A 114,227-nucleotide genomic window follows, 5' to 3' on the forward strand; every position below is an offset into this window, starting at 1 on the left:
CTTCGGCCTATGCCAGCGAGCAGATCGGCGCCATCCGCACCCTTCAGGCCTTCACCAACGAGACCCTGGCGAGGGGTCACTTTGGAGAGGCCGTCGAGTCGGCATTCGCGGCGGCGCGTTCCTCCGTGCTGGCGCGGGCGCTGCTCACCTTCGTGGCGATCTTCACCATCTTCGGCTCCGTCGTCGCGGTGCTGTGGTTCGGCTCGCGCGACGTGCTGACGGGAGCCATCTCGCCGGGTACGCTCGGCCAGTTCCTGCTCTACGCCGTCTTCGCCGCCGGGGCGCTCGGGGCCTTGTCCGAAGTGTGGGGCGAACTCAGCCAGGCGGCGGGTGCTGCCGAGCGGCTTATGGAACTGCTCGCCGAAACTCCGGCAATCAGCAAGCCTGCTCAAGCGCAGGCTCTGCCGGCGCCACCGGTGGGCGCCATCGAGTTCCGAAACGTCTCCTTCACCTATCCCTCGCGTCCGGATCTTCCGGCGCTGCACGAGCTCTCCTTCTCCATCCGTCCAGGGGAGAGGGTCGCCGTGGTCGGCCCTTCGGGCGCGGGAAAGAGCACGATCTTCTCGCTGATCCTGCGCTTCTACGATCCGCAGTCCGGCGAGGTGCTCGTCGACGGCGTCGATCTTTCGCAAGCCGATCCCGAAGAGGTCCGCGGCCGTATCGCCATCGTGCCGCAGGACGTCACGATATTCGCCGCCTCGGCCAAGGAGAATATCGGCTTTGGCCGCCCGGGTGCGAGCGATGGCGAGATCGAAGCGGCAGCCCGCGACGCCTTCGCCGAAGAATTCGTCCGCAGGATGCCTGAGGGCTACGACAGTATGATCGGCGAGCGCGGGGTGACGCTCTCCGGCGGGCAGCGGCAGCGCATCGCGATTGCCCGCGCCATTCTACGCGACGCGCCGATCCTGCTGCTCGACGAGGCCACCTCGGCGCTCGACGCCGAGAGCGAGAGCGCGGTGCAGACCGCGCTGCAGCGGCTCATGCAGGACCGCACCACGATCGTCATCGCCCATCGGCTCGCAACCGTGCTGACGGCCGACCGCATCCTGGTCATGGACGAGGGCCGGATCGTCGAGGAGGGCACGCACGAGACCCTGATCGCCGAGGGCGGGCTCTACGCCCGGCTGGCGGAGCTGCAGTTCGCGGACGGCAAGGCTTTTCAGCGCGCCGCCGAGTGAGGCGCGACTATCTCCCCCCTTGTGGGGGAGAAGGGATTTTCACGGTCTTGGCGGAGCAGGCGCGGAGCGCCGTTAGCGACGCCAAGTCGTAGAAAATCCAAGAGAGGGGCTTTGAAGCGCTATGCCCCTCCCGAAGAATAGCCCCCTCTCTTGCGATTTCTAACACTTAGCCTTCGCGGGCGGGCTTCGCCCTGCTTGGCTAAGATGTGGAAATCGCTTTCTCCCCCGGAAGGGGAGAGTCAGCGATCACTCGGGCCCGTCCTGTTTGACCTTGCGCTGATCGGGCCTAATTCAACCTTGTAGCCGCTGTTGGGGGGACCTTCTCCCAACGCCGTGAGGAAGAACGGAACGGGCGCAACCCAGATGAGCACCTCCTATGATGCGATAGTGATCGGCGCGGGCCAGGCCGGACCATCGTTGACGGTGCGGCTGGCGAAGGCAGGCATGCGCGTTGCCCTCATCGAGCGCAAATATCTCGGCGGCACCTGCGTCAACACCGGCTGCAAGCCCACCAAGACGATGGTGGCGAGCGCCTATGCTGCCCGCATGGCGCAACGTGCCGCCGAATACGGCGTGGTGATCGGCAGCCAAGTTGGCGTCGATCTGGCCCGAGTGATGGCGCGGAAGGACAAGGTCGTCCTGGACTCGCGGCAGAGCTTGCGAAGCTGGTTGCGCGGAACCGCCGGAGTGACGCTCATGGAAGGTCATGCTCGCTTCCGGTCAGCCAGTGAGGTTGAGGTCGATGGCGAGGTGCTGACCGCCGACAAGATCTTCCTCAACGTCGGCGGGCGTGCGCTGGTGCCGGACCTGCCGGGAATCCGTGACATCAGCTGTCTCACCAACAGCTCCATCCTCGAACTCGACACTCTGCCCGAGCATCTCGTCGTTGTCGGCGGTAGCTATATAGGGCTGGAGTTCGGGCAGATGTTCCGCCGCTTCGGCAGCAGGGTGACGATCATCGAGAAGGGGTCGAGGCTCGTCCACCGCGAGGACGAGGACGTCTCGCAGGCGATCCTCGACATTCTTTCGCGCGAAGGGATCGGCTTCCGCCTGAACGCCGAATGCCTCAGCTTCAAGCCTCACGGCCGGGGAGTGGCCGTCGCGGTCGACTGCAAGCAAGGCGAACCCGAAGTTGCCGGGAGTCACGTGCTGCTTGCGATTGGGCGCCGGCCCAACACCGACGATCTAGGCTTGGATGCCGGCGTCGCGCTCGACGAAAGCGGCTTTGTCCAGGTAGACGATCAACTGCGGACGAGCGTTCCGAACATCTGGGCGCTGGGCGAATGCAACGGCCGCGGCGCCTTCACCCACACGGCCTACAACGACTATGAGATCGTCGCCGCCAACATCCTGGACAACGACCCCAGGCGCGTGACCGACCGCTTCCCCTGCTATGCCCTCTTCACCGACCCGCCGCTGGGTCGGGTGGGCATGACCGAGACGGAAGCGAGGGAGTCCGGCGGGCGATGTCTCATCGGCCGGATGGAAATGGCGCGTGTTGGGCGCGCGGTGGAGCGCGGCGAGACCGACGGCTTCATGAAGGTGATCGTCGACGCGGACAGCCGGCAGTTTCTCGGCGCTTCCATCCTGGGAGCGAGCGGGGATGAGGTCGTGCACGGCATCCTCGACCTCATGTATGCGCGGGCCAGCGTCGATACGCTCGTGCGTTCCGTGCCCATCCACCCGACGGTCTCGGAATTACTTCCCACCCTATGCGGTAATCTTCAGCCTCTGAAGTAGCACGCGAACCGATTTCGATTCAGTCTGCCGGAGCAAGAAATCGCGCCGGCACTGGACCTGCCGATCTTGCGGCCGCATAGTAGAAGCTCAGCAGGATCTGAGCAGCGGTTTGCAAGCGTAGGCGGTCAGCCCGATGCCGGCGGTGGTGAGGGTGGTAACCAGCGGGGAGTGCTTCTCCCTGGCGGACGTGTCACTGATCGGGCGAGGGGAGGGCGTCGCCATCCGCCTCACCGACCCCAGCGTGTCCCGCCAGCATGCCGCCATCCGCTTCGAGGAATCGAGCTACTGGGTCGCCGACCTTGGCAGCGCCAACGGGACATTCGTGAATGGGGCCGCTCTCACCAGTCCGCGCGCGCTGCGACATGGCGACCAGCTGCAGTTCGGCAAGCTTATGCTCGTGTTTGAGGAGAGCGGCCTAGGGGTAAGTGAGGTCCCATTCCTCAGCGACAAGACCCAGATTTCACGACCGTTCAGTGAGGCCTCGCGCAGCGCTCCGACGACCATCCTGGTGGCTGATCTCAAAGGGTTCACGGCGCTCTCGGCACAACTGCCCGCTGCAGACGTAGCCGGGCTGCTGCGCGAGTGGTACGCGGATTGCGGCGCAGTGCTGAAGCGGCACGGCGCTTCCATCGACAGTTTCATCGGCGATTGCGTTTTCGCCTACTGGCACAGCATCGACCCGGAAACGCGCCTGAAGGCGTTGGCCGCGGCTCGGGTGCTGCAGGCCGGCGTGCCGTCGACGGCTTCGCCGCTCAGGGCCCTCCTTGAGAAGGACCGCGGCTTGAGGCTGGAGTGTCGCATCGGCCTGCATGTCGGCCAGGTGGCGGTGGGTTCGATGGGCAAGGGGATCAACACGGCGCTCGGAAGCGCGGTGAATCTCGCCTTCCGAATAGAGAGCCTTACACGAACGGTGGACAGGCCGATCCTGGTGAGCCGGGAGTTCGTCGCGGATTTTATCGGAGCCGAAGGTCTCTTCGAGACCTGCGGCCATCACCCGATAAAGGGGCTGCTGGAGCCTGTTGAGGTGTTTGCGCCCATTGAAGGGACAGGGACCCGGCGCTTGTGATTGCCGGGGCCAAGGGGGTGGAGCGCCGGGCGGCGCAGAAGGCGTTGCCGGCGTCAAGCCGGCAGGATGGCGCCCTCGAGCGTGGTCAGTTGGTGCAGGAACTGCTCGGCCTTTGTGCGGCCGGCATCGTCGGAGGCGTCGTTGACGTCCTCACGCGCTTCCTGGATGCGGCGGGCAAGATCGGCGCGATCGATGTCGCCGACGGCGACTGCGGATTCGGCCAGAAGCGTGCAGCCGGAGGGCAGGACGTCGGCGAAGCCGCCGAACACCACGTAGCGCTCCTGCGCGCCGGACTCGGGGTTCACGGTCACGACGCCCGGCTTGATGGTGGTCATCACGGGTGCGTGGTTCGCCATAATGGTCATCTCGCCTTCCGCGCCGGGGATGATCACCGACTCAACCTTCTGCGAGACGAGCAGGCGCTCCGGCGAGACGAGTTCGAATTGGAAGCTTGCCATTGCTCTTCAGCTCACTTGTTAAACATGCGGGATGGCCTGCCTGACTGCCTGCGCCCTCGCTAAACGGTCGACCCGCAGGTGCGTGGCGCCCGCGGGTCCCCAAAGCGTGGCCTAAGCTTAAGCCGCCTCGGCGGCCAGTCGCTGCGCCTTCTCGACGGCTTCCTCGATCGAGCCCACCATGTAGAAGGCCGCCTCCGGCAGGTGGTCGTAGTCGCCGTTGACCAAGCCCTTGAATCCCTTGATGGTGTCGGCGAGGTCGACGAGCTTGCCCGGCGAACCGGTGAACACCTCGGCCACGAAGAACGGCTGCGACAGGAAGCGCTCGATCTTGCGGGCGCGGGCGACGGTGAGCTTGTCCTCTTCCGACAACTCGTCCATGCCCAGGATAGCGATGATGTCCTGCAGCGACTTGTAGCGCTGCAGCGTCTGCTGGACGTCACGAGCCACCTGATAGTGCTCCTCGCCAACGACCATCGGGTCGAGCATGCGCGAGGTGGAGTCGAGCGGATCGACGGCCGGATAGATGCCCTTCTCGGCGATGGCGCGGTTGAGCACCGTGGTCGCGTCGAGGTGGGCGAAGGAGGTAGCCGGCGCCGGGTCGGTCAGGTCGTCGGCGGGCACGTAGATGGCCTGCACCGAGGTGATCGAGCCGGTGGTGGTGGTGGTGATGCGCTCCTGCAGGGCGCCCATGTCGGTGGCGAGCGTCGGCTGATAGCCCACCGCCGAGGGGATGCGGCCGAGCAGCGCCGACACTTCCGAACCCGCCTGGGTGAAGCGGAAGATGTTGTCGACGAAGAACAGCACGTCCTGGCCCTGGTCACGGAAGTACTCGGCGACGGTCAGGCCGGTGAGGCCGACGCGGGCGCGTGCGCCCGGCGGCTCGTTCATCTGGCCGTACACCAGCGCCGCCTTGGAGCCCTCGCCGCCGCCCTTCTTGTTGACGCCGGACTCGATGAACTCGTGGTAGAGGTCGTTGCCTTCGCGAGTACGCTCGCCGACGCCGGCGAACACCGAGAAGCCGCCGTGGGCCTTCGCGACGTTGTTGATCAGTTCCTGGATCAGCACGGTCTTGCCGACGCCGGCGCCGCCGAACAGGCCGATCTTACCGCCCTTGGCGTAGGGAGCGAGCAGATCAAGGACCTTGATGCCCGTGACCAGGATCTCCGCCTCGGTCGATTGCTCGACATAGGCCGGAGCCGGCTGGTGGATGGCGCGGCTCTGGGTCGCGGTGATCGGACCGGCCTCGTCGACCGGCTCGCCGATGACGTTGATGATGCGGCCGAGCATCTCGGGGCCGACCGGCACCGAGATCGGATTGCCGGTGTCGGCGACGCTCTGGCCGCGCACGAGGCCGTCGGTGGAGTCCATGGCGATGGTGCGCACGGTGTTCTCGCCGAGGTGCTGGGCAACCTCGAGCACCAGGCGCGTGCCACGGTTCTCGGTCTCGAGCGCGTTCAGAATCGCCGGCAGGTGGTCCTCGAACTGCACGTCGACGACGGCGCCGATGACCTGGCGGACCTTGCCGCGCGCTCCCGATGCCAGCGTCACCGGCGTGGAACCCGTCACCGCGGCGGACAGGCTCGCGGCCTTCGCCGAAGCGCTGGACTTCGTTGCACCTGCTTTCGACCTGGCGGCCTTCGGCGCGGCCGGATCCTTAGGGGTCGCTGCTTTCGCCATTCTCGTTACCCTTTTCGTTCCAATTGATACCGCCAGCCCGCTGCCGGACCGTCGCGGTTAGAGCGCCTCTGCGCCCGAAATGATCTCGATGAGTTCCTTGGTGATCTGCGCCTGGCGCTGCCGGTTGTAGGTAATCGACAGCCGGTTGATCATGTCGCCGGCGTTGCGCGTCGCATTGTCCATGGCCGTCATCTTGGCGCCCATCTCGCCCGCCGCATTTTCGAGCAGCGCGCGGAAGATCTGCACTGCGATATTGCGCGGGATCAGGTCGGACAGGATCTCGCCGGGCTCGGGCTCGTACTCGTAGACGGCGCCGCCAGCGCCCGTCTCCGCACCGTTCTCGACCGGGGCGGCGGCGGGGATGAGCTGCTGCGCGGTCGGGATCTGTGCGATCACCGACTTGAACTGCGAGTAGAACAGCGTGCAGACGTCGAACTGGCCTTCCTCGAACAGCCGAATCACCTTCCTGGCGATCGCATCGGCGTTGCCGAAGCCGATCTGCTTCACTTCGCGATGCTCGACGCGGTCGATGATCAGGTTGCCGAAGTCGCGCCGAAGGATGTCGAAACCCTTCTTGCCGACGGTGATGATTTTCACCGTCTTGCCTTCGCCCTGCAGGCGACGGATGTGATCGCGCGCGAAACGCGCGATCTGGGAATTGAAGCCGCCGGCGAGACCGCGGTCGGCGGTGCAGACCACGAGGAGATGCACGTCGTCGCGGCCGGTACCGGTCATCAGCGCCGGGGCGTCGCCGCCCCCGCCGACCGCCTGAGTAATGTTCGCCAGCACCGCGCTCATGCGCTGCGAGTAGGGCCGTGCGGCCTCCGCCGCCTCCTGGGCACGGCGCAGCTTCGCCGCGGCGACCATCTGCATCGCCTTGGTGATCTTCTGCGTCGCCTTAACGGAGGCGATGCGGTTGCGTAGGTCCTTTAGCGAAGCCATCGAGACGCTCCGTCAGTTTCAGGCGAAGGTCTTGGCGAAGGTGTCGATCTGGGCCTTCAGCTGGTCGCGCAGGCTGTCGGAAAGCGCCTTCTCGGTGCGGATCGCATCGAGCACTTCCTTGCCTTCGCTGCGCATGTGAGCCAGCAGACCCTGCTCGAACTTGCTGACCTGCGGGAGCGTCAGCTTGTCGAGGTAGCCGTTCACGCCGGCGAAGATCACCGCGACCTGCTCTTCCGTCTTCAGCGGCGAGAACTGCGGCTGCTTCAGCAGTTCGGTCAGCCGGGCGCCGCGGTTGAGCAGGCGCTGCGTGGCGGCGTCGAGGTCGGAGCCGAACTGCGCGAAGGCCGCCATCTCGCGGTACTGCGCGAGTTCGCCCTTGATCGAGCCGGCGACCTGCTTCATCGCCTTGACCTGCGCGGCCGAGCCGACGCGCGACACCGACAGGCCGACGTTCACAGCCGGACGGATGCCCTGGAAGAACAGGTTGGTCTCGAGGAAGATCTGGCCGTCGGTGATCGAGATCACGTTGGTCGGGATGTAGGCCGACACGTCGTTCGCCTGCGTCTCGATGACGGGCAGGGCGGTCAGCGAGCCGGCGCCCATCTCGTCGTTCATCTTCGCAGCGCGCTCGAGCAGGCGCGAATGCAGGTAGAACACGTCGCCCGGATAGGCCTCGCGTCCCGGCGGGCGGCGCAGCAGCAGCGACATCTGGCGGTAGGCAACGGCCTGCTTGGACAGGTCGTCATAGGCGATCAGCGCATGCTGGCCGTTGTCGCGGAAGTACTCGCCCATGGCGCAGCCGGCGAACGGAGCCAGGAACTGCATCGGCGCCGGATCGGAGGCGGTGGCCGCGACGATGATCGAATATTCGAGCGCGCCGCGCTCCTCGAGCACCTTCACGAACTGTGCAACGGTCGAGCGCTTCTGGCCGACGGCGACGTAGACGCAGTAGAGCTTCTCCTTCTCCGGGCCGGAGACGTGGATGGCCTTCTGGTTCAGGATCGTGTCGAGGATGATGGCGGTCTTGCCGGTCTGGCGGTCGCCGATGACCAACTCGCGCTGGCCGCGGCCGATCGGGATGAGGGCGTCGATCGCCTTGAGGCCGGTCGACATCGGCTCGTGCACCGACTTGCGCGGAATGATGCCGGGCGCCTTCACGTCGACGCGGCGACGCTCGACAGCCTCGATCGGGCCCTTGCCGTCGATTGGGTTGCCAAGAGCGTCGACGACGCGGCCGAGCAGGCCGGGACCAACCGGCACGTCGACGATGGCGCCGGTCCGCTTGACGGTGTCGCCTTCCTTGATGTCGCGGTCATTACCGAAGATGACGACGCCGACATTGTCGGTCTCAAGGTTCAGCGCCATCCCGCGGATGCCGCCGGGGAACTCGACCATTTCGCCGGCCTGGACATTGTCGAGGCCGTAGACGCGGGCAATGCCGTCGCCGACTGACAACACCTGACCAACTTCCGAAACCTCGGCTTCCTTGCCGAAGTTCTTGATCTGGTCCTTAAGGATTGCGGAAATTTCCGCGGCGCGGATGTCCATCAGCCGACCTCTTTCAGTGCGAGCTTGAGCGAATTGAGTTTTGTTCTGAGCGACGAGTCGATCTGGCGCGAGCCGATCCTGACGATCAGGCCGCCGAGCAGCGAAGGATCGACCGTGGTCTTGATCGAGACCTTCTTGCCAGCCATTTCACGCAGTGCAGCCATAAGCTCGGCCTCCTGGTCCCGCGTCAGCGGGTGCGCCGAAGTTACCTCGGCAGAGACCTCGCCACGCTGTTCCGCCGCGATGCGGCGGAAGGCCTTGATCATCGCCGGAACGGCGAACAGGCGACGGTTCCTCGCGACGACCTTGAGGAAGTTCCCGACGAGCGGGGTGAAGCCGGCGCGATCCACAATCGCCGAAACGGCCCGGAACTGATCGTCGGCGGAGAATACAGGACTGCGGATCAGGCGGGCAAGGTCCTGGTTTTCGTTCAGCAGGATCTCGAAGGCGTCGAGATCGGCTTCGACCTGGCCAATGACGCCGGAGTCGGCGGCAAGTTCGTGCAACGAAGCTGCGTAGCGTTCGGCAACCCCGGAGACTGGCGAGCTGGACTTTGCCACGTGCGGCCTTCTCTTGGTCTGGACGGCCGCGAGATTGTCGACACGAGTCTTCGACTCTAGCTAAATCCTTGGCCTATCTGCAGTTTTATAAGCCGGCCGGTCCGCGCCAAATGGCCCCCCGACCGACAGCCGCCCGCCGTCTAGCATACGCATACGATCGCCGCAACACGTTGACCGGCAAGCGCTTGAACAGATTGTCGCAGTCGCCGCTTGAACGCTCGCCGGCTATACGACCAGGCCCAGCGCAAAGGCCAGCGGCAGGAACGCCAGCGCTAGTTCAATGACGAGCGCCAGCCAATTATAGGGCGTGTTTCCGTTGTCGGAGAGCATCGAGACCATGCGGCCGAAGGCGGTAAAAAGCCAGCAGAGCCCGAGCGCCATGTAGAGGAAGGGCTGGGCGAGCAGCAGTGCGCAGAGGCCGGTGCCGAGATAGAAGCCGCCCATCGTCGAGCGGACCTCGCTTATGGCTTCCGGATGAGCTTCTGTCGGCTGCAGCCGCAGGACGCGAAGCATGATGCGGGGCGCGAAGAACATCAGCAGGCCGAAGATGACCGTGGCCGCCGCACTCCCCCATGCCAGCCACTCGCCGTTTGTCGTCGGCCATGGAAATGCCAGTTCCATTGCGCAATGCCCCCCGATTTGCGGCGCGATAGTACTGCGGAATGTGAACTTGGCAATGTGGGGCTGCGAAGTGAGCGCCGGCGTACGGCATCGGCCTACCTCTCCCGCCTCGCTTCGCTCGGCACCCTCCCCGCTTCGCTCGGCGCCCTCCCCGCGAGGTGAGGGGCGGTCCTTGACTTGCCATTGAATCGATCTAATGAGCAGCCGCTCGCGAGAGGGAAAGGCCTGCCGATGGATGCTTCGAACATGGTACGTGCCGGCAGGCGGGGGCGCTGGGCGGTGGCCGCGCTTTTCTTCATGAACGGTTTTCTCACGGGCAGTTGGGCGCCACAGATCCCGGTCTTTGTAGAAAGGCTTGAGATCAGTGAATTGACCCTCGGGCTGCTGATCCTCCTATTCGGGGTGGGCGCAATCACCGCGATGCCTACCTCCGGCTACCTGATGTCGCATCACGGCTCGCGGGTGGTGTTGCGCGTCTTTTCGATCTTGGCCGCCTTCGGCCTTCTGTTCGTCGTCGGGGCGTGGAACGTGCCACTCGCGGCCATCGCGATGTTTCTCTTCGGCGGCGTGATCGGAGGCATGGACGTGTCGATGAACGCCAATGCCGTCGCGGTCGAGCGAACGATCTCGCGCGCGATCATGTCGTCGTCACATGCCTTCTGGAGCCTGGGCGGCTTCATCGGTGGGGGAGCAGGCGGCTATTTTATCCAGACCTACGGCGCATTGTCTCACGCTGTCGTGGTTACGGCCATCTCTCTGACGTTCTTCGCGCTTGCCACCCGAAGCATCGTCGCGGACCCGCCGGTCGCCAGGGCCTCCAACCACAAGCGCACGCTGCCGAAGTCGCGGACGATCTATCTCCTCGGCATCATGGCGCTGTTCACCATGGTTCCTGAGGGCTCCGTGCTGGACTGGGCAGCGCTCTATCTGCAGCAGGAGCGCGGAAGTGATCTCGCCACCGCAGGTCTGGCCTACGGATTGTTCGCCGGGGCGATGGCGTTTATGCGCTTCATCGGCGACGGCGTGCGCAACCGCTTCGGTGCGGTGAGGACACTCACCGTATCGAGCCTCGTCGGCGCGGCTGGCATGCTGGTCGCCGGCCTATCGCCATCGCCGTGGCTGGCGATCGCCGCTTTCGCGGTGTCCGGCCTGGGCATTGCCAACATCATCCCGATCATCTTTTCGGCTGCGGGCAATCAACCGGGCATGGCCTCTGCCACGGGCATGAGCGTCGTTACCACGATGGGGTATTCGGGGATCCTGCTCGCGCCGTCGGCGATAGGCTTTGCGGCCGAGCATACCGGGTTTCAGATCGTCTTCGTCGCGCTGGCTGGCCTGCTGGTCATTGTCTGCCTGATGGGTCGGCTGGCCGCGAGTGCCGATTTCAAACACTCTTCGTAGAGCGAGATGACTTCTTTTCGAGTCGTCATTTCGCTCTGAGTTTTTGTATCTGCCGCATGATCTGTCCGAAAAGCCTGCAACTTTTCTGACGCGGTCCTCCGGTCCGGGATCATGCTCCAGGCCGAGGGCGTCGGTAGTCAGAACGAACGAGGCTGGCCAGCGATGCTGCCCAGCCTCCGTTTCGAACGTCGATGACGGGTGATCAGGCCGCCGGCGGCGCGCCGGGGGTGAACACGCCCATCAGCATCAGCACGATCAGCACGACTAGGATGACGCCGAGGATGCCGGACGGGCCGTAGCCCCAGCCGCGCGAATACGGCCAGGCCGGAACCGCGCCGATCAGCAGCAGAACAAGTATTATAAGCAGAATTGTAGTCAGTGACATTGTTGCCCTCTCATCTACAAAGCTAACGAGGGACAATGCACGAGACGGCGACTGGTTCCGGAAGGCCTGCCGGCTGCGGCGTATCCCTCCCCCTTGAGGGGAGGGTGCCGAGCGAAGCGAGGCGGGAGAGGTGGCTTCGGCCGTACTCGATCCGATCTGACGATTATGGTGATGAGAAGAGGTTGCGGCCGGCCGCAACGACCCTTCCCGGCGCGCTTCGCTGCCACCCTCCCCTCGAGGGGGAGGTATGGGTCGAAGCCGGTCGCCTCCCGCTATTCCGCCGCCTTCGGGTAATCGAGCGGTCCGACCAACGGCGCGGGCATCTCCGCTGCCTTCGACTCCGCCTTCTTGCCGCGCCGGAAAATGCGGCGGAAGAAGCCGTAGAGGCGGCTGTCCTTGTTGCGCGTGAAGACCATCAGCATCGATGGCGTCACCACAAGAGTCAGCACGGTCGCGAAGGACAGGCCGAAGACGATCGCCGAGGAGAGCGCGATCCACCACTGTGTCGACGGCGCGTTGATCGTCGTCTCCTGGTGGAAGATCTCGAGGCCCAGTCCGAAGGCGATCGGCAGCACGCCGAGGATCGCCGAGGCCGCGGTCAGCACCACCGGACGAGCGCGCTCGCGGCAGGTCTGCAGCACGGCTTCCTTCTTCTCCCAGCCTTCTTCGCGCAGCCGGTCGTAAGTGTCGATCAGCACGATGTTGTTGTTCACCACCACGCCGGCCAGCGCGATCATGCCGATGCCGGACATCACGATGACGAAGGCCTGGCCAGTCGCCAGCATGCCGAGCAGCGCGCCGACGGTTGCCATGACCACGCAGGAGAGCACGATCAGCACGCTCGTGAACTTGTTGAACTGCGCCAAGAGCACGATGAAGATCAGGAAGATCGCAGCCCCGAACGCCTTGGACAGGAAGGCTCCGGCCTCGGCGCTGTCCTCGTTCGATCCGGCCAGCTTCCAGTCGATCCCTGGAAGTTCCATGCCGGACACGGCCTTGGTCACCTCGGCCTGCACCGACGCGACCTGGTGCCCTGACGCGACATTGCCCTGGACCGTGATGGTACGTTTGCCGTCGATGCGGTTGAGAATACCGACCGTACGTTCCGCATTGCGCGACACGAAGTTAGAGATCGGGACGGAACCTTGAGCGGTCTCCACGCGCAGATTGTCGAGCGCCGCAAGGGTGCGGCGGTCCTCCGGCAAGCGCAGGCGGATGTCGACGGCATCATCCGCGCCGGCCGGACGGTAGTCGGTCAGTTTCAGGCCTGTGGTGACCAACTGGACGACGGTGCCAACCGAGACGGGGCTCACCCCGTATTGCGCAGCCTTCGAGCGATCCACCTTCAGCGCCCAGTCGATGCCGGGCGGCGGCAGGCCGTCCGTGATGTCGATCACACCCGGTACGTTGGCGACGAGAGCTGCAACTTCGCGCGCCTTGTCGTTCAGGTTCGTCGGATCGGTCGCCGAAAGCTGTACCTGGATCGGCTTGCCGGTGGGCGGCCCGGCGTCCGGCACACGCACTTCCACATCGACGCCGGGAATGCCGGCCATGGCGACGCGAAGCTCGTCGAGGATGGTGTGTGCGGACTTACGCTCGCGCCAGTCGACGAACTCGTACTGGATGACGCCGACCACGTCCTCCGGTATCTCGTTGCCGCCGCGGCTCTTGCCGACGCGGGTGTAGACGGACTTGATCCCCGGCCAGCCGAGCAGCCGGCTCTCCGCCTGGCGCGTGGCGAGGTCCATCTCCTCGAGCGAGAGATTGCCGCGGGCATGCACATAGAGCAGGCCGTAGTCCGGCTCCACCGACGGGAAGAATTCGACGCCTGCGCCGTATTTGACGTAGGAGTAGAAGCCGCCGGCCAGCAGCGCCATGGTCAGCATCATGGCGGTGATCGGGTAGGCGACGGCCTTCTTGACGACAGCCATGTAGAGGCCGTCGCGATGCTGCTCCTCCTCATGGATCGACGGCTTTGCGAAGATCGCTCCGATGCTGGGCGCGAAGATCAGGGCATAGGCCATGGATGCCGCCAGCGTCACGATCAGCGTGATCGGCAGGTACTTCATGAAGTCGCCGATGATGCCGGGCCAGAACAGCAGCGGCGAGAAGGCGGCAATGCGCGTCATGGTGGCGGCGATGACCGGTCCCGCCATCCGCTTGGCGGCGAGTTCGAAGGCCTGCGCCTTCGGCATGCCTTCCGACATCCGCCGTTCGGCGAATTCCGTCACGATGATCGCGTCGTCGACCAGCATGCCGACCGCCAGGATCAGGCTGAACAGCACGATCATGTTGATGGTGTAGCCCATCAGCGCCAGCAGCAGGATGCCCATCAGGAAGGAGGAGGGGATGGCGAGTCCGATCAGCAGCGAGGCCCGGCCCGACAGCGCGTAGAGGATGACGATGAAGACCAGGATGACGGCGATCAGGACGTGGTTCTGCAGGTCGCTCAGCAACTGGTTGACGAAGACCGACTTGTCCTGGGTGTAGGTGACTTCCATGCCTTGCGGCGCGGACTTGACGAATTCGTCGGCGACCTTCTTGGCGCCCTCGATCGTCTCCACGATGTTGGCGCCGATGCGCTTCTTCACCTCGATCGCGATGGCGGGCTTGCCGTCGAGCCGCGTGATCGTCTCGGCGTCCTTGAAGGTCGAGCGGACCGTCGCCAGGTCGCGCACCCGCACCACGGCGTTCTCGTTGGCGACCACCGGCAGGTTGGCGACGTCCTCGGGCGTCTCGATCAGCGCCGGCACTTTGATGGCGTATTTGCCCTCGCTGCCCTCGATCGCGCCCGCGGCCACGAGGCTGTTGGACGCTCCGACACCGTGCATGACCTGTTCGAGCCGCAGGCCATACGAGGTCAGCTTCACCGGATCGATGATCGCCTCGACGAGTTCGTCGCGGGAACCCTGGATCGTGCCCTCGAGAACCCCGGGCACCTCTTCGATCCGGTCGCGCAGCTGCTTGGCGGCGGCGGTCAGCGTACGCTCAGGCACGTCGCCCGAGAGCGTCACGACAAGCACCGGGAATTCGGACAGGTTCACCTCGTTTACGGTCGGCTCCTCGACGCCGGCAGGCAGGTCGCGCTTGGCGTCCTGCACCTTGTTGCGCGTGTCGATGAGCGCGTCGCCGAGATCGGTCGACGGGTCGAACTCGACCAGCACGTAGCCGCCGCCCTCATAGGCCGCGGACCGCATCTCCTTCAGGCCCTTGAGGCTCTTCAGCTGCGTCTCGACCGGACGCAGCAGCAGCCGCTCGGAATCCTCCGGCGAGATGCCCTGGTAGACCAGGCTGACATACATGATAGGGATGGCGACATCCGGCTCCGCCTCCTTGGGCACGGATTGGTACGCCACTGCTCCGGCGATGATCAGGAAGACCAGGACCGAGAGCGTCAGCCGCGCATTGCGGACCGCCAGCCTGACGATATCCATCTGTCCCCGCTTTCCTACTCTCTACTCTAAAGTGCGCTCTCGGCGACTTCGCCCGACAGCTTGCGGACCGTCTCGGCGTCGGCTTCATCCGCCTTCACGGTGTCGCCCTCCTTGACCATGTCCTGTCCGGCGACGATGACGCGCGCATCGGCCGGAATACCGGCGAGGACGAGGCCAGTCGGCGTGTCGTCGACGATGTCGATGGGGAAGAAGACGACCTTCTCGTTCGCGTCGACGGCACGGATGCCGATATCGCCAGCATTGCTCAGCGTGACCACCGAACGCGGCAGCACGACGGCATCCGTCGGATCGGAGCGCAGCGTGATCTCGGCCGTCATGCCGGCCGGAAGCTTCTTGTCGGCGTTGGGGATCGCGACCTCGATGCGGAAAGTGCGGGTGGCCGGAGCGGCGTCGCTGCTGATGTAGCGCAGTTCGCCCTTCACCTCGGTGCCGTCGACGAGCCGGATGTCGGCCTTGCTGCCAACGCGGACAGAGCCCAGGTCGCGCTCGCTCACTTCGCCGATGGCCAGCAGCGGATCGAGATTGATGAGGGTTGCGATTTCGGTCCCGGCCATGACGGCGCTGCCGCGCTCTACCGGAACGCGATCGATGACGCCGTTGAACGGAGCATAAAGCTCGTTGCGCGCGAGTTCGGCCTTGGCGCTTTCGAGTTGGGCCTTGGCCGAGGCCAGTGCGGCGCGCGTCTGATCGACCTGGAGCTTGGGCGTGTTCCCGGACTTGGCCAGCCGTTCGGCGGCATCGGCTTCGCCCTGGCGCTGCTTCACCATGCTCTCCGCCATCGTGACGGCTGCGATCTTGTCCTCGGCCTGAAGCCGCACGATCAGATCGCCCTTCTTCACATGCTGGCCCTGCTTGATCGGAAGATCTTCTATGATGCCCATGACCCGTGTCGCCAGTACGGCGCGCTTGTCGGCATCGGTTCGGCCGGAAATACGGATGGCGCGCGCATGCTCGGTGCGCGGCGGCTTGATCACCGCGACGGTACGCGGCGGCGCGACAGGCTTGTTCGCCGCTTCGGTGGCCTTCTTGGCTTCCGCTTCCGGCGCCGCGCTGCCGACCGACGAGAACTCGCCCGTGCCCATCCATGCTCCGAAACCAATGAGCACGAGGACAGCCGCCAGCTTGTGAAACCTGAACTTCGACATGATCGCTTTTTCCGTATGCCCGAACGGCCCCCCGTAGTCGCGCATGCATTCTAGATGGGTGCGCGTGGCCGCACATTCACTCCCGGCTCTCGGACCGCCGGGAAGGCGCGGGGACACCTAGCGCAAATGCTTCTCATTCAAAAGTGAGAATTTTTTATCAACCAATCAGCTTTGTGACGTCCGCATCCTCTTCTTTCAGGACCGCGGGGCGCCCAATCCCCATCTCTTGCTGCAAAATGCGGCATTGTCAGGAGCAGTCAGCAATCTTGCGCGGTTCAGCAGATTTGCTGGTTCGATCTCTACTTCGCCGCCCAGTTGCCCTCCGACAATACTGCGGTACGAAGCGAGAGATCACTGCGCCGCCATTATGCCTCCTCTACCTGCATCGTCACGCTCATTGCGCGGTCCAGCCGCCGTCCACTGATACATGGGTGCCGTTCATCTGGGATGCGGCCTCCGAGCACAGGAACGACACTGCGGCGGCGACCTGCTCGACCGTCACGAACTGCTTGGTCGGCTGGCGGTCGAGCATCACCTCGCGGATAACGGTCTCCCGGTCCATGCCGTGCGCCTTCATCTGGTCCGGGATCTGCGCCTCGACCAGCGGCGTCAGCACATAACCCGGGCAGACCGCATTGCAGGTGATGCCGTCCTGGGCGAGTTCGAGCGCGATCGTCTTGGTCAGGCCCATGATGCCATGCTTGGCCGCGACATAGGCCGACTTGTAGGCCGAGGCGACGAGGCCGTGGGCCGAGGCGATGTTGACGATACGCCCGCGTCCCGTCTGCTTCATGAAGGGGATCGCAGCCGCCGAGGTGTGGAATGCGGACGAGAGATTGATCGCGATGATCTGGTTCCACTTGGCGATCGGGAACTCCTCGACCGGCGCCACATACTGCACTCCGGCATTGTTCACGAGGATGTCGACCGATCCGAAGGCCGCCGCGGCCGACGCCACCAGGGAGCGGCATTGTTCCGGGTCCGACATGTCGGCCTGGACGTAGATCGCCTTGACGCCATGCTCGGCCGAGAGAGACTCGGCTGTCGCACGATCCTCCGGCGTGTCACTGAAGGAGTTGACCACGACATTGCATCCCTCAGCGGCGAGTTGGCGGGCGATGCCAAGCCCGATGCCCGAGGTTGAACCGGTGATGATCGCCGTTCTGGGAGAAAGTTGGCGGGCTGACATGGGACATCTCCTTGCGGAAAGGCTTTATTGCAACGCAGAAAGATTTTTGCAACGCAGCATAAGTTGGTGTTGCTATTCTTGCCGGTCATCTCCGCCGCGGCTAAGCCATCGCAACAAAAATCACCGGGCCAGCGAACATTCGCGGGAGGCTGGCGGTTCTAATCTCTTGGCAAAGGGGTATCAGGAGAGCACCAAGCGCTATGCGGATACCTATGAACGGAGAGCCGCAGGTGAATGATCGCATACGGCCATTGGCGCCGATGAGCCATCCCGTGTTCCGCATGGTTTGGTTCGCAAGCCTCGCCTCCAATCTGGGGGGCTTGATCCAGTCCGTCGGCGCTGCATGGCTGATGACGTCCATAGCGACCTCCGCCGACATGGTGGCCCTCGTGCAGGCCTCCGTGTCTCTGCCGATCATGCTGTTTTCACTCGCTGCGGGCGCCATTGCCGACAATTTCGAGCGCCGCAAGGTGATGATCGCTGCGCAGATCTTCCTTCTCGGGGTCTCGGTACTGCTCGCGATCATCACTTATCTCGGTCTGATAACGCCCTGGGTGCTACTCCTGTTCACCTTCCTGATCGGCTGCGGGACCGCGCTCTACAACCCGTCCTGGCAGGCATCCGTCGGAGAGATGGTGCCGCGCACGGTGCTGCCGGCCGCGGTGGCGCTCAACAGCGTCAACTTCAACCTGAGCCGCAGCGTCGGTCCGGCGATCGGCGGCATCATAGTGGCCAGCCTCGGTGCAGCGGCTTCGTTCGCCGTGAACGCGGTGAGCTACCTCCCTCTTCTCTTCGCAATATCGCGCTGGAAGCCGCCTGTTCAGCAGCGCACGCTGCCACCGGAACGGATGTTCGAAGCAATGACCACCGGGCTGCGCTACGTCGCGATGTCGCCCCACATCGAGAAGGTGCTGCTGCGCGGCTTCGTGTTCGGCTTCACGGCCATCATCGTGCTCGCCCTGCTGCCGCTCGTCTCGCGCGACCAACTGCATGGCGGACCTTTGCTCTACGGCTTGATGCTGGGCTGCTTCGGCATCGGCGCGATCGCAGGAGCGTTCCTCAGCGGCAAGGCGCGCGAGACGATGTCGAACGAGTCGGTAGCGCGCCTTGCCTTCATCGGCTTTGCCATATGCGCGACCTTCGTGGCGCTCAGTCCGAATGCATGGTTGGCAGGTCTCGGCATTTCAATAGGAGGCGTCTGCTGGGTGCTGGCGCTGGCGATGTTCAACGTCACCGTCCAACTGTCGACGCCCCGCTGGGTCCTCGGCAGGGCGCTGGCGCTCTACCAGACCGCGACGTTCGGTGGCATGGCATTGGGAAGTTGGGTCTGGGGCCTTGCCGCGGAGGAGTACGGCGTGCCGACAGCGCTGTTGATCGCCGCCCTTGTCATGCTCGGCGGCGCGGCGATTGGACTGCGGTTCGGATTGCCCCGGAAGACGCCCGACAATCTGGACCCACTTGGCCGCTGGCGTGTGCCCGACATCGAACTCGACCTGCGCGGCCAAAGCGGGCCGGTGGCCGTGCTCGTCGAATACCTCATTGAGGAGAAGGATACGCGTGCATTCCTGGAAGCAATGAAGGAGCGCAAGCGGATTCGGCGTAGAGATGGCGCCCGGCAATGGGAGCTGCTGCGCGACACCCAGAAGCCGGACCGCTGGGTTGAGTCCTACCGCGTGCCCACATGGAACGATTATGTCCGGCTCAATCAGCGCAGAACCCAGGCGGATGCCGGGGTCGACGACCGTATTCTTTCGCTTCATAGCGGCGGCGAGAGGCCGAGAGTGCTGCGGATGGTCATTCGCCCGACCGAATGGACCGAACCGGGCTTGCAGACGAAGACTCCGGTCGATCTCGGCTAGGGTCTTTGACGTCGGCTTACGACCCCTGAGCGGTCATCGGTCTGCGCTGATCCTCACGTAGATCGTGAAGAATGATCGATCGGCAAGGGTGCAAAAGCTGACTTATCGACTACTCGTGCGGCACCGCCTGCTCGGGGGCAGGCCGCTTGTTGGCAACCGCCAAAGCGAGGCCGCCTAAGATCAGGACGACCCCAACCGCGAACATCAGGCCAAGCTGATCGCCAAAGAGAACCGATGCGGCGGCAATCCCGAAAACCGGTTGAAGATATTGGACGCTCGCCGCAACCCGGGCCGGGACAGCCCGCAAAAGATAGAGCCACAACAGCAGGCCCGCGACTGTCACCATGCTACCGAGATAGATGATAGCCCATACCGCCTGCGCTGTGATCTGCATGGGCTCGTGCCCCATCTCCCAACCGGCCAAGGGCAGAATCGCGACAAGGCCGGCCAAGGCGTTCCATGCGGCCACCGGCAAGGTGCCGTACTTCTCCGTAAGTTCCGCGCTCCAGATGTAGTAGAATGCGATGGCAACGGCCGAGACGAGCATCCAAGCCACGCCGGCGACGGTGGTCTTGGACATGTCGTCAACGCCCGATCCGCTTCCTACGGCCACCAGTGCAATGCCGACAAAGGCTGCGAACAGACCGATCCACTGTCGCCCTGTCACAGACTGCTTGAGGCGGATCGCCGCGAAGATCACTATGAAAATGGGGATCGTCGCGGAAATGATCGTACCGGCCGAGGCCGATGTGCCCTGCACGCCGAACGATTGCGCGACATTTCCCAGGGTAATACCCATCACGCCGAGCGCAACAATGCTGGGCACCGCTTGCCACGGCACCCGAAGCCGACCTGCCGCCAGGACCAGGAACAAAGGAACCGCCACCAGGAAGCGCAAGGCGGTGAGCGTCAATGGAGGGATCGTTTCGAGGCCCAACTTCGTGATCGGGATCGAAAGCCCCCACATGATTGCGAGCAACAGCATTGCGCCGAGGCTCCTCGTAGAGAAGGCCCGGGCAGGCCCAGCGATGGGGGAGCCTACCGCGAGGTTGGCGGCATTCTGCGTCATGGCGGCTTCGTCCAAGGAGATTGGCGGGTGCGTGCGTCCGTGTCATGTCTACAGGGCGTAGAACGGTGCCGACAAACCATTTATCATCACAGAATACGTGAGCTCCTGTCACACATAAAGTCACATGCCCGAGGAACTTCCTCCCCTGCAGACCCTCCGCGCCTTCGAGGCGACCGGGAGAAGGCTGAGCATGACGCTGGCAGCGGAGGAACTGCATCTGACCCACGGCGCAGTGAGCCGCCAGATCAAGACGCTCGAGGATCACCTGGGGGTTCAGCTCTTTCGCCGCATGACCCGCAGGATAGAACTGACCGACGCGGGCATCTCGTTCTTCGGTGCAGTCACTCGCCTGCTCTCCGAACTCGCACGCGAGGCGGAAAACGTTCGCCGCAAGAACGACGACACGCGCCTTGTCGTTAGCTCGGGCGTCTCCTTCGCAAGCAAATGGCTGACATCACGACTGCACAGGTTGATGGTGCGATACCCGGATTTCGAGGTCCATCTCGAAGTGACCGACGCTCAGGTGGATTTCGCGGCAGGTCACGTCGATGTTGCTCTGCGCTATGGCACCGGCCAGTATCCCGCTGCGACGGCCGAGCGCATCATGAACGAAACGGTCTCTCCAGTCTGTGCGCCGGACTATCGCGACCGCATGGGCGGGCTTCGATCTCCCAGCGAATTGCCCAAGTGTCAATTCATCCACGAAATCGGCATGAACACGACATGGGAACGGTGGTTCTCGATGATGGAATTGCCTTATCCAAGGACGCGAGGCCCCGGCTACAGTCTTGGAAGCATGTCCATTGAGGCCGCGATCCGGGGTGAAGGCGTGGCGCTTGGGCGGAGCGTGCTGGTCGCCGAAGACCTCGCGGCGGGCCGGCTTGTGGCACTATTCCCGCAAGCCAAGCTGGAAGTGGAATGGGGATACGATCTTGTTTATCGGACAGGCAATCACGATCACCCGAAGGTTCGCGCCTTCAGAAATTGGATCGCTGAGGAAGTCCGGGAATTCATGGCCGCCAACTTTTTACGTTGACATTTGAGGTGACTGCCAGTGCTTCTCTCACCGTCAAGCTGAGACGTTGCCCGATTTCGGATAATTGAGGGAAAGCGCGAGACGTCGGGAAATGCACCTATCCCGTGCATCATTCGTCTGGGAGTCGGTCACTCAGCGCCAGATTGCCGCCGGGGAACGATTTTTTAAGTCGAATTGGGCGTAATTCAATTCCGGAGAGTTTTAGTCATTCCGGAGTGCCGCGTGCCCACCTACTCGACGTTCATCCGCTCGATCCGGGTGCGTTATCTTTCCGGACTCGTCCTGTTCGCCCTGAGCACAGCGGCGATCGTGTTCATGCTCAACAATCTGAACGAGTTCCGTCGCAGCGTCGATCGCATCGGGCTCGATCTCGCCACACTGGCACGGGACCTGAATGGCGCCTCGGCCTTTGCCACGAGCGCGACCAAGGCGTGGAGCAACGAGACCCGCGCCGAACTGAGGACCGCGGCTGCCGGGCATGCTTCGAGGCTGGCGACGCAGATCGATGCGCTGACCAGCGAGCTTGCGGATTTGAGAGCATCCCTGTCGGAATCCGCGGTCCGGGAGCTCGACACAGCCTCGATCAATGGCGATCTGTTCTGGTCGTCGCGTGACGTGGTGCGCAATCTTGGTCTGATCGCCGGCGCCGAGAAGCTGGACACCTGGAGTTCTCGCGAAATCAACAATCAGAATTCGCTGTTCGCTCAGCCCCTGCTGATGCGCGCCCGCGCAGCGCTGGATATTGAGCGCGCGGAGGCGGCGCAGCGCGCCGACGTGGTGCTCCTGCTCTCCGCTGCGCTCGCGGTGGTCGTCATCACCGTGGTCGGGTTCTGGATCTTCCGTCCGATGGAGAACGCGATCCGCAATGCCTTTGCCGAATCCGAGCGGCTGCTCACGCTTGCCGAAGCAGCCGACCGCGCCAAATCCGAGTTCCTGGCCAATATGAGCCACGAGATCAGGACCCCGATGAACGGCGTCCTCGGCATGGCGGAACTGCTCGCCAAGACGGATCTCACGCCGCGCCAGAAGACCTTTACGGACGTGATCGTCAAATCCGGCAATGCGCTGATCACAATCATCAACGACATCTTGGACTTCTCCAAGATCAACGCCGGCCAGTTGACGCTCAATCCGGCGCCGTTCACGCTCAGCGAGACGGTGGAGGACGTCGCCACGCTGGTCTCGGCCCGCGTCGCCGAGAAGAACCTCGAGCTGATCGTCCGCGTCGATCCGCGATTGCCCAGCCAGGTCGTCGGGGATGCAGGCCGGTTCCGACAGATCATCACGAACCTCGTCGGCAACGCGGTGAAGTTCACCGAGCGAGGGCACGTGCTGGTCGATCTGAGCGGCGAGGTGCGGGAGGGGAAGGCCCACCTGAAGCTGCGCGTCGAGGACACCGGCATCGGCATTCCCGCCGAGAAGCTTCGCACGGTGTTCGAGCAGTTCGCGCAGGTGGATGGCTCATCGACGCGCCGCCATGAGGGAACGGGCCTCGGCCTTGCGATCGCCTCGCGGCTGATCGACCTGATGGGCGGCCAGATCGGAGTGGAAAGCGAAGTCGGCCGGGGCTCGGTGTTTTGGTTCACGGTGTCGCTACCCGTGCATGAGGGCGGTCAGGAGCGCGAAGCTGTTCCGGCGGAGGTTACCGGCGCGCGCGTGCTGGTCATCGACGACAATCCGGTGAACCGCGAGATCCTGCTGGAGCAGTTGCGTGGCTGGAGTTTCGATTGTGCGGCAGCCGAAAGCGGGGCTGTCGGCCTGGCGTTCCTGGACCGCGCCATGAAGCTTGGCGCCACGGTCGATTGCGTTATCCTCGACTACCAGATGCCTGGCATGAGCGGCGGCGACGTGGCGCGGGCGATCAATGCGGATGCGCGGCTTGCGAGCATCCCGGTCGTGCTTCTGACCTCGGTGGATCAGGTCGACTACGCGCGGCTGGTCGTGGAATACGGGATCGCTGCGCATCTCACCAAGCCGGCCCGCGCCGCGCAGCTCTTCGCCACGCTGGTTTCGGTGATCCAGAAGGCCCGCACGCGAGCAGCGCCTGGAGAGTTCGTGCGCGAGAGTGCGCCTGCCTGGAGCGAGCCGGCTCTCAGCCTGCCGACGCCCGCACCCACGTCGGCGGCCGAACCCAAATCGACCACATCGAACACCTCCATCGACATCCTTGTGGCCGAGGACAACGAGGTGAACCAACTCGTGTTCGGCCAAATCCTTAACGGGCTAAATCTTTCCTACCGCATCGCCGGTAACGGCCGCACTGCGGTGGAGATGTACCGCACCCTCAATCCCAAGCTGATCCTGATGGACGTCTCCATGCCTGAGATGAACGGATATCAGGCCTGCCGCGCCATACGCGAATTCGAGGCAGCTTCGGGCTCCCGCATTCCGATCATCGGCGTCACCGCACATGCCCTCAAGGGTGACCGCGAGAAATGCCTCGATGCAGGCATGGACGACTATCTGTCGAAACCCGTCTCCCCCGATCGGTTGGCGGGCAAAATCTCTGCGTGGATGGGCGAGGAGACGCTCGCGAAGACCGCTTGAACATCTGAGGCGGCGACGAAGACCGCCGCTTCTGCGCTGTTATCCCTCTCTAATCCCTGCGCGCGTCGTGCGGTTCCACATGGGTGGAGTCGGCGGGCTTGTTCGACACTGCGCGCTCTGCGCCAGCTTTCCCGTCCTTGGATTCCCGTGGGAACCTGTGAACTTGACTCAGCCCAAGCGCCGATTCGATGGTCTGCATCAGGCCGAGTACCAGTAGGGCGAGAAAAGTCGCAAGCAGCGAGATCTGCCACAACCCCAGACCTGTCGCGACTCCGATAGCACCCGCCAGCCACATACCGGCGCCGGTTGTCAGCCCATGCACCTCGCCGCGCGTGAAGATGACCACGCCGGCTGCAAGGAAGGCGACACCGGCGGTAACGGCTTCCACGATGCGGAGCGGATCTACTCGCACATAATCCTTCGGGACGGCCGTGGTGAAGATCGGAGAATGAACGATCTCGATCGCAAGGATGGTGAAGGTGGCCGCTGCGAGGCAAACGAGGATGTGGGTCCGCAGTCCCGCCGGCCGGCGTCGCCACTCGCGTTCGAAGCCTATGGCCGCGCCAAGCACGACGGCGAGAAGCAGGCGTGCGACGATGACGGGAAATTCCGTGTAGGTTCTCGTGCTGAACTCGGCAGCGAACGCTTCCATCGGGCCCTCATGATGGCTGCCCGGAAACGCCGGAAAGCCGGAGGAGTTCCGTCTTTCCATTCGCTCGCAATCAAGGATACCAGCGCTCGATCAGGTGCGGTTTCATGCGCCTGAAATACAAACGGCAGAGGGTTCGCCTCTGCCGTTTGTTCGTTTTGGGCGGCTGGAAAGCCGTGCTTGAAATCGGACTCATCCGTCGATTTCAGCGCCGATGATCGCGATCGCTTGCTGGTAGACCGTGGCCGAATTCCAGCCTTGAATTGCAGCGTAGTTGGGCTCGCCCGGCTGATAGCCTGCGCCAGGTGTCCAGCCGTGACCGCGGAGGAAATTCGCGGTCGAGGCCAGCGCGTCGGCCCTGGAGCCGATCAAGTCGATGCTGCCGTTGCCGTCGCCGTCCACGCCATATTTCAGGACGTTGACCGGCAGAAACTGCGTCTGGCCGACCTCGCCATGGGCGGCGCCGATGGCTCCGGAATGCAGCGAGCCGTTGTGGACGAGCTTGAGGGCGGCATGCAACTGGTTGGTGAAATACTCCGACCGGCGGCAGTCATAGGCGAGCGTGGCGACCGCCGAGAGGATGTTGGAATTTCCCATGTAGCTGCCGAAGCCGGTCTCCATGCCCCAGATGGCGATCAGCGGACCTGCCGGGACGCCAAAGCGCTGCTCGATGCGGGCAAAAAGCGCTGCATTAGACTTCTTCAGGCTCTTGCCCTTGGAGGCGATCGTCTTGGCGCCGCGCTTGGCCATGAACTGCTCCAGCGACAGCTTGAAGCTCTTCTGGTTGCGATCGGCATGGATCGTCTTTGTGGCGTAGGAGGTGGCCTGCAGCGCCGACAAGGCCTTGCCTCCGACGCCGCGGGCGGCGGCTTCCTGCACGAACGCCTGCTTCCAGGCCTCGAACCCCGCGCCGGTGTTGCCGCAACTGGCGGCTTGAGCGCCAAAGGCGGAAAGGCCGAGTGCAGCAGAGGCGGTGATCGCAAATGCTAGTGCCTTGGCAGTCAATGCCATCCTGTTCTCCTGGTTGCCTGTCTCGGTCGTGGCGGATTGGAATAGGGGTGCCGACGTACGGTGTAACGCTGCGCCGCCTGCCAGTTTCGGCGAAATTCCCTACGATCAAGTATATTTTGTGGCAAGGGACAGCTTGGCTTGGAATATGTCGATCCGACACGATCGGCGTCGCCTAAAGACGCTGGTCAAGGATAGGCGACGCCGACCAGTCGGAGCCATTGGTCGGTAATCACACGTCGACGGAGCTGTTGCCGGGCGGTAGACGGAAAACAAAGCCTCATTGCGGCCCTTCGAGGATCTTCTCGAATGGAGGCTGCTGACATATGCGACTTCAAGGCGTTAGATCGCTAGGTGGGGCCTCCCGACCTCTTTCCTTCGTCATCCCACCGAAGGCCGCAGAACACTGCAGCTCATACAGCCCTCCTGGCCGAAGAGAGGGCGCCAAATGCCATTCCTCGACGTGAGCCTAGTAACAAATCGTTATCATCAGGCCGGCGTGAATCGGAACCAGCCGATGTTCTCCACGTTGCTTGGCCGGGACGATCATAAGAATTCGCACGGAGAGATAGACATGAAGAATATCACGATTCCAGTCGCTTTGGCTGCGACGCTTGCGCTCGGCGGTACCGCTCTTGCCCAGACTGCCGTTCAGGCCACCACCGACCTCAACGTTCGTGCCGGTCCTGGGTCCCAGTATCCTGTCGTCGGCGTGCTCGCTGCCGGCCAGGCGACCACTCTGAAGGGCTGCCTTGCCAATGGCAAATGGTGCTCGGTCGGCGAGGGCTGGGTCTATTCGCAGTACCTCGCAGGCGACTTCGGCGGCGGCCAGAAGGTCGTGGTGAGCCAGCGTCCGGCCAGCGCCAATATCGCGGTCGTGGAGGCGCCTGACAGCGGTTCGGCCGGTGCTGTGGCCGGCGGCACGACGGGTGCGATTGCCGGTGCCATCGCCGGCGGTCCGGTGGGCGCGCTTGTCGGCGGCGTTGCCGGCGCGACGATCGGCGGCACCATGGGCGAGGCGGTCGAGCCGCCTGCGCAGGTCCGCCAGTATGTCACGAGCAACCGCCTCGACCCGGTCTACCTCGACGGTGAGGTCGTCGTAGGCGCTACGATCCCGTCGAGCGTGCAGGTCCGCGAGATTCCGGACTACAACTATCGCTATGTGAACGTGAACGGCCAGGAAGTGCTGGTCGAGCCGGACTCGCGCCGCATCGTGCACATCGTTCGCTAGGCCGGACGACACGATGTTGCAATTGGAGCGCCGGGCCGTCGGGCTCGGCGCTTTCGTTTGAGGGAGGAAGGTACAGCTCTCCGAATGAACCAGGTCGGAAGGGCGGAAATCAGACTCTCGCTGGGGCAGCGGCATGGTTAAAGCACCTTTAACCCTGTCCTTCTAGTCTCACGCCAACTGCGGGCGCGTCCGCCGCGCCTTACGCAAGGCTAGAGACGAAGGACTTCCGATGCGTTCTGGGGCTGCTGCGCCGCTCGCGCTTTCCGAATCAGAAACCGGATTCGCGCTGTTTCTGCGTCGTCAGATCGGCCGACTGATCGGCGTCTGCGTGTTTGGTGCGGTGGCGTTCGGGCTGGCGAGCCTCGGCACCTGGAACGTCGCTGATCCGAGCCTCAGTCATGCCACCGACAACCCCGTAACCAATGCGATGGGTTTTCCGGGCGCGGCCTTTGCCGATCTGGCGATGCAGTTCTACGGCCTTTCCGCTGTGGCGGTCCTCGCCCCGGCCGTGATCTGGGGCATTCTGTTCCTGTCGGCACGCCGCATAGACAGGAAGGTGCGCCGCGCCGTCGCCTGGTTCGGCGCGTCGCTACTCACCGCCGGCATCGCGGGATGCGTGACCCCGCCCGAAACTTGGCCTCTGCCTTCAGGCCTCGGGGGCGTTTTCGGCGACATGATGCTGAAGATTCCGGCTTTGGTCATTGGCGGCTATCCTAAGGGAACCGTGGCATGGGGCATCGCGGCCGCGCTCGCCGTTCCGGCGTTGGGACTCGCCGCCTTCGGTTCCGGCCTGCTGTTCCGGCGCGAGTTGGTGGCCGAGGAAAGCCGGCCGAGCCGCGACGCCCTGGACGATGACATTTTCGAGGACGAGGAAGAGGCCGAAGGCATTCTGGCGCTCGGCGTGCTGGCACATTGGTGGCTTTCCGCCCGCGCCCTGGTGCGCCGCAAACTGGGTGGCATCCGCATCGCACGGGAAGACGAATACGACCTGCCAGCGCCGTCGCGCGGCTGGCGGGAGGCGGCGGAGCGCGTCGAAACCGCTGAAAGGGCGGAGGCACGGGTCAGTTCGGCGGGCCGCGCGAGAGTCGAACCGGAGTTCTTCGCGGCGATGGTGGCCGAGCGTGCTCCCGCAATGCAGCCCGAGTTGGAGGACGACGATCTCGACCTGGACGATGTAGAGCCGCTCGTTCCCGCTTCCAAGCGCGGGCCGACCGAAGTCCGCCACTACCGCTCGTTGCCGTCGGGAGCGCCGGTCGCGCCTACCATGTCGAAGCGCGTGGAAGAGCCGGCGCCTCGCCCCGTGCCTTCAGCCCGCTCTGGACGCGTTCCGCCGTCGCACGACGGCGACCACGATTTCGAAATGCCGGCACTGCACTTCCTTGCCGAACCCAAGACCATCGGCCGCGATCCCAGCCTGTCGAAGGACGCGCTTGAGCAGAACGCGCGCATGCTGGAAGGCGTGCTGGAAGACTTTGGCGTGAAGGGCGAAATCATCCATGTGCGCCCCGGCCCGGTCGTCACCCTCTACGAGCTCGAGCCGGCTCCCGGCATCAAATCTTCGCGCGTCATCGGCCTTGCCGACGACATAGCCCGCTCGATGAGCGCGATCGCCTGCCGTGTCGCCGTCGTGCCGGGCCGCAATGCGATCGGCATCGAACTGCCGAACCCGAAGCGCGAAACCGTCTATCTTCGCGAGATCCTCGCCAGCCAGGACTTCGAGCAGACCAAGGCGAAGCTGGCGCTGGCGCTCGGCAAGACGATCAATGGCGAGGCGGTGGTGGTCGACATCGCCAAGATGCCGCACGTGCTGGTCGCCGGCACCACCGGCTCGGGCAAGTCCGTCGCCATCAACACCATGATCCTGTCGCTGCTCTACCGCATGACCCCGCAGGAATGCCGGCTGATCATGATCGACCCCAAGATGCTGGAACTGTCGGTCTATGACGGCATCCCGCACCTACTCACGCCGGTCGTTACGGATCCGAAGAAGGCGGTCGTGGCGCTCAAATGGACGGTCCGCGAAATGGAGGACCGCTACCGCAAGATGTCGAAGGTCGGCGTGCGCAACATCGACGGCTTCAACGCCCGCGTCATGCAGGCCGAGAAGAAGGGCGAGCGCATCACCCGCACCGTGCAGACCGGCTTCGACCGCGAGACCGGCGAGGCGATCTACGAGACCGAGGAGATGGACCTCGCGCCGCTGCCCTACATCGTCGTCATCATCGACGAGATGGCCGACCTGATGATGGTGGCCGGCAAGGACATCGAAGGCGCGGTGCAGCGCCTGGCGCAGATGGCCCGCGCCGCCGGCATCCACGTGATCATGGCAACGCAGCGCCCGTCGGTGGACGTGATCACCGGCACGATCAAGGCCAACTTCCCGACCCGCATTTCCTTCCAGGTCACGTCGAAGATCGACAGCCGCACCATCCTGGGTGAGCAGGGCGCCGAGCAACTGCTCGGCATGGGCGACATGCTCTACATGGCCGGCGGCGGCCGCATCCAGCGCGTCCACGGGCCGTTCGTCTCCGACGACGAGGTCGAAAAGGTCGTCAACCACCTCAAGCTGCAGGGCGTGCCGGAATATCTCGACGCCATCACCGAGGACGAGGATGGCGAGGACGAGGGCGACGGCCCCCGCGGCGGCGGTTCCTCCGGTTCCGGCGGCGGCAATTTCGAGGATTCCGAGGATCCGTACGACCAGGCGGTGGCAGTGGTGCTGCGCGACGGCAAGGCCTCGACCAGCTACATCCAGCGTCGGCTCGGCATCGGCTACAACCGGGCGGCGTCCATCATCGAACGCATGGAGAAGGAAGGCATCGTCGGCCCCGCCAACCATGCGGGCAAGCGCGAGATCCTGGTGCCAACCGAGGAGGACAATATGTGAGGGGAGGGCGGCGATCGGGTACGCCCAGCCCCTGTGACATTGCCGCACTTGCAAGCGCCAAACTAACGCCCAACTAGCCCATTAACCGGCATTCCAAGGCAACAAGATCTGGAAAACGACGATGACCAACAGGGCCTCGAACGGGTTCACGATGACGCGGCGGCGGTTCGCCAGCATTGCGGTCGCGGCGACTTTGGCGCTGACGGGCGCTGCACCGTCGATCGCGGCCCCGGGCTCAATGGAGACCGCCCAGAAGATCGCGAACCATTTCGCGTCGATCCGCACCATGTCCGGCGAGTTCGTGCAGTTCGACGCGCGCGGGCGCCAGACGGGCGGCAAGTTCTACATCCAGCGCCCCGGCAAGATCCGCTTCAATTATGACGGCAAGTCGGGCTTCCGCGTCATCTCCGACGGGGATTCGGTGATCCTCGAGAACCAGCGGATGAAGACGATGGATCTTTACCCGCTGTCGAAGACCCCGCTGAAGCTTTTGCTTGCCGAGCGCATCGACCTCTCCGGCAATCGCGTTCGCAGCGTCAAGGAGGAGGCCGACCAGACGGTGATCCAACTCGTCGACAAGTCGGCGTTCGGCGATGCCCAGATCACCATGGTCTTCGATCCGTCGACCTACGAACTGAGGCAGTGGACGATCAGGGACGCGCAGGGCAAGGACACCACCGTGATGGTGTTCAATGTCCAGAAGGACGTCGCGCTCGACCAGAGCCTGTTCAAGATCGACTACAAGAAGAACATCGAGCTCAACAAGAAGAACCGCAATCGGTAGGCGGGGGTGGCCGAGAGGGCGTCGCTGCGGGAGAGAGCGCCCGTTCAGGCCAGGTCCGGGCCGGCGGGCTTGCACTTGAGCTGTCTGCCTGCCAGATAGCGCGTTCCTCCCTCCGGACGCCTTCATGCCTCTTTCGATTGCTACCTGGAACATCAACTCTGTCCGCTTGCGCATGCCGCTGGTCGAGCGCTTCCTCGCGGAGCACGCGCCCGACGTGCTCTGCCTTCAGGAGACGAAGTGCCCGGACAACCTGTTTCCTGAAGCTGCCTTCCGCAAGCTCGGCTACGAGCACGTCGCCGTCAGCGGCCAGAAGGGCTATCACGGGGTGGCGGTGGTCGCGCGGCGCCCCTTCGAAGTGGTCGAGCGCCGCCGCTTCTGCGACAAGGACGACTGCCGCCACATCTCCGTTCGGCTGGCGGCCGGCGGCTCTTCAGTCCTCCTGCACAATTTCTATGTCCCGGCTGGCGGCGACGAGCCCGATCCGGAGATCAATTGGAAGTTCCGGCACAAGCTCGACTTCGTGGCCGAGATGAACGCCATCCGCGCCGAGCATGACAGCAGTTCGGCATCCGTCCTCGTCGGCGACCTGAACATCGCCCCGCTGGAACACGACGTCTGGTCGCACAAGCAACTCCTGAACGTGGTCAGCCACACGCCCGTCGAGACCGAGAATTTCGAGGCGATGCGCAAGGCCGGCGCCTGGGTCGACCTCATGCGCCACAACGTGCCCTACGAGCAGAAGCTCTATACGTGGTGGAGCTACCGCGCGCAGGACTGGGCCGCCTCCAACCGGGGCCGCCGGCTGGACCATGTCTGGTCCTCGCCGAACCTGCTCCAGGCTTTTGGCGGCTACGACATCCTTCGCGAGGCGCGCGGCTGGGAGCGCCCGTCCGACCACGTGCCGGTTATCGCGCGATTCGACATCGGTTGAGGGGCGCTACTCCTCGAAGCGCGGAGCGACCCGCTCGATCTCCTCGACCAGTTCCAGGAACTGCTGGCGGATGCGGCCGAAGAGGATCACCGCCGTATCCGGATATTCCTCCAGCATGCGCCGGAACATCTGCCGCTTTATCCGGATCAGCTCGGAATCGGCCCCCGCCTTGGCGCTGGTGAGGCGGCGTGTGTCGGCGATCAGGGCTAGCTCGCCGACGATCGCCCCAGGCGCTGCGATACCAAGCGGCGTGTGGTCTGCATCGGTTTCGCGGAAAAGCACGATCGACCCGCTCGCCACGACATAGGCGCAATCTGCTTCGTCGTCCTCGCGGAACAGGCGACGCTGGGCAGGCAGATCGACCCGTTCCGAGCCGAAGGCGAGCAGGCGCAACTGTTCGGTCGTGAAACCCTCGAACAGTGTCACGCCAGATAGAATGCGAATGTCGTCGTCGAGCGCCATCCGGTCCCTCAGATGGCCGGCTCTCTCCTAGAGGCGGCCCCCCGCCTCCACCAGTCAGGGAACCAGCTTGTAGCCGCCGCTTTCTGTCACAAGAATCTCCGCATTGGAAGGATCGCGCTCGATCTTCTGACGGAGACGATAGACGTGCGTCTCGAGCGTGTGCGTGGTGACGCCGGAATTGTAGCCCCAGACCTCCTCCAGGAGCACGTCGCGGGTGACCACCTTCTCCCCAGCCCTGTAGAGATATTTGATGATCGAGGCTTCCTTCTCGGTGAGGCGGACCTTTGCGCCCTTCTGGTCAAGAAGCAGCTTCTGGCTCGGCTTGAACGTATAGGGTCCCACCGAAAACGTCGCGTCCTCGCTCTGCTCGTGCTGGCGCAACTGCGCCCTGATGCGGGCCAGCAGCACGGCGAATCGGAACGGCTTGGTCACATAGTCGTTCGCGCCGGCCTCCAGCCCCAGGATGGTGTCCGAATCGGTGTCGTGGCCGGTGAGCATGATGATGGGCGCCTTGTAGCCGCCCTTCCGCAGCAGCTTCACCGCTTCGCGGCCGTCCATGTCCGGCAGCCCGACATCCATGATGAGGAGGTCGATCATGCCGTTCCGGACAGCGGCGATGCCCTTCGCGGCAGTCGCTTCTTCGAGAACGTCGAACTCTTCGTAGAGCGAAAGCTGCTCCACAAGAGTGGCGCGAAGGTCATCATCATCGTCGACGATCAGGATGGTGCGCGATGTCATTGGCCGGTCCTCCGGTTTCTTGTTGACTGACGCCCGCCGATGCAGAACCTGCCCACCCTAACAGGTGCACTTGCGGTGATTTGTCGGCGAATGCGATCATACTCCAAAATATCTAAGGACAAGCGTGTCTTTCAGGAAGGGCGTTCCGGACTGACACGTATCATCGTAAGGCAAAAGCCCGGGGTGCCCACCCAGGGCATTATGCAGATCGGCTCGGCAGTGTTTCCCTGCGCGCTCGGGCGCGGCGGCATCTCGGCGGACAAGCGCGAGGGCGACGGCGCCACGCCGCTGGCGCGGATGCGTCTCCTCGAAGGCTACTTCCGCGGCGATCATGGCCGGCCGGGGCGGACGCGTCTGCCAATGCGCCCCATCCGCGCCGATCTCGGCTGGTGCGAGGTGCCCGGCGACCGCAACTACAACCGGCCGGTGAAGATGCCCTATGAAGCGAGCCATGAGACCATGCGCCGCGAGGACCGTCTCTACGATTTCTGCATCGTGCTCGACTGGAACATCCGCCCGCGCCGGCCGGGACGGGGCAGCGCCATCTTCTTCCACCTGGCGCGGCTAGGCTTCACCCCCACGGAAGGATGCGTGGCGGTGACGCGGCAGGTGATGCTGCGACTCCTCCCGCATCTCACGCGCCGGACCGTGCTGGAGGTGCGGCGGTAGGGAGGGCGGCGCATCTGCGCGCTGGGCTTTCGTCTGCTCTCAGCGCCACCACGGTGGGCGTAAACCGCTGGTGAACGACAGCATTCCTGTTCGACTCGCCACGCATCCAGCTTGAATCATAAGCGCAGCCAGATAATGTCGCCCAATTCCGCCGGTTTGGGGATGTCGTCCGGCGCGTCTCTGGAGAGTGTCATGACCCGTCTGAAACTTGTCCTGGCCGCGCTGGCGGCCGTCCTGCTCGTGCCTGTCGCCGCATTCGCCCAGACGCTCCCCGATCTCGGCGGGCGCAAGGTCGTGGTCGTCACCGAGAACGCCTATTTCCCGCTGCAGTTCGTGGATCAGGCGACCGGCAAGCCTGCGGGCTGGGAGTATGACGCGATGGAGGAGCTTTCCAAGCGCCTCAACTTCACGGTCGAGTACCAGAACACCTCCTGGGACGCGATGATCCAGGCCGTGTCGGACAAGCAATACGACATGGGCATGACCGGCATCACCATCCGCGACGACCGCAAGGAGAAGGTCGATTTCTCCGATTCCTATATGCGCTCCGAGATCTTCATGCTGGTGCGTGGCGACGAGAGCCGTTTTACAGACGCCAAGGGCTTCGCCGCGGACGAAAAGCTGCTCGTCGGAGCGCAGGCCGGTACGTCGCCCTTCTATGTGGCCGTTTACGAGGTTCTCGACGGCAACGAGCAGAACCCGCGCATCAAGCTGATGGAGACTTTTGCCGCGACCGTGGCGGCGCTACAGGCCGGCGACGTCGATCTTGTGCTCACCGACAGTGCGGCAGGCAACGCGCTGTCCGCCAACTCGGGCGGCAAGCTGAAGCTGATCGGCGAGCCGCTGCAGGCCGAGGATTTTGGCTTCATCTTCCCCAAGGGCTCCGACCTGATTGCGCCGATCGACGCTGGCATCGCTGCGCTGAAAGCCGACGGGACGCTCGACCGGCTGACGCAGAAGTGGTTCGTGGACTACAAGCCGGCGCAGTGAGGGCTGCCTTAGCAGCCACTGCCTTCGATGATGTCGCCTCTTCACGCTCCCCTCTGGCCTGCGGGCCATCTCCCCCGAACGGCGGGAGATTGGCTGTCGCGGCGATTTTCGCAAATCGTCAATGTCGCAGGAGGGGCGCCGTCCAGGCGGCCGGCTGATCTCCCCCCACGTTGGGGAGATGTCCGGCAGGACAGAGGGGGGCGTCATAGGGCTCCTCACAGGCGGGTCTCGATCAGCCCGGCATTTTGAGAATGCATCCCCCCGCACCTGCTCCAGGCGGACAGGAGTTCCCCTACTGGCTCGTGGCCGCCATGTTCATGGCGGTCGCCGCGGCGCTCGCGATCGCGGCCAGCGACCTCTATGCGCAGATCTTCGCCACCGTCGCACAAGGCATCGGCATCACTATCTTCGTGACGGCCGTGGCTTTCGCGCTCGCCTCCGCGCTCGGCCTCGGCATTGCCCTGATGGCACTGTCCAACTCGATCTGGCTGCGCCAGGTCGCGCGCTTTTATGTCGAGATCATCCGCGGCGTTCCGATCCTGGTGCTCCTGTTCTGGATCGCCTTTGCCGGCGTTCCCGCCTTCGTCGCCTTCTGGAATTTCGTGGCGGCGCCGCTTCGCGAAGCGGGCTGGGTCGAGGAGTTGCTGGTGCGCGACGTCTCTCTGCTCTGGAGGGCCGTGCTGGCACTGACCATCGGCTACTCCGCGTTCATTGCCGAAGTGTTCCGGGCAGGCATTCAGTCGGTGGAGACCGGCCAGATCGAGGCGGCGAAGGCGCTCGGCCTGTCCCGTTTCCAGCGCTTCCGCCTCATAGTCTTCCCGCAGGCGATCCGCACCATCCTGCCGCCGCTCGGCAACGACTTCGTCGCGATGGTGAAGGACTCTTCGCTGGTCTCTGTGCTCGGGGTGGCCGACATCACCCAGATGGGCAAGATCTCCGCAGCCGGATCCTTCCGCTTCTTCGAGACCTATTCGATCGTCGCCTACATCTACCTGATACTGACCGTGGGGCTGTCGCTGGCGCTGCGCGGGCTGGAAAAGCGGATGCGCAAGGCTGCGGGAGGGAACGGGTGAGCCCGAGCTCCGCTTGGAGCGAGGCTTGAAACATCCTTGGTTGGGCAGCATCCTTGGGAGGAAGAGCGAGCCGCCCATCAACCCCGAGGTGAGGATCAAGCCATGACACACCCCGTTCTCTCGTCCGGTAACGTCGCGGTGATCACAGGCGGTGCCTCGGGAATAGGTCTTGCGGCGGCGAAGAAATTCGCCGCGCTGGGCATGACGGTCTGCATCGCCGATCTCGGCGCTGACCGGCTCGAGGCGGCCAGGGCCGAGATTGCTGCCGTTGCCAAGGACGGGGCCGATGTCGTGACCTCGGAAACTGACGTCAGCCGCCCGGATGATCTCATGGCTCTGGAGAAGATGGTCACGGATCGCTTCGGCGGCACGGATCTCTTGATGAACAATGCCGGCATCCAGCCGGGCAGTGCGATCTTCGGACCGCTGGGCGCGTGGGAGCGGGTTCTGGCCGTCAATCTCTGGGGCGTGATCCACGGCAGCCACGCCTTTGCGCCGGGCATGATCGCGCGTGGCCGTCCGGGCGTCATCATCAACACCGGTTCCAAACAGGGCATCACCACGCCGCCGGGCGATCCGGCCTACAACGTCTCCAAGACTGGCGTGAAGGCCTTTACCGAGGCGCTGCAGCACGAGTTGCGCAACACGCCCGGCCGCCAGGTCAACGCGCATCTGCTCATCCCGGGCTTCGTCTTCACGCCGCTGGCCGCCGGCGGCCGCACCGAGAAGCCGGCGGGCGCCTGGACGCCGGAGCAGACGGTCGACTTCATGGTGCAGCACCTGGAGGCCGGCGATTTCTACATCCTCTGTCCCGACAACGACGTGCCGCGCCCGCTCGACGAGCGCCGCATCCTCTGGGCCGCCGGCGACATCGTCGAGAACCGCCCGCCGCTGTCGCGCTGGCACCCGGACTACAAGGCGGCCTTCGAGGAGTTTTCGAAGCAGGGGAGGTGAGAGGATCGTACGACTTGGAGCCGCCCGCCAACGGCTCCCTTATCGCATTCCCACTTCTTGCCTGCGATGCTGCCCGCACCGAAGAGGCAGATGAGGGGCATTGATCAGCCTGCGTGCGCCCTCGGGTCAGCGCCCGTAGCGGGATTTCAGGTGCGCCTCGAAGTACTTGGCGGTGAGGGGCTCGCCCGTCGCCTTCTGGAGCAATTCCGGCGTCGACCACATCGAGCCTAGCGACCAGATGTTCTTGCGGCGCCAGTCGTTCACCGCTTCGAAATCACCCTTGGCGAAATCGTCTTCGATGGAGGGATGCGCCCGTTGGATCGCCGCCCACTGCTGCGCTGCCATCAGGGCGCCGAGCGTGTAAGACGGGAAGTAGCCGAAGGCGCCGCTCGGCCAGTGCACGTCCTGCATCGGCCCGTCCTGCGGATTGTCGATGGTTGACAGGCCGAGATAGTCGCGCATCTTGGCGTCCCACGCTTCGGGAATGTCGGACGCCTCCAGCCGCCCGGCCAGAAGATCCTGCTCGACCTCGAAACGCAGAATGACATGGAGCGGATAGGTGACCTCGTCGGCGTCGACGCGGATCAGCCCGCGCTCCACATGCAGGACATGCGGCAGGATGTCCTCGGCGCTCCAGCTCTCGCCGAGATGCCGTTCCACCATCGGCAGCGCCCAGCGCCAGAATGCCGGGTTCCTGCCGATCTGCTTTTCGACGAACAGGCTCTGGCTTTCGTGCATCGACATGCCGCGCGCCTTGCCCAGCGGCCAGTGCGACCAGCCCTTCGGTAGGTTCTGCTCGTAGAGGGCGTGACCGGTCTCGTGCAGCACACCCATCAGCGCGGATAGGAATTCCGTGGTCCGATAGCGCGTGGTGATGCGCACGTCGGTCGGAACGCCGCCGCAGAAGGGATGATGCGAGACCGACAGGCTGCCGTGGGTGAGGTCGAAGCCGACGGCCGCCATCATGGCGAGCCCGAGTTCCCGCTGCTTCTCGACCGGGTAGACGCCGGAGAGCGGCTTGAGCGACGACTTTGAGAGCCGTTCTTCCTGGACCGCGAGCGCCTCGGGTACAAACCCGCCGAGAAAGACCTTAAGGTCCTCGAATATCGGACCGATCTCGGCAACGCGGTTTCCGGGATCGTATTGCTCCATCAACGCGTCGTAAGGTTCGAGGCCGAGAACCTCGGCGCGCATCGCGGCCTCCTCGCGAACAAGTGTAACGATGCCTTCGAGTGCCGGCAGGAAGCTCGACCAGTCGTTCTTGGCTCGCAGGTCGCGCCAGAGTTGTTCTGAGCGCAACCTTGCCTTCGTCTGCCGTTCGACGAACTCCGGCGGCAGGCATGTCATGTTCGTGTACTGGCGGCGAAGCTCCCGCACGGCCGCCCGCTGCTCGTCATCGAGGGCCTCCTCCGCGGCGGCGGCCAACCAGTCTCCCATTTCGGGCGCTGTGGCCTGGCGATGGTACATGCCGGCCAAGGTCGACATGGCTTCCGCCCGTTTTTCGCCTCCGCCGGGCGCCATGTGCGTCGCCTCGTCGGCGCCGAGGATCGCCATCGCATGTTCCAACGCCTCCAGGCGCCGGCAGGATTCATCAAGCTTTTGGAAAGACATCGGCGCTCCTCGCGTGAATGCGCGAAGGAACACGAAGCCGTTAGACTTCGCAATGCCCGAGCGCAACCAGGAAAGCGCTGGAATACGCCGATTTCCTGTGTTGGCAAGCTGGCTGCCCGCCAGGATTGCGGCAGCATCACGTGCATGAGGGCCGCCGGGATGCCGCCGGCGGCCCTTTCTACCCATGACCGAGTCCTCCAGATCCCTCCCGCAACGGACTTTCGCGAATTCAGGACCCGAAGCGCGAGCTTTCGATGAACTCGCTCTTATGGGGTTCCGGCTCCATAAGGGGTTGTGGCGCCAGCGACGCGGCGGGCGCGACCAGTGAGAAGAGTTCTGGCACCACCGGCGCCAGTGTAAGCTGCCGGCAGCGACAGGTAGTAGCCACCCGGTGTTACGATGCAGGCGCCGTTCGGATCTCTTACGCAGTGCGGCGGATGGACCGAGTAGAGCGGGTACGGCCCCATATTCATTTCGTTAGTGTAGTAGCTGTTGTCCGCCTCGTTTGGCGGCCCGAATCGGAAGGCGAATTCTTCATGGAATCTCTTCTTGGTCTTGTTATGCCGGTGGGCATGATGGCCCTTGCCCTTATGGTCAAATTTGCCATTGTCATTCATGCCCTGGTGCTTGCCACCTCGCCTGCTACTGCCATCACCATTAGTTCCATTGCTGTCGGTCATGGCAAAGGAGTTGCTCCCATGCCGCCCCTGACTTTTGCCATTGTCATGGAACCCTTTACCGTTGTGATTGAAGCCGTGGACGGGACCAAAGAGACCGTTTTTGAACGCTTGTTGGATGTCAGCTGTATGCAGAGAACCATTGGCTAAATTAAAGGCGACGCTTCCGCCGTTTGCGAGAGCAAGATTCCGCTCCACGATCGCCTTATCTCGTAGGAATTCAGCGCTGTGTCGATTGTTGCGCCCACGATTGTTGTGCCCACGATTGTGGTGATCATTGTCTTTATTGGCGAACTTATCTCCCCTATGGTCTGTGTTTTTATTGCCCTTGTTGTTGGCGCTCTTGTTTCCGTGGTTATCGCTCTTGTTGCCGTTGCCGCCCTTGCCATTCTCGGCACTCCGGCTGTGATCGCCGCGGTCATGACCGTGCCCTCCGCCGCCCGCCGAGGCAACGCCGAGCGGAGTTGCGATGAGTAGGGCGGCGAGAGCCGCCTTCAGGGGAAATGCACGCATGATAAGCCTCCTGCGCTCTCATGCGGAGGACCTTGTAGGCACTCCAGGAAATCGGCTGTCAGGACACTGTCGCGTCGCGATTGCCGTGTGTCGGGACCGCAGCCGCTGGGAGGAGTTGTGGCTGCGTAGATCGCACTCCGGCCATCGCCGGCAGTTCCCAGCCGCACGTGTAAGCCTACGCTCGCCTAGACCGGGCGGGCAACTTACAAATTGCTAAGCTTGCGTTTACGTGGGAGGCTTTGGCGGGCCGTAGATAAAAATCAGGTGAGCTGAATTCTCACCTTTCCGTAAGCTTCAGCTCTATTCGGCGGTTTTTGGCTCGGGCGTCTTCAGTATCGGCGGTATCCAGCGGCTGGTTCTCGCCGAAACCGGCTGCGACCAGCCGGTTGGCAGGCACCCCATTTGCGATCAGGAACTTCACGACCGAGGTGGCGCGAGCGGACGACAGCTCCCAGTTGTCGCGATACCGCCCGGTGCCGGAAAGCGGCCGGTTGTCGGTATGGCCGTCCACACGCAGCACCCAGTTGATCTCCGGCGGAATTTCCCTCTGCAACTCGACGACTGCCTGCGCGAGCTTGCGCATCTCGGTCTGCCCGGCCTCGTTGATCACGTCAGACCCAACGGGGAAGAGCACTTCCGACTGGAACACGAAGCGGTCGCCGACGATCCGGATGTTCTCGCGATCGGAAAGGATCTCGCGCAGCCGCCCGAAGAAGTCCGACCTGTATCGATTGAGCTCCTGGACGCGTTGCGCAAGCGCGACATTGAGGCGACGACCCAGGTCGGCGATCTTTGCGTTCGACTCGCGGTCGCGGGTTTCCGAAACCTCCAGCGCCTGTTCGAGCGCGCCGATCTGCTTGCGCAAAGCGGCGATCTGCTGATTCAGGAGTTCGACCTGGCTCATCGCCTGCTGGCTGATCTGGCGCTGGTTATCCAGTTCCCCGGTCAGCGTCCCGATGCGAGTATCGGCCGCGGCACCCGCACCTGCACCCTGATCGAGCAATTGCTGCAGCCGCGAGCGCTCGTCCTCGGCGGCCGTGAGCGAGGCGCGCAGGTTGATGAGCTGGTCCTCCGCATCCTGGGTGTTGGAGCGCTCCAGCGCCAGAAGTTGGGTAAGCTCGTTGATCTGCGAGTTGAGCCGGTTCAGCACCTCCTCCTTCCCCGAGATCTCGCGGCTGAGCAGGAATTGGGCGAGCACGAAGACCGAGAGCAGGAACATGATGGCCAGAAGCAGCGTCGACAGCGCGTCGACGAAGCCCGGCCAATAGTCGATGCGACGGTCGCGGCGAGCGCGGGCGAGCGCCATCTTAGTTCAGCTCCCGATGCTTGAGTGCCTCGGCGATACGGTCGAGGGTGGCGCGGAGTGCCCTCTGTTCCTGCGACTGAGCCTCGACCCAGTCGCGCATGATCTGCTGCTCATTGCGCATGTTCTTGACGAGACCGGAGATGCCGTCCGCCAGGTTGGCCATGGCAGTGGCGACCCGCGGGTTAGCGCCGGCGTGCTCCTGAAGCGCGTGCAGCCGCTCGCCCAACACCTTGATTTCGTCAGCCGCTCCGCTCCGGGCAAGATCGGACGAAACAGCGATGTCGGAGGAGAGATCGGTCACGGAGGAAAGCCAGTTTTCCAGCTCGGTGTAGAACCGGGTCTGGGCGCGTCCGGCCTGAAGGTCGAGGAAACCGAGCACCAGCGATCCGGCGAGGCCGAACAGAGACGACGAGAAGGCGGTGCCCATGCCGGAGAGTGGCGCAGACAGCCCCGCCTTCAGGGCATCCAACACCGCCGCGGTGTCCCCGGTTCCGGCATCCAGGGATTGGATGGTCTCGCCGATCGATCCGATCGTGCCCAGGAGACCCCAGAAGGTACCAAGCAGGCCGAGGAACACTAGAAGTCCGGTCAGATATCGCGTGATGTCCCGGCTCTCGTCCAGGCGGGTCGCAATCGAATCCAGCATGGTCCGCATCGAGTTGGTCGACAGCGCCATCGTCGACGAGCGGCTGAGCAGAACCTTCATAGGCGCCAGCAGCACCGGTTCGGTCGTCTCCGAGCCGGCGCGGAAGGAATTCACCCAGCGCACCTCCCGAAACAGCCTCGTCACCTGTCCGAATGCAAGCAGGATGCCTACGAACAGCACGCCGGCTATCAGCCCGTTCAGGCCGGGGTTCGTGGAGAAGGCGGAGGTGATCTGCCGGGTCAGGATCGCCGCAATGAAGGCGACGATCGCCAGAAAGATCAGCATCGACAGCAGGAATACGCGCGGGCTGGAGAGCTTGTATGGATCGTAGTCCGCCTTACTGCTGAAATTCCTCAAGAACGACATCCGCGCCCCGTGTTCATGCCCGCATCATTTCACGCGGACTGTAATCGGAATTATGACCAAATTGAAAGGCGCGAAGCAGGCCCGTGGTGCTCACCCTGCCGCCCTCGATGACAATCAGACCCGCTCGAGCACAATGAAGTCCATCATTGCGGCGAGATGAAATCCCGCACCGAGCACAACGAAACTGTGCCAGGCGGCCGACTGAAAGCGCAGCTTCTGCCAGACGAAGAATATGACTCCGAAGGAATAGGCGATACCTCCCGCCGCGATCAGCCACACCGAACTCGACGGCAGTGTCTCCACCAGTTTGCGGACGACGACGATGCCGCTCCAACCCATGGCGAGATAGATCAGGATCGAGAGCCTATCGAAGCGGCCGGGCAGGCAGATCTTCATGGCGATCCCGAGCGCCGCCGAACTCCAAATGAGGATGCCCATGGCGAGCGCCAGAGAGGTGTCCTCGAGTTGTGCGAGGATCGGCATGTAGGTTCCGGCGATCAGCAGGTAGATCGCAGCGTGGTCGAGCCGGCGCAGCACCCACTTCGCCGGGGAGATCGGCCACAGATTGTAGGCAAAGGAGATGGAGAGCACCGCAAGCAGCGACACGACGTAAAGCAGCGTAGCCGCATATTCCAGCGGTGCCGCATGGAAGGCAGCGAAGGCGAGGAGAATGGATCCCGCCGAGATGGCGCCGAGCAGGCCTATGCCGTGAACGACACCGTCGGCGATCAGTTCGGCTTTCGTATAGTCGAAGCGCCCCCAATAGGGGATCTCTGCGCCGCTCAACCAGTCGCTTTGCTCGCTCATGGCCCACATTCGCCGGTAGACGAACTTCAGCACCTATAAGCGCAGACGGCAACCTACGTTCCCGTTAACGTGGCGCCAGCGGCTTCTTCAACGTCTTAAGCAGCGCCCGGTGGATCAGTTCGTTTCCCGCCACGATCGAGCGGCTGGCGAACATGTTCTGCTCGCTGTTGCGATCGCTGGTGAACCCGCCTGCTTCCCGGATGAGCAGCATGCCCGCTGCCATGTCCCAGGCATGCAGGCCCTCCTCCCAGAAGCCGTCGAACCGGCCCGCGGCGACATAGGCGAGGTCGAGCGCGGCCGCGCCAAGCCTGCGGATGCCGGCGACCTCGCCCATGACGTTCCGCAATTCGATCAAATAGTTGCCGTGGTGCCCGATGCCGAGGTGCGGCACCCCTGTTGCGATAACGGCATCCTCGAGCTTCATGCGGGCCGCGACGCGCAGCCTGCGGTCGTTGAGGAAAGCGCCGCCGCCCCGCTCTGCAGTGTAGAGCTCGTCCATTGCCGGGTTATAGATCACGCCTGCGACGATCTGGCCTTGCCGCTCCAGCGCGATCGAGACGGCGAAGATCGGAATGCCGTGCAGAAAATTGGTGGTGCCGTCGAGCGGATCGACGATCCACCGGTGCTGGTCGTCCTCGCCTTCGATTGTGCCGCGCTCCTCCATGAGGAAGCCGTAGCCGGGACGAGCCCGCGACAGTTCGTTGAAGACAATCTCTTCCGCCTTGTGATCCGCCTGGCTCACGAAGTTGCCGGGCCCCTTCAGAGATACCTGAAGGTTCTGCACCTCGCCGAAGTCCCGCGACAGCGATCGCCCGGCCTTCATCGCGGCCTGGACCATGACGTTCAGAAGTGCGGAGCGGGCCATGGGAGAATCCGTTGTTCGTTGTTCGTTGTTCGTCGTTCGTTTCTAGCTGCCAGTACGCCGATCCGAGAAGCTGGTTCCGGACCACGACCGACGAACAACGACTGACTAGGTTAATCCGCCCGCCGCAAATAGGCGATCTCGTTGGTGTCGACCAGAACCCGCTCGCCGGCTTCGATGAAGGGCGGGACCAGGACGCGGACGCCGTTCTCCAGCACGGCCGGCTTGTAGGAGGATGCCGCGGTCTGGCCCCTCACGACCGGATCTGCCTCGGCAACGGTCAAGACGACCTGGTCGGGCAGGGAAATGCCGATGGGCCTATCCTCGTAGAGCTGCACCGTGACCTTCATGCCGTCCTGCAGGAAAGCAGCCCGATCACCCACGAACTCCTTTTGCAATTCGAGCTGTTCGTAGCTGTCGGTGTCCATGAAGATGAGCGCATCGCCCTGCTCGTAGAGGAAGGTAAAGTCCTTCAGGTCGAGTTGGACACGCTCCACCGTCTCGGCCGAGCGGAAGCGCTCGTTGAGCTTGGTGCCGTCGACAAGGTTCTTCAGCTCGACCTGGTTGTAGGCGCCGCCCTTGCCGGGCTTGACGGTGTTGGTCTTCACCGCCGCCCAGAGGCCGCCATTGTGCTCGATGACGTAGCCCGGACGGATTTCGCTGCCGCTGATCTTGGCCATTCTGTCGCTTTCGATGTGGGGGTTGGCCGCATGCGGCCTTAGCGCCTCAAGACCATAAACGCGGACGCGAGGCAAGGCGCCGGATAGCTCACCGAAGCCGGTTGGCGGTCTCCAGCGCCTGCTTAATCTCGTCGTCGGTGAGGCCGTCGAGGAAATCTTCCATGATCGGGTCGAGCAGCCCGGCGCGCCGGGCGAGCATGTACCAGGCGGCAGCCGCCTTGGTGTCCGGCTCCACGCCGATCCCCTGCATGTAGAGTTTTGCGACATCGTTCTGCGCGGCGACATTGCCGCCTCGGGCTGCCCGCAACAGCCAGCCGAAGCCTTCGGCGGCGTTCTTTGGCCCGCCCTTGCCAGCCATTATCCAGCGGCCAAGGTCCAACTGAGCGGTATCGAAGTTTTGCCGGGCAGCACGGACCAGCCATTTGCGCGCAGCGGCATCGTCCGCCTTCTTGCCGCCGACCCCGTTCGCGTAGATCTCCGCCATGGCGTATTCGGCGTCCGGCACGCCGGCTTCCGCTGCGCGCTCATAATAAGACACCGCCTTCTCCAGGCCGCGGCCGTCAGGCTCCCGGCTGACCAGCAGCTGCGCGAAGTTGAACTGGGCAAGCCGATTGCCGGCTTCAGCCGCCGCCTGCATCAGCACATAGGCCTCCTTCTCGTCCTTCTTGACGAAACGACCGTCGAGCAGGAGCAGCGCGTACTGGAACTGAGCCTCGGGCACGCCCTGCTCGGCAGCGCGCGCGTACCATTTGGCGGCGTCTGCCTCGTTGCGCGCCATTCCCAGTCCACGGGAGAGAATCTCCGCAACGAGCGTCTGCGCCGCCGCATCGCCATTCTCGGCGCGAGGCAAAGCCAGGTTATAGGCGGTCATGTAAAGGCCACGCTGAAAGGCGCCGAAGGCCTGGTCGGCGGGCCGGCCGCCGAACCGCTCCGGATCGACCTTGCCCTCGCGGCGGTCCGGATCGACCGGCGAAGGCAGAACCTTCTCGCCATTGCTCTCGACTGCCCCGACTGGGGCCACGGCAGCCAGAAGCAATGCAAGGAGCGCCGATGTCCGCGCCCAGCGGTGCCATACCGTCACGCCGTCATCCCTCGAGCCTGGGCGCGGCGCGGTCCAGGATCGCGTTTGCCCTCTCCACCGCCTCGCGCGGATCGATCCCTTCGCCGAACACCGCCGCCGAAAGCGCCACGAACTCAGCCCCTGTCGCCGCGATGGCCTCGACGGATGCGATGTCTGACCCGCCCTGGACGATGCAGGAGATCTCGACCATCTCGGCCCACCACTTGCCGAGCGCCAGATTACGCGGGTGCGGTTCCGGCTTGGTGTCGAAGCCCGGACGCCCGAAGAACATGTAGTCGGGCTGCAGTTCCCCCAGTTCCAGCGCGTCGTCGCGGCTGGCCGCTCCACCGGCGCCGACGATCAGCTTCCCGCCCCAGCGCTCGATCGCATCGGCGAGATCCTCCTTGCCCGCCTGGATATGGACCCCGTCTGCGCCGACCCGGCCGGCGACACGGGTGTCGTCGACGATGATCGCCGCCAGCCCTGCCTCCTGCGCGATCCGCACGATCGGTGCCGCGAACGCCTGGAAGGATGCCTCGTCGCCGTGCTGCGGGATGATCAGGGAGGCGACGTCGCCTCCGGCGACGGCTTCGAGCAGGCGGGGGCCGAAGACCTCAGCCTCTTCACTGGTTGGCGCGACCAGAACGATACGGCAGCGGTTGGGAGGGGAGGGGTTGGACATTGGGCCTGACTTGGCTGCGAGTGTGCAAGCAATGCGGAGCGATGGGCCGGTGCCACATGCCGTGCGATCATGGTTCGATTTTGGCATAGCGACGCTGGCTCTGCTGGACAAGGGCACGCGACTGGCAAAGCGCCGCCGCTCACGCTAGCGGGGACCTAAAGGGCCCTTGTCCCGAATGTCCGAGCTTCTCGCGACCGTGGTTCCACGGTGCCGCCGTTCCCGCGGTCATACTGGTCGGCTTGTCGAAGGGGGCGGTTTCGGGTGCGCAGATGCCGATCGCGCCGCTCGCCACTTGACGGCGCCTGGCTGGTGCGACGTAAGCGCCCAGAGGTCTTCGATCCGTTCATCTATGCCACTGTTGCCCTCATCGCTGTCAAACTCCCATGGGACGGGGCGGCTTAGTTGTTCTGATGTTCTGAGCCGACACAAATCGTTACAAGCCGGCGGCAAGAAAGCGGTGGGCCGCAAGGAATCCTGCCACATGTCCGTCAACTCGTGCATCCACTAGGCCGGTCGGCCTGGAACTTTGCAACCGCGAGAGACTTACGCAGCTATGAACAAGGACGTAGTGCCCGGGCGGGATACCCGCATCGATGTCTTCCGAGCCCTGGCTCTGCTGACGATCTTCGTGAATCACGTCCCTGGTACAGTCTTCGAGCACCTGACCCACAAAAATTTCGGCTTTTCGGATTCCGCCGAAGCCTTCGTGCTGATTTCGGGGATAGCGGTGGGTCTGGCCTACGGGACGAAGTTCGCGCCGGGCAACCGCCTGCTGCTGACACTCAAGGCGTGGCGACGGGCGGGCGTTCTCTATGTCGCCCACATCGTCACCAGCCTTGTTACGCTCGCCATCTTCTCCGCCGGCGCGCTCTGGTTCGCGCGGCCGAAGCTGCTGGAGATGATAAACATCCCGGCCCTGATGGAGGACACGCCGCAAGCGCTCATCGGCCTCGTCACCCTCGGACATCAGGTCGGCTACAACAACATCTTATCGATGTACGCGGTCGTGCTGATCATGCTGCCGCTGTTCCTGCTGATCGGCAGCACCAGCCTGCTCTCAATGGTGGTTGCGTCCGGCCTCGTCTGGTTGGCGGCTGGCCTGTGGCAGATCGCCCCACCGAACTATCCGGGCGACGGCCTCTGGTTCCTCAACCCGCTGTCATGGCAATTCCTGTTCGTGATCGGCATGGCGTGTCTGATGCATGTGAGACGTGGCGGCGAGATCGCCTACAGCAAGCCGCTGGCGCTGATGTCGCTCGGCTATGTGCTGGTTTCGCTAGTCTGGGTGCGCTGGCCGCTGTGGGGCCTGGAGACCGCCCTTGACCTGCCGGCCGTCCTGTCCGGCTTCGACAAGACGTTCCTGTCCCTGCCACGCCTGCTGCACGTGCTCGCTCTTGCCTACCTGATCGTCTCGATCCCTGCGCTGTCGAAGCTCGCCCGCAAGCAGGCGAGCCACCCGCTCGCCATCCTGGGTAAGCATTCTTTGCCTGTATTCATTGGCGGCACTCTCCTTTCCATGGCCGCGCAGGTCCTGAAGGCGGTCCATCCCGGCGGTCTGCTGCTGGACTTCGCGCTGATCATCGGCGGCATCGGCCTGCAGTTCGCGCTCGCCTACTGGCTGGAGTGGCTGCCGACCATCGGCTGGGGCGGCAAGAAGTCCGCCTTGCCGCCGCGTCCGGCCCACAATGCTACCGGCTCGTCTGCCGACAGCACACGACCCGCGCTTCGCCCCGTTTCGTAGCCAGCCGGCACTGTACGCCCACCCCTGACACCTCCCCCTTGGGTCAGGGGTGGGGGTCGTTTCAAATGCAAAATGGTCGCCATCGCGTGGCAGCTTTGCCAAGGGCTGTAGAGAACCACCTTTCCCCTGCGGCAGTGCCGCTCTAGGATCGCTTCGATCGCGATCGGGGGAAGGCAGTGACGAACATCTACGAGATCGGGCTGGAGCGGAACCCGGCCAACTACCAGCCGCTCACGCCGCTGACCCTTCTGGAACGGGCCGCCAAGACCTATCCCGACCATCCCGCCATTATCCATGGCGATCTCCGGCTGACCTATCGCCAGTTCTGGGTGCGTTCCATCCGCCTCGCTTCGGCCCTCGCAGCGAAGGGAATCGGCAAGGGCGACACCGTCACGGTGCTCTTATCGAACACGCCGGCCATGCTTGAAGCGCATTTCGGCGTGCCCATGGTGAAGGCGGTGCTGCATTCGCTGAACACGCGGCTGGATGCGTCGATCATCGCGTTCCAGCTCGACCACGCCGAGTCGACGGTGCTGATCGTCGACCGCGAATTTTCCGCCGTCGCCCGCGAGGCGCTCGCCCTGGCCAGCGTCAAGCCGTTGGTGATCGACTATGACGACCCGGCCTACCCGGCCGATGCGCCCTATCCCAAGGGAGAAAGGATCGGCTCGCTCGACTACGAGGAACTCGTCCAGTCCGGCGATCCGGATTTTGACTGGTCGATGCCCGACGACGAGTGGGACGCGATCTCGCTCAACTACACTTCCGGCACCACCGGCAACCCGAAGGGCGTCGTCTACCACCATCGCGGCGCCGCCCTGATGGCCTACGCGAACACGATCCATGCCGGCATGGGCAAGCATTCGGTCTACCTCTGGACCTTGCCCATGTTCCATTGCAACGGCTGGTGTTTTCCGTGGACGCTGGCCGTGCAGGCGGGCACGCATGTCTGCCTGCGCTGGGTGCGCGCCAAGGCCATGTACGACGCCGTCGCCGACCATGGCGTCACCCATCTCTGCGGTGCACCGATCGTCATGTCGATGCTGATCAATGCGCCCGACGCTGAGAAGCGCGAGTTCCCGCAGACGGTGACCTTCAACACCGCCGCGGCCCCGCCACCGGAGGCCGTGCTGTCCGGCATGGCCGACGCCGGTTTCGCCGTCACCCATCTCTACGGCCTCACCGAGACCTATGGGCCGGCGGTGGTCAACGAGTGGCATCTGGAGTGGGACCATCTCGACCGCGCCGGCCGCGCCGCGAGGAAGGCGCGGCAGGGGGTGCGCTACGCCTCGCTCGAAGGGCTGACCGTCATGGATCCCGAGACGATGAGCCAGACCCCCGCCGACGGCGAGACGCTCGGCGAGGTCATGTTCCGCGGCAACATCGTGATGAAGGGATATCTGAAGAACAGCAACGCAACCGACGAGGCCTTTGCCGGCGGCTGGTTCCACTCCGGCGATCTCGGCGTGCTCCACCCGGACGGCTACATCCAGCTAAAAGACCGTTCCAAGGACATCATCATCTCGGGCGGCGAGAACATCTCCTCGATCGAGGTCGAGGACGCGCTCTACAAGCATCCGGCGGTCGCCTCCTGCGGCGTCGTCGCGCGGGCCGACGAGAAGTGGGGCGAGGTGCCGGTCGCCTATGTCGAGCTGAAGCCGGGCAGGACCGCCAGCGAGGCCGAGATTCTTGACCACTGCCGTTCGCTGCTTGCCCGCTTCAAGGTGCCCAAGGCGGTGATCTTCACGGAGATCCCAAAAACCTCGACGGGCAAGATCCAGAAGTTCAAGCTGCGGGAGATGGCGAGGGGCAGTTAAGGGAACTCAGCCCTTATCTGATGGTGGCGGCGCCCTCGCGATCGACTCGCCCCCACTCCGTCTCGCCCGTCGACAAGCTCAGGGCTCGCCACCTCTCCCCCGTCGATCGGGGGAGAGGTGGTTTGCAAAGCAAACCGGAGTGGGGGTCGAAAAGGGCTATCGAGCCCCAATCACCCGTTCGCAGCGACCAGGGCGCGTTCGAGCTTCTGCAGCCCTTCTTCCAGCACCGCGTCGGAGATCGTCAGCGGCATCAGGATGCGGATGGTGTTGGCGTGGACGCCGCAGGAGAGCAGCACCAGGCCCTCGGCAAGTGCTGCCTGGGTCACGCGCTTGGTTGCGTCGGCATCCGGCTCGGCGCTGCCGCGGCTCTTCACCACGTCGAACGCGACCATGGCGCCCGGGCCGCGGATATAGTCCATCGCAATCGTGTCGTTGCGCTGCGCGATGCGGGCAAGCTCGCCCTTGATGCGCTCGCCCAGCGTGTTCGAGCGGGCGATCAGCTTCTCCTCCTCGATGACGTCGAGCACGGCGAGCGCCGCGGCGCAGGCGATCGGGCTGCCGGCATAGGTGCCGCCGAGCCCGCCCGGCTCTGGCGCGTCCATGATTGCTGCCCGACCGATCACACCCGACAGCGGAAAACCGCCGGCGAGCGACTTGGCGATGGTGATGAGGTCAGGCTCGACACCGGAGTTCTCGATGCCGAACATCTTTCCGGTGCGCGCAAAACCGGTCTGTACCTCGTCGGCGATCAGCACGATGCCGTGCTCATCGCAAATCTTCCGGAGCGCCTGCAGCAACTCGGTCGGTGCGGGATGGAAGCCGCCCTCGCCCTGCACCGGCTCGATGATGATAGCCGCCACATTGACTGGATCGACATCGGCCCGGAAGAGGAATTCCAGCGCCTTCAGCGAATCCGCGACAGAGACGTCGAATTGCGGCGCGGGGAACGGCACGTGCCAGATGCCGGCCGGCATAGGGCCGAACTTCTTCTTGTACGGCGCCACTTTGCCGGTCAGCGCGCTGGTCATCAGCGTGCGGCCGTGGAAGGCGCCGGTGAAGGCGATCACATTGGTGCGGCCGGTGTGGGCGCGTGCGATCTTCACCGCGTTCTCGACCGCCTCGGCGCCCGTCGAGAACAGGATCGACTTGGCCTCGCCCTTGAACGGCGCGAGCTTGTTCAACCGCTCGCAGAGGGCGATGTAGGGTTCGTAAGGCACGATCTGGAAGGCAGTGTGCGTGTAGGCGTCGAGCTGCTCGCGCACGGCGGCGATCACCTTGGGGTGGCGATGGCCGGTATTGAGCACGGCGATGCCGCCAGCGAAATCGATGAAGCGGCGCCCGTCGGCATCCCAGAGTTCCGAGTTCTCGGCGCGGGCGGCGAAGACCGGATAGGCGGTGGCGACGCCGCGCGGGATGGCCGCGACGCGGCGGGACTGGAGCGATGCGTTCTCGGACATGGTGACCCTCAACAACAAGGTAGCGTTCGCGGCATGCCCGCGATGCGCATTCCGTACGAAGCCTCACTATAGCTTGCAAGCGGGGATTTGTATGGCGCAGGGCTTCAAATCCGCTGCGGCCAGAGGTGGCCCGCGCCGTCGCGTAGGAGAACTCAGCCAGGCTCGAAGGGCATCTACCCTCCACCCCGTTGCCCTGACTTGCGGGTTGCGCCTGTGCCAAACTCGGCTAAACCTGCGGGCAGTCAAAGACCGGGAGAGAAAAATGGCCGGAACATTCGTGATCGCGCAGGGCGGCGGCCCGACGGCGGTGATCAACCAGACCATGGTCGGGGCAGCGCTGGAGGTGAGGAAGCGCCATCCCGGCGCCCGCGTGCTGGGCTCCCGCTATGGCGTCCGCGGTATCCGCGACGGCGACTATGTCGATCTTACCGAGATCCCCGAGGCGGAACTGATGCGCATCGCCGGTACGCCGAGTGCGGCGCTGGGCTCGACGCGCGACAAGCCCGATGCCGCCTATTGCGACCTGGTGCTGAAGGGCCTGCAGAAAGTCGGCGCGGAAGCCTTCATCTATATCGGCGGAAACGACACGTCCGGAACGCAGCAGATCCTGACCGATGCCTCCGGCGGATCGATCGCCTTCGTCCATGCGCCGAAGACCATCGACAACGACCTCGAGGAGAACGACCACACGCCGGGCTTCATCTCGGCCGCGGAATACACGGCGGGCGCCTTCCTGACCGCCGACCTCGATTTCCGCGCGCTCCCCGGCATCTATGTGGCGATCGTCATGGGCCGGCACGCCGGCTTCCTCACTGCGTCTTCCGCCGCCTGGCAGATCGACGAGGAGTCCGGTCCGCATCTCATCTACGTGCCGGAGCGGGCCTTTTCGGCGGAACGCTTCATCGACGACGTGAAGCGCACGCTCGACCGGCACAAGCGCTGCATCGTCGCCGTCTCCGAAGGCGTCACCACCGAAGACGGCAGAGCGCTGGTAGAGACGCTGGTGCCGGCGGAGCGGCTGGAGCGTGACGCCCACGGCAACCTGAAGCTCTCGGGCGGCGAGTTGGGCCTGGCGTTCGAGCACGCGCTGCGTGAAGGCCTTCCGGGCAAGCGCGCCCGCGTCGACGCGCTCGGCTACATGCCGCGCGGCTTCGTCGGCGCGATCAACAGGGTCGACCAGCAGGAGGCCTTCGAGGCGGGCGCATTCGCCGTGCAGGTGGCCGGCGACGGCGGCGGCTCGGTGGCTCTCCAAGTGGAGAATGGCCGGACGGTGTTGCGAAAAGTGCCGCTCATCAACGTCGCCGGCAAGACCCGCCACATGCCCGCCGATTTCCTTGACGAAGCCGGCACACATCTCTCCGCCGCCGGCCGCGCCTATTTCGAGCGGCTGGTGCCGAGGAAGTACGACATCGGCAAGCCGTTCGTGTGAGCGCCGCTCTGTTCCCTACTGAGGATCAGGGGTCAGGCTATCGCTAATGATGCTTTGACGAACTGAGCGGTCTTATACCTCCACCCCTTACTCTCCTCTTTGTGGGGAGGGTAAGGGGCCGGGGTAAAAGCCGTATGCGATCGCCGCCTGGCGCTCACCGCGCCCCAAAAATCGCCGAGCCGACGCGCACGCTGGTGGCGCCGAAGGCAATCGCCAGCTCGTAGTCGCCCGACATCCCCATGGAGAGCTTCTCCACATCCGCCTCGCGCGCGAGCTTTTCCAGGAGCGCGAAGTGCGGGCCGGGGTTTTCGTCCGCCGGCGGGATGCACATGAGGCCTTCGATGGCGAGGCCATGCACGTCGCGGCAGCGCTGCACAAAGGCCACCGCCTCGCGCGGCTCTATGCCGGCCTTCTGCGGCTCCGAACCCGTATTAACTTGCACGTAGACCCGCAGCGCCTTGCCCTGCTTGCGCATCTCCTTGGCGAGTTCGGCGGCGATCTTTTCGCGGTCGACAGTTTCAATGACGTCGAACAGCGCGACGGCTTCCTTCGCCTTGTTGGACTGCAGCGGGCCGATGAGGTGCAGTTCGAGGTCGGGGAACTCGGCCCGGAGCGCCGGCCATTTCGACTGCGCTTCCTGGACGCGGTTTTCGCCGAAAACGCGTTGCCCGGCCCCGATCACCGGGCGGATGTCGCCCTCGCCGAAGGTTTTCGAGACGGCAACGAGCGTGGCGCTGCCGGCGGGCCGGTTGGCCTCGCGCTCCGCCGCTGCGATATTTCCCTTCACGTCTGCCAGCCGTGCGACTGCGTCGGTCATGTCTCGATCCTAAAACCCCTGGTTGTCGACTCCCTGTGGCTGCCCTTAAGCCCCCAAGGTTGACGCCCTCGGCAAACCGTGATGAAGGTCCGCCGAACCCAATTTTGCCCGTCTTATCCAGTGAAATCCCGGACATGGCAACCGAACGATACAATCCGCGCGCATCCGAGCCGAAATGGCAGAAAGCCTGGGAGACGGCAAAACTCTTCGAGACGAAGAACGACGACCCGCGCGAGAAATACTATGTGCTCGAGATGTTCCCCTACCCGTCGGGGCGCATCCACATGGGCCATGTGCGCAACTACACGATGGGCGACGTGGTCGCCCGCTTCCAGCGCGCCAATGGCAGGAACGTGCTGCACCCGATGGGCTGGGACGCTTTCGGCCTGCCGGCCGAGAACGCGGCGCGCGACAACAAGGTCAACCCGCGCGACTGGACCTACGCAAACATCGAGACGATGAAGGGACAGTTGAAGACGATGGGCCTGTCGCTCGACTGGGCCCGCGAAATCGCCACCTGCGACCCTTCCTACTACAAGCACCAGCAGAAACTGTTCCTCGACTTCTGGAAGGCCGGGCTGGTCGAGCGCAAGTCGGCCAAGGTGAACTGGGATCCGGTCGACATGACCGTGCTCGCCAACGAGCAGGTGATCGACGGACGCGGCTGGCGCTCGGGCGCGCCCGTGGAGCAGCGCGACCTCACCCAATGGTTCTTCAAGATCACGTCGATGAGCCAGGACCTGCTGGATGGGCTGGAGACGCTCGACCGCTGGCCCGAGAAGGTCAAGCTGATGCAGGCCAACTGGATCGGCCGCTCCGAAGGCCTGCAGATCCGCTGGCCGCTGGACCCGGCGACCACGCCGTCCGGCGAGGATCAACTGGAGATCTACACGACCCGCCCCGACACGATTTTTGGCGCTTCCTTCATGGCGATCGCCGCCGATCATCCGCTCGCGAAGAAGGCGGCGAAGAACAATCCCGAACTCGCCGCCTTCATCGAGGAGGTGCGCCATCGCGGCACGTCCGCGGCCGACCTGGAGACTGCCGAGAAGAAGGGTTTCGATACCGGCATCCGCGCCGTGCATCCGTTCGATCCGGACTGGAAGCTGCCGGTCTATGTCGCGAACTTCGTGCTGATGGAGTACGGCACCGGCGCGATCTTCGGCTGCCCCTCCGGCGACCAGCGCGACCTCGACTTCGCGCGGAAATACAACCTGCCGGTCGTGCCCGTGGTCATGCCGGCCGACGCGGATGCCGCGACCTTCGTCGTCGATGACGAGGCCTATGTCGAGGACGGCGTGATGATCAATTCGCGCTTCCTGGACGGCCTGAAGCCGAAGGATGCCTTCGACAAGGTCGCCGATCTGCTCGGCAGCCGCGCTACCAACGACCAGCCGATGGCCGAGCGCAAGGTGCAGTTCCGGCTGCGCGACTGGCTGATCTCGCGCCAGCGCTACTGGGGCTGCCCGATCCCGGTCATCCACTGCGACTCGTGCGGGGCCGTGCCGGTTCCCGCCAACCAACTGCCGATCGAACTGCCGGCGGACGTCAGCTTCGACAAGCCGGGCAATCCGCTCGATCACCACCCGACTTGGAAGCACGTCGACTGCCCGCAATGCGGCAAGCCGGCGCGGCGCGACACCGATACGATGGACACATTCGTCGATTCGTCCTGGTACTTCGCCCGCTTCACCGATCCGTGGAACGGAACGGAGCCGACCACCCTGCCGATGGTGGATGGGCCGAAGGGCTGGCTTCCCGTCAACCAGTATATCGGCGGCATCGAGCATGCGATCCTGCACCTGCTCTATTCGCGCTTTTTCGTGCGCGCGCTGAAGGCGACCGGGCATGTGAACGAGGTGAAAGAACCGTTCGAGGGCCTGTTCACGCAAGGCATGGTGGTCCATGAGACCTACCGCCGCAACGGCGGCGTCCATGTGACGCCCGCCGAGGTGAATATCACCGAGACGGACGGCGTTCGCCGCGCCACCTTGATCGCGACGGGCGAGGACGTCGACATCGGCCCGATCGAGAAGATGTCGAAGTCGAAGAAGAACGTGGTCGATCCCGACGACATCATCGCGAGCTACGGCGCCGACACCGCGCGCTGGTTCATGCTCTCCGACTCGCCGCCGGAGCGCGATGTGATCTGGACGGAAGCCGGCGTCGAAGGCGCGCACCGCTTCGTCCAGCGCGTCTGGCGCCTGGTGTCGGAAGCAGCGCCGTCGCTCGCCGGTGTCGCGCCTGCGCACTCGACCGACGGTGAAGCCGGCGCGGTCTCGAAGGCGGCCCACAAGGCGCTCAAGGCCGTGGGAGAGGAGATCGCGAGGCTCGGCTTCAACAAGGCCGTTGCCCGCATCTACGAACTCACCAATGCCCTCCAGGCGCCGCTCGCAGCCGCCGCTGCCGGCGAAGCGAACGCTGCCATGCGCGGCGCACTGCGCGAGGCCGTCGAATTCCTGCTGGCGATGATCGCGCCGATGATGCCGCATCTTGCGGAGGAATGCTGGTCGGCAATCGGCGGCGAGGGTCTGATCGCCGAACGCCGGTGGCCGGCTTTCGAGCCTGCGCTGGTGGTGGACAACGAGATCGTGCTGCCCGTCCAGATCAATGGCAAGAAGCGCGGCGACTTGACGATCGCGCGCGACGCAGATCAATCTGCGATCGAGAGGGCCACCCTGTCGCTGGACTTCGTCCAGAAGGCGCTGGAGGGACGGCCGCCCCGCAAGGTGATCGTGGTGCCGCAAAGGATCGTGAATGTCGTTGCCTGAGCGCCCCCATGTCCGCCCGCGGTCGATCGTTCGCACCGTGGGCGTCCTCGCAATCGTGGCATCCACGGCTCTCAGCGCCGCCTGCACAGTACGGCCGCTCTATTCCGACGGCGGCGGAGCAGCGGTCGGCTATGCGGCAGGTGCGGCCGAGGGGCTGAAGCAGATCTCGATCGCGCCGGTCAATACGCGCTTCGCCCAGAGACTGCGCAACGATCTGATCTTCGCGCTGAACGGCGGGGCAGGGCAGCCAGCCCAGCCAAAATACCTGATGACGCTGACCGTGACCGAGCAGGTGGTCAACGAGGCGGTCGTTACGGTCGAAAACGACGAGAACCGGCCGACCGCGGCAACCCTCTACATGACCGGCTCCTACGTGCTGACGGACGCCGCCACGGGCAAGCCGGTCGCCGCGGGAAAGCGCACCATCCCCGCCTCGTATGACCAGCCCAGCCAGGAATTCGCCACCTGGCGAGCGGGCATCGACGCGGAGAACCGCGCGGCGCGCGAACTGGCGGAACTGCTCACGCTCGACATTGGCCAGCGGCTGGCAAAGCTCTGAGGCTGGCCGAGCCGCGGCGCTCTTGGGCCGGCTCGCGGGCGCATCAACGATACCGGCAGAAATCCTCCTTGACCTTCCAGTCACTGGAAGGGTTACGCATCCTCCCTACATAGTGAGAAGAGCGTCCTGAAGCGGACGCTCGAATGTCGAGGGATCGAGATGAATATCGGAGCCGCTTCGGAAAAATCCGGCCTGCCGCCGAAGACCATCCGCTACTATGAAGACATCGGCCTGTTGTCGCCGGGGCGCGCAGAAAACGGCTACCGCGATTATTCCTCCGCTGACGTTCACCGGTTGAAATTCGTGCAGCGAGCGCGCAGTCTTGGGTTCTCGGTCGAGGAATGCCGGCAACTCCTGTCACTCTATGGAGACAGCCACCGGGAAAGCGCCGAGGTGAAGACGATCGCCAAGGCCAAGCTCGCCGAGATCGACCGCAAGATCGCTGAACTCATGGAACTGCGGGCCACCCTGGGCCACCTCGTTGAAGTTTGTCACGGGGACAACCGGCCCGACTGTCCTATTCTCGACGGGCTTTCGGGGCATCATCACTGAGTCCCGGTGACCGTCCGAAGGGCGGCTTGCCGGCAGGAGCTTTGCCCGCAAGAATCGAGATCACCAAAGGAGATCCAAATGACCCGCCGACTCCTCATTCCGGTTTTCCTGGGAGCAGCGCTGGCCTTCGGCATAGCAGGTGCCACACTTGCGCAGACCGATCATGGCGGGCACGCCGCTGATCCAGCCGGTGATGCGGGCGCCGTCGCCGAGGCCGGCTACAAGCGGGCCATGGACGCCATGCACCAGCAGATGCAGAAGCTAAACTACAGCGGAAACCCCGACATCGACTTCGTGCGCAGCATGATCCCGCATCACCAGGCGGCGGTCGACATGGCCAAGGTGCTGCTGGTGCACGGCAAGGATCCGGAGATCCGCAAGCTGGCGCAGGACGTCATCTCCTCGCAGGAGAAGGAGATCGACCTTATGGAGGCCTGGCTGAAGGCAAACGCGCCGAAGTGAGTTTTGCGGATCGGTCACCCACTTATGATCTTCGGGCAGGATGGTCCTCCGACCATGATCCTGTGCGTTGCTACCTAGAGCGGATCGGGTGTCCGTTGCCGATGACCTTGCCCGGTACCTGAACCGAGACGCAGCAATCGGCGAAAACTCAGCTCATGGAGTCGATCTTGCGCTGCATGGCAGCGATCTGTTCCTTGAGCTCCTGCAGGTCGTCGGCCTTCTCCGAACCTTCCTTCTTGGGAGTTTCCTGCTTCTCGGGAGGCATTCCGCCGGGAATTTGGGTGAACATCCGCATCGCGTTCTGGAACAGCTCGATGTTGCGACGTGTCTGCTCCTCGAACGCCTTCATCGGGGCTGTCATCTTCATCATGTCCATCGGCGTTTTGCCGAAAGCGGCCTTCATCTGCTCCCGAAACCGCTCCTGCTCCTTGGCGAAGGCAGCCATCGACTGCTCGAGGAAGCTCGGCACGATCATCTGCATCTGGTCGCCGTAGAAGGAGATCAACTGCCGCAGGAAGGGAATGGGCAGCATGTTCTGCCCGGCCTTGTTCTCCAGTTCGAAGATGATCTGGGTGAGCACCGAATGGGTGATGTCCTCTCCCGTCTTGGCGTCCTGGACGGTGAACTCCTCGCTTCGCTTGACCATCTCGGCGAGATCCTCGAGCGTCACGTAGGTACTGGTGCCGGTGTTGTAGAGACGGCGGTTCGCATACTTCTTGATGACGACGGGTTCGTCCTTCGCGGCCATCAGGTACCCTCCCGGAGGCACCGCGCATTCTGGCAGGTAAGCGCGCGGTGACGATCATTCGATGAAGCAGGATACGCGCAAAGACGCGGCCAATCCAAGCGCTTTGTGCGCTGCAGGATTCTTGGACGTGCCAGGGCCACGAAAGTGCTCACGGCGCCCATGCGGGACGCAACTCGCGCATGGCTGACCAGCGATTTTCCGGTTTGACTCGCCGCCTCATGAGGGCCAGAAACAACGTCAGGGAAAGACACCATGTCGGGAGAAAGACCCATGTCCGTACAATCGATCGTGGTAGCAAGTGCCGCGCGTACGCCCGTCGGCTCGTTCAACGGCGCTTTTGCGAATGTCACCGCGCATGATCTGGGCACCGTCGCCATCAAGGAGGTGCTGAAGCGCGCGGGGGTCGATCCGCAGGAGGTCGACGAGGTGATCCTGGGCCAGATCCTTACGGCCGGGCAGGGCCAGAACCCGGCGCGCCAGGCGGCGGTCAATGCGGGTCTCCCGAAAGAGGCGACCGCCTGGGGGCTGAACCAGCTTTGCGGCTCGGGCCTGCGCGCCGTTGCCATCGGCATGCAGCAGATCCAGACGGGCGACGCGTCGATCATCGTCGCGGGCGGCCAGGAATCCATGTCGATGGCTCCGCACTGCCAGCATCTGCGCGCCGGGGTGAAGATGGGCGACCTGAAGCTGATCGACACCATGATCAAGGACGGCTTGACCGACGCCTTCTACGGCTACCACATGGGCAACACCGCTGAGAACGTCGCGCGCCAGTGGCAACTGACCCGCGAGATGCAGGATGAGTTCGCGCTCGCCTCGCAGAACAAGGCGGAGGCTGCCCAGAAGGCGGGTCGCTTCAAGGACGAGATCGTCCCGGTGACGGTGAAGGGCCGCAAGGGCGACACGGTGGTCGAGGACGACGAGTATATCCGCCATGGTGCCACGCTCGACCAGATGCAGAAGCTCAGGCCAGCCTTCGACAAGGAAGGCACTGTGACCGCCGGCAACGCCTCCGGCATCAATGACGGCGCCGCCGCCGTGCTGCTGATGACCGAGGCGGAGGCCGCGCGTCGCGGAATCACGCCGCTTGCCCGCATCGTCTCCTGGGCGACCGCCGGAGTCGACCCTCAGATCATGGGCACGGGACCGATCCCGGCCTCGCGCAAGGCGCTGCAGAAGGCCGGCTGGAAGGTCGATGACCTCGACCTCGTCGAGGCGAACGAGGCCTTCGCGGCCCAGGCCTGTGCCGTGAACAAGGACATGGGCTGGAACCCGGAGATCGTGAACGTCAACGGCGGCGCGATCGCCATCGGTCATCCGATCGGGGCTTCCGGCGCGCGCGTGTTCAACACGCTGCTTTTCGAGATGCGCCGCCGCCAGGCCAAGAAGGGCCTTGCGACGCTGTGCATCGGCGGCGGCATGGGCGTGGCCATGTGTGTCGAGGCGATGAGCTGACCGGTCGGCAATAGAAATCAGGCATTAGGCATTAGGCAGTCGGGGAAGAAGGCGGGCAGCGGGCAGTAGAAAGAACACTCTAAGAACAAGGGGACGTACCCTACTGCCGTCTGTCCACTCACTGCCGCATTTCAGGGAGGAGCAGACATGACCCGAGTAGCACTCGTGACGGGCGGAACGCGCGGCATCGGCGCGGCGATCTCAGTCGCCCTGAAGGCGGCGGGCTGCAAGGTGGCGGCCAACTATGCCGGCAATGACGAGGCGGCGCAGAAGTTCAACGCCGAGACGGGCATCCCGGCCTACAAGTGGTCGGTCGCCGACTACGACGCCTGCGTCGCCGGCATTCGCGAAGTGGAAGCAGACCTCGGGCCGATCGACATCCTGGTTAACAATGCCGGCATCACCCGTGATGCCATGTTCCACAAGATGACTCTGCAGCAATGGCGAGAGGTCATCGACACCAATCTCAGCGGCGCCTTCAACATGACCCATCCCCTTTGGGGCGGCATGCGCGACCGCAAGTTCGGCCGGATCATCACCATCTCCTCGATCAACGGCCAGAAGGGGCAGGCCGGGCAGGCGAATTATTCCGCTTCCAAGGCCGGCGAGGTCGGCCTCACCAAGGCGCTGGCGCTGGAGGGCGCACGCGCCGGCATCACCGTCAACAACGTCTGCCCGGGCTACATCGGCACCGAGATGGTGCGGGCCGTGGACGAGAAGGTGATCAACGAGCGCATCATCCCGCAGATCCCCGTCGGTCGGTTGGGCGAACCGGAGGAGATCGCGCGCTGCGTGGTGTTCCTGGCCTCGGACGAGGCGGGCTTCATCACCGGATCGACCATTTCGGCCAATGGCGGGCAGTATATGGCCTGAGATGCGCTGACGCTTCTCCTGGGCATTCGACCCCACTCCGGTCGGCCAAGCCGACCGGAGTGGGGGTCGAACCGTTTTAGCGGTGCCTAAGGCGTTCCGCGCGAGAGTCGGCCCGCAACGCCCTGATTCAAGAAAATGATTCAGCATCAATGACGTAGTCGCCGCTCTCAGTGGAACAAAACCTGAATCAGGGCGAGTCAGCGATTCGTCGCCGATTCGTTCCAGACTCGTTCCGGATTCCGTTCCGTCATGGACTTCCCGGGGGGAAGCACCTATTTCTGTCTCAAATGGCCGGCAACTCGCTCCTCCAGACGGGACATTCCACACGCTGAGCGGCCGAGTCCGAGAGGCAGTTCCCCCAGACTATGAATGTGCATCAGACGAAGACCGATCCGCTGATCCTGTCCGGGCGGGACGTGACAGCGGTTCTGGGCCCCACCAACACAGGCAAGACGCACCTCGCCATCGAGCGGATGGTCGCGCACGACAGCGGCGTGATCGGCCTGCCTCTTAGGCTGCTCGCGCGCGAGGTCTATCAGCGCGTCGTCGACAAGGTCGGCGTAGCCAAGGTGGCGCTCATCACCGGCGAGGAGAAGATCGCGCCGGTCAGCGCCCGCTATTCCGTGTGCACCGTCGAAGCTATGCCGCGCGAGACCGACGCCGCCTTCGTGGCCATCGACGAGATCCAGTTGGCCAACGATCTCGAGCGCGGGCACATTTTCACCGACCGCATCCTGCACCTGCGCGGCCGGCAGGAGACGTTGTTGCTCGGCGCCGCCACCATGCGTGGCATTCTCGAAAAGCTGCTGCGCGGCATATCGGTTGTGACGCGGCCGCGGCTGTCGCATCTCGCCTATGCCGGCTCCAAGAAGATCACGCGCCTGCCGCGCCGTTCCGCGATCGTCGCCTTTTCCGCGGACGAGGTCTACGCGATCGCCGAGTTGATCCGGCGCCAGCGCGGCGGGGCGGCGGTTGTTCTAGGCGCGCTCAGCCCGCGCACCCGCAATGCGCAGGTGGAGCTCTACCAGTCGGGCGATGTGGAATATCTCGTCGCCACCGACGCGATCGGCATGGGGCTGAACCTCGACGTCGACCACGTCGCCTTCGCGCAGAACCGCAAGTTTGACGGCTACCAGTATCGGGCGCTCACCGCGGCCGAGCTCGGACAGATCGCTGGACGCGCCGGACGGCATCTGCGCGATGGCACATTTGGGGTCACCGGGCAGGTGGATCCCTTTGACGAAGAATTGGTCGAGAAGGTCGAGGGGCACGACTTCGAGCCCGTAAAGGTCCTGCAATGGCGCACTGCGCAGTTCGACTTTTCCAGCCTCGACGCGCTGCGGCACTCGATCGAGACGCCGGTGCCGGTCGAGGGCCTGACCCGGGCTCTTCCTGCCGTTGATGCAAAAGCGCTCGAGCAGCTTTCGCGCGACCCCGAGATCAGGGAACTGGCCCGGGGCAGGGAGCGCGTGTCGCAGCTCTGGGAAGCCTGCGCGCTGCCCGACTACAGGCGCATCGCCCCGGCCCAGCATTCCGAACTGATCGCCTCGATCTATTTCGACCTGGTGCGGCTCGGGCATGTGGACGAGAATTACATGGCGGAGCAGGTGCGCCGCGCCGACTCGACCGAAGGCGATATCGACACGCTCTCCAACCGGATTGCGCAGATCCGCACCTGGACCTTCGTGTCCAACCGCCCGGCCTGGCTGGCCGATCCGCGTCACTGGCGCGAAAAAACACGTGAGATCGAAGACAGACTATCGGATGCCCTGCATGAGCGGTTGACGAAACGCTTCGTAGACCGCAGGACTTCCGTCCTCATGCGGCGCCTGAGAGAAAATAGCATGCTTGAAGCCGAGATCGATCAATCCGGAACCGTCCTTGTAGAGGGCCATCATGTCGGTGACCTGCAAGGCTTTCGCTTCACGCCTGACCAGGCCGCAGGCGGCGAGGACGGCAAGGCGATCCGCGCCGCTGCGCAAAAGGCGCTGGCGACCGAGTTCGAGACCCGCGCGGAGCGCTTCTCCAACTCCGGCAACCACGACATCGCCCTCGGCTCGGATGGGGTGCTGCGCTGGATCGGCGCGCCGATCGCGACGGTCACGGCAACCGACGACGCGCTCAAGCCGCGGGTGATCCTGCTTGCCGACGAGCAACTCACCGGTCCGGCGCGCGACAAGGTCGCTGCGCGTGCGGAACGCTTCGTCAACTTCCAGATCGAGTCGCTCCTGAAGCCGCTCGTCGACCTCAAGCAGGCGGAACAACTGACGGGCATCGCGCGCGGCATCGCCTTCCGGCTGGTGGAGCAGTTCGGCGTGATCAACCGGCGCGACATCGCGGACGAGATCAAGTCGCTCGACCAGGAAAGCCGCGGCGCGCTACGCAGACTCGGCGTGCGTTTCGGCGCCTATCACATCTTCGTGCCGCCGCTGATCAAGCCGGCGCCTGCGGGGCTGATCACGCTGCTTTGGGCGCTGATGAATGATGGCAAGGACAAGCCGGGCTATGGCGATGTCGTGCAATTGCTCGCCGCCGGGCGGACATCCGTCGTAGTTGACCCGTCCTTCGAGCGTGCCTTCTACAGCCTCGCCGGTTATCGCGTACTCGGCCGGCGCGCCGTGCGAATCGATATCCTCGAGCGCCTGGCGGACCTGATCCGGCCGGCGCTCGCCTGGAAGCCTGGCACGGGCAATCGCCCCGACAGCGCCTATGATGGCAACGCTTTCATGGTGACGCCGCCGATGATGTCGATCCTCGGCGCGAGCGGCGAGGACATCGAGGAGATCCTCAAGGGGCTCGGCTATCGCGCCGAGCCGAAGCCTGCCGTCGAGGTCAAGGCGCGGCTGGAGGCGCTGGATCTGGCGGCGCGGCAGGCAGCCGAAAAGGCCGCAGCGGAAAGGGCTGCGGCGGAGAAGGCCGCGGCAGAACAGGCGGCCGCTGCGCAAACTGCAGATGAGAGTGGTGCTGCTGCTGCTGAAGCGCAGGCCGGGGAACAGATGGAAGCGGACACGGCGTCCAATGAGATCGCCCAGGCAGCGCCGGAGGCGCTTTCCGAGGCGGCCGCGTCGGCCGAGGCTTCTGCTGAACCAGAGATCGTTGCCGTCGCCGAAGAGGCTTCTTCGGGAGAGCCGGCGGACGAGCCCGCGCAAACGGAAGAGCGCGCCGAGGCTTCCGCGTTGCTTGGCGAGGAAGGGCAGGCGATCGCGTCGGGTGCCGACGGCGACGGCGAGAGCGCCGAGACATCGCAGCATGTTCCCTCAGCAAGGGAAGCTGAGGCCGAGTCTTCTGCGACCACGAACGCAGGAGAGGAGGCAGCGGAGACGTCCGCCGAGGGCGTGGCAGAGCCATCTGCCGTTGATCTCGCGCCTGTCGAGGAGCCCAAGCCCATCCTGCTTTGGCGGCCCGGCCGCTTCGAGCACAGGCCTCGTCACCGACATGGCGACGGTGCCCGTCCGCCGGGTCATGGACGGGACGGCCAGCAGGCTCGTGGACCGAGGCAGGCCGGCCAGCGCGACGAGCGAGGGCCTCGCCGCGACCGGCCGAACGAAGGCGCGGAGCAGGGCCGAGAGAAGCGCCACGGCAAGCCGGACTTCCGGCGCGACGGATCGAGAGGCAAGCCGGACGGAAACCGTGGGCCCTCGGCCGAACGCGGCGAGCGCCGCAAGGACGGCGGCAAGCCCGCGTTCCAGGCACGACCGCCGCGTGAGGAAAGGCCGGCGCGCTTCGATCCGGATTCGCCTTTCGCCAAGCTCGCGGCGCTCCGCGACCAGCTCAAGAAGTAGATGGCGGAAGGCCGGCAGCGCATCGACAAATGGCTGTTCTTTGCGCGTGTCGTGAAGTCCCGCACCCTGGCCGCCAAGCTCGCGCAGTCGGGCAGGGTGCGTGTCAACGGCGAGAAGGCCACGCAGTCGTCCGATCCGGTCCGCATCGGCGACACCCTGACGATCACGCTGGACCGGCGGATCCTCGTCTATCGGGTGCTCCTGCCGGGCCTCCGGCGCGGGCCGGCCGAAGAGGCCCGGCTGCTCTATGAGGACCTTTCGCCGCAGCCCACGGCAGCTAAAGCGCCTCCCGATGCTTTGCCGCCGGTGCGCGAGATCGGCAGCGGCCGCCCGACGAAGAGGGAACGGCGGCAGATCGATCGCCTGCGCGATCAAAGCTGACCGCGGCACGGATCGTGGGCGGGGGATCATTTCCCGGCGCGGCTTTCGGGCGCAAAGACCGCCCTTGCCAGCGTCTGCCAAAGGAATTACGTCACGCTGACCAACGTATGAGCGGCAAATCGCCGGAGCAGAAATGACCTACGTCGTCACGGACAATTGCATCAAGTGCAAGTACATGGACTGCGTCGAGGTCTGTCCCGTCGACTGTTTCTACGAAGGCGAGAACATGCTCGTCATTCATCCCGACGAGTGCATCGATTGCGGGGTCTGCGAACCGGAGTGCCCGGCGGACGCCATCAAGCCGGATACCGAGCCGGGACTGGACAGCTGGCTGCAATTGAATGCCGAATATGCGGTGAAATGGCCGAACATAACCACGAAGAAGCCCGAGCCGCCGGACGCGAAGGAGTTCGACGGGGTAGGGGGCAAATTCGAGAAGTATTTCTCGCCGAATCCGGGACAGGGAGATTGAGCGCGACGCGCTTCCTGGGTTAGACTTCAAATCTGCTCGGTCCGCCTGGTGCGGCATCGTGGCGTATTGCGTGCGCCAAAGCAGCAAATTCTTGATTCTCGTCAATTTTTGTGCTACGTAGGTACCAACATGCCGCGTACACATCGTCGTTTTATGGCGAAGAGCCTTTTTCACTGAAAGGTGGAGACCTAGTTTCGGACCAGGGCGACTTGGGCCGGGTTGGCGTTCACGCCTAAACCGGAGGCCCGGCTTATCCGGAAGGGCTTGCGCTGTCTTTGCGGCTCTCGTTCGGCACTCTGCCGATCCAATCGTCTTCCGGCGCAGACCGCCGGCGGCGCAGAAGGAGTTCAGGGCGTAATGGCAACTACCCAGACACAGAAGAAGGCCCCCGTACGTCACGGTTTCAAGGCCGGGGAATTCATCGTCTATCCGGCTCACGGCGTGGGACAGATCGTTTCCATCGACGAGCAGGAAGTGGCGGGACACAAGCTGGAGCTGTTCGTCATTGATTTCGCCAAGGACAAGATGCGCCTGAAGGTTCCGGTCGCCAAGGCGACCGCGATCGGCATGCGCAAGCTCTCCGAGACCGATTACGTGGACCGCGCGCTGAAGGTGCTGCAGGGCCGCGCGCGCGTCAAGCGGACCATGTGGTCCCGCCGCGCCCAGGAGTATGATCAGAAGATCAACTCCGGCGACCTCGTCTCGATCTCCGAGGTGGTGCGCGACCTCTACCGTGCCGAAAACCAGCCCGAGCAGTCCTACTCGGAGCGCCAGCTCTATGAGGCGGCGCTCGACCGCATGGCGCGCGAGATTGCGGCCGTCAACCGCGTCTCCGAGACCGAGGCGGTCCGCATGATCGAGGCCAACCTCGCCAAGGGCCCGAAACGCGGCGCCAAGGCGGATAATGAAGAAGCCGACCAGGCCGAGCAGGAAGAGGCGGCATAAGCCCCATTCCCCAGGTTTGTCGTTCAGGAACCCGGCGCCTCGGCGCCGGGTTTTTTGTTGCCCTAAAGGCCGGGTTCTTTCTCGCCGGCAGAGGAGTAGCATAGCGCCGGTCGCATGCTTCGGAATGCGAACTTGGAGGTCTGCTCGGAACGAAATTCTTGCCCCGCAGTTGTTCTGCTTAGTGCGACGTGGTGACGGCGCCGCATGTTGCGGGACTAGGGGCTGCGCAGTCTGGCTACCGGCCTCGCAAATATTTCGACCATTTCTCTGCGGGACAGTGCCCCAATGGAAGACAAGGCCCGACGCTCGATGATCACAGCGGCCATGTCCGCGCCGTATCTGGAACGTGAAGAGGAGTTCAAGCTCGCTTACCGCTGGAAGGAATTCAAAGACCAGGAGGCGATGCATCGCATAACGGTGGCGCATATGCGCCTGGTCATCTCGATGGCGGCCCGGTTCAGGCATTTCGGCCTGCCGATGGGCGATCTTATCCAGGAAGGCTACGTCGGGCTGCTTGAGGCGGCTGCCCGCTTCGAGCCGGAACGCGACGTGCGCTTCTCGACTTATGCGACCTGGTGGATACGCGCGTCGATCCAGGACTATATCCTGCGCAACTGGTCGATCGTGCGCGGCGGTACGAGCTCGGCGCAGAAGGCGCTGTTCTTCAACCTCCGCCGGCTGCGGGCCAAGCTGGCCGGCGGCAGCGACCCCCTGGCAGGCCCCGGTCTCTACAAGGAGATCTCGGACGAACTCGGCGTCTCCGAAGCCGACGTGGCGCTGATGGATTCCCGCCTTTCCAATCCGGACTCCTCGCTGAACGCGCCGCTCGGCGACGGCGGCTCAGGCTCGGCGGACCGTATGGACTTGCTGGTCTCCGACGCTCCTCTGCCCGACGAGGTTGCGGGGGAGGCGATCGACGTGGAGCGGCGCGCCAACTGGCTCTACAAGGCACTCGGCGTGCTCAGCCCGCGCGAGCGGCAGATCATCGCGGAACGCCGATTGCAGGACGACGGCGCCACGCTGGAATCGCTGGGCGAGTCGCTGGGGATATCCAAGGAAAGGGTGCGCCAGTTGGAGACGCGCGCCCTGGAAAAGCTGCGGGTGGCGCTGGTCAAGGAAAACCCGGCTTTCCTGGCCTGACCTACTGGTCGGTGATGATCTTCACCTTGTCTCCGGCAGATACGGAGGCAACCGGCGAAAGGGAATTCAGCATCCGGAACAGGTCCAGCTTGCGATCGACACCGCTCATGCGCGCCGACAGGCTGCCGACTGTATCGCCCGGCCTCACGGCGATCACCCGCACCTTCAGCGGCTTCAGAGCCGCTTTCTCCTGACCGTTCAAGGCGCGGAAGCTGGCGCCGACCGAACGCGCCACCACATTGATGTTGGTGTTGGCGAGCGGCGCTGCCGTGAGCAGGCGATAGACCTGGCCGCCGACGCGGACGATGGTGATGTCGAACTGCCAGCCTTCTGCCCGTGCGCTGGCGATCGCGGCTTCGTTGCCGTTGATGGTATCTGTGCGGACACTCGCCGGATCGAGGCCGGTGACCCATCCGGAGCGGATGTAGTCGGTCAGCGTGACATTCTTGTCCAGCGACACGCCGTCGAAGCGGATCGCCATCTCGCCGGGGCCGGTCGCGGTCACGGCGGCGGCCGAATTGTCGATCACGAAATTGGAGGGCACGGTGAAGGTGACGCCCAAGCCGGGATGCATGAAGGTGTTGTCGCGGACATAGCCTTCCTCGGGCGTGTCGCCGAAGAGCAGCCCGTCAACTCCGGCGAGGAAGGAATCACGGTCGGTCGCGCCCTTCTGCGCCCCGAACTGCCGTGCGTGCATGCGAGCGAGTTCGATGCGCTGCGGGGCGTTCGGATGGCTGGCGAGGAAGTCCAGGCTGGGATCGGTCGCGCCGCTGATGCTGCGGAAATTGCTGTAGTCGGCCATCGACTGCAGGAAGCGCGCCGCGGCGGTCGGGTCATATCCGGCGAGGGCGACGGTCTTCACACCGATGGCGTCAGCCTCGAGTTCCTGATTGCGCGAAAACTGCGCCAGCCTCAGCTTGCCGCGGATCAGCGCAACCTTGGCCGTGGGCGACTCGCCAAGGACGTCGGTGACGACCTTGGTGGCGAGGATCTCCTCAGCCTCTTTCTGCTGCCGCTGCAGCCCGTGATTAGCCGTGACATGACCCATCTCGTGGGCGATGACGGCCGCCAGTTCCGCCGAATCGTTGGCCAGCGCGAGCAGACCGCGCGTCACGTAAAGATAGCCGCCGGGCAGCGCGAAAGCGTTCACGTTGGGCGAGTTGAGGATGGTGATGCGATAGGTCTGGGTTGGATTGCTTGAGACAGTCGTCAGGCTTCCCACCACCTTGGCGACCATGCGCTCGAGCTTCGGGTCCGAGTATTCGCCGCCATAGGTCGCAAGAATGCGGGGATGCTGGGCCCGCGCCAATTCCGCAAGCCGGTCGTTACGCTCGACGGTGTCGACGGTTATCGGCCGGTCGGACGGCTGGAAATTCTGCTGTTCGACCGAATTCGGGAATGACTGGCAGCCGGCCAGCAGCGTCGCCAGTCCGAGCGCGAGCAGGCGTCGGCTGTTCGCAACAGGGCGCGAATCGTCGGTTCTATGGAAGATGACCGGCAGGATCAGTTTCCTTCGTGTCGAGCGAATCGTGCCGTCAGATGCACCACGCAAAGCGCTATGCGCGTACCCCCTGCGACGCCCCGCCATCCGATTTGCAAGCCTAACGGCCCGTCTGCCCCAAGATTATGTCGCCTTCCGGGCGAAGCGCCCTTCATTGCCAATATAGTGCTGGAAGGCGGCGGGTCCATCCTCGCCGAAGAAATCCGAGACCGGCCCGGCGGCGGCGATCCTTCCCGCTTCGATGAAGATGATCCGCGACGCCACCCGGCGGGCGTCATCCGGATGATGCGTCACGAAAAGCACGGTGAGGGCCCGCTCCGCCTGTAGTTCGAGCACTAGATCGAGCATCTCGTTGCGAAGCGCAGGGCCGAGCGATGCGAACGGCTCGTCCATCAGAAGCACGGGCCGGTCCCGCACCAGCGCGCGTGCAAGGGCCACGCGCTGCCTCTCGCCGCCGGAGAGTTCACGCGGCAGCCGCCGTTCCATGCCGGCGAGGCCGGTGCGGGCAAGGGCATCCGCAACATCGGCGTGATCCGTCTCCGTGAGCCGGAGCGAAGGCGAACGCCCCAGCCCGACATTCTTCGCCACGTCGATGTGGCCGAACAGATTGTTCTCCTGAAAAATCATCGAGACCGGCCTGCGGTCGGGCGGAAGCCCTGTCACATCATCGTTGCCGATGAGTATGCGGCCTGAGTCCGGCTCCCGAAAGCCGGCGATGAGGTCAAGAATCGTTGATTTTCCGGACCCACTTGGTCCCATCAGCGCCGTGATGGAGCCGGAAGGAACCTCCACATCGAAATCCATCGTCATGTCCGGATAGCTGAACCGGACGTGCTCCAGCCCGATCCCCGCCGCTTCCTTGCTCATCGCGCCCTACTCCGCCCAAGCCGCTCCGCAAGAACCATCAGCCCCAGGCAGATGAGGCCGAGCAGCAGCGCCAGACCCGCCGCATCCGCGGTGCGGTAGCTGCCCATGCGGGTCAGCAGCAGATAGGGCAGGGTCTGCACGGCGTCGCTGCCGAACAAAGCGACCACACCCAAGTCACCCAGTGACAGCGCCATCGCGAATGCCGCGGCCATGGCAAGCGCCCGTTTCAATACTGGCCAGTCCACGAGGCGCAATCGGGCCCATCCGCGAATGCCGAGAGCGGCACAGAGGCGGTCGTGGCGCTCGGCGGCGGCATCATAGGCGGGGCGAATGGCGCGGACCGCGAAAGGCATGGCCATCACCGCGTTCACCGAGACGATCATGGCTGGCGCGATGGCGAAGACATCGGCGAAGCGCCGCACCAGGATGAACCAGCCGGCGCCGACGACGATTGGCGGCACGACGAGGATGAAGCCCGCACCGGTGTCCATCAGCCTGTCCAACAACGAGCCGGAGCCGCCCCTGCGCAAAGACACCGCTCGGCGTGCAGCAACGAGCGCAAGGGCCAGCGAGACGGACAGGAGCGAGGCTGCTAGCGCAAGGACCACGCTGGTCGCGGCCGCGTTCCGTACTGAGTCCTCGCCGGCCAGCCGTGACAGATCGGCCTGCACTCCCGATGCGACAGTCGCCACCAGCGGACCAAGGACAAACAGCACGGCCAGGCTCAGCAGTACAGCGTTTAGGATCGTCTCGGACCGGCCTGCCACGGGCAGGCGGGGAGATGCCACGTTCAGGTTGGCGTCTCCTGCCGCGTTGGCGCCCAGCCGCGTGAGCACTGCCAGCGCCGCAATCGTGATCACGACCTGTAGTGCCGTGAGCGCCACCGCCCGGGCCGGATCGAAGTCGAAACGCAGGGCCTGGTAGATCGCCACCTCCAGGGTCGTCGCGCGCGGTCCGCCGCCGAGCGTCAGCACCAGCGTGAAGGAGGTGACGCAAAGCATGAACACGAGTCCCGCCGCGCCGGGGAGGGCGCTGCGCAGGACCGGCCATTCGATGATGCGGAAGGAGGGAAGCGCGCCCATGCCGAGTTGGCTGGAGAGGCGCCAGTAGTCGGGGCTGACGATGTCCAGCGCTTCGAGGAAAAGCCGCGTCGCCAGCGGCAGATTGAAGAAGACGTGGGCGATCAATATGCCCGATAGGCCGTAGATGCCCTGCCAAGGTCCGCCGGCGATCCAGCCGAAAAGGCCGGAGAGATAGCCGGCCCGGCCGAACAGCTCGAGCAACCCGAGAGCCGCCACGATCGCCGGAAGCGCCAACGGAAGCGCGAAGAGGCGCAGGATCAGGGCGCGTCCGGGGAAGCTGGGGTGGCGCGACAGCGCGCGCGCCAGGAGCAGGGCAGGTGCCACCGACAAGATGGTGGAAAGTGCCGCCTGCCAGATCGTGAAGCCGGCGACTCGGAACAGGTAGGGATCGAACGCGTCGACGGCGTTTCGCCACTCGCGCCATCCCTCGAGGATGAGGCCGAGGAACGCGCCGCCGATGAGAAGGGCGACCGCGCTCAGCGCGGCGATGCCGGCGAGGATGCGGGGGTTGGTGGGAGGCGCCTTACGCATGAGGCGCCACTGGGTGCGGCGCGTTCGCCGTCAAAAGAAAACGATGTGGTCTTCCGGGAAGCCTGGAGTTGCCCCTCACTGTCCTGCCGGACATCTCTCCCCGTACACGGGGAGAGAGATGCCGGCCGCGCTTGCTTCGCCAATCGCTGGCGCTGAAGGTGTGCGTAGGCGGTGCCGCGCTTCCCTTCTCCCCGTCCAACGGGGAGAAGGTGCCGGCAGGCGGATGAGGGGCGGCGCTGACGTTCAAGGGATTACACTAACGGAATTTCACTCGCTCATCGCCGCGAGCCAATCGTCCACCCACTGCTTCCGATGGGCCGCCACCTCTTCCGGCGTGAAGGACAGCGTCTTTTCCGGCTTCACCAGAGTATCGAAAGCGGGGTCGAGCGGCTTCTCGGTCTTCCCCGCAGGCAGCATCCAGTTGGTCTCGGGAATGACATCCTGGAACTTGGGGCCAGTCATGAATTCGAGGAACTGCTTCGAAAGCGGATTGCCCGCGCCCACCGTCGTCATGCCCGCGACCTCGACCTGGAGGTAATGTCCCTCCGAAAACGAGGAGGCCTTGTACCTGTCGGTCTTCTCGGCAATCAGGTGGTAGGCGGGCGAGGTGGTGTAGGAGAGCACCATCGGTGCCTCGCCCTTCGTGAACAGGCCATAGGCCTCGCTCCAGCCTGGGGTCACGGTCAGAACCCGCTTACGAAGTTTCTGCCAGGCCTCCTTCGCGTCGTCGCCATAGACCGAGCGTACCCAGAGCAGGAGCCCCAAGCCCGGCGTGGAGGTGCGGGGATCCTGGATAACAATCTTCTGGGACGGGTCGCCCTCGACAAGCTCTCTCAGGCTTTTCGGCGGATTCGGCAGAGCCTGGGAGTCGTAGACCACGGCGAAATAGCCGTAGTCGAACGGGACGAAGGTGTCGTCGCTCCAGCCACCCGGCACCTGAAGCCCGGCGGTGTCGATCCCCGATTGCGCGAAGAGACCGGTCGCCTTGGCTTCGGCGGTAAGATTGGTGTCGAGCCCAAGCACGATGTCGGCCTTGGTCGATGCGCCTTCCAGCTTCACCCGGCTGAGCAGCGCCACTCCGTCCGCCACCGACACGAATTTCACATCGCAGCCGCACTCGGCCTGGAAGGCCTTCTCGACCTGCGGGCCGGGGCCCCATTCCGAGGTGAAGCTTTCGTAGGTGTAGACCGTGAGGGTTTTCTCCTGCGCAGTTGCCGGAACAGCGGCGAATGCGAGAAGGAAAGTCGAACAAAGCAGAGTTTTGAACGTGCGCATGACGCCTCCATACTTTCGAGTTGAAGGGAATTGGCGCCCGGACCGTCCGATCGCATCTAATCCCTCCGCCGGTACGAGCCGGATCAGGTTCAGCGGGTTGGCAGCTCTGCCTCTCAGCGGGCCGCGAATCGACGCGGCCGGCACCCCGTTAGAGCGGGGCGAACATTAGGCCGCGCAACCTCAAGGCGCAAGCCGCATCCGCGCCCTTCATTCCAGCCATCCCACGTGTTAAGCGCCGGCCCATGACCAGTTTCACGCTCCTTCTCGGAGGCGATTTCGTTCCGACCTCCGCCATCAGGCGGCGTGTAGCGGGAACGCGCGTGATCGCCGCTGACGGCGGCATGCGCCATGCGCAGGCGCTCGGGATTGTCCCGGAACTCTGGGTGGGGGACTTCGATTCCGTTCCTGACGACCTGCCGGAGTCGCTCCTGAGCGTGCCTCGGCAGAGTTTTGCGCGAGACAAGGACAAGACCGACGGAGAACTCGCCGTCGAGGTCGCCCTGACGAACGGGGCGACCTCACTGCTGATGGTCGGAGCCTTCGGTGGAGGGCGGAGCGATCATGAGTTTCTTCACCTGTCCATGGCGTTGAGGCTGGCTACGCAGGGCATTCCGGTAATGCTGACCAGTGGGCTCCAGGAAGGCGTCCCGCTTCTGCCCGGCCGGGCAGAATTCGATTATCCGGAGGATACGCTCTTCAGCATTATCGCGTTTTCCGAGCTCTCCGGCCTGTCGGTGGCGGGTGCCAAGTGGCCGCTCGACCGTGTGGAGGTGGAGTTCGGCTCGTCGCTCACCCTCTCCAACGAGACGCGCGGGCGGCTTTCGATCTCCCTCGGCAGCGGGCGGGCCATGCTGATCGCGCATTTGAACGAACAAGAAAGAGACTGAATGGCGCCGCCACTTCTTGCGCTCGACGGAATTCGCCTCACTTTCGGTGGAACGCCCCTGCTCGACGGAGCATCTCTCTCCGTTGGCCCGGGCGATCGCATCGCCCTCGTCGGCCGTAACGGCTCGGGCAAGTCGACGCTGCTCAAGATCGCCGCCGGTATGGTCGAGCCGCAGGACGGCGAGGTCTTTCGCCAGCCGTCGGCAACGATCCGCTATCTCCCACAGGTTCCGGACTTGGAGGGATTCGCCACGACCCGCGACTATGTGGAGGCGGGGCTGGGCCCGGCCGACGACCCCTATCGCGCCATCTACCTGCTCGAAAATCTCGGGCTTACCGGTCAGGAGGCCCCGGAAAACCTGTCGGGCGGCGAGGCACGCCGCGCCGCGCTCGCCCGCGTGCTGGCGCCGGAGCCGGACATCCTGCTTCTCGACGAGCCTACCAACCATCTCGATCTCGCCACCATCGAATGGCTCGAGGACGAACTCTCCCGGTCGAGGTCGGCGCTCGTGCTGATCTCGCATGACCGACGCTTCCTGGAGCGGGTCAGCCGGGCAACCGTCTGGCTGGACAGGGGACAGACGCGCCGGCTGGAGCAGGGCTTTGCCGCCTTCGAGGAATGGCGCGACACAATCCTGGAGGAGGAAGAGCGCGAGCAGCACAAACTCGCCCGCCAGATCGTGCGCGAGGAACACTGGCTGCGCTACGGCGTGACTGCGCGTCGCAAGCGCAACATGCGCCGGCTGGGCGAACTGCAGGATATGCGCGTTCGTCTGCGCAGCCATCGCGGGCCGGAAGGCCTCGCCAACCTGAACGCCAGCGAGGCGGCCGAATCCGGCAAGCTGGTGATCGAAGCGAAGGCGATATCCAAACGCTTCGACGACCTGCTCGTCGTCGACAACTTCTCCACCCGGATCGGCCGCGGCGCCCGGATTGGCCTTGTCGGCCCCAACGGCGCCGGCAAGACGACGCTGCTGAAGATGCTGACCGGTGCGCTCGATCCCGACACAGGTACGGTGCGGCTCGGCGTCAATCTCGAGATCGCCACACTCGACCAGAAGCGGAGCGTCGATCCTGACGAGACGCTTGCGCACTTTCTCACCGACGGTCGGGGCGAGACGCTGGTCGTGAACGGCGAGGAGAAGCATGTCGTCTCCTACATGAAGGATTTCCTGTTCAAGCCCGAGCAGGCGCGCACGCCGATCCGCGAACTGTCGGGCGGCGAACGGGCGCGCCTGATCCTCGCCCGTGTGCTGGCGCGGCCCTCCAACCTGCTAGTGCTCGACGAGCCGACCAACGACCTCGACATGGAGACGCTGGATCTCTTGCAGGAACTGGTCTCCGGCTATGCCGGCACCGTGCTGCTCGTCAGCCACGACCGCGATTTCCTCGACCGCACCGTCTCCAGCATCATCGCGCCCGAAGGCGACGGCAAATGGGTCGAGTATGCCGGCGGCTATAACGACATGCTCGCGCAGCGCGGCGGCACGAAGCTCGGCGACCGTAAGCGCGGCGCCGAGCCCGAGCAGGCCGGCCCGAAGGCGGAAGCCGTCCGGCCGGCGCAGAAGTCGCCCAGCCAAAAACTCTCATTCAAGCAGAAATTCGCACTGGAGAACCTGCCCAAGAAGATCGAGACCGTATCGGCGTCGATCTCGGCGTTGGAGGACAGGATCGCCGATCCGTCCTTCTACGAGCGTGATCCCGGCTCGTTTCAGAAGACCATCGCCGCGCTCGACAAGGAGCGCGAGACTCTCAAGGCCCTAGAGGACGAGTGGCTTGAGCTGGAGATGCTGAGGGAAGAACTCGAGGGCAGCTGAGCCCATCGTTGAAGCCCTGGAAGTGCCATTCCAGGGCTTCTGAGGGGCGACCTAGTCGTCAGCCGCTACGCGCCGCCTGCCAGGCCTTCAAGGCCTCATCGAACACCTTCGCGCCCGGGATGCCCTTTTCCATGGTGAATAGCGCGCGCCGGCCCGATTTGTATTGAACCGGCACGTCGATCCACGACATGCTGCTGAGCAGACGTGTGTTGGCCTCGATCTCGGGCTTCGAGTCGTTCAGCGCGATCAGGAAGAAGCCATCGGCGATCTTCGCCGGGATCCCGAGAAGCGGGCTGCCCGCCTCCTGCTCCGAGCCCTTCAACGACATCCGCAGCACGTTTTCGATGCCGCCGCCTTCAAAACCCTGGGGCGTCAGGAAGATCATCTCGACGATGTGGCTTGCCGGCAGGGACTGATCCGCGTTGCGACGTATCGTCATGCGAAGCCGCACGTCCTTGCCCGGGATCGTTGCCTCGGCGCGAATGGCCGGCTCCGGCGGCAGGTCGCCGCCGGGCGATTCCTGGACCACCGACCAGACGATCGTGCCGGGCTCGGCCGACGCCTCGGCGACGCTGGTGCGCTCCTCATAGAAGATCGCCCGCTGACCGACCGGGACCGAGGCCTCCTGCTGCCCGGCCTGCGGGGCGGCCTCTCCAGGCGGGTTCTGCGCGGGCGCAGGCGGCTCTGCCGCGTCCGCGGCCGGTGGCGTTTGCGTCGTCTCGGCAGCAGCAGTCTCCTGCGACTGCTCTGCCGGAGCGGATGCAGGCGGCTCCGGCATGGCCGGCGCGGTGGCGGCGGCAAGCGAGGTACCTTCGCCGAGTACAGGCGGCCCGCCGGCGGGACCCATGTCCGTCTCGGTTCCGTCGGCATTGAGCCGCTGCGTGAACTTCACCGGCGCCGTCGACGCCGGATTGGCATCGCTTTCAGCAGGAGCGGTATTGTCGGCCTCCGCAGCCGGTTCGGCGGTATCGTCCGGGGGCTCCGTCGCAGCCACGTCCTCCTGTGGCGCCTCGGCAGGTTCCTCCGGCGTCGAGGCGAATTGCTCAGGAGTGGCAAAGCCGGGGATGCCTGCATTCGCCAGAACGTTGCCGATGCTGTCGCGCGCCACCCAGGCGCCAGCCGCGGCACCGATGACGAGCACAACGGCCATGCCGGCTGCAATCAGGCGACCGGATATGGCGGGCCGGCGAGTAGAGTTGCGAGCACGTCTGGCTTCCAATCGCGACGCCAGTCGCTCGCTGTCGTCCGCTTCCGTGGCGAAGGAAAACTCCTCGTAGCGGTCGGTCTCGTAGCCCTGGTTCTCGTAGCGATCGTGTTCGAACCGATCGCTCCGTTCAGGCTCCTCCGTTACGGCGTCCTCGGCTGGCGCGGAGAGCTGCGGCAGGGGCTCGGGCGCTGGCAGCGTCTTCTGGATCGGGGTTGCCGGCAGAATCTCTGGAATCGACGCAGTGAGCGCCGGCTTGGGGGGCACGCTGGCTGCGGGTTTCTGAGGGGCAGGAGCTTCGGGCGTTCGCGGAGGAACCGGCTGCGGCGCCTTCGTTGCAGGTTGCCTCAGCGGAGCCCGCGACTCCGGGTTCTTAAGTGATTCGAAGACGCTTTCGAGTTCGGCCAGCGGATCGGACGGCTTGGGCGTATACTCGGCCTCCACCTTGACGATGGCGTCTTCGAGAGCCTGCTTCTGCCTTGCCATCACCGCTTCTGGCAGCGGCGGATTCATCGCCGCCAGCTTGCTGGAGATGGTGATGCGTGCCTTTTCGTACACCTTCTCCCGCGTCTGCGGCGTGGTATCGGAAAGGCCCTCCAGCGTCTTCTTCAGGACCGCTACGAAATCTGCCATTCTATTGTCGACCTGTGGTCCCAAATGTCCCGCGACGTGCCGAAGCAGTACAAATCAAGGTTGCGGGAAGTTAATCTTGAAACGGGTCGGTCACAAGTATCGTGTCGTCCCGTTCCGGACTGGTGGATAGGAGTGCCACCGGCGCGCCGATCAGTTCTTCGACATGGCGCACATATTTCACTGCCTGGGCAGGAAGATCGGCCCAGCTTCGGGCTCCCTTCGTGGTTTCCTTCCAGCCTTCCAGCGACTCGTAGATCGGTTCGACCCGCGCCTGGGCGCTCTGGCTCGCCGGAAGGTAATCGATCTCCTCGCCGTCCAGCCGGTAGCCGGTGCAGACCTTGATCTCGTCCAGGCCGTCCAGCACATCGAGCTTGGTGAGCGCGATGCCGTTTATGCCGTTCACCGCCACCGCCTGACGCACGAGCACCGCATCGAACCAGCCGCAGCGGCGCTTACGCCCGGTGACGACGCCGAACTCGTGGCCCTTGGTGCCGAGGAATTCGCCGATCTCGTTCTTCTGTTCGGTCGGGAAGGGGCCTTCGCCGACGCGGGTCGTATAGGCCTTGGTGATGCCCAGAACGTAGCCGATCGCCTCCGGGCCCATGCCCGAACCGGGCGCGGCCTGGCCCGCCACCGTGTTGGACGAGGTCACGAATGGATAGGTGCCGTGATCCACGTCGAGTAGCGTGCCCTGGGCGCCCTCGAAGAGAATGCGATCGCCCGCACGCCTCCGGTCGTCGAGGATTTTCCACACGCGGTCCATGTAGGGAAGAACCTGATCGGCGACCGAGGTCAGTTCGTCTATCACTGCCTGATGCTCCACTTCAGGATGGCCGAGGCCGCGCCGAAGCGCATTATGGTGCGTCAACAGCCTTTCCACCTTCGAAGGCAGTGTGTCCAAGTCCGCCAAATCCATCACCCGGATGGCGCGTCGGCCTACCCGGTCCTCGTAAGCCGGCCCTATCCCTCTACGCGTGGTGCCGATCTTAGTGCCCGAATTGGAAGCGGCATCCTCCCGAAAACCGTCCAGCTCCCTATGCAGGGAGAGGATAAGCGCGGTATTTTCGGCAATTTTCAGGCAGTCGGGCGTGATGGTGACCCCTTGGGCCTGCAGCTTGGCGGCCTCGGCGACGAACGCATGCGGATCGAAGACGACGCCATTGCCGATGATCGAGAGCTTGCCGTCGCGAACGATTCCGGACGGCAGGAGCGAGAGCTTGTAGACCTTGCCGTCAACCACCAGCGTGTGGCCTGCGTTGTGGCCACCCTGGAAGCGGACGACCACGTCTGCCCTCTCGGACAGCCAGTCGACGATCTTACCCTTGCCCTCGTCGCCCCATTGCGAACCGACGACCACAACGTTGGCCATTTCTTTTCCTTCCGATGTCGAGACGGTCCGGAGCGGACCGGACGAGGGCCTCTATAGCGATATCATCCGCCGAGCGCGACCGTGGATCGCGGCGACAACCTAGCACAGGCCCAATAAATTCTCCCGCGCGAAGGCTTACGGCGGCCGAAGCCGCTTACGGCGTTGCTCAGCCTATAAAGAAACTCTACTAGCCAGCCGCAAGCACCGGACCGCCTGCGCGTTGCTCCTGCTTACCACGCTGTTCTGGGCCGGCAATGCGGTAGCCGGCAAGCTGGCTGCCGGCCATATCTCGCCAATGCTGCTCACCGCCATGCGCTGGGCGCTCGCACTCGCCATACTTCTTGCCATCGGCTGGCGGCAGCTCCGAGCCGATGTGCCGGCGCTGAAGCCGAAGCTGCTTTACCTCTTGCTTCTCGGCTTCCTTGGCTTCGCTGTGTTCAACATCGCCCTCTACGGGGCGCTCGTCTACACCACGGCGATCAATGTCAGCATCGAGCAGGGCGCAATCCCGATGCTGATCTTCCTGCTGAATTTTCTGTTCTTCCGTGTCCGGGCGACTGCGCTGCAGCTCTTGGGTCTGCTCATGTCCGTCACGGGTATCCTGCTCACCGCAAGCCACGGCAGCCCGGCCCGACTGCTGCAGTTCGAAGTCAATGTCGGTGACGCGATCATGGTCCTGGGCGTGGTCTCCTACGGTGCCTACACGGTGCTCTTGCGCTACCGTCCCGCTGTGCGCTGGCAGAGCCTGATGATCGTGCTGGTCATGGGCGGCCTGCTGGGTGCGCTGCCGTTCGCTGCTGCCGAGTACCGTTTCGGAGCGCTCGTATGGCCGGATACCTTCGGCTGGGCGATCCTCGCCTATGTCGCGATCTTTCCGTCGATCCTCGCGCAGGTCTTCTTCATCCGCGGCGTCGAGATGATCGGCGCGAACCGCGCAGGACGTTTCGTCAACCTCGTGCCGATCCTTGGCACGCTGCTCTCGATCGTCATCGTTGGCGAGGCGTTCCAGGCTTACCACGCCGTGGCACTGGCCCTGGTGCTCGGGGGGATAGCCCTGCGGAGAGGAAGGCGATGTTGAGATAGCCGGTGCGCCGGACGAAAGTTGATGGCATAATCCCTTCATGGCAAAGTTCCTGATCCGTCAGCTCGACGATGAGGTATCGTCGTCCGCAGCGCCGGCGAAGCGAGGAGATCGAGATGACCAACGCAGAAGCGACGGCGCAGATTTCCAACAAGCCCGGCTTTATCGCGGCCCTTGACCAGAGCGGCGGCTCGACGCCGGGCGCGCTCCGGCTCTACGGCATTCCGGAAACCGCTTACAGCGGCGAGGCCGAGATGTTCCGGCTGGTCCATGAGATGCGGGTGCGCATCATCACAGCCCCAGCCTTCACCGGTGAAAAGATCCTCGCAGCCATCCTCTTCGAGCGCACGATGGACGGGCTGGTCGGCGACACGCCCGTGCCCGCGTACCTGAAACAACGCGGCATCATACCGTTCCTCAAGGTCGACAAGGGGCTGGAGGCCGAACGCGACGGCGTCAGCGTGATGAAACCCATGCCGACGCTGGACGGTTTGCTCGAACGCGCCGTCAAGCTTGGTATCTTCGGCACCAAGATGCGCTCGGTGATCAACCTGCCGTCGAAGGAGGGCATTGCTGCGGTGGTGGCGCAGCAATTCGACGTCGGCGACCAGATCTCCGCTCATGGCCTGATGCCGATCATCGAACCGGAAGTGTCGATCAAGAGCCCGGACAAGGCCGGCGCAGAAGTGATACTCCGCGACGAGATCCTCAAGAAGCTGGATGCCCTGCCGGAAGGCCGCCAGGTGATGCTCAAGCTGACGATCCCGAGCACGCCGGATTTCTATTTGGTATTGGTCGAGCACCCGCGCGTCGCGCGGGTCGTTGCGCTTTCGGGCGGCTACACGCGCGCCGACGCCTGCAAGAAGCTGGCGGAAAACCACGGCATGATCGCGAGCTTCTCGCGGGCGCTCGCCGAGGACCTCCGGCACTCCATGAGCAATGCCGAGTTCGACGCTGCGCTCGCGAAATCCATCGACGAGATTTACCAGGCCTCGACCGTCAAGACCTGAGCGGCCGCGACCAGCCGCCTACTTGCTACGCCGCCCCCACGTCGAACACCAGCGGTTTTGCCGAGCTGATCTTGGGATTGGCCCGTAGCTCCTTGAGCACATCCGGCGGGAAGGGCGCGTCGAGATAGAGCAGCGCGATGGCGTCGCCGCCCGGGCGGTTGCGGCCGAGCTGGAAGTTGGCGATGTTGACGTTGTTCCGGCCGCAGATGGTGCCGAGCAGGCCGATGATGCCCGGAACGTCCGGATTGGTCGTGTAGAGCATGTGCTGGCCGACCTCGGCATCGAGATTGATGCCCTTGATCTGGATGAAGCGCGGCTTGTGGTCGGAGAAGCAGGTCCCGGCGATCGACCGGGTGCGCTTTTCGGACTTCACCGTCAGGCGGATATAGCCGTCGAACACGCCGGACTTGTCGCGCTTGACCTCCGACAGGATTATGCCGCGCTCCTTCGCCATGATCGGCGCGGAGACCATGTTGACGTCGGCGACCTGCGGGCGGATGAGGCCAGCAAGCGCGGCGCTGATCAGCGCCCTCGTGTTCATCGCGGCGGTCGAGCCGTCGAACAGGATCTCCACCTCCTTGATGGCGTCCTCGGTCACCTGTCCGACGAAGGCGCCGAGCACCTCCGCCAGCTTGATGAAGGGTTTTAGCCGCGGCGCTTCCTCGGCGGTGATCGAGGGCATGTTGATTGCGTTCGAGACCGCGCCCTTGACCAGGTAGTCGGACATCTGCTCGGCGATCTGCAGGGCGACGTTCTCCTGCGCCTCCGTGGTCGAGGCGCCGAGATGCGGCGTGGTCACCACATTCTCCAAGCCGAACAGCGGGCTTTCCGTCGCCGGCTCGACCTCGAACACGTCGATGCCGGCACCCCCCACCTTGCCGCTTTTCAGCGCCGCCACCAGATCGCTCTCGACGATAAGGCCGCCGCGGGCGCAATTGATGATGCGCACGCCGTCCTTCATCTTGGCGATGGCGGTGGCATCGATGAGATTGCGCGTCCGGTCCGTGAGCGGCGTGTGCAGGGTGATGAAGTCCGAGCGGCCGAAAAGCTCGTCCAGTTCGACCTTCTCCACGCCGAGTTCCGAGGCGCGATCCTCGGACAGGAAGGGATCGTAGGCGATCACGTGCATTTTCAGTCCCACGCCGCGGGTCGCGACGATCGAGCCGATGTTGCCGCAGCCGACCACGCCCAGCGTCTTGCCGGTGATCTCGACGCCCATGAAGCGGTTCTTCTCCCATTTGCCGGCGTGGGTGGAGACATTGGCCTGCGGGATCTGCCGCGCCAGCGCGAACATCAATGCGATCGCATGCTCGGCCGTTGTGATCGAATTGCCGAACGGCGTGTTCATGACGATGATGCCGCGCCGCGAGGCGGCGGGGATGTCGACATTGTCGACGCCGATGCCGGCTCGGCCGATCACCTTGAGGTTGCTGGCGGCGTTGATCAGTTTTTCGGTGACTTTTGTGGCCGAGCGGATGGCGAGGCCGTCATAGCGGTCGATGATCTCGGCCAGCTTCTCCTTGTCCTTGCCGATGTCCGGCAGGTAGTCGACGTCGACGCCGCGGTCCTTGAAGATCTGCACGGCGGTTTCGGAAAGCTTGTCGGAAACGAGTACGCGGGGCATGGGCAAAACCTTTGCGGTTGGCCTACCTCCCCCTTGGGGAGGTCGGTCGCGCAGCGACCGGGTGGGGTACTGGCGGCAGTGCTCGAGCAGATCTTGAGTTGCCGGGTTGCGGATTGTGTTGAGTTGGCGCGGGTGGAGGCGACCCCTTCCGGCCCTTCGGGCCACCCTCCCCTCGAGGGGGAGGGCGGGCGGCTAAGCCGCCGCCTTGAGCGCTGCCTTCTGGCTGGCAAAGGCCCAGTCGAGCCAGGGCGTCAGCCTGTGCAGGTCGTCCGCCTCGACGGTGGCGCCGCTCCAGATGCGCAGGCCAGGTGGGGCGTCGCGATAGCTGGCGATGTCATATGCCACCTTCTCCACCTCCAGCGCCGCCGTGAAGCTCTTCACGAACGCCTGCTGGCCGGCATGATCGAGGCCGGCGACCGCCGGATCGACGAAACGCAGGCAAACGGAGGTGTTCGAGCGCGTCTCTGGAACTTCGGCGAGGAAGTCGACGGCCGTATTGTTCGCCACCCACTCGGCCAGGACCGCTGCATTGGCATCGGCGCGAGCAATGAGGCCGTCGAGGCCGCCGACCGACTTCGCCCATTCGAGCCCGTCGAGATAGTCCTCGACGCAAAGCATCGACGGGGTGTTGATGGTTTCGCCCCGAAAAATGCCTTCGATCAGCTTGCCGCCCGAGGTCAGGCGGAAGATCTTTGGCAGCGGCCAGGCGGGCTTGTAGGATTCCAGCCGCTGGACGGCTCGCGGGCTCAGGATCAGCATGCCGTGCGCGCCCTCACCGCCCAGGACCTTCTGCCAGGAGAAGGTCACTACATCGAGTTTTTGGAAGTCGAGTCGCTGCGCAAAGGCGGCAGACGTCGCATCGCAGATGGTCAGGCCCGCGCGGTCCGCGGGGATGAAGTCGCCATTGGGGACGCGGACGCCCGAGGTGGTGCCGTTCCAGGTGAACACCACGTCGCGATCGAAATCGACCTGATCGAGATCCGGCAACTGGCCGTAGGGTGCTTCGAGGACGCGCACGTCCTCCAGCCTGAGCTGCTTGACCACGTCGGTCACCCAGCCGGCGCCAAAGCTCTCCCAGGCGAGCATGTCGACGCCGCGGGCGCCGAGTAGCGACCACAGCGCCATCTCGACCGCGCCAGTGTCGGAGGCCGGCACGATGCCGATACGGTAGTCTGCCGGTACTTCGAGGACTTCGCGAGTCAGCGCGATCGCCCGTTCAAGCTTGGACTTGCCGAGCTTGGCGCGATGCGAGCGGCCCAAGGCAGCGTCCTTCAGCGCCTCGACCGACCAGCCGGGACGTTTCGAGCAGGGACCTGACGAAAAATGGGGATTAGCCGGACGGACGTCCGGCTTGGAGAGAACAGTCATAATCTACCCTTCCAGATAGCAAGCCCCTCGTTGGGGAGGGGTGGCCCACTGGCGGGAATAACGGAGACGGACTGGATGCGCAAGCGCCGGATCGCATTGCGACCAATAAAGCCGCAAATTGACGAGCCCCGGCAGCGCCGGTCTCCCGGATTATCGGATCAGGCGCTGCGACGGAGCGCCGTGACCTCGATCTCGATCTTCATCTCGGGCTCGGCGAGCCCGCAGACGAGCATCGTCGCGGCGGGGCGGATCTCGCCAAAAGTCTCGCCGAGGATCGGATAGACTTTTGCCACGTGGGCGCGATTGGTGACGTAGTAGTGCGTGCGCACGACGTCGGCCAAGGAGAAGCCGGCCTCGGCCAGCGCTTTGCCGATGGTGGCGAGGCAGTTGCGCGTCTGCTCTTCGACGCTTTCGGGCATGGTCATCGTCGCGTAGTCGTAGCCGGTCGTGCCGGCGACGAAGCACCAGTCGCCCTCGACGACCGCGCGCGAATAGCCGGCGGTCTTTTCGAAGGGCGAGCCGGTGGAAATGAGTCTTCGCATTTCTATCCCCCCGCGGAGTGCGATCAGCGCTGGCCCGCCTCGCCAGCAAGCCGCTCCCGCGCCGCGACACGAGCAGCGTCAGGCCAAGCCCTGGCCCTTAGGCCCAGGGGCGCGAGGTCGCTGCCGTCTGCTCATAGGCGGAGATGGCCGAAGCCTTCTCCAGCGTCAGGCCGATGTCGTCGAGGCCGTTCAGCAGGCAGTGACGCTTGAAGTCGTCGATCGAGAACTTGACCACGCCGCCGTCGGGGCCGCGGATCTCCTCGGCCTCGAGGTCGACAGTCAGAGTCGCATTGGCGCCGCGCGAAGCGTCGTCGAGCAGCTTTTCCAGGTCCTCGGGGCTGACGGTGACCGGCAGGATGCCGTTCTTGAAGCAGTTGTTGTAGAAAATGTCGGCGAAGGAGGTGGAGATCACGCAGCGGATGCCGAAATCGAGCAGCGCCCAGGGCGCGTGCTCGCGGCTCGAGCCGCAGCCGAAATTGTCGCCGGCGACCAGGATCTGCGCATCGCGATATGCCGGCTTGTTGAGCACGAAATCGGGGTTCTCGGAGCCGTCCTCGCGAAAGCGCATCTCGGCGAAAAGACCCTTGCCAAGGCCGGTGCGCTTGATCGTCTTCAGGTAATCCTTCGGAATGATCATGTCGGTGTCGACATTGACGATCGGCAGCGGCGCCGCCACACCGGTGAGCTTGGTGAACTTGTCCATGGTCTTCTTGCCGTTCCGGGAACTCGAAGGCTTCCCCTTACAGGAAGCGCTCCCGATTTCAAAGGCCCGGCGTCCGCCGCGACCCGCCGCCAAAATGCCCGGGCTTGCGGATGGCGGCGATCTTTCCCACATTCTGGTCGAAGGAGGGTCCGCGAGCATGGCGAGATCAGACGAGTCTCAGGAGCAACGCGTGCGCGAAAAGTTCTGGAAGACGGCCAGACGTGCCGCGGCGCAAATTCCATTCATGGATGAAGTCGTCGCGGGCTATTATTGTGCGCTCGACAAGGAGACCCCGCTCAAGACGAAAGGCATCCTGCTTGCAGCCTTGGCCTATTTCGTGCTGCCGACCGACGCCATCCCTGACGTCTTCCTCGGAATCGGTTTTACCGACGACCTCGCGGTTCTGACAGCGGCACTGGCCGCCGTGCGCGCCCACGTGAAGCCGGCACATCGGCTGGCGGCGCAAGAGGCGCTGCGGAACATCTCCTGACATCGTGAGGCTTGTTGCCGCAGCAGGGCGCCAAGCTACACGGAAGCGGGCGCGATGAAAGTTGAAGGGCACCTCTTGTCAGCCCAACTGCTGCCGTTTTTATTGGCTTTTTTCGCTCGAAGGGGCGGTGTGTCGGCGGCTGCCCGGCTGCAGACATATTTTGGCGGCGGTGTAGAAGGGTGAGGCGTTTTGGCGGACGTTCACCGTTTGGTAACCCTGACCAATTCAAACTTTAATGGACGGGCGGGCCTTGCTGGCTCGTTCGCTTCATCCGGCGGACCAAGAACAAGACACGGTGAAATGATGCGCGGATTGTCAGCAGTGGTTTCGGCGCTGGTCCTCGTCGCGGTAGCATCCGCGGCGTTTGCCCAGTCGGCCACGAAGATTGGACAGCACAATGCCTGGGGCACCTACAGCTATCAGGCGGGCAACGGTAAGGTTTGCTACGTGCTGACGGTCCCGACCGACAAGCAGCCGGCGACGCTCGACCATGGCGACATCTTCTTCTTCGTCAGCCAGCGGCCTGGCCAGCAGGTCACCTATGAGCCGCAGTTCATCGCCTCCTACAATTTCCAGGAAAATTCAAAGGTCCAGGTGACGGTCGGCGACAAGACCTTCTCGATGTTCACCAAGGGCAAGTCCGCCTGGGTCGAGAACGCCGCCGAAGAGCCGCTGCTGATCGCGGCGATGAAGGGAGGCGCGGACATGAAAGTCTCCGCCAAGTCCGGGCGTGGCAACCCGACGACTTACGTGTTTTCGCTGAAGGGGATTTCGGCGGCGCTGTCTTCGATCGCGAGTTGCAAGTAGGCGCGACGCCGACGCCCCCTCGCCGCGTTCGTGGGTAAGGGTGAGGGGCACTCTTTAAGCGTTTCCGCCGCCCCTCATCTGCCTGCCGGCATCTTCTCCCCGTGAAGGACGGGGAGAAGACCCGCCGTCCGCGGCGCCCCGTACCTTTCTGCAGAGACGTCCGGCGTGGACCGTGAGAGGCGACGCGATCGCGGTAGGACTGTCGCGCGCAGCCCTGTCATGCTATGCGGCGCCTTCAAACGGACACGCGGCACACCCATATAGCCCAGCCATGACCCTCACGCTCGACCTGACCACGCCAGACGCGCGCGACGCGCGGCGCGGCAAATCCATTCCGGCAGAGAAGCCGTCGCTGATCGGGCTGACCCGCTCCGAGATGGCCGAGGCGCTGGTCTCCGCCGGCATCGTCCCGGAGCGGCAGGCCAAGATGCGCGTGCAGCAGCTCTGGCACTGGCTCTATGTGCGCGGCGTCTCCGACTTCGGCCACATGTTCAACATCTCGAAGGATCTGCGGGCGATGCTCGGCAGGCACTTCACGGTCGCGCGGCCGGAGATAGTCGAGGAGCAGGTCTCGAACGACGGCACGCGCAAGTGGCTGTTCCGGTTTCCGGCGCGCGGCGCGGGTCGTCCGGTGGAGATCGAGACCGTCTACATTCCGGAGGAGGGGCGCGGCACGCTCTGCATCTCGTCCCAGGTCGGCTGCACGCTCACCTGTTCTTTCTGCCATACGGGCACGCAGAAGCTGGTGCGCAATCTCACCACTGAGGAGATTCTGGCGCAGTTGCTCACCGCGCGCGACCGGCTAGGCGACTTCCCCGACCGCGACACGCCCGACGGCGCCATCGTACCGGCGGAGGGCCGAAAAGTCTCCAACATCGTCATGATGGGCATGGGAGAGCCGCTCTACAATTTCGAGGCGGTCAAGAAGGCGCTGCTGATCGCCTCCGACGGCGACGGGCTGTCGCTGTCGAAGCGGCGCATCACGCTGTCGACTTCCGGCGTGGTGCCTGAGATCGCCCGAACGGGGGCGGAGATCGGCGTCATGCTGGCGATTTCGCTGCACGCCACCAACGACGACCTGCGCGACCTGCTCGTGCCGATCAACAAGAAGTATCCGCTCAGGGAATTGATGGCCGCCTGCCGGGCCTATCCGGGCCTCTCCAATGCGCGGCGCATTACCTTCGAATATGTGATGCTGAAGGACGTGAACGACTCGCTCGACGACGCCCGCGCGCTGGTCGCGCTGCTCAAGGGCATCCCGGCCAAGATCAACCTGATCCCGTTCAATCCGTGGCCCGGCACCAACTACCAGTGCTCGGACTGGGAAACCATCGAGCGCTTCGCCGATTTCATCAACAATGCCGGCTTTGCCTCGCCGATCCGCACGCCGCGCGGGCGGGACATCCTGGCTGCCTGCGGCCAGTTGAAGTCGGAGTCGGAGCGCATGCGCAAGACCGAGCGTCTCGCGCTGGAAGCCATGATGATCGCCGGCCACGGCGAGTGATCCGCGAGACCCTCCGCTCGGTATTCGCGTAGGCGACGAAACGCCCTTTGAAGGCCGGCTCCTGATCGCCTAAAAGGCTAGTTGAGGAATTCCGCCGGGGCATCGGCCCCTGCGAAAGACGCGCGACATACGCCGCCGCCACTCAAACCAAAGGATCGATCCAATGAAATTCTTCGTCGACACGGCGGATGTGAAGGAAATCCGCGAACTCAATGAACTCGGGCTTCTGGACGGCGTCACCACCAACCCGTCGCTGATCCTGAAGGCCGGGCGGAACATCGCAGAGGTCACCAAGGAGATCTGCGACATCGTCAATGGCCCGGTCTCGGCCGAGGTGACCGCCACCGAGTATTCGGAAATGATGCGCGAAGCGAAGGTGCTCGCCAGGATCGCCGATAATGTCTGCATCAAGGTGCCGCTGACGCTCGACGGGTTGAAGGCCTGTAAGGCGATCACGTCCGAAGGCCGGCAGGTCAACGTGACGCTCTGCTTCTCCGCCAACCAGGCGCTTCTGGCCGCGAAGGCGGGCGCCTCCTTCATCTCGCCCTTCATCGGACGGGTCGACGACACCGGCATCGACGGCATGGAACTCATCTCCGAGATCCGCACCATCTACGACAACTACGATTTCAAGACCGAGATCCTCGCTGCCTCGATCCGCACCGTCAACCACGTTAAGCAGGCGGCCCTGATCGGAGCGGACGTGGCAACGGTTCCGCCCGCGACCCTGCGGGCGCTGGTGAAGCATCCGCTCACCGACAAGGGGCTCGAGCAGTTCCTGGCGGACTGGGCGAAGACCGGTCAGCAGATCGGCTAAGCTCCAGGTTAGAACTGGCTCTTTCAGACCCGGCCCAAGCTCGCGTTGATGGGCCGGCCGGGCGTGCCTTCTCGCGCGCAAGACCGGCTTTGGCGCATCGGGGGATAGCGGGCGGGAATGGTCGAGCTCTGGATTCCAATCACGGTCGGCGCGGCGTTCCTTCAGAACCTACGCTCGGCCGTCCAGAAGCACCTCAAGGGGGTGATGGGCACGACGGGCGCGACCTTCGTGCGCTTCGGCTTCGGGGTTCCTTTTTCGCTCGCCTTCGTGGCTCTGCTGCATTTCGGCCTGGGACAGAGGCTGCCGACGCCGAACGCGGAATTCTTCCTTTGGGCGGCGCTCGGCGGCGTCGGGCAGATCACCGCCACCTTCCTGCTCATCCATCTCTTCTCGTTTCGGAACTTTGCGGTCGGAACGGCCTATTCCCGTACCGAACCGGCACAGGCCGCCCTGTTCGGCCTGCTGTTCCTGGGAGAGCGGGCCTCGCTCGGGGCTCTGCTTGCCATCGTGATCAGCGTCTTCGGGGTGATGCTGATATCGGTCGCGCATCTCGCCGTCACCGCGCGGACGCTGGTCACCTCGCTGTTTGCCCGCAATGCTCTGATCGGGCTGGCGTCCGGAACCGCCTTCGGCATTTCGGCCGTATCGTACCGGGCCGCCTCTCTGGCGCTCGGCGGGCCGACCTTCATCATGCAGGCAGCGTTCACGCTTCTGGTCGTCATCATCTTCCAGACGGTGCTCATGCTGGCCTGGATAATCCTTCGCGAGCCCGCCGAACTCGGCCGCATCGCACGTGCCTGGAAACCATCCTTGTTCGTCGGGCTCGTGGGGGCCTCCGCCTCCTTCGGCTGGTTTACCGCGATGACCATCCAGCAGGCTGCGGTGGTGAAAGCATTGGCGCAGATCGAGATGATTTTCACCTTCGCCTCGTCGATCTTCTTCTTCCGCGAGAAGATAAACCGCCTGGAAGTGGCAGGCTGCATCCTGATTGTTTGCGGAATATTAACGCTACTTGCAGTCGGATGAGCGGCTGACTGTTCCGCATCTTCCGGGTGGCACGGGATTCGCTCCTCACTGCGGCAAGTGTCCTCGTTTCCAACAGCGAGACACGTCCCGGAATAGAAAATGGAGCACAGGAATGGCCCCGGCCAGGTTTGCCCAAGCTGTTACGCGCCGCAGCATCGTTCAGGTGCTGCTCGCCGTGCCGGCACTCGCGTTGTTTCGACAGCACGCAGCACCCGCGCCGCAGGAGCGGCCCGATGAACTCGTGGAGGTCAACGGCTGGATCCTGAAGCGGAGCGAACTCGCATGATTTTCGAGAATTTCGCGAGTTTCCGCTCGTCCGGCTTCACGCCGACCGTTGTCGTCATCGGTTCGGGGCCGGCCGGCGTCACGATTTCCCGCAAGCTGGCGGCGGCGGGGATTCCGGTTGCGATCCTGGAGGCCGGAGGAGCCGAGTATTCCGACGAGTCTCAGGATTTCTACAGGGGCAAAACCGTCGGCGATCCGTATTTCGACCTCGACGTCACGCGGCTGCGCTATTTCGGCGGCTGCTCGAACCATTGGGCTGGGTGGTGCCGGCTCATGGACGCGGTCGACTTTGAGCCGAAGGCCAGGGTGCCCGACACCGGCTGGCCGATCCGTCGCAGCGATCTCGAGCCCTATCTGGACGAGGTCCACGGCATCCTCGATCTCGTGCCTTTTCGGGACGACGTGCCCATCTCCGAGGACATCCGCTGGGTCCAACTGATCAAGAGCCCGGCGGTGCGCTTTGCCGAGAAATACCGCTCCGAGATCGAGCAGGGCGCCAACATCGCGCTCGTACTCGACAGCTACGCGACAGAACTCCAGGGCGACGGCAGCAAGGTCACCGGCGCGGCGGTCTGGTCTGCCGGCAAGGCGCAGGGCACGCTCGCGGCGGACTATTACGTTCCCTGCACTGGCGGGCTGGAGAATTCGCGGCTGCTCTTGTGGTCGAACGAGCGCTCCAACGGCGGCGTGGTGCCGCATGCCGAGGCGCTCGGCCGCTACTGGATGGAGCATCCGCAGTTCGAAGGCGGGAACGCCATCATGAAGAACCCGGACCAGTTTGAGATGGACGCCGTGTCGGAGGCTTTCTTCTCGCCTTCAGCCGAGGCGATGGAGCGCACCGGCATCATGAATTTCGGAGTCCGCTTCATCCAGATGCCGTATAGCGGCGCCAAGCGGCTGCTGGCAGAACTGGCCTGCGTGGCACCGGAGAGCGCGGAATGGGCGTCCGAATCCGTCGGTAGCCGGCTCCGCTGCGCAGCCCAACTCTATGTCAGTTGGGAACAGGCGCCCCGACGGGAAAACCGCATCGTTCTATCGTCGACCGAGCGCGACAGCCTCGGCATTCCGCGCCTAGAGCTGCACTGGCGCAAGAACGAGATCGAGCACCGCACGCTGCTGGAGGGGCTCCGGCTCTTCGGCAAGACGCTTGCGGAGAAGGACTACGGACGAGTCCGAATCGCCGACTGGATTTTGAACGGGGATCCCTATCCGGCCGACCAGGAGCTTGCCGGGAACCATCACATGGGCGGCACCCGCATGGGCGACGATGTGAAGAAGAGCGTGGTGGACCGCGACCAGAAGGTCCACGGCATGGCCAACCTCTATGTCGGCGGCTCATCCGTGTTCACGACCTCGGGGCAGTGCAACCCCACCACCACGATCGTCGCCCTTAGCGCCCGCCTAGGCGATCATCTGGCGCGGCGGATCGGACAGAGCGCGATGGCACGATGATGCGGCGGCAGTAGGCAGAAGGGGGTAGGCGCCAGCTTTCACCAAATCTTGGTGCCGACTGCCGGCAACCCGAAGCATCCGCTGCCGCGACCGCTTTGACTAATTGCCGCGTCACGCCGATATGGGACGCTAGGTCAGCCCGCGAATCAAGGAATGCGGGCTCCCGAAGCCTCGCGAGAAAGAAGGAGCGCCTGCTTGGATCTGGTAATCGGGATCGATGGCGGGGGGACGAACTGCCGGGCGGCGGTCGCCACGGCGGACGGGACGATCCTCGGACGCGGCAAGAGCGGCCCTGCGAACATCCGCACCGATTTTCCACGTGCACGCGCCAGCATCATCGAAGCGGTAGAGAAGGCGTTTGCCGAGGCGGCGCTCGACGCCGGGCACATTGCATCCACGCCGGCAGTCCTCGGCTTGGCCGGCAGCAATGTCGGCACCTATCGCGAGCAACTGAATGCCGCGCTTCCCTTCTCCGAATTCCAGGTAGAGAGCGATGCCCTGATAGCGCTGGAAGGTGCGCTTGGCGAGGGCAATGGCGCGATCGCCATCCTCGGCACCGGGACGGCCTTCATGGCCCGGCGGGAAGGGGCGGTGCGCTCCGTCGGCGGATGGGGCTTCCTGGTTGGCGACCAGGGCAGCGGCGCCAGGATCGGCCGCGACCTGGTGGAACAGGCGCTGCTTGCCTATGACGGGATTCGCACTGCAACGGATCTCAGCAGGTCCCTGATGGGCGCCTTCCGCGACGATCCAGGCGATGTCGTCGAGTTCACCACCACCGCGAGGCCCGGCGATTTTGCCGCCTATGCGCCGATGGTGTTCGAATACGCGGCAAGGGGCGATGCGCTCGGCCAGGAGATCGTCTCCCGGGCCGTTGCGGACATCGACGCCTCCCTGGATGCGCTCAGGCTCGTCGACGACGAACCGGTGTGCCTGTTGGGAGGACTGGCCGCGCTGCTTTCGCCGAAACTCTCGAGCCGTCATCAGGTCCGGCTACGCCCGCCGCTTCAGGATGCGGTGGGCGGTGCGGTTTCACTTGCCGCGCGCAGGTTCCGTAGCGGGAGAGTCGCAGTCGCCTGATACTACTTGGTGCGTAACCGGGAGTGAGAGGATTGAACGAACCGACCCATATGCGCCGCGAGATCGAGGAAATTCCCGATGCGGTCGCGCGCCTGCTGCAAAAGGGAGAGCCCATCCTTGCAGAGGCCGGAAGGGCTATTCGCAACTATGCTCCAAACCTCGTCGTCAGTGTCGGGCGCGGCTCTTCCGATCACGCCGCTTCCTTCCTGAAATACGCGATCGAACTGACTGCGGGGATCCCTGTCGCCTCCGTCGGTCCCTCGGTCGCGTCCATCTACGGCGCCAATCTCAGGCTGGTCGGCGCGGTCTGCCTTTCGATCTCGCAATCCGGGAAAAGCCCTGACATCCTCTCCATGGTGGCGCAGGCCAAACGGGGTGGCGCGCTCACGGTGTCGCTGACCAATTCGCCGGATTCGCCTCTGGCGAAGTTTTGCGACTACGCCATCGACATACTGGCGGGGCCGGAGCGCAGCGTTGCGGCGACCAAGAGTTTTGTCTGCTCGATCGTGGCCGGTCTCGCCCTGATGGCGCATGCGACCGCCGATGCGGTTCTGCTCGATGCCCTGAAGCGCCTGCCCGATTGCTTCAAGCTGGCACTCGACTGCGACTGGCAGCAATTCGCCGGCTTGCTGGAGGACGACAACTCGGTTTTCATCCTGGGCCGCGGTCCGTCCTATGCACTCGCCAGAGAGGCGGCGCTGAAGCTCAAGGAAACCTGCGGGATCCACGCCGAGGCCTATAGCGCTGCCGAAGTGATGCATGGCCCCTTGGCATTGGTCGGCCCGGGCTTTCCCGTCCTGGCGCTGGCTGCGCGCGACGCATCGGAATGCTCGGTCGCCGAAACAGCGGATGCGCTGGCGGCCAAGGGGGCCGCGGTATTCGCAACGACGCAGCGGCTTACGCGCGCCAATCGCCTTCCCTATGTGGCGGCCGGGCACCCGCTGACCGATCCGCTGCCGCTCATCGTCTCCTTCTATTCGCTGGTCGAGGCGCTGGCCCGCCGACGCGGCAACGATCCCGACAAGCCCCGCAATCTCAGCAAGGTGACGGAGACGCGATGATGGCGAGGTTCGCGCTTGCCGCCCCAAAGATCTTCGACGGAGAGGAGTGGCACGAGGACTCCGCGCTGCTTGTCGCCGACGGGAGTGTGCAGGCGGTGGTCCCGCGCGCCGAACTTGCGGCGGGTACACCCGTCGAGGAGCACGATGGCATGCTGGTGCCGGGCTTCGTCGACCTGCAGGTGAACGGCGGTGGCGGCGTCATGCTGAACGATCGGCAGGACGCCGAGGCGATCCGCACCATCTGCGCCGCCCATGCGCGCTTTGGCACGACCGCGCTGCTGCCGACGCTGATCACCGACAGGCCGGAGGTCACCGGCCGCGCCATCGAGGCGGGCGTGGCGGCCGCTCGGGAGAGGGTGCCAGGGTTCGCAGGGCTGCACCTGGAAGGGCCTCATCTGTCTCTGGCGAGAAAGGGTGCCCACGACCCCGGCCTGATCCGGCCGATGACGCAGACGGGCCAGGACCTCCTGCTTAAGGCGCGGTCGCGTCTGCCGGCGCTGCTCACCACGATCGCGCCCGAATCCGTCTCGCCATCGCAGGTCTCGGCGCTGGCGGCCGCGGGCATTGTGGTCAGCCTCGGCCATTCCGATACGACCTACGAGACGGCCCTTGCCTATGCCGAGGCCGGCGCAACCGTGGCCACCCATCTCTTCAATGCCATGAGCCAGATTGGTAACCGCGAACCAGGGCTGGCCGGCGCGGCGATCGGGTCGGGCAAGCTGTGGGCCGGCCTTATCGCCGACGGCGTGCACGTTCATCCCACCACGATAGACATAGCGCTGCGCGCAAAATCCGGTCCGGCGAAGATTTTTCTCGTCACCGACGCCATGTCCACGATCGGCACCGACATGACGTCGTTCACGCTCAATGGCCGCACCATCCGGCGCGAGAACGGCCGACTCACGCTGGAGGGCGGCACGCTCGCCGGCGCCGATCTCGACATGATCTCCGCCGTGCGGCTGGTGCAACGCGAGGTCGGGGTGAGCCTCGGCGAGGCGCTGCGGATGGCCTCGCTCTATCCCGCGCAGGCGCTCGGCGTCGATGATCGCCATGGGCGACTCCGCCGCGGCAGCCGGGCGGATGTGGTCTGCCTGTCGGCGGGTCTCGATGTGCGGAAGGTGTGGATCGAAGGCGAGCCGGCGTTCGAGGCAGGGTGAGTTCGGACGCACCTTCAACTTGCCTCAAGTGCCGCAAAACAGTCGCCCCCTCTCCGCCTCGCTTCACTCGGCACCTCTCCCCCGCAAAGCGGGGGCGAGGAAAGGCGCCTTGCATAGCGGCCGGCGCTTCCTCGCCCCCTTCAGGGGGAGAGGTGTCGAGGGCGAAGCCCAAGACGGAGAGGGGGGAACTTGCGCCGCTAGGACACTTCTGAGTCAGCCCTAGGGTCGCCTCAACCTCGTCTACGCCGAAACCGCCCTATCCGCCGCAGACCGGATCGCCTCCATATTGGCCCGGTAGGACGTCTCGCTGCCGCCCTTGAACACCGCCGAGCCGGCGACCAGGACATTGGCGCCAGCGGCCGCAACCAGAGCCGCGGTGTCCGGCGCGATGCCGCCGTCCACCTCAATGTCGATGGGGCGGTTGCCCACCAGCGCCTTCACCCGCCTGATCTTCTCCAGCATGCCGGAAATGAAGGCCTGTCCGCCGAAACCCGGATTGACCGTCATCACCAGGACCAGGTCCAGCGTGTCGAGCACATGCTCGATCGCGCTTTCCGGTGTCGCGGGGTTGAGCGAGACACCGGCCTTCTTGCCCAGCCCGCGGATCGACTGAAGCGAGCGGTGCAGGTGTGGGCCTGCCTCGGCATGCACCGTGATGATGTCGGCCCCCGCATCGGCGAAGGCGGCGATGTAGGGATCGGCCGGCGCGATCATCAGGTGGCAGTCGAACACCTTGTCTGTGCGGTTGCGGATCGCCTTCACCACCGGCGGTCCGAAGGTGATGTTGGGGACGAAATGCCCGTCCATCACGTCGAGATGGATCCAGTCGGCGCCGGCGCGCGCCACCGTCTCGACCTCGTCGCCGAGGTTCGAGAAATCCGCCGACAGGATGGACGGAGCAATGATGGTCTTGCCGCTCATGTCTTTGCTCAGTCGATGTCGAAGGACACGCCCTGCGCGAGAGGCAGCGCCTTGGAGTAGTTGATCGTGTTGGTGGCGCGGCGCATGTAGGCCTTCCACGCGTCCGAACCGCTCTCGCGACCGCCGCCGGTCTCCTTCTCGCCGCCGAACGCGCCGCCGATCTCGGCTCCCGAGGTGCCGATGTTGACGTTGGCTATGCCGCAGTCCGACCCCTCGGCGGACAGGAAGCGCTCCGACTCCGATAGGTCGCGGGTGAAGATCGAGGAGGAGAGGCCCGCCCCGACAGCATTGTGCTCGGCGATCACCTCGTCGAAATCGCTGTACTTCATCACGTACAGGATCGGCGCAAAGGTCTCTTCGAGAACCGGGCCGGCCTGGCGCGGCATCTCAACCAGCGCCGGACGGACATAGTAGGCATCGGCGTGCTTGGTTTCGACGCGCTCGCCGCCCGTGACCTTCCCGCCTTCCGAGGCGGCACGGTCGAGCGCCTTGCGCATGCCGTCGAAGGCGGCACGGTCGATCAGCGGTCCGACCAGCGCGTTGGTCTCGAGCGGGCTGCCGACGGTCACCGTCTCGTAGGCCCTGCGAAGGCGCGGCAGCAGGGCGTCGTAGACGCTTTCGTGAACGAAGAGTCGCCTCAACGTCGTGCAGCGCTGGCCCGCCGTTCCCATTGCGCCGAATGCGATCGCACGCAGCGCCATGTCGAGGTCTGCGGAGGGGCAGACGATCCCGCCATTGTTGCCGCCGAGTTCCAGGATCGCGCGTGCGAAACGCTTGGCCAAGCGGGGCGCAACTTCGCGGCCCATGCGCGTCGAGCCGGTGGCGGAGACCAGCGGTACCTTGGGATGGTCGACCAGCACCTCTCCGAGCGCGCGGTCACCCATGAGCACCTTGAGGAGCCCGGCGGGAACGCCGCCGGCCCGCTCGGCCGCGCGCGCGAAGATCGCCGCGCAGGCGAGCGCCGTCAGCGGTGTCTTTTCGGACGGCTTCCAGACGACTGCGTTTCCGCAAACCAGCGCGAGTGCGGCGTTCCAGGACCACACCGCGACCGGGAAATTGAAGGCCGAAATGACGCCGACCACGCCAAGAGGGTGCCAGGTCTCCATCATGCGATGGCCGGGCCGCTCGGTCGCGATGGTCAGGCCGTAGAGTTGCCGCGACAGGCCGACTGCAAAGTCGCAGATGTCGATCATCTCCTGCACTTCGCCAAGGCCCTCCGAGGGGATCTTGCCCACCTCGATGGACACGAGTCGGCCGAGGTCCGCCTTGGCGGCGCGCAGTTCCTCGCCGAGCAGACGGACCAACTCGCCTCTCTTCGGCGCCGGCACGCTGCGCCAGGACCGGAAGGCCTCGTGCGCTTCCTCAATCGCGGACGACGTCTCTGCCGCCGACATGGACGGGATCGCTGCGATCTCCTGCCCCGTCACCGGAGTGCGCACGCTCAGGTCACCACCGCTGATCTGGCTTTTGGAGACGCCGAGCCGCTCAAGCAGTTCCTGCGTTTCGGTCCGAATGTCCATCAAGATCTCCTTTATCTCGCGAGGCGGGATGTTCTGCGATGTCGTGTAATGTCGGCCTCGATCGTTGCCGCCGCTATACCGCGAGCTACGGCGCCGTTTCCACTCAATTCCGCGGCTATGAGCCGGCGCCTTCACGACAAGTCATCTTCAATGTGAGCGGGAACTCGTTTTTCCGCAGCGCGGTGGATGCTATCTATGCCCTTGGGGCACCTGTGGGCGAGTGGACGACACGACACCGTGGCGGAAGCGATGGCCGCAGTTGCTGACTTCCTGGAATTCCTGGTCCCGATCTATACGATCACGCTGGCGCTCTACTTTCTGCTCGGCGTCAGCTTCGACTGGCTGAACAAGCGCAATCCTGGCCGCCGGATCCAGAAGAATCGAAGCAGCGAGAAGCGCAGGGATTGGGAGGTGCGCCAGAGCTTTGCCTCGATTCTGGTCACGTCGACCAGCATATCCCTGGCACTGACTGCCCAGCAGGCCGGATGGGCGCTTCAGCCGTGGCCGCTACATTGGTGGGCGGCGCTGCCGCTGTTCCTGCTCTGCATGTTCCTCTATGACACGTGGTTCTATTTCGGACACCGGCTGATGCATACGCGCTGGCTATTCCGCTTCCACGCCCCGCATCACCGCACCCTGGCACCGACGGTTTGGACCAACGACGCGATCGGCTGCGTCGAAACCTCCATCAGCCAGGGATTCTATGTGGTCGCCGTGTTCCTGGTGCCCTTTCCGCCGGTGATCCTTCTCGCCCACAGGCTGTTCGACCACTTCAACGGCACGATCGGCCATGCTGGCTACGAATATTTCGCCACGCCCGGTGCCCGCTATCCTTCGCCGCTGCTGTGCACCACCTTCCACGACCAGCATCACGAAGAGTTCCGCTACAATTTTGCGAACTACTTCTCGTTCTGGGACCGGCTCATGGGCACGATCGCGCCGACCTATGACCGTCGCGTGAAAAACGTCGAGGACAATGCGGCGCCGCTCAGCCTTTCCAGGGCCGAGCCCGAAGCGGATCCGGCCGGCGCCAGCGTGGTGGTCGGGCCTGTCAGGGGACGATAAGCGTTCCCGCTCCGTGTTCGGTGAACAGCTCCAGCAGGACCGAATGCGGGGTCTTGCCGTTCAGGATAACGACGCCCTCGACGCCGCGTTCGATCGCCTCGATGCAGGTCTCGACCTTCGGGATCATGCCCCCCGAGATCGTGCCGTTCCGGATGAGCTCCCGCGCCTCTTTGACCGAAAGCTCATCGATCAGTTTGCCGTTGCCGTCGAGAACGCCCGGCACATCGGTGAGGAACAGCAGGCGCTTGGCCTCCAACGCCCCGGCGATCGCTCCGGCGAAGGTGTCGGCGTTGATGTTGTAGGTATGGCCGTCGCGGCCCGGAGCTACGGGGGCCAGCACCGGGATCATCTCGGAACGAGCCAGAAGATCCAGCAGGGTGCGATCGACCTCGACGGGTTCCCCGACGAAGCCGAGGTCGAGAACGCGCTCGATGTTCGAATCCGGGTCGGTCACCGTCTTCTTCGCCTTCTCGGCGAAGACCATGTTGCCATCCTTGCCGCAGAGCCCGATCGCCCATTCGCCCTCGGCATTGATCAGCGCGACGATCTCCTTGTTGATGGAGCCGGCCAGTACCATCTCGACGATCTCCACCGTCTTCTGGTCGGTTACCCGCAGGCCGCCCTCGAACTTCGACTCAATGCCCATCTTGGCGAGCATGGCGCCGATCTGCGGGCCGCCGCCATGCACCACGATCGGGTTGACGCCCGACTGCTTGAGCAGCGCGATATCGCGCGCGAATGCCTTGGCCAGCGCGGTGTCGCCCATGGCGTGCCCGCCATACTTCACCACGACGGTCTTGTTCTCGTAGCGCTGCATGTAGGGGAGGGCGGCTGAAAGAAGTTGGGCCTGCGCTTCCGCGGTCTGGGCGATTTCCATGGTCGGGCGAGTCCTCGGCTCGGGGCGTTCGATTTTCGGCCGCGTCTTAGCGGGAAAGAAAGACGCGGGCAAACGTCGGAAGCGGCCGCGTGCCAAGCTTTGTTGCTCGGTCATCTTACGAGCGGTGGGGCGACCCGCTATGGTCCGCCCGTGCAGGAAGCGATTCGAATAGTCGGCATCGACCCGGGTCTCAGGCGAACCGGTTGGGGTTTGGTCGAGACCCGTGGCAACGCTTTGCGGTTCATCGCCTCGGGAACCGTCCGTTCGGACGATAAGGCGTCCCTTGCAGAACGCCTGTGCCAGATCCACGACGGCCTGCGGGCAGTTCTTTCAGCCTATGAGCCTGACGAAGCGGCTGTCGAAGCCACCTTCGTCAACAAGGACGCCACCGCCACCCTCAAGCTTGGGCAAGCCCGCGGCATCGCCATGCTGGTGCCTGCGCAGGCCGGCCTGCCGGTGGCCGAATATGCTCCCAATGCCGTCAAGAAGGCGGTGATCGGCGTCGGTCATGCCGACAAGAAGCAGATCCACATGATGGTGAAGGTGCTTCTGCCCAAGGCGACGTTCGAGGGCGATGACGCGGCCGATGCGCTGGCGATTGCGATCTGCCACGCGCATCACCGGCAGAGCATGACGCGGACGCTGGCTGCCCTGTCGGGTTAGTGCCGTTCTTGACTTGTTCTCCTTTGCCCGGTAGGTAATACCCGAGAGGTATTACCATGCGCGTGACCAGCAAGGGCCAGGTGACGATCCCAAAGGAGATACGGGACCGTTTAGGCATTGGGCCGGGCTCCGAAGTGGATTTCGTGCCGAGCCAGGAGGGCGTGCGCTTGGTCGCGGTAGACGAGGATCCATCGAAGGAAGAGGCTGCCCGTCGATTCAGGGAAGAGCTCGATCGCATGGCCGGAACCTTGGACCTCGGCGGAATGACGGCTGAGGAATATTTCGAGTGGATTAGGGGACCGCGTGACGACCTCGACTCTCGTTGACTCCAACATACTGATCGACGTGTGGGGGCCGCCCGGACCGATGACGGAATGGTCCAGTTCGGTGCTGACTTTCTGTCACGGAGATGGCCCGCTGGTCATCAATGCCATCGTGTGGTCGGAACTGGCGCCGCTGGTTGCCAAGGAGGCTTCGCTCGAGAGGGTCTCGGCCAGACTCGGTTTCGCTCGCGAGGCTTTGCCGTGGAGTGCCGCATTTCTCGCAGGTCTCGCCCATGCGCAGTACCGTCGCAGTGGCGGCTCGCGCGAACGTACCCTTCCCGATTTCCTGATCGGCGCCCATGCTTCGGTCGGGGGCTACCGCCTGCTGACCCGGGACGCCGCCCGATACAGCAGCTACTTCCCCTGGCTGAATCTCATGTCGCCGGAGACTCACCCATGATCGGCAAGCTGAAGGGCGTCGTGGATGAAATCGGGGACGACTCCTGCATCGTCGACGTGCACGGCGTCGGCTATGTTGCCAACTGTTCCACCCGCACGCTTGCCCAGCTTCCCTCCGTCGGAGAAGCCGTGATCCTTTTCATCGAGACCTATGTGCGCGAGGACATGATCCGCCTCTACGGCTTCCGTACGGCGCTGGAGCGGGAATGGTTCCGGCTGCTGATGAACAATGTGCAGGGTGTCGGTGCCAAGGTGGCGCTCGCCGTGCTTTCCACCCTGGAGCCCTCCGATCTCGCCAACGCCATTGCGCTGCGCGACATCGCCACGGTCAGCCGCGCGCCTGGGGTCGGCAAGAAGGTGGCGGAGCGGATCGTCACCGAACTGCGCAATAAGGCGCCGGCCTATGCCGGTGCCGCAACCGGTACGATCGGGCTGAAGCAGGAACTCGGCGAGGGCGTCGCCCCTGCGCCGGTGAGCGATGCGGTGTCTGCGCTTACCAATCTCGGCTATTCGCGCGACATCGCCGCCAATGCCGTCGCGGCGGCGCTCAAGGCTGCGGGGGAGGGCGCGGATTCCGCCAAGCTGATCCGGCTGGGCCTGAAGGAGCTTGCGCGGTGAGAACCGCCGCCATTAGGTCCCGATCAGGTGGCGGGGGAACATGTTGCCGAAATGGAGTTGCTTGCGTGATTGCGGAACCTGCGGACGCGCTCCGTACTGATTTGGGATGGGCGATTTGACCTCCTCCCCACGCCTTATCTCGGCGGAGAAGCGCGGCGAGGACGCCGACGCGACGCTGCGCCCGCAGACGCTCGACGACTTCGTCGGGCAGGCGGCGGCGCGCGCCAACCTGAAAATCTTCATCGAGGCGGCGAAGGCGCGTGGCGAGGCGCTCGACCATGTGCTGTTCGTCGGCCCGCCGGGGCTCGGCAAGACGACGCTCGCCCAGATCATGGCGCGGGAACTCGGGGTCAATTTCCGTTCCACCTCAGGACCTGTCATAGCCAAGGCGGGCGATCTCGCCGCGCTGCTCACCAATCTCGAGGAGCGCGACGTCCTTTTCATCGACGAGATCCACCGGCTCAATCCGGCGGTGGAGGAGATCCTCTATCCGGCGATGGAGGATTTCCAGCTCGACCTGATCATCGGCGAGGGTCCGGCCGCGCGCTCGGTGAAGATCGAGCTTGCAAAATTTACGCTGGTCGCCGCCACGACCCGGCTCGGCCTCCTGACCAATCCGCTGCGCGACCGCTTCGGCATCCCGACCCGGCTGGATTTCTACACGGTCGAGGAACTGGAGCAGATCGTGCGCCGTGGCGCACGCATCCTGCAGATGCCGATGTCCGACGATGGCGCCACCGAGATCGCGCGCCGCGCGCGCGGAACCCCGCGCATTGCTGGGCGGCTGCTCCGCCGCGTGCGCGATTTCGCCAGCGTCGCCGGGGCCGAGCAGGTGTCGCGCGCGATCGCGGACGAGGCGCTGCGGCGGCTCGACGTCGACGCGCTCGGGCTCGACCAACTCGACCGCCGCTATCTTTCGATGATCGCCAGGAATTTCGGTGGCGGCCCGGTGGGGATCGAGACGATCTCGGCCGGTCTGTCGGAGCCGCGTGACGCCATCGAGGACATCATCGAGCCCTATCTGATTCAGCAGGGGTTTATCCAGCGTACGCCGAGGGGCCGGGTGCTGACCGCCAACGCCTGGCGCCATCTCGGCCTGGAGCCGCCGCGCAACGTGGAAGTGCAGCAGGCAAGCTTGTTTCAGGAGGAGGATTGAGCAGCTAAGGGGAGTTGGCAGGAGCCCGTGGTTAGAGACACGCCCGGCGTGCGCTCATGGCAAGCTGCGGATCATATCCAGCACCGCCGACTCGGCCCGCCTTCCCTCGAACTCCTCGACGATCCCGAACGCTCCGCCATAGGACCAGAGAGACCACGCATACCCCCGCTTTTCCGCAAGGCGGATCATCTCGCGGACATAGGCGGCGCGTTGGGCCGCGGGGACGACGTAGTCGTTTCCGTACTCCTGACGGATCATGCCGAACTCGCCCAGCAGGATGTCTTTGGGCTCCATCCCGTGCTTGCGCGCCCACGCGTCGACCGTCTTGAACGGCAGTTCCATCGCCGCCGAAAGCTCTTCCTTCGTGTCCAGCGAAGCGATCAATTCATCGAGATAGGCCTTCATGCCGGTGCGGCGTGTCCAGGGCGCTTCGGCATTGATCACCGTCTTAATCCTGGAAACCGCGGCGTCGAGTTCCTCGCGCGGCACACTGTCGAGCGGGAAGGGTAGGCCGGTTACGTAGCGGATGAAGTCGTCGGCCCAACTCGCGCCCTGATGGGTGAGCAGGAACGGATCGTAGGAATGGAAATCCCACATCAGATTGCTGTCCGGGAAGGCGCCCGGGTCGACTGCGGCGAGGCCCTCCGCCGTGCTCCAGCAGGAGCCGCTGAGGACAAGCGTTAGGCGTGTCGCTGACGAGCGGGCGGCCGCGAACAGGCGCTGCAACCTGTCAGCCCAGGCGTGCGCCTCCTCGCCTTCGCAGCCCATGGTCGGCTCGTTCATGAACTCGAGGGCGACCAGCGAGGGATCTTCCATGGCCAGCGTCCGGGCCGTGCGCCGAAGGATTTCGAGGTAGCGCTCGAACAGTGCGTCGTCGGCGAGTACCTCGCGCGTGCCGATGGTACGGCCTCCGCCGGCCGGCACGAGATGCATGTCGATCACGACCTTCAGCCCCGCGCGATTGACCATCCGCGCCGACTCCAGCACCGAGGCCAGAAGATCGTCTACGAGCGCCTCGGCCCGTTCGGAGAGGAAGGGCGCGGGATCGACAGGCATGCGAACGAAGTCGAAGCCGGCGGCTTTCAGGGCTTCCAGATCGGATGGCTTCAGAAACTTCCGCCATTCCGGATAGGGCAAGAGGGCCTCGCGATCGCCCCACTTCTCCTCCGGCGGCCAGGTCACCCAAATGTCGAGGTTGATGCCGCGCTTGGCCGAGAATTCGGCGGCCAGGCCGGGCTGCGCTGCCGTCACAAGCATCGCTGTGGCGAGCAGCCAGGCCTTGATCATAAGGGTCATCGGTGCCATCCGGTTCGCTCCTGGAGAGGTGTCAGCCCGAACGGCAAAAGGAAAGCGCGATGAGCGATCATGGTGAACAGTCCGAGCTCATGGCGGGGCTTACCGGCCTGCTCAGCGACACGGGGCACCGGCTGGCGGCTCGGGTCTACTATGCCGACACCGATTTTTCGGGGGTGGTCTATCACGCCCGCTATCTGGAGTTCCTGGAGCGGGGCCGCTCCGACTTCCTGCGCCTGGCGGGTGTGCATCACACCGAACTGGCCGACGGCAAACATGGCGAGCGGATCGCGTGGGTCGTGCGGCGCATGGAGATCGATTTCGTCTCGCCGGCGCGCATCGACGACGTGCTGATCGTCGACACAAGGGTGGAAGAGATCTCGGGCGCCCGCATCACAATGGCCCAGACACTCACGCGGAATGGCGAACTGCTGGTCCGGGCGCGCGTGGAAGCGGCAATCATAGGAGAGAACGGCCGCCCGCGGCGGTTCCCGAAGGACTGGATGCCGGCGTTCCTGCCGAACTCCTAGCAGTGCTTGCGAACCTCGCTGCGGCTTGGTTCGTAACCTGTCGTTAACCCTAACGGTCCATGTAGGATTCTACGAAAACTGTAGGGATCGCCACGCCTTTGTTTTACCAAACTTTGTCCTGAAAAGGCCCGCATCGGCACGTTCAGGGCAGGTGTTTGAAACGCTGCGCGGCCAACGACGGAATGCTGCCAGGGGCAGGCGAATGCCGATGCTCCGAGACCTCTAGGGACGTTCTGACCATGGAAAACCTACCTCTCGCCGAGCCGGGCGTGCAGCTGTCGATTTGGGGACTGTTCTGGCAGGCCGGCTGGGTCGTGAAGCTGGTGATGATCGGATTGCTCGGGGCGTCGATCTGGACCTGGGCGATCATAGTCGACAAATCGCTCGCGTTCGCGCGCATGAGGCGGTCGCTCAACCGTTTCGAGCAGGTCTTCTGGTCGGGGCAGTCGCTGGACGAGCTCTATCGCACGCTTTCGGAGCGCAAGCCGACAGGGATGGGTGCGGTCTTCGTCGCGGCGATGCGCGAGTGGAAGAAATCCTTCGAGAAGGGGGCGAAGTCGCCGATCGGCCTGCAGAACCGCATCGACAAGGCCATGGACCTTGCGCTGACCCGCGAGATGGAGCGGCTGGAGGGCCGGCTCGGCTTTCTCGCCACCATCGGCTCCGCCGGCCCGTTCATCGGCCTGTTCGGCACGGTGATCGGCATCATGACCTCCTTCCAGGCCATCGCGGGATCCAAGTCTACCAACCTGGCCGTCGTCGCTCCGGGTATCGCGGAGGCGCTGCTGGCGACCGCCATCGGCCTGCTGGCCGCCATCCCCGCCGTCATCGCCTACAACAAGCTGTCGTCTGACGCGGGCAAGCTCGGCGTACGCATGGAAGGGTTCGCCGACGAGTTCTCGGCCATCCTGTCGCGCCAGATCGATGAAAAAGTGACGCATCAGCGGGCGGCCTGAGGGGTAATCGATGGCAATGTCGGTTGGCACAGCGCGGTCGGGCCGCGGCGGAAGGGGCGGCAGGCGGCGCGGCCGCAGCAGCGGTCTCATGTCCGAGATCAACGTCACGCCCTTCGTCGACGTAATGCTGGTCCTTTTGATCATCTTCATGGTCGCCGCCCCGCTGCTCACGGTGGGCGTGCCGATCGACCTGCCCGAAACGCAGGCCAAGGCGCTCAACACGGAAACGCAGCCGATCACCATTTCGGTCAACGAGGCGGGTGAGATTCACCTGCAGGAGACCGTGATCCCGATCGAGGAGGTCGTGCCGAAGCTGCAGGCCATCGCCAAGACTGGCTATGAGGAACGCATCTTCATCCGCGGCGACAAGACTGCCGACTACGGCACCGTGATGAAGGTGATGGCTCAGATCAGCGCTGCCGGGTTCAAGAACATCGGCCTGGTAAGCCTGCCCGAGCAGGGCACCTGATCATTGGAAATGAAGGCTGGTCTCACAACATCGGTGATCGCGCACGTGGCGCTGCTAGGCTTCGGCCTGCTGTCGCTGTCGGCGCCCAAGCCGCTCGAAGTCATGGATGTCGAGTCCCTGCCGGTCGACATCGTGCCGATCGAGGAGTTGACGCAGATTCAGCAGGGCGACAAGAAGGCTCCTCTCGCCGAGAAGGCAGCACCCACCCCGACCAAGCGCCCCGATGTCGTGGCCGACGCGCAAAATGCCGGCGACAACGATATCGATACGGACAACCCGCCGACCCCGGACGGGAAGCCAAAGCCGGTGAAGACCGCCGAGGCGCAGGCCCCGGCGCCAACGCCGGTCGAGAAGCCGAAGGTTGAGGATTCGCCCAAGGTCGAGGAGCCGAAGCCCGTGCCCGCGACCGAACTCGCGCCCGTCCCGACGCCCAAGGAAGAGGTGAAGCCCGAACCGGTCAAGGAGGCGGAGCCGAAACCCGAGCCGGTGAAGCAGCCCGAGCCGAAGCCGGCCGAGCCCGAGCAGGAGGTTGCGGCGGCGGAGCCGATAAAGCCGGACGCCATCGCAGAGGCGATAGCTGAAGAGCAGCCGAAGCCGGCCGAGGAGAGCGTGAGCCTACCGAATGCCGCTCCCGCGCCCGAGGCGCGGCCGAAGCCTGCGCAGGCGCAGACTGCGAAGGCGCCCGAACGCAAGGCATCCGAGAAGCCCGTGAAGGAGGCGTCGTCGCGTCCGCAGTCGGAAGAGACGGGCTCGATCGAGGATCAGGTCGCTGCTCTTCTCAACAAGGAGAAGGCGAAGGGCGGCGGCGCAAAGCGCTCCACCCAGCAGGCATCGCTTGGCGGCGAGAAGACGACCGGCGGCTCGAAGCTGTCACAGAGCGAGATGGACGCGCTGCGCGGGCAGGTGCAGCGCTGCTGGAACATTCCCGCCGGCGCGATGGACGGCGCGAACCTTCGCGTCTCCGTGAAGTTCAAGCTCGATCCTTCCGGCGCGCTCGATGGCAGTCCCGAGATCATCTCCGGCGGCGGCTCGAGCGGGGTCGAGAGAGCGGCGGCAGAAGCGGCGCGGCGAGCCGTGGCGCGCTGCTCGCCCTACACGCTGCCTGCAGAAAAGTATGACGCCTGGGCGGACGTCATCGTCAATTTCGATCCGAGCGAGATGTTCTGACGTCCGCGGATCAGATGTACGAGGTTACGGTATGAAACAGCTCCTGAGGTCCATTCTCATCACCCTGCCGCTCGCGGCGGGATTGGCGGCAGTGGCAACCCTGCCCGCAAGGGCGCTCGTCGAGATCGACGTCAACAAGGGCGTGGTCGAGCCGCTGCCGATCGCGATCACCGACTTCCTGGCGGGCGACGGCATCGGGGCGGAGATCTCTTCGATCGTGGCTGCGGACCTGCAGAGATCCGGCCTGTTTGCGCCGATCGACAAGAGCGCCTTCATCGAGAAGGTCTCCAATCCGGACGCGGCCCCGCGCTTCGAGGATTGGAAGGTGATCAACGCCCAGGCGCTGGTGACCGGGCGCGTCAGCCAGGAGGCGGACGGGCGGCTGCGCGCCGAATTCCGCCTGTGGGACACATTCGCCGGCCAGCAGCTGATCGGTGAGCAGTTCTTCTCGTCCAAGGCCAACATGCGCCGCGTCGCCCACATCATCGCCGACGCGATCTATGAGCGCCTGACCGGCGAGAAGGGCTACTTCGACACCCGCGTCGTCTTCATCGACGAATCGGGCTCGAAGAACGCCCGCAAGAAGCGGCTCGCCATCATGGATCAGGACGGCGCGAATGTGCGCTACCTGTCGGACGGGCGCGCCATCGCGATGACGCCGCGCTTCTCGCCGACGCGGCAGGAAATCACCTACATGTCCTATGAGAGCGGCCAGCCGCGGGTCTATCTCCTGCAGATCGAGACCGGTCAGCGGGAGTTGGTGGGCAACTTCCCCGGCATGACGTTTGCCCCGCGCTTCTCGCCAGACGGCCAGAAGGTCATCATGAGCCTGCTGCGCGATGACGGCAATTCCAACATCTACGCAATGGACCTGCGCAGCCGCGCGACGACGCGGCTGACCAACTCCAACGCGATCGATACATCTCCGTCCTATTCGCCGGATGGCACCAAGATCGTCTTCACCTCGGACCGGGGCGGACAGCCGCAGATCTACGTGATGAACGCCGACGGCTCGGGCCAGAGCCGCGTCTCCTTCGGCGGCGGAAGCTATTCCACCCCGGTGTGGTCGCCGCGCGGCGACCTGATCGCCTTCACCAAGCAGTCGGGCGGCGAGTTCCAGATCGGTGTAATGCGCACCGACGGCTCCGGGGAGCGCATCCTTTCCAGTGGCTTCCAGCAGGAAGGCCCGACCTGGGCGCCGAACGGTCGCTACCTCATGTACTTCAAGGAAGGGGCGGGCTCCGGCGGGCCGCGCCTCTATTCGATCGACCTCACCGGCCGTAACGAGCAGCAGATCCCGACCGCAAACTTCGGGTCGGACCCGGCCTGGTCTCCGCTCCTGGAATAGAGCTCACCCACAATTTTTCTGCCTTTCAACGGAACGCAGCGAAGTTTCACCACCTCGCCGCGTTTCCGTCGCATTTTTGCCGTCCCACGTCGGCACTTCGGTCACCATTCGGCATGTCGTGGACGGCGACATCCTAAAGGGGTCTGTTAACCATACGTCGTGAGCGAACTGTTAACCTCAATGTGGTTACTGAACGCTCAATGCTTTCACCCGATTTTTAGGAGAGAGGCGGGAATGGGCCGCATAGCAAAACTCACCACGAATCCTGTCGTCATCGCGTTGGTCGCCGGCCTTGCAGTGGCCGGCTGCGCCAACAAGAAGACGCCCAACAGCGCCGCCGATCTCGGCCTCGGCGCAGGCGCGGCAACGCCCGGTTCGGCACAGGACTTCACGGTCAATGTCGGCGACCGCATCTTCTTCGACACTGATTCGTCTTCGATCCGCGCCGACGCCCAGTCCACGCTGTCGCGCCAGGCCCAGTGGCTCAACAAGTACCGCCAGTACGCGATCGTGGTCGAAGGCCATGCCGACGAACGCGGAACCCGCGAGTACAACCTGGCTCTCGGCGCACGGCGCGCAGCGGCTACCCGCGACTACCTCATCTCCCAGGGTGTCGCAGCCAACCGGCTGAAGACGATCTCCTACGGCAAGGAACGGCCGGTCGCCGTTTGCGACGACATCTCCTGCTGGTCTCAGAACAGGCGCGCGGTGACAACGCTCGGAGGAGCGGCCGGCAGCTGACCCACTGCCTGACGATTTCCTCTGGTGAGAACGGCGGCCTACCGGGCCGCCGTTCTACGTTTGACCCTGCTTGGTTTCGATCGGTCGCTACGGCCCGGAAGTCCACTCACGGACCAAGCCCGCTCGGCCATTCGACCAGGCCTGCAAACGCGAAACAAAATTTGGCCGAAGTCTCCCGGCCTGATAGACAGCGAAAGCGCCTTGCGCGAAGCGTTGTATGCTGCTCGCGCGGGCGCACGATCTATTCAATTGCGCGGGGCGCCCATGTATTACAGATCCATTCTGAGCGGCACGCTTGCCGCAGTGCTCCTTTCAGCGGGAGCGGTTTTTGCACTCGAGCGGGAGACTGAGCCCCGCGCGACGCAGCCGTCTGCGGCGGTCGAGGTTTCCTTCCTGAAGCTGCCGGGCGTCTTCAACTCCGGCCAGCCAAAGAAGGATGTCCAACTCGCCCAGGCCTCCGACCCTCGGGTCGTCGGGCTGGAAGAGCAGGTCCGTACGCTGAACGGAACGGTCGAGGAACTCAACTTCCAGATCCTCCAGTTGCAGGAGCAACTCCGCAAGATCCAGGAGGACAACGAGTTCCGCTTCCAGGAACTCGAGAAGCGTTCCGATGCCCGCAGCGGCGGGGCGCCGAAGACGACTGCCGAAGCGAAGAGCAATATCGAGACAGCAAGCAAGGAGCCGGCGCAAACCAGCGCGCCGGCGGCTGCAAGCGTCGAGGACCTGCTTGCGGGAGACCAGACGAGCGCGACCGATGGTACTCTCGGAGCGCCGCCCGCGACCGATGGTACTCTCGGGACGCCGCCAAAGACTTTTGGGACGATCACTGTCGATAAGAACGGCAATGTGAAATCCGTCGGGGAGGCTCCCGCCTCCGTGTCGGAGGCCCCGCCCGTGCGGGAGGTGCCAACCGCCGGCACCACGGAGACTTCGCGTTCGATGCCCAAGGGCAACGGCGGTTCTGTCGTCGCCGCGCTGCCGCCCACCGACGACCCGGAAGAGCTCTACCGCAATTCCTATCAGTTCATCCTCTCCGGCGACTATTCGACGGCGGAGACAGGCTTCCGCGATCATATAGCCCGCTTCCCGAAGAGCGATCGCGCGGCCGACGCGAATTTCTGGCTGGGCGAGGCGCTGCTCGGACAGAAGAAATACAGCGCCGCCGCCGAGACTTTCCTCGCCGCCAGCAAGCAATATTCCAAGTCCAAGAAGGCGCCTGACATGCTGCTCAAGCTCGGCGTGGCACTGACCGGCCTGAACCAGCGCGAGGTTGCTTGCGCGACGTTCAGCGAAGTGGGCAAGCGTTATCCCAACGCCTCCTCCAGCCTGAAGGAGCGCGTGAAGCAGGAACAGGCCAAAGCCTCTTGCTGAACCCCGAAGGGGACGTTTTCAGATCATTTTCGGCCTGCGGGCTCGAGCACTGCTCAAGTCTGGTCATTGCCATTTCCGGCGGAAGCGATTCCACGGCGCTGCTCCTTCTCCTGAAAGACTATCGTGACCGCTTCGCGCGCGGCACACGCCTGCTGGCCGCCACCGTCGATCACGGCTTGAGGCCGGACTCCGCGGCCGAAGCCGCAGCGGTGGCAGACCTCGCCGAGCGGCTGGGCATCGCCCACCGGACTCTGCGATGGACCGAGCCGAAACCCGCCAGCGGCTTGGCCGCAGCGGCGCGAGAGGCTCGCTACGATTTCCTGGCGCAGGCGGCCCGTGAAGCCGCAGCAGATGCGATCCTCACGGCTCATACGGCCGAGGACCAGGCCGAGACGGTGTTCATGCGCATGCAGCGCGGGCAAGGATTTGGCCTGTCCGGCATGGCTCCCGCGACACTTCTCGACAGTTCGGTCTGGATCCTGCGGCCGCTTCTGGGCGCCCGCCGCGAGGAACTGCGCAGCTACCTTCGCCAGCGCAATGTCGGCTGGATCGAGGATCAGTCGAATGTCGATGTGCGATGGGAGCGGGCGCGCACGAGAATGGAACTCAAGAGCCGACCGAAGGCCGAATTCGAAAAACTGCTCGAGACGGCACGATCGAACGCGGCGCTTCGCAGCGATCTCGGCCGCAGGGCGGCGTCACTCATCCGCAGCCATGCCCGCCAGCCCGAAAGCGGACTTCTCCATCTGGCGCCGGCCTTGCTGGAGACCGACAGCGAAGCCGCCCTTTATATCCTGCGCATCTTGATCGCTGTCTCAGGCGGTGCGCCGCGCCTGCCTGACGAGGAGCGCACTCGCGCGTTGCTGATGCGGGCGGCAGTTGGGCCGGTGCGCGCAACTTTGTCGCGGTCTCTCATCGCCTCGCGGCGCGACGGGGTTTGGATCAGCCGCGAGCACAGGGGTCTCCCGGCTCCGGGGCCGGCGATCGACGGCATGGTGTGGGACGGGCGTTTCCTAATCCGTGCCGGGGATGGCGCAGTACCATCCCTCATCGCGCCAGCCGGGGCGAGCGCCGATGCGGCCAAAGCGGGCAACGGCCTGCCTTCCAGCCTTCTTCGTTCCGCGCGCGCCTGCATGCCGGTTTTCGTTCCTGGTGCTTCGCCTGCCGAGCGTGGCTGGACGGCGACGCCGGTGCTCTCCCCCTGGTCACGCTTCCTTCCGAGCTTCGACCTGGAGGTTGCACGCGCCGTCGCGGAACTGACCGGTGCACCCGGCATCCCTGACCTGCCATGTGCAGGTCATAATGTGACGCAAGCTTAACCTGTCGAAGGGGTTTTGCTTGGCATTATCCCGTGCGCTACCTATGTTAGCGGGCAGAACGTCTCACTCTTTGCGCGCGCCCATGAAAGGGCGCGGACTGGACACTTGATGAATCCGAACTATCGCAATTTAGCGCTGTGGGCGATCATCGCCGTACTTCTCATTGCCCTGTTCAATCTGTTCCAGACGCCCCAGACTCGTGGTCCGACGTCCGAGATCGCCTATTCGGAATTCCTCAACGATCTTTCCGCCGGGCGCATCAAGACGGTCACGATCGTCGGCGAGCGCATCAGCGGCACCTATGCCGACAATGCAGCCGGGTTCCAGACCTATTCGCCGGGCGACTCCACGCTGGTCTCGCGGCTGGAGGAGAAGGGCGTCACCATCAATGCGCGTCCTGAGACCGACGGCTCGAATTCGATCTTCGGATACCTGATCTCTTGGCTGCCAATGATCCTGATCCTCGGCGTGTGGATCTTCTTCATGCGTCAGATGCAGTCCGGTTCGGGCCGGGCGATGGGTTTTGGCAAGTCGAAGGCCAAGCTTCTGACCGAGGCGCACGGCCGCGTCACCTTCCAGGACGTCGCCGGCGTCGACGAGGCCAAGCAGGACCTCGAGGAGATCGTCGAGTTCCTGCGTGACCCGCAGAAGTTCCAGAGGCTGGGCGGCAAGATCCCGCGCGGCGTGCTGCTGGTCGGCCCTCCCGGCACCGGCAAGACGCTGCTGGCGCGCTCGGTGGCCGGCGAGGCGAACGTTCCCTTCTTCACGATCTCCGGTTCGGACTTCGTCGAGATGTTCGTCGGCGTGGGCGCCTCCCGCGTGCGCGACATGTTCGACCAGGCCAAGAAGAATGCGCCCTGCATCATCTTCATCGACGAGATCGACGCGGTCGGCCGCCATCGCGGTGCGGGCTTGGGCGGCGGCAATGACGAGCGCGAGCAGACGCTGAACCAGCTGCTGGTCGAGATGGACGGCTTCGAGTCCAACGAGTCGATCATCCTGATCGCCGCCACCAACCGGCCCGACGTGCTCGATCCTGCGTTGCTCAGGCCTGGCCGCTTCGACCGGCAGGTCGTGGTGCCGAACCCCGACATCATCGGCCGCGAGAAGATCCTCAAGGTGCATGTGCGCAACGTACCGCTGGCGCCGAACGTCGACCTAAAGACGGTGGCGCGCGGTACGCCGGGCTTCTCCGGAGCGGACCTGATGAACCTCGTCAACGAGTCCGCCCTAATGGCGGCGCGCCGCAACAAGCGCCTCGTCACCATGCAGGAGTTCGAGGACGCCAAGGACAAGATCATGATGGGCGCCGAGCGCCGCTCGACCGCCATGACCCAGGCCGAAAAGGAGCTGACCGCCTATCACGAGGCCGGTCACGCGATCTTGGCGCTCAACGTGCCGGCGGCCGACCCGCTGCACAAGGCGACTATCATCCCGCGCGGCCGCGCGCTGGGCATGGTCATGCAACTCCCCGAAGGCGACCGCTACTCGATGAGCTACAAGTACATGATCTCGCGGCTCGCGATCATGATGGGTGGACGCGTCGCCGAGGAGATGAAGTTCGGCAAGGAGAACATCACCTCGGGTGCCGCTTCGGACATCGAGCAGGCGACCAAGCTCGCCCGCGCCATGGTCACGCGCTGGGGCTTTTCCGACAAGCTCGGGCAGGTCGCCTATGGCGAGAACCAGGAAGAGGTGTTCCTCGGCCATTCGGTGGCGCGCCAGCAGAACGTCTCGGAGGAGACGGCGCAACTCATCGACGCCGAGGTGCGCCGCCTGATCGAGGACGCCTACACGACCGCGCGCCAGATCCTGACCAAAAAGAAGAAGGAATGGATCGCCCTGGCCGAGGGACTGCTCGAATACGAGACGCTGTCGGGCGACGAGATCAAGCAACTGATCGCCGGCCAGAGGCCGTCGCGCGATCTCGGCGACGACACCCCGCCCTCGCGCGGCTCGGCCGTGCCGAAGGCAGGTCCCGCGGGCAACGGCCGCCGCAAGAAGGGCGGCGAGGAGCCCGAAGGCGGGATGGAGCCGCAGCCGCAGGGCTGAGGCATCAGCCAGGTATTTTCGAGAAACGGCCGGGCATGTTCCCGGCCGTTTCTTTTTGGCAGGCGGTCTGATTGAGAGGTACTCGATCCCAGCGCAGGCAGTCCACATCGCAGCGCCGGCTATGCGTCACCAAGGCTGAGGACGCGAGTAGTGGGAGGCGCAGTCAGGGACTGCGCCTCCCGCCTTGCTGGTTGTCGCATCAGCTATAGGGCGAATAGCATTGCCGGCGCGGGCCGACATAGGGCTGAAAAGTATTGTCCCAGGCTCGGTAGCTGCGATAGCGCGCATAGCACCAGCGCACATGTGCATCGCCCCCGGCAGGGGCGCCATAGTAGCGGCGCGGCGCGTAGTAACCTGGTGCGTAGTAGGGATCGTAGTAGCCCGAGTAGTAGCCGGGATAGTAGCCGCCCCAGAACGGCAGGCCGAAGCCTAGGCCAATGCCTATGCCGACATTGTCCCAATCGTTCCAATATCCGCCATGCCCATGGCCGCCGTGCCCATGCTTGCCGTTCCAGCGGCCGCTGTGCCGCCAATTGCCCCCACGATTCCACCGGCCATTCCCGTTCCAACTCCCGCCCGTTCTGCCGCCGCGGCGAAGCCAGACCGGATTATTGCCGCCGCGAAATTCGCCCTGGGCAACTAGATGAAGGGGGAGGGCCGGCCCAAGCTGCGGGGGCTGTGTTTTGTCGAGCGAGCCGAGCGGCGCCGAAATGGCGCCTCCGGGAACGCCCAGCAGCACGCCGAGGGCAAACACGCCTGAGCGTGCGTAAGTCGAAACTGCCGTGAACATGCTCCGTCTCCAGACGCGTTGATCCCCGCCGCACGCCCAAGCGTCCCGGCATACTGGCGGAATGAAAATGAACGCGCCATGAACACATGTTGTTCCTGGATGACTTACTTGCCAAGATGGAATTTGATCTTGACGAGCAATCTTTCATGGGCAGGTCAGAGCAGGTGCTGCAGTTATGGACTTTGCCGGCCTGAGCGATTGCTTGTTGCCTGATCCATCAGAGCTCAAGGAGACGGAAACCCCGCTCACAGGCACGGGTGGATGCGAGCGATAGGGCCCGGCGAAGACCGAGCCCTCTTGAGATCAAGCGATGAAGTCGCTGGCAGTGAAGGTGTGGGCACCCACGATCCTGATCGTGAAATCGGCATCGGCGTCGCCGTTGGTGTCGCCGGCGAGATAGGTGTCGCCGTTCGACTGATAGGCCCTCAATTCGCCCGCCACATCGTGGAATCCTTGCTTTCCGATGAACTTGAACGCCTGGTCGCCGGTCGCGCGGGTGTTAGCGTCGATGCCCTTGAGGTTGATCCGGTCCTCGCCGTGGACGAAGTCGCGGATCGTGTCGCCTCTGGCCTCACGCGCGGTGTCGAACACGAAAATGTCTTTTCCGGCCCCGCCAAT

General features: G+C 64.4%; 100 protein-coding genes, 2 pseudogenes and 1 riboswitch (2 of these 103 only partly in view). Of the genes and pseudogenes, 59 read left to right on the forward strand and 43 right to left on the reverse strand.

Features of this window, described 5'->3' with window-relative positions; all coding sequences use genetic code 11:
- The 3 genes from HUI96_RS03495 to HUI96_RS03505 form a co-directional block, all read left to right on the forward strand.
- Positions 1-1,178, forward strand: partial view of an ABC transporter transmembrane domain-containing protein gene (locus HUI96_RS03495; RefSeq protein WP_188253261.1) — the 3' portion only. Its footprint begins 604 nt before the window's first position; 1,178 of the gene's 1,782 nt are visible here — the last part of the coding sequence; the start codon falls outside the window, past its left edge; it ends in the stop codon at positions 1,176-1,178.
- 363 nt (positions 1,179-1,541) lie between these two features.
- Entirely contained in the window at positions 1,542-2,918 is a 1,377-nt protein-coding gene (locus HUI96_RS03500) for an FAD-containing oxidoreductase (RefSeq protein ID WP_188253262.1), read from the forward strand.
- Positions 2,919-3,051: 133 nt separating this feature from the next.
- Positions 3,052-3,984, forward strand: a complete 933-nt coding sequence (locus HUI96_RS03505; protein WP_188253263.1) for an adenylate/guanylate cyclase domain-containing protein — start codon at positions 3,052-3,054, stop codon at positions 3,982-3,984.
- Positions 3,985-4,037: 53 nt separating this feature from the next.
- Here HUI96_RS03505 and HUI96_RS03510 read toward each other — a convergent pair whose 3' ends face one another.
- From HUI96_RS03510 to HUI96_RS03535, 6 genes are all read right to left on the reverse strand, one after another.
- On the reverse strand, positions 4,038-4,442 hold the full coding sequence (locus HUI96_RS03510) for a F0F1 ATP synthase subunit epsilon (protein WP_188253264.1): 405 nt from the start codon (positions 4,440-4,442) through the stop codon (positions 4,038-4,040).
- 117 nt (positions 4,443-4,559) lie between these two features.
- On the reverse strand, positions 4,560-6,119 hold the full coding sequence (atpD, locus tag HUI96_RS03515; RefSeq protein ID WP_188253265.1) for a F0F1 ATP synthase subunit beta: 1,560 nt from the start codon (positions 6,117-6,119) through the stop codon (positions 4,560-4,562).
- A 57-nt stretch (positions 6,120-6,176) separates the two neighbouring features.
- Positions 6,177-7,061 carry a F0F1 ATP synthase subunit gamma gene (locus HUI96_RS03520; RefSeq protein WP_188253266.1) on the reverse strand — a complete coding sequence of 295 codons (885 nt, stop codon included), beginning with the start codon at positions 7,059-7,061 and terminating at the stop codon, positions 6,177-6,179.
- An 18-nt stretch (positions 7,062-7,079) separates the two neighbouring features.
- A complete protein-coding gene (atpA, locus tag HUI96_RS03525) occupies positions 7,080-8,609 on the reverse strand; it encodes a F0F1 ATP synthase subunit alpha (protein WP_188253267.1) in 1,530 nt (509 codons plus the stop codon).
- Positions 8,609-9,169, reverse strand: coding sequence for a F0F1 ATP synthase subunit delta (locus HUI96_RS03530; RefSeq protein ID WP_188253268.1), 561 nt, complete (start codon positions 9,167-9,169; stop codon positions 8,609-8,611). The genes atpA and HUI96_RS03530 overlap by 1 nt, the downstream gene beginning before the upstream one ends.
- A gap of 225 nt (positions 9,170-9,394) precedes the next feature.
- Positions 9,395-9,790, reverse strand: coding sequence for a DUF4345 family protein (locus tag HUI96_RS03535; protein ID WP_188253269.1), 396 nt, complete (start codon positions 9,788-9,790; stop codon positions 9,395-9,397).
- Between the two features lie 231 nt (positions 9,791-10,021).
- Between HUI96_RS03535 and HUI96_RS03540 the strand changes: the two genes are divergently transcribed.
- Positions 10,022-11,191: an MFS transporter gene (locus HUI96_RS03540; RefSeq protein WP_188253270.1), complete on the forward strand. Its 1,170-nt coding sequence runs from the start codon at positions 10,022-10,024 to the stop codon at positions 11,189-11,191.
- Between the two features lie 202 nt (positions 11,192-11,393).
- On the opposite strand, the gene HUI96_RS03545 is transcribed toward HUI96_RS03540, so the two are convergent.
- The 4 genes from HUI96_RS03545 to HUI96_RS03560 all read right to left on the reverse strand — a co-directional run bounded on the left by HUI96_RS03545 (position 11,394) and on the right by HUI96_RS03560 (position 17,365).
- Positions 11,394-11,576 carry a DUF3309 domain-containing protein gene (locus HUI96_RS03545; protein ID WP_188253271.1) on the reverse strand — a complete coding sequence of 61 codons (183 nt, stop codon included), beginning with the start codon at positions 11,574-11,576 and terminating at the stop codon, positions 11,394-11,396.
- 272 nt (positions 11,577-11,848) lie between these two features.
- Positions 11,849-15,010, reverse strand: coding sequence for an efflux RND transporter permease subunit (locus HUI96_RS03550; RefSeq protein ID WP_188253272.1), 3,162 nt, complete (start codon positions 15,008-15,010; stop codon positions 11,849-11,851).
- 26 nt (positions 15,011-15,036) lie between these two features.
- Positions 15,037-16,176 carry an efflux RND transporter periplasmic adaptor subunit gene (locus HUI96_RS03555; protein WP_188253273.1) on the reverse strand — a complete coding sequence of 380 codons (1,140 nt, stop codon included), beginning with the start codon at positions 16,174-16,176 and terminating at the stop codon, positions 15,037-15,039.
- A gap of 394 nt (positions 16,177-16,570) precedes the next feature.
- Positions 16,571-17,365 (reverse strand): 3-hydroxybutyrate dehydrogenase, encoded by a 795-nt coding sequence (locus HUI96_RS03560; protein WP_188253274.1) that lies wholly within the window; start codon positions 17,363-17,365, stop codon positions 16,571-16,573.
- 212 nt (positions 17,366-17,577) lie between these two features.
- On the opposite strand from HUI96_RS03560, the gene HUI96_RS03565 reads away from it, so the two are divergent.
- Entirely contained in the window at positions 17,578-19,224 is a 1,647-nt protein-coding gene (locus HUI96_RS03565; RefSeq protein WP_237683970.1) for an MFS transporter, read from the forward strand.
- A 109-nt stretch (positions 19,225-19,333) separates the two neighbouring features.
- On the opposite strand, the gene HUI96_RS03570 is transcribed toward HUI96_RS03565, so the two are convergent.
- A complete protein-coding gene (locus HUI96_RS03570) occupies positions 19,334-20,209 on the reverse strand; it encodes a DMT family transporter (RefSeq protein ID WP_188253276.1) in 876 nt (291 codons plus the stop codon).
- A gap of 208 nt (positions 20,210-20,417) precedes the next feature.
- Between HUI96_RS03570 and gcvA the strand changes: the two genes are divergently transcribed.
- Together gcvA and HUI96_RS03580 are read left to right on the forward strand one after the other, a co-directional pair.
- Entirely contained in the window at positions 20,418-21,329 is a 912-nt protein-coding gene (gene gcvA, locus HUI96_RS03575) for a transcriptional regulator GcvA (RefSeq protein ID WP_188253277.1), read from the forward strand.
- A 222-nt stretch (positions 21,330-21,551) separates the two neighbouring features.
- Positions 21,552-23,876 (forward strand): response regulator, encoded by a 2,325-nt coding sequence (locus HUI96_RS03580; protein ID WP_188253278.1) that lies wholly within the window; start codon positions 21,552-21,554, stop codon positions 23,874-23,876.
- A 49-nt stretch (positions 23,877-23,925) separates the two neighbouring features.
- Here the strand turns inward: HUI96_RS03580 and HUI96_RS03585 are convergent, their stop codons facing one another.
- Positions 23,926-24,528 (reverse strand): MgtC/SapB family protein, encoded by a 603-nt coding sequence (locus tag HUI96_RS03585; protein WP_188253279.1) that lies wholly within the window; start codon positions 24,526-24,528, stop codon positions 23,926-23,928.
- Positions 24,529-24,717: 189 nt separating this feature from the next.
- The gene (locus tag HUI96_RS03590; RefSeq protein ID WP_188253280.1) at positions 24,718-25,536 is read right to left on the reverse strand and encodes a lytic murein transglycosylase; all 819 of its coding nucleotides are present in this window, start codon (positions 25,534-25,536) and stop codon (positions 24,718-24,720) included.
- 571 nt (positions 25,537-26,107) lie between these two features.
- Here HUI96_RS03590 and HUI96_RS03595 point away from each other — a divergent pair.
- The 5 genes and pseudogenes from HUI96_RS03595 (at position 26,108) to HUI96_RS03610 (ending at position 31,366) form a co-directional block, all read left to right on the forward strand.
- A complete protein-coding gene (locus HUI96_RS03595) occupies positions 26,108-26,764 on the forward strand; it encodes a DUF1236 domain-containing protein (protein ID WP_188253281.1) in 657 nt (218 codons plus the stop codon).
- A 229-nt stretch (positions 26,765-26,993) separates the two neighbouring features.
- A pseudogene (locus HUI96_RS30225) lies at positions 26,994-27,705 on the forward strand (DNA translocase FtsK 4TM domain-containing protein); the annotation flags it as partial.
- Between the two features lie 68 nt (positions 27,706-27,773).
- Positions 27,774-29,651: pseudogene (locus HUI96_RS03600) on the forward strand (DNA translocase FtsK); the annotation flags it as partial.
- 121 nt (positions 29,652-29,772) lie between these two features.
- Complete coding sequence (locus HUI96_RS03605; RefSeq protein WP_188253283.1) at positions 29,773-30,435, forward strand: outer-membrane lipoprotein carrier protein LolA; 663 nt, start codon at positions 29,773-29,775, stop codon at positions 30,433-30,435.
- 124 nt (positions 30,436-30,559) lie between these two features.
- Positions 30,560-31,366, forward strand: coding sequence for an exodeoxyribonuclease III (locus HUI96_RS03610; protein ID WP_188253284.1), 807 nt, complete (start codon positions 30,560-30,562; stop codon positions 31,364-31,366).
- Between the two features lie 6 nt (positions 31,367-31,372).
- On the opposite strand, the gene HUI96_RS03615 is transcribed toward HUI96_RS03610, so the two are convergent.
- Together HUI96_RS03615 and HUI96_RS03620 are read right to left on the reverse strand one after the other, a co-directional pair.
- Positions 31,373-31,828: a Crp/Fnr family transcriptional regulator gene (locus tag HUI96_RS03615; protein WP_188253285.1), complete on the reverse strand. Its 456-nt coding sequence runs from the start codon at positions 31,826-31,828 to the stop codon at positions 31,373-31,375.
- Between the two features lie 54 nt (positions 31,829-31,882).
- On the reverse strand, positions 31,883-32,566 hold the full coding sequence (locus HUI96_RS03620) for a response regulator transcription factor (protein WP_188253286.1): 684 nt from the start codon (positions 32,564-32,566) through the stop codon (positions 31,883-31,885).
- Positions 32,567-32,641: 75 nt separating this feature from the next.
- On the opposite strand from HUI96_RS03620, the gene HUI96_RS03625 reads away from it, so the two are divergent.
- The 4 genes from HUI96_RS03625 to HUI96_RS03640 all read left to right on the forward strand — a co-directional run bounded on the left by HUI96_RS03625 (position 32,642) and on the right by HUI96_RS03640 (position 36,252).
- Positions 32,642-33,235, forward strand: coding sequence for a L,D-transpeptidase family protein (locus tag HUI96_RS03625; protein ID WP_425299199.1), 594 nt, complete (start codon positions 32,642-32,644; stop codon positions 33,233-33,235).
- A 192-nt stretch (positions 33,236-33,427) separates the two neighbouring features.
- Positions 33,428-34,225: a transporter substrate-binding domain-containing protein gene (locus tag HUI96_RS03630; protein ID WP_188253288.1), complete on the forward strand. Its 798-nt coding sequence runs from the start codon at positions 33,428-33,430 to the stop codon at positions 34,223-34,225.
- 251 nt (positions 34,226-34,476) lie between these two features.
- Positions 34,477-35,298, forward strand: a complete 822-nt coding sequence (locus HUI96_RS03635; RefSeq protein WP_188253289.1) for an amino acid ABC transporter permease — start codon at positions 34,477-34,479, stop codon at positions 35,296-35,298.
- Between the two features lie 102 nt (positions 35,299-35,400).
- Positions 35,401-36,252, forward strand: coding sequence for an SDR family NAD(P)-dependent oxidoreductase (locus HUI96_RS03640; protein ID WP_188253290.1), 852 nt, complete (start codon positions 35,401-35,403; stop codon positions 36,250-36,252).
- A 126-nt stretch (positions 36,253-36,378) separates the two neighbouring features.
- On the opposite strand, the gene HUI96_RS03645 is transcribed toward HUI96_RS03640, so the two are convergent.
- The 9 genes from HUI96_RS03645 to HUI96_RS03685 all read right to left on the reverse strand — a co-directional run bounded on the left by HUI96_RS03645 (position 36,379) and on the right by HUI96_RS03685 (position 45,462).
- Positions 36,379-37,863: a carboxypeptidase M32 gene (locus tag HUI96_RS03645; RefSeq protein ID WP_188253291.1), complete on the reverse strand. Its 1,485-nt coding sequence runs from the start codon at positions 37,861-37,863 to the stop codon at positions 36,379-36,381.
- Between the two features lie 266 nt (positions 37,864-38,129).
- Complete coding sequence (locus HUI96_RS03650; RefSeq protein ID WP_188253292.1) at positions 38,130-39,053, reverse strand: hypothetical protein; 924 nt, start codon at positions 39,051-39,053, stop codon at positions 38,130-38,132.
- Positions 39,054-39,330: 277 nt separating this feature from the next.
- Positions 39,331-40,359 carry a peptidoglycan -binding protein gene (locus HUI96_RS03655; protein ID WP_188253293.1) on the reverse strand — a complete coding sequence of 343 codons (1,029 nt, stop codon included), beginning with the start codon at positions 40,357-40,359 and terminating at the stop codon, positions 39,331-39,333.
- A 1-nt stretch (position 40,360) separates the two neighbouring features.
- On the reverse strand, positions 40,361-41,371 hold the full coding sequence (locus HUI96_RS03660) for a MotA/TolQ/ExbB proton channel family protein (protein WP_188253294.1): 1,011 nt from the start codon (positions 41,369-41,371) through the stop codon (positions 40,361-40,363).
- Between the two features lie 114 nt (positions 41,372-41,485).
- Positions 41,486-42,178, reverse strand: coding sequence for a PAQR family membrane homeostasis protein TrhA (gene trhA / locus HUI96_RS03665; protein ID WP_188253295.1), 693 nt, complete (start codon positions 42,176-42,178; stop codon positions 41,486-41,488).
- Between the two features lie 64 nt (positions 42,179-42,242).
- Positions 42,243-43,043, reverse strand: coding sequence for an inositol monophosphatase family protein (locus HUI96_RS03670; protein ID WP_188253296.1), 801 nt, complete (start codon positions 43,041-43,043; stop codon positions 42,243-42,245).
- Between the two features lie 110 nt (positions 43,044-43,153).
- Positions 43,154-43,720 carry an elongation factor P gene (gene efp / locus HUI96_RS03675; protein ID WP_188253297.1) on the reverse strand — a complete coding sequence of 189 codons (567 nt, stop codon included), beginning with the start codon at positions 43,718-43,720 and terminating at the stop codon, positions 43,154-43,156.
- 88 nt (positions 43,721-43,808) lie between these two features.
- On the reverse strand, positions 43,809-44,756 hold the full coding sequence (locus HUI96_RS03680) for a tetratricopeptide repeat protein (RefSeq protein ID WP_237683972.1): 948 nt from the start codon (positions 44,754-44,756) through the stop codon (positions 43,809-43,811).
- 49 nt (positions 44,757-44,805) lie between these two features.
- Positions 44,806-45,462 (reverse strand): thiamine phosphate synthase, encoded by a 657-nt coding sequence (locus tag HUI96_RS03685; protein WP_188253298.1) that lies wholly within the window; start codon positions 45,460-45,462, stop codon positions 44,806-44,808.
- Between the two features lie 553 nt (positions 45,463-46,015).
- Between HUI96_RS03685 and HUI96_RS03690 the strand changes: the two genes are divergently transcribed.
- Positions 46,016-47,203, forward strand: a complete 1,188-nt coding sequence (locus HUI96_RS03690; protein ID WP_188253299.1) for an OpgC family protein — start codon at positions 46,016-46,018, stop codon at positions 47,201-47,203.
- Between the two features lie 176 nt (positions 47,204-47,379).
- On the forward strand, positions 47,380-49,020 hold the full coding sequence (locus HUI96_RS03695; RefSeq protein WP_188253300.1) for an AMP-binding protein: 1,641 nt from the start codon (positions 47,380-47,382) through the stop codon (positions 49,018-49,020).
- 170 nt (positions 49,021-49,190) lie between these two features.
- Here HUI96_RS03695 and gabT read toward each other — a convergent pair whose 3' ends face one another.
- The gene (gene gabT, locus HUI96_RS03700) at positions 49,191-50,477 is read right to left on the reverse strand and encodes a 4-aminobutyrate--2-oxoglutarate transaminase (RefSeq protein ID WP_188253301.1); all 1,287 of its coding nucleotides are present in this window, start codon (positions 50,475-50,477) and stop codon (positions 49,191-49,193) included.
- A gap of 262 nt (positions 50,478-50,739) precedes the next feature.
- On the opposite strand from gabT, the gene HUI96_RS03705 reads away from it, so the two are divergent.
- On the forward strand, positions 50,740-51,906 hold the full coding sequence (locus HUI96_RS03705) for a diphosphate--fructose-6-phosphate 1-phosphotransferase (protein WP_188253302.1): 1,167 nt from the start codon (positions 50,740-50,742) through the stop codon (positions 51,904-51,906).
- Between the two features lie 154 nt (positions 51,907-52,060).
- Here the strand turns inward: HUI96_RS03705 and HUI96_RS03710 are convergent, their stop codons facing one another.
- Positions 52,061-52,723 (reverse strand): YggS family pyridoxal phosphate-dependent enzyme, encoded by a 663-nt coding sequence (locus HUI96_RS03710; RefSeq protein ID WP_188253303.1) that lies wholly within the window; start codon positions 52,721-52,723, stop codon positions 52,061-52,063.
- 134 nt (positions 52,724-52,857) lie between these two features.
- Between HUI96_RS03710 and leuS the strand changes: the two genes are divergently transcribed.
- From leuS to copM, 4 genes are all read left to right on the forward strand, one after another.
- Complete coding sequence (gene leuS, locus HUI96_RS03715) at positions 52,858-55,494, forward strand: leucine--tRNA ligase (RefSeq protein ID WP_188253304.1); 2,637 nt, start codon at positions 52,858-52,860, stop codon at positions 55,492-55,494.
- On the forward strand, positions 55,481-56,053 hold the full coding sequence (gene lptE, locus HUI96_RS03720) for an LPS assembly lipoprotein LptE (RefSeq protein WP_188253305.1): 573 nt from the start codon (positions 55,481-55,483) through the stop codon (positions 56,051-56,053). Before leuS ends, lptE begins: the two co-directional genes overlap by 14 nt.
- A gap of 159 nt (positions 56,054-56,212) precedes the next feature.
- The gene (gene cueR / locus HUI96_RS03725; protein WP_188253306.1) at positions 56,213-56,605 is read left to right on the forward strand and encodes a Cu(I)-responsive transcriptional regulator; all 393 of its coding nucleotides are present in this window, start codon (positions 56,213-56,215) and stop codon (positions 56,603-56,605) included.
- 78 nt (positions 56,606-56,683) lie between these two features.
- Complete coding sequence (copM, locus tag HUI96_RS03730; protein ID WP_188253307.1) at positions 56,684-57,067, forward strand: CopM family metallochaperone; 384 nt, start codon at positions 56,684-56,686, stop codon at positions 57,065-57,067.
- Between the two features lie 148 nt (positions 57,068-57,215).
- Here the strand turns inward: copM and phaR are convergent, their stop codons facing one another.
- Entirely contained in the window at positions 57,216-57,815 is a 600-nt protein-coding gene (phaR, locus tag HUI96_RS03735; RefSeq protein WP_188253308.1) for a polyhydroxyalkanoate synthesis repressor PhaR, read from the reverse strand.
- 270 nt (positions 57,816-58,085) lie between these two features.
- Between phaR and HUI96_RS03740 the strand changes: the two genes are divergently transcribed.
- The 7 genes from HUI96_RS03740 to HUI96_RS03770 all read left to right on the forward strand — a co-directional run bounded on the left by HUI96_RS03740 (position 58,086) and on the right by HUI96_RS03770 (position 66,863).
- Positions 58,086-59,270, forward strand: coding sequence for an acetyl-CoA C-acetyltransferase (locus HUI96_RS03740; RefSeq protein ID WP_188253309.1), 1,185 nt, complete (start codon positions 58,086-58,088; stop codon positions 59,268-59,270).
- A gap of 147 nt (positions 59,271-59,417) precedes the next feature.
- The gene (gene phbB, locus HUI96_RS03745) at positions 59,418-60,143 is read left to right on the forward strand and encodes an acetoacetyl-CoA reductase (protein ID WP_188253310.1); all 726 of its coding nucleotides are present in this window, start codon (positions 59,418-59,420) and stop codon (positions 60,141-60,143) included.
- Positions 60,144-60,508: 365 nt separating this feature from the next.
- Positions 60,509-63,925, forward strand: coding sequence for a helicase-related protein (locus tag HUI96_RS03750; RefSeq protein WP_188253311.1), 3,417 nt, complete (start codon positions 60,509-60,511; stop codon positions 63,923-63,925).
- Complete coding sequence (locus HUI96_RS03755; RefSeq protein WP_188253312.1) at positions 63,926-64,306, forward strand: RNA-binding S4 domain-containing protein; 381 nt, start codon at positions 63,926-63,928, stop codon at positions 64,304-64,306.
- A gap of 133 nt (positions 64,307-64,439) precedes the next feature.
- A complete protein-coding gene (gene fdxA, locus HUI96_RS03760) occupies positions 64,440-64,778 on the forward strand; it encodes a ferredoxin FdxA (RefSeq protein WP_188253313.1) in 339 nt (112 codons plus the stop codon).
- Positions 64,779-65,135: 357 nt separating this feature from the next.
- Positions 65,136-65,723 (forward strand): CarD family transcriptional regulator, encoded by a 588-nt coding sequence (locus HUI96_RS03765; RefSeq protein WP_188253314.1) that lies wholly within the window; start codon positions 65,136-65,138, stop codon positions 65,721-65,723.
- Positions 65,724-66,008: 285 nt separating this feature from the next.
- Positions 66,009-66,863 carry an RNA polymerase factor sigma-32 gene (locus HUI96_RS03770; RefSeq protein WP_188253315.1) on the forward strand — a complete coding sequence of 285 codons (855 nt, stop codon included), beginning with the start codon at positions 66,009-66,011 and terminating at the stop codon, positions 66,861-66,863.
- 1 nt (position 66,864) lies between these two features.
- Here HUI96_RS03770 and HUI96_RS03775 read toward each other — a convergent pair whose 3' ends face one another.
- The 4 genes from HUI96_RS03775 to thiB all read right to left on the reverse strand — a co-directional run bounded on the left by HUI96_RS03775 (position 66,865) and on the right by thiB (position 72,119).
- The gene (locus HUI96_RS03775; protein WP_188253316.1) at positions 66,865-68,451 is read right to left on the reverse strand and encodes a M48 family metalloprotease; all 1,587 of its coding nucleotides are present in this window, start codon (positions 68,449-68,451) and stop codon (positions 66,865-66,867) included.
- A 36-nt stretch (positions 68,452-68,487) separates the two neighbouring features.
- Positions 68,488-69,231 (reverse strand): thiamine ABC transporter ATP-binding protein, encoded by a 744-nt coding sequence (gene thiQ, locus HUI96_RS03780; protein WP_188253317.1) that lies wholly within the window; start codon positions 69,229-69,231, stop codon positions 68,488-68,490.
- Complete coding sequence (gene thiP, locus HUI96_RS03785) at positions 69,228-70,844, reverse strand: thiamine/thiamine pyrophosphate ABC transporter permease (protein ID WP_188253318.1); 1,617 nt, start codon at positions 70,842-70,844, stop codon at positions 69,228-69,230. The genes thiQ and thiP overlap by 4 nt, the downstream gene beginning before the upstream one ends.
- Before the next feature lie 267 nt (positions 70,845-71,111).
- Positions 71,112-72,119, reverse strand: a complete 1,008-nt coding sequence (thiB, locus tag HUI96_RS03790; RefSeq protein WP_188253319.1) for a thiamine ABC transporter substrate binding subunit — start codon at positions 72,117-72,119, stop codon at positions 71,112-71,114.
- 43 nt (positions 72,120-72,162) lie between these two features.
- Positions 72,163-72,277, reverse strand: a riboswitch (TPP riboswitch).
- 84 nt (positions 72,278-72,361) lie between these two features.
- Between thiB and HUI96_RS03795 the strand changes: the two genes are divergently transcribed.
- Entirely contained in the window at positions 72,362-73,006 is a 645-nt protein-coding gene (locus HUI96_RS03795) for a thiamine diphosphokinase (RefSeq protein ID WP_188253320.1), read from the forward strand.
- Positions 73,007-74,821 carry an ABC-F family ATP-binding cassette domain-containing protein gene (locus tag HUI96_RS03800; protein WP_188253321.1) on the forward strand — a complete coding sequence of 605 codons (1,815 nt, stop codon included), beginning with the start codon at positions 73,007-73,009 and terminating at the stop codon, positions 74,819-74,821. It abuts the gene before it with no gap.
- Positions 74,822-74,879: 58 nt separating this feature from the next.
- Here the strand turns inward: HUI96_RS03800 and HUI96_RS03805 are convergent, their stop codons facing one another.
- The gene (locus HUI96_RS03805; protein WP_188253322.1) at positions 74,880-76,658 is read right to left on the reverse strand and encodes a hypothetical protein; all 1,779 of its coding nucleotides are present in this window, start codon (positions 76,656-76,658) and stop codon (positions 74,880-74,882) included.
- A gap of 70 nt (positions 76,659-76,728) precedes the next feature.
- A complete protein-coding gene (locus HUI96_RS03810; RefSeq protein WP_188253323.1) occupies positions 76,729-78,027 on the reverse strand; it encodes an adenylosuccinate synthase in 1,299 nt (432 codons plus the stop codon).
- 220 nt (positions 78,028-78,247) lie between these two features.
- On the opposite strand from HUI96_RS03810, the gene HUI96_RS03815 reads away from it, so the two are divergent.
- Both HUI96_RS03815 and HUI96_RS03820 read left to right on the forward strand, forming a co-directional pair.
- Positions 78,248-79,105: a DMT family transporter gene (locus HUI96_RS03815; protein ID WP_188253324.1), complete on the forward strand. Its 858-nt coding sequence runs from the start codon at positions 78,248-78,250 to the stop codon at positions 79,103-79,105.
- A 119-nt stretch (positions 79,106-79,224) separates the two neighbouring features.
- The gene (locus HUI96_RS03820) at positions 79,225-80,118 is read left to right on the forward strand and encodes a fructose bisphosphate aldolase (protein WP_188253325.1); all 894 of its coding nucleotides are present in this window, start codon (positions 79,225-79,227) and stop codon (positions 80,116-80,118) included.
- Between the two features lie 25 nt (positions 80,119-80,143).
- On the opposite strand, the gene serA is transcribed toward HUI96_RS03820, so the two are convergent.
- The 4 genes from serA to leuD form a co-directional block, all read right to left on the reverse strand.
- Positions 80,144-81,742, reverse strand: coding sequence for a phosphoglycerate dehydrogenase (serA, locus tag HUI96_RS03825; protein WP_188253326.1), 1,599 nt, complete (start codon positions 81,740-81,742; stop codon positions 80,144-80,146).
- 192 nt (positions 81,743-81,934) lie between these two features.
- Positions 81,935-83,110: a phosphoserine transaminase gene (locus HUI96_RS03830; RefSeq protein WP_188253327.1), complete on the reverse strand. Its 1,176-nt coding sequence runs from the start codon at positions 83,108-83,110 to the stop codon at positions 81,935-81,937.
- A 158-nt stretch (positions 83,111-83,268) separates the two neighbouring features.
- Positions 83,269-83,652, reverse strand: a complete 384-nt coding sequence (locus tag HUI96_RS03835) for a RidA family protein (RefSeq protein WP_188253328.1) — start codon at positions 83,650-83,652, stop codon at positions 83,269-83,271.
- 97 nt (positions 83,653-83,749) lie between these two features.
- Positions 83,750-84,355, reverse strand: coding sequence for a 3-isopropylmalate dehydratase small subunit (leuD, locus tag HUI96_RS03840; RefSeq protein ID WP_188253329.1), 606 nt, complete (start codon positions 84,353-84,355; stop codon positions 83,750-83,752).
- Between the two features lie 157 nt (positions 84,356-84,512).
- Between leuD and HUI96_RS03845 the strand changes: the two genes are divergently transcribed.
- From HUI96_RS03845 to nagA, 10 genes are all read left to right on the forward strand, one after another.
- Positions 84,513-84,845, forward strand: coding sequence for a YkvA family protein (locus HUI96_RS03845; RefSeq protein WP_188253330.1), 333 nt, complete (start codon positions 84,513-84,515; stop codon positions 84,843-84,845).
- Between the two features lie 303 nt (positions 84,846-85,148).
- The gene (locus HUI96_RS03850; protein WP_188253697.1) at positions 85,149-85,652 is read left to right on the forward strand and encodes an invasion associated locus B family protein; all 504 of its coding nucleotides are present in this window, start codon (positions 85,149-85,151) and stop codon (positions 85,650-85,652) included.
- A gap of 271 nt (positions 85,653-85,923) precedes the next feature.
- Complete coding sequence (gene rlmN / locus HUI96_RS03855; protein WP_188253331.1) at positions 85,924-87,156, forward strand: 23S rRNA (adenine(2503)-C(2))-methyltransferase RlmN; 1,233 nt, start codon at positions 85,924-85,926, stop codon at positions 87,154-87,156.
- 163 nt (positions 87,157-87,319) lie between these two features.
- The gene (gene fsa / locus HUI96_RS03860; RefSeq protein ID WP_188253332.1) at positions 87,320-87,973 is read left to right on the forward strand and encodes a fructose-6-phosphate aldolase; all 654 of its coding nucleotides are present in this window, start codon (positions 87,320-87,322) and stop codon (positions 87,971-87,973) included.
- Between the two features lie 117 nt (positions 87,974-88,090).
- Positions 88,091-88,999 (forward strand): DMT family transporter, encoded by a 909-nt coding sequence (locus HUI96_RS03865; protein ID WP_188253333.1) that lies wholly within the window; start codon positions 88,091-88,093, stop codon positions 88,997-88,999.
- A gap of 112 nt (positions 89,000-89,111) precedes the next feature.
- Positions 89,112-89,285: a hypothetical protein gene (locus HUI96_RS03870; RefSeq protein WP_188253334.1), complete on the forward strand. Its 174-nt coding sequence runs from the start codon at positions 89,112-89,114 to the stop codon at positions 89,283-89,285.
- Positions 89,282-90,736 (forward strand): GMC oxidoreductase, encoded by a 1,455-nt coding sequence (locus tag HUI96_RS03875; protein ID WP_188253335.1) that lies wholly within the window; start codon positions 89,282-89,284, stop codon positions 90,734-90,736. Before HUI96_RS03870 ends, HUI96_RS03875 begins: the two co-directional genes overlap by 4 nt.
- 195 nt (positions 90,737-90,931) lie before the next feature.
- Entirely contained in the window at positions 90,932-91,813 is an 882-nt protein-coding gene (locus HUI96_RS03880; RefSeq protein WP_188253336.1) for an N-acetylglucosamine kinase, read from the forward strand.
- Positions 91,814-91,863: 50 nt separating this feature from the next.
- The gene (locus HUI96_RS03885) at positions 91,864-92,874 is read left to right on the forward strand and encodes an SIS domain-containing protein (RefSeq protein WP_188253698.1); all 1,011 of its coding nucleotides are present in this window, start codon (positions 91,864-91,866) and stop codon (positions 92,872-92,874) included.
- Positions 92,871-94,031 carry an N-acetylglucosamine-6-phosphate deacetylase gene (gene nagA, locus HUI96_RS03890; protein WP_188253337.1) on the forward strand — a complete coding sequence of 387 codons (1,161 nt, stop codon included), beginning with the start codon at positions 92,871-92,873 and terminating at the stop codon, positions 94,029-94,031. The genes HUI96_RS03885 and nagA overlap by 4 nt, the downstream gene beginning before the upstream one ends.
- A gap of 240 nt (positions 94,032-94,271) precedes the next feature.
- On the opposite strand, the gene rpe is transcribed toward nagA, so the two are convergent.
- Positions 94,272-94,952 (reverse strand): ribulose-phosphate 3-epimerase, encoded by a 681-nt coding sequence (gene rpe, locus HUI96_RS03895; protein WP_188253338.1) that lies wholly within the window; start codon positions 94,950-94,952, stop codon positions 94,272-94,274.
- An 8-nt stretch (positions 94,953-94,960) separates the two neighbouring features.
- Positions 94,961-96,472: an L-piperidine-6-carboxylate dehydrogenase gene (locus HUI96_RS03900; RefSeq protein ID WP_188253339.1), complete on the reverse strand. Its 1,512-nt coding sequence runs from the start codon at positions 96,470-96,472 to the stop codon at positions 94,961-94,963.
- A 249-nt stretch (positions 96,473-96,721) separates the two neighbouring features.
- Between HUI96_RS03900 and HUI96_RS03905 the strand changes: the two genes are divergently transcribed.
- Positions 96,722-97,537 carry a sterol desaturase family protein gene (locus HUI96_RS03905; RefSeq protein WP_188253340.1) on the forward strand — a complete coding sequence of 272 codons (816 nt, stop codon included), beginning with the start codon at positions 96,722-96,724 and terminating at the stop codon, positions 97,535-97,537.
- On the opposite strand, the gene argB is transcribed toward HUI96_RS03905, so the two are convergent.
- On the reverse strand, positions 97,524-98,414 hold the full coding sequence (gene argB, locus HUI96_RS03910) for an acetylglutamate kinase (RefSeq protein WP_188253341.1): 891 nt from the start codon (positions 98,412-98,414) through the stop codon (positions 97,524-97,526). The genes HUI96_RS03905 and argB overlap by 14 nt on opposite strands.
- Positions 98,415-98,564: 150 nt before the next feature.
- Between argB and ruvC the strand changes: the two genes are divergently transcribed.
- The 5 genes from ruvC (at position 98,565) to ruvB (ending at position 101,573) form a co-directional block, all read left to right on the forward strand.
- On the forward strand, positions 98,565-99,077 hold the full coding sequence (gene ruvC / locus HUI96_RS03915) for a crossover junction endodeoxyribonuclease RuvC (RefSeq protein WP_188253342.1): 513 nt from the start codon (positions 98,565-98,567) through the stop codon (positions 99,075-99,077).
- 56 nt (positions 99,078-99,133) lie between these two features.
- A complete protein-coding gene (locus tag HUI96_RS03920; RefSeq protein WP_188253343.1) occupies positions 99,134-99,403 on the forward strand; it encodes an AbrB/MazE/SpoVT family DNA-binding domain-containing protein in 270 nt (89 codons plus the stop codon).
- Positions 99,381-99,800: a PIN domain-containing protein gene (locus HUI96_RS03925; RefSeq protein ID WP_188253344.1), complete on the forward strand. Its 420-nt coding sequence runs from the start codon at positions 99,381-99,383 to the stop codon at positions 99,798-99,800. The genes HUI96_RS03920 and HUI96_RS03925 overlap by 23 nt, the downstream gene beginning before the upstream one ends.
- Positions 99,797-100,417: a Holliday junction branch migration protein RuvA gene (gene ruvA, locus HUI96_RS03930; protein ID WP_188253345.1), complete on the forward strand. Its 621-nt coding sequence runs from the start codon at positions 99,797-99,799 to the stop codon at positions 100,415-100,417. The genes HUI96_RS03925 and ruvA overlap by 4 nt, the downstream gene beginning before the upstream one ends.
- A gap of 115 nt (positions 100,418-100,532) precedes the next feature.
- Positions 100,533-101,573, forward strand: coding sequence for a Holliday junction branch migration DNA helicase RuvB (ruvB, locus tag HUI96_RS03935; RefSeq protein ID WP_188253346.1), 1,041 nt, complete (start codon positions 100,533-100,535; stop codon positions 101,571-101,573).
- Positions 101,574-101,627: 54 nt separating this feature from the next.
- On the opposite strand, the gene HUI96_RS03940 is transcribed toward ruvB, so the two are convergent.
- A complete protein-coding gene (locus HUI96_RS03940) occupies positions 101,628-102,878 on the reverse strand; it encodes a glycoside hydrolase family 5 protein (protein ID WP_188253347.1) in 1,251 nt (416 codons plus the stop codon).
- A gap of 50 nt (positions 102,879-102,928) precedes the next feature.
- On the opposite strand from HUI96_RS03940, the gene ybgC reads away from it, so the two are divergent.
- The 9 genes from ybgC to ftsH all read left to right on the forward strand — a co-directional run bounded on the left by ybgC (position 102,929) and on the right by ftsH (position 112,819).
- Entirely contained in the window at positions 102,929-103,396 is a 468-nt protein-coding gene (gene ybgC, locus HUI96_RS03945) for a tol-pal system-associated acyl-CoA thioesterase (protein WP_188253348.1), read from the forward strand.
- A gap of 239 nt (positions 103,397-103,635) precedes the next feature.
- Positions 103,636-104,352 (forward strand): protein TolQ, encoded by a 717-nt coding sequence (gene tolQ / locus HUI96_RS03950; RefSeq protein ID WP_188253349.1) that lies wholly within the window; start codon positions 103,636-103,638, stop codon positions 104,350-104,352.
- Positions 104,353-104,362: 10 nt separating this feature from the next.
- Positions 104,363-104,821, forward strand: coding sequence for a protein TolR (gene tolR, locus HUI96_RS03955; RefSeq protein WP_188253350.1), 459 nt, complete (start codon positions 104,363-104,365; stop codon positions 104,819-104,821).
- Between the two features lie 9 nt (positions 104,822-104,830).
- Positions 104,831-105,988, forward strand: a complete 1,158-nt coding sequence (locus HUI96_RS03960) for a hypothetical protein (protein ID WP_188253351.1) — start codon at positions 104,831-104,833, stop codon at positions 105,986-105,988.
- A gap of 31 nt (positions 105,989-106,019) precedes the next feature.
- Complete coding sequence (tolB, locus tag HUI96_RS03965) at positions 106,020-107,336, forward strand: Tol-Pal system beta propeller repeat protein TolB (RefSeq protein ID WP_188253352.1); 1,317 nt, start codon at positions 106,020-106,022, stop codon at positions 107,334-107,336.
- 234 nt (positions 107,337-107,570) lie between these two features.
- Positions 107,571-108,077: a peptidoglycan-associated lipoprotein Pal gene (gene pal / locus HUI96_RS03970; RefSeq protein WP_188253353.1), complete on the forward strand. Its 507-nt coding sequence runs from the start codon at positions 107,571-107,573 to the stop codon at positions 108,075-108,077.
- A gap of 264 nt (positions 108,078-108,341) precedes the next feature.
- Positions 108,342-109,448 carry a tol-pal system protein YbgF gene (gene ybgF, locus HUI96_RS03975; protein WP_188253354.1) on the forward strand — a complete coding sequence of 369 codons (1,107 nt, stop codon included), beginning with the start codon at positions 108,342-108,344 and terminating at the stop codon, positions 109,446-109,448.
- Positions 109,442-110,767, forward strand: coding sequence for a tRNA lysidine(34) synthetase TilS (gene tilS / locus HUI96_RS03980; protein WP_188253355.1), 1,326 nt, complete (start codon positions 109,442-109,444; stop codon positions 110,765-110,767). The genes ybgF and tilS overlap by 7 nt, the downstream gene beginning before the upstream one ends.
- Before the next feature lie 108 nt (positions 110,768-110,875).
- Positions 110,876-112,819, forward strand: coding sequence for an ATP-dependent zinc metalloprotease FtsH (gene ftsH, locus HUI96_RS03985; RefSeq protein ID WP_188253356.1), 1,944 nt, complete (start codon positions 110,876-110,878; stop codon positions 112,817-112,819).
- Between the two features lie 199 nt (positions 112,820-113,018).
- Here the strand turns inward: ftsH and HUI96_RS03990 are convergent, their stop codons facing one another.
- Complete coding sequence (locus HUI96_RS03990; protein WP_188253357.1) at positions 113,019-113,609, reverse strand: BA14K family protein; 591 nt, start codon at positions 113,607-113,609, stop codon at positions 113,019-113,021.
- 303 nt (positions 113,610-113,912) lie between these two features.
- Positions 113,913-114,227 carry the 3' portion of a CAP domain-containing protein gene (locus HUI96_RS03995; RefSeq protein ID WP_188253358.1) on the reverse strand. It continues 585 nt past the right edge of the window, so the window shows 315 of its 900 coding nt (coding positions 586-900); the start codon falls outside the window, past its right edge; the stop codon is at positions 113,913-113,915.

It is taken from the genome of Pseudaminobacter soli (ex Zhang et al. 2022) (genome assembly GCF_014595955.1).
GTDB classification, from domain to species: Bacteria; Pseudomonadota; Alphaproteobacteria; order Rhizobiales; family Rhizobiaceae; genus Kumtagia; species Kumtagia pseudosoli.

What these genes read in the sequence shown, in the direction of transcription:
- serA (WP_188253326.1), bottom strand. Translation starts at nt 81,742, where the DNA reads ATGCCCCGCGTACTCGTTTCCGACAAGCTTTCCGAAACCGCCGTGCAG.
- HUI96_RS03705 (WP_188253302.1), top strand. Translation starts at nt 50,740, where the DNA reads ATGGCCGGAACATTCGTGATCGCGCAGGGCGGCGGCCCGACGGCGGTG.
- HUI96_RS03850 (WP_188253697.1), top strand. Translation starts at nt 85,149, where the DNA reads ATGCGCGGATTGTCAGCAGTGGTTTCGGCGCTGGTCCTCGTCGCGGTA.
- HUI96_RS03660 (WP_188253294.1), bottom strand. Translation starts at nt 41,371, where the DNA reads ATGTCGTTCTTGAGGAATTTCAGCAGTAAGGCGGACTACGATCCATAC.
- HUI96_RS03635 (WP_188253289.1), top strand. Translation starts at nt 34,477, where the DNA reads ATGCATCCCCCCGCACCTGCTCCAGGCGGACAGGAGTTCCCCTACTGG.
- HUI96_RS03555 (WP_188253273.1), bottom strand. Translation starts at nt 16,176, where the DNA reads ATGTCGAAGTTCAGGTTTCACAAGCTGGCGGCTGTCCTCGTGCTCATT.
- HUI96_RS03960 (WP_188253351.1), top strand. Translation starts at nt 104,831, where the DNA reads ATGAAGGCTGGTCTCACAACATCGGTGATCGCGCACGTGGCGCTGCTA.
- HUI96_RS03770 (WP_188253315.1), top strand. Translation starts at nt 66,009, where the DNA reads ATGGAAGACAAGGCCCGACGCTCGATGATCACAGCGGCCATGTCCGCG.
- thiB (WP_188253319.1), bottom strand. Translation starts at nt 72,119, where the DNA reads ATGCGCACGTTCAAAACTCTGCTTTGTTCGACTTTCCTTCTCGCATTC.
- HUI96_RS03550 (WP_188253272.1), bottom strand. Translation starts at nt 15,010, where the DNA reads ATGGATATCGTCAGGCTGGCGGTCCGCAATGCGCGGCTGACGCTCTCG.
- HUI96_RS03820 (WP_188253325.1), top strand. Translation starts at nt 79,225, where the DNA reads ATGACCAACGCAGAAGCGACGGCGCAGATTTCCAACAAGCCCGGCTTT.
- HUI96_RS03875 (WP_188253335.1), top strand. Translation starts at nt 89,282, where the DNA reads ATGATTTTCGAGAATTTCGCGAGTTTCCGCTCGTCCGGCTTCACGCCG.
- HUI96_RS03585 (WP_188253279.1), bottom strand. Translation starts at nt 24,528, where the DNA reads ATGGAAGCGTTCGCTGCCGAGTTCAGCACGAGAACCTACACGGAATTT.
- HUI96_RS03740 (WP_188253309.1), top strand. Translation starts at nt 58,086, where the DNA reads ATGTCCGTACAATCGATCGTGGTAGCAAGTGCCGCGCGTACGCCCGTC.
- HUI96_RS03920 (WP_188253343.1), top strand. Translation starts at nt 99,134, where the DNA reads ATGCGCGTGACCAGCAAGGGCCAGGTGACGATCCCAAAGGAGATACGG.
- HUI96_RS03645 (WP_188253291.1), bottom strand. Translation starts at nt 37,863, where the DNA reads ATGTCTTTCCAAAAGCTTGATGAATCCTGCCGGCGCCTGGAGGCGTTG.
- phaR (WP_188253308.1), bottom strand. Translation starts at nt 57,815, where the DNA reads ATGGCCGCGAAGGACGAACCCGTCGTCATCAAGAAGTATGCGAACCGC.
- HUI96_RS03900 (WP_188253339.1), bottom strand. Translation starts at nt 96,472, where the DNA reads ATGGACATTCGGACCGAAACGCAGGAACTGCTTGAGCGGCTCGGCGTC.
- atpA (WP_188253267.1), bottom strand. Translation starts at nt 8,609, where the DNA reads ATGGACATCCGCGCCGCGGAAATTTCCGCAATCCTTAAGGACCAGATC.
- HUI96_RS03905 (WP_188253340.1), top strand. Translation starts at nt 96,722, where the DNA reads ATGGCCGCAGTTGCTGACTTCCTGGAATTCCTGGTCCCGATCTATACG.
- HUI96_RS03670 (WP_188253296.1), bottom strand. Translation starts at nt 43,043, where the DNA reads ATGGCCCGCTCCGCACTTCTGAACGTCATGGTCCAGGCCGCGATGAAG.
- nagA (WP_188253337.1), top strand. Translation starts at nt 92,871, where the DNA reads ATGATGGCGAGGTTCGCGCTTGCCGCCCCAAAGATCTTCGACGGAGAG.
- HUI96_RS03775 (WP_188253316.1), bottom strand. Translation starts at nt 68,451, where the DNA reads ATGGCGGGGCGTCGCAGGGGGTACGCGCATAGCGCTTTGCGTGGTGCA.
- HUI96_RS03535 (WP_188253269.1), bottom strand. Translation starts at nt 9,790, where the DNA reads ATGGAACTGGCATTTCCATGGCCGACGACAAACGGCGAGTGGCTGGCA.
- HUI96_RS03655 (WP_188253293.1), bottom strand. Translation starts at nt 40,359, where the DNA reads ATGGCGCTCGCCCGCGCTCGCCGCGACCGTCGCATCGACTATTGGCCG.
- HUI96_RS03610 (WP_188253284.1), top strand. Translation starts at nt 30,560, where the DNA reads ATGCCTCTTTCGATTGCTACCTGGAACATCAACTCTGTCCGCTTGCGC.
- ruvA (WP_188253345.1), top strand. Translation starts at nt 99,797, where the DNA reads ATGATCGGCAAGCTGAAGGGCGTCGTGGATGAAATCGGGGACGACTCC.
- HUI96_RS03570 (WP_188253276.1), bottom strand. Translation starts at nt 20,209, where the DNA reads ATGCTGTTGCTCGCAATCATGTGGGGGCTTTCGATCCCGATCACGAAG.
- tolQ (WP_188253349.1), top strand. Translation starts at nt 103,636, where the DNA reads ATGGAAAACCTACCTCTCGCCGAGCCGGGCGTGCAGCTGTCGATTTGG.
- HUI96_RS03630 (WP_188253288.1), top strand. Translation starts at nt 33,428, where the DNA reads ATGACCCGTCTGAAACTTGTCCTGGCCGCGCTGGCGGCCGTCCTGCTC.
- HUI96_RS03685 (WP_188253298.1), bottom strand. Translation starts at nt 45,462, where the DNA reads ATGTCCAACCCCTCCCCTCCCAACCGCTGCCGTATCGTTCTGGTCGCG.
- HUI96_RS03750 (WP_188253311.1), top strand. Translation starts at nt 60,509, where the DNA reads ATGAATGTGCATCAGACGAAGACCGATCCGCTGATCCTGTCCGGGCGG.
- pal (WP_188253353.1), top strand. Translation starts at nt 107,571, where the DNA reads ATGGGCCGCATAGCAAAACTCACCACGAATCCTGTCGTCATCGCGTTG.
- leuS (WP_188253304.1), top strand. Translation starts at nt 52,858, where the DNA reads ATGGCAACCGAACGATACAATCCGCGCGCATCCGAGCCGAAATGGCAG.
- ybgF (WP_188253354.1), top strand. Translation starts at nt 108,342, where the DNA reads ATGTATTACAGATCCATTCTGAGCGGCACGCTTGCCGCAGTGCTCCTT.
- HUI96_RS03755 (WP_188253312.1), top strand. Translation starts at nt 63,926, where the DNA reads ATGGCGGAAGGCCGGCAGCGCATCGACAAATGGCTGTTCTTTGCGCGT.
- cueR (WP_188253306.1), top strand. Translation starts at nt 56,213, where the DNA reads ATGAATATCGGAGCCGCTTCGGAAAAATCCGGCCTGCCGCCGAAGACC.
- HUI96_RS03545 (WP_188253271.1), bottom strand. Translation starts at nt 11,576, where the DNA reads ATGTCACTGACTACAATTCTGCTTATAATACTTGTTCTGCTGCTGATC.
- atpD (WP_188253265.1), bottom strand. Translation starts at nt 6,119, where the DNA reads ATGGCGAAAGCAGCGACCCCTAAGGATCCGGCCGCGCCGAAGGCCGCC.
- HUI96_RS03765 (WP_188253314.1), top strand. Translation starts at nt 65,136, where the DNA reads ATGGCAACTACCCAGACACAGAAGAAGGCCCCCGTACGTCACGGTTTC.
- HUI96_RS03560 (WP_188253274.1), bottom strand. Translation starts at nt 17,365, where the DNA reads ATGTCAGCCCGCCAACTTTCTCCCAGAACGGCGATCATCACCGGTTCA.
- HUI96_RS03805 (WP_188253322.1), bottom strand. Translation starts at nt 76,658, where the DNA reads ATGGCAGATTTCGTAGCGGTCCTGAAGAAGACGCTGGAGGGCCTTTCC.
- HUI96_RS03540 (WP_188253270.1), top strand. Translation starts at nt 10,022, where the DNA reads ATGGATGCTTCGAACATGGTACGTGCCGGCAGGCGGGGGCGCTGGGCG.
- ftsH (WP_188253356.1), top strand. Translation starts at nt 110,876, where the DNA reads ATGAATCCGAACTATCGCAATTTAGCGCTGTGGGCGATCATCGCCGTA.
- HUI96_RS03590 (WP_188253280.1), bottom strand. Translation starts at nt 25,536, where the DNA reads ATGGCATTGACTGCCAAGGCACTAGCATTTGCGATCACCGCCTCTGCT.
- HUI96_RS03595 (WP_188253281.1), top strand. Translation starts at nt 26,108, where the DNA reads ATGAAGAATATCACGATTCCAGTCGCTTTGGCTGCGACGCTTGCGCTC.
- phbB (WP_188253310.1), top strand. Translation starts at nt 59,418, where the DNA reads ATGACCCGAGTAGCACTCGTGACGGGCGGAACGCGCGGCATCGGCGCG.
- HUI96_RS03800 (WP_188253321.1), top strand. Translation starts at nt 73,007, where the DNA reads ATGGCGCCGCCACTTCTTGCGCTCGACGGAATTCGCCTCACTTTCGGT.
- HUI96_RS03885 (WP_188253698.1), top strand. Translation starts at nt 91,864, where the DNA reads ATGCGCCGCGAGATCGAGGAAATTCCCGATGCGGTCGCGCGCCTGCTG.
- HUI96_RS03870 (WP_188253334.1), top strand. Translation starts at nt 89,112, where the DNA reads ATGGCCCCGGCCAGGTTTGCCCAAGCTGTTACGCGCCGCAGCATCGTT.
- fdxA (WP_188253313.1), top strand. Translation starts at nt 64,440, where the DNA reads ATGACCTACGTCGTCACGGACAATTGCATCAAGTGCAAGTACATGGAC.
- HUI96_RS03565 (WP_237683970.1), top strand. Translation starts at nt 17,578, where the DNA reads ATGAACGGAGAGCCGCAGGTGAATGATCGCATACGGCCATTGGCGCCG.
- tolB (WP_188253352.1), top strand. Translation starts at nt 106,020, where the DNA reads ATGAAACAGCTCCTGAGGTCCATTCTCATCACCCTGCCGCTCGCGGCG.
- HUI96_RS03940 (WP_188253347.1), bottom strand. Translation starts at nt 102,878, where the DNA reads ATGGCACCGATGACCCTTATGATCAAGGCCTGGCTGCTCGCCACAGCG.
- HUI96_RS03505 (WP_188253263.1), top strand. Translation starts at nt 3,052, where the DNA reads ATGCCGGCGGTGGTGAGGGTGGTAACCAGCGGGGAGTGCTTCTCCCTG.
- HUI96_RS03795 (WP_188253320.1), top strand. Translation starts at nt 72,362, where the DNA reads ATGACCAGTTTCACGCTCCTTCTCGGAGGCGATTTCGTTCCGACCTCC.
- gcvA (WP_188253277.1), top strand. Translation starts at nt 20,418, where the DNA reads ATGCCCGAGGAACTTCCTCCCCTGCAGACCCTCCGCGCCTTCGAGGCG.
- trhA (WP_188253295.1), bottom strand. Translation starts at nt 42,178, where the DNA reads ATGAGCGAGCAAAGCGACTGGTTGAGCGGCGCAGAGATCCCCTATTGG.
- HUI96_RS03520 (WP_188253266.1), bottom strand. Translation starts at nt 7,061, where the DNA reads ATGGCTTCGCTAAAGGACCTACGCAACCGCATCGCCTCCGTTAAGGCG.
- HUI96_RS03650 (WP_188253292.1), bottom strand. Translation starts at nt 39,053, where the DNA reads ATGCGTGCATTTCCCCTGAAGGCGGCTCTCGCCGCCCTACTCATCGCA.
- HUI96_RS03500 (WP_188253262.1), top strand. Translation starts at nt 1,542, where the DNA reads ATGAGCACCTCCTATGATGCGATAGTGATCGGCGCGGGCCAGGCCGGA.
- rlmN (WP_188253331.1), top strand. Translation starts at nt 85,924, where the DNA reads ATGACCCTCACGCTCGACCTGACCACGCCAGACGCGCGCGACGCGCGG.
- gabT (WP_188253301.1), bottom strand. Translation starts at nt 50,477, where the DNA reads ATGTCCGAGAACGCATCGCTCCAGTCCCGCCGCGTCGCGGCCATCCCG.
- HUI96_RS03640 (WP_188253290.1), top strand. Translation starts at nt 35,401, where the DNA reads ATGACACACCCCGTTCTCTCGTCCGGTAACGTCGCGGTGATCACAGGC.
- ybgC (WP_188253348.1), top strand. Translation starts at nt 102,929, where the DNA reads ATGAGCGATCATGGTGAACAGTCCGAGCTCATGGCGGGGCTTACCGGC.
- HUI96_RS03690 (WP_188253299.1), top strand. Translation starts at nt 46,016, where the DNA reads ATGAACAAGGACGTAGTGCCCGGGCGGGATACCCGCATCGATGTCTTC.
- copM (WP_188253307.1), top strand. Translation starts at nt 56,684, where the DNA reads ATGACCCGCCGACTCCTCATTCCGGTTTTCCTGGGAGCAGCGCTGGCC.
- leuD (WP_188253329.1), bottom strand. Translation starts at nt 84,355, where the DNA reads ATGGACAAGTTCACCAAGCTCACCGGTGTGGCGGCGCCGCTGCCGATC.
- rpe (WP_188253338.1), bottom strand. Translation starts at nt 94,952, where the DNA reads ATGAGCGGCAAGACCATCATTGCTCCGTCCATCCTGTCGGCGGATTTC.
- HUI96_RS03830 (WP_188253327.1), bottom strand. Translation starts at nt 83,110, where the DNA reads ATGACTGTTCTCTCCAAGCCGGACGTCCGTCCGGCTAATCCCCATTTT.
- HUI96_RS03620 (WP_188253286.1), bottom strand. Translation starts at nt 32,566, where the DNA reads ATGACATCGCGCACCATCCTGATCGTCGACGATGATGATGACCTTCGC.
- HUI96_RS03605 (WP_188253283.1), top strand. Translation starts at nt 29,773, where the DNA reads ATGACCAACAGGGCCTCGAACGGGTTCACGATGACGCGGCGGCGGTTC.
- HUI96_RS03615 (WP_188253285.1), bottom strand. Translation starts at nt 31,828, where the DNA reads ATGGCGCTCGACGACGACATTCGCATTCTATCTGGCGTGACACTGTTC.
- HUI96_RS03510 (WP_188253264.1), bottom strand. Translation starts at nt 4,442, where the DNA reads ATGGCAAGCTTCCAATTCGAACTCGTCTCGCCGGAGCGCCTGCTCGTC.
- thiQ (WP_188253317.1), bottom strand. Translation starts at nt 69,231, where the DNA reads ATGAGCAAGGAAGCGGCGGGGATCGGGCTGGAGCACGTCCGGTTCAGC.
- HUI96_RS03990 (WP_188253357.1), bottom strand. Translation starts at nt 113,609, where the DNA reads ATGTTCACGGCAGTTTCGACTTACGCACGCTCAGGCGTGTTTGCCCTC.
- fsa (WP_188253332.1), top strand. Translation starts at nt 87,320, where the DNA reads ATGAAATTCTTCGTCGACACGGCGGATGTGAAGGAAATCCGCGAACTC.
- HUI96_RS03845 (WP_188253330.1), top strand. Translation starts at nt 84,513, where the DNA reads ATGGCGAGATCAGACGAGTCTCAGGAGCAACGCGTGCGCGAAAAGTTC.
- HUI96_RS03810 (WP_188253323.1), bottom strand. Translation starts at nt 78,027, where the DNA reads ATGGCCAACGTTGTGGTCGTCGGTTCGCAATGGGGCGACGAGGGCAAG.
- lptE (WP_188253305.1), top strand. Translation starts at nt 55,481, where the DNA reads ATGTCGTTGCCTGAGCGCCCCCATGTCCGCCCGCGGTCGATCGTTCGC.
- thiP (WP_188253318.1), bottom strand. Translation starts at nt 70,844, where the DNA reads ATGCGTAAGGCGCCTCCCACCAACCCCCGCATCCTCGCCGGCATCGCC.
- HUI96_RS03835 (WP_188253328.1), bottom strand. Translation starts at nt 83,652, where the DNA reads ATGCGAAGACTCATTTCCACCGGCTCGCCCTTCGAAAAGACCGCCGGC.
- HUI96_RS03710 (WP_188253303.1), bottom strand. Translation starts at nt 52,723, where the DNA reads ATGACCGACGCAGTCGCACGGCTGGCAGACGTGAAGGGAAATATCGCA.
- HUI96_RS03865 (WP_188253333.1), top strand. Translation starts at nt 88,091, where the DNA reads ATGGTCGAGCTCTGGATTCCAATCACGGTCGGCGCGGCGTTCCTTCAG.
- tolR (WP_188253350.1), top strand. Translation starts at nt 104,363, where the DNA reads ATGGCAATGTCGGTTGGCACAGCGCGGTCGGGCCGCGGCGGAAGGGGC.
- efp (WP_188253297.1), bottom strand. Translation starts at nt 43,720, where the DNA reads ATGGCCAAGATCAGCGGCAGCGAAATCCGTCCGGGCTACGTCATCGAG.
- argB (WP_188253341.1), bottom strand. Translation starts at nt 98,414, where the DNA reads ATGGAAATCGCCCAGACCGCGGAAGCGCAGGCCCAACTTCTTTCAGCC.